The organism is Pararhizobium sp. (assembly GCF_035497515.1).
Lineage (GTDB): Bacteria > Pseudomonadota > Alphaproteobacteria > Rhizobiales > Rhizobiaceae > Pararhizobium.
The window spans coordinates 1-87,821 of the sequence record NZ_DATJDJ010000055.1 but is presented as its reverse complement, the minus strand read 5'-3'; the positions used below and the strand labels follow the sequence as shown (position 1 = coordinate 87,821).

The 87,821-nt window shown below is 61.6% G+C and carries 79 protein-coding genes and 1 pseudogene; 40 read left to right on the top strand and 40 right to left on the bottom strand.

The window, feature by feature from the left end:
• The 6 genes from rsmG to hemE form a co-directional block, all read right to left on the bottom strand.
• Positions 1 to 579, bottom strand: a 579-nt coding sequence (gene rsmG, locus VL202_RS06260) for a 16S rRNA (guanine(527)-N(7))-methyltransferase RsmG (protein WP_325463278.1), incomplete at its 3' end; no start/stop codon positions are given.
• Complete coding sequence (gene mnmG, locus VL202_RS06255) at positions 576 to 2,459, bottom strand: tRNA uridine-5-carboxymethylaminomethyl(34) synthesis enzyme MnmG (RefSeq protein WP_325463277.1); 1,884 nt, start codon at positions 2,457 to 2,459, stop codon at positions 576 to 578. The genes rsmG and mnmG, both read right to left, overlap by 4 nt.
• An 81-nt stretch (positions 2,460 to 2,540) precedes the next feature.
• The gene (mnmE, locus tag VL202_RS06250; RefSeq protein ID WP_325463285.1) at positions 2,541 to 3,860 is read right to left on the bottom strand and encodes a tRNA uridine-5-carboxymethylaminomethyl(34) synthesis GTPase MnmE; all 1,320 of its coding nucleotides are present in this window, start codon (positions 3,858 to 3,860) and stop codon (positions 2,541 to 2,543) included.
• Between the two features lie 154 nt (positions 3,861 to 4,014).
• On the bottom strand, positions 4,015 to 5,280 hold the full coding sequence (gene rho, locus VL202_RS06245; protein WP_156392515.1) for a transcription termination factor Rho: 1,266 nt from the start codon (positions 5,278 to 5,280) through the stop codon (positions 4,015 to 4,017).
• A 195-nt stretch (positions 5,281 to 5,475) separates the two neighbouring features.
• A complete protein-coding gene (gene hemJ, locus VL202_RS06240; RefSeq protein WP_325463276.1) occupies positions 5,476 to 6,015 on the bottom strand; it encodes a protoporphyrinogen oxidase HemJ in 540 nt (179 codons plus the stop codon).
• On the bottom strand, positions 6,012 to 7,046 hold the full coding sequence (hemE, locus tag VL202_RS06235; protein WP_325463275.1) for a uroporphyrinogen decarboxylase: 1,035 nt from the start codon (positions 7,044 to 7,046) through the stop codon (positions 6,012 to 6,014). The genes hemJ and hemE overlap by 4 nt, the downstream gene beginning before the upstream one ends.
• A gap of 404 nt (positions 7,047 to 7,450) precedes the next feature.
• Between hemE and VL202_RS06230 the strand changes: the two genes are divergently transcribed.
• From VL202_RS06230 to dnaQ, 5 genes are all read left to right on the top strand, one after another.
• The gene (locus VL202_RS06230) at positions 7,451 to 8,275 is read left to right on the top strand and encodes a pyruvate, water dikinase regulatory protein (protein ID WP_325463274.1); all 825 of its coding nucleotides are present in this window, start codon (positions 7,451 to 7,453) and stop codon (positions 8,273 to 8,275) included.
• 69 nt (positions 8,276 to 8,344) lie between these two features.
• Positions 8,345 to 8,944 carry a Maf-like protein gene (locus VL202_RS06225; protein WP_325463273.1) on the top strand — a complete coding sequence of 200 codons (600 nt, stop codon included), beginning with the start codon at positions 8,345 to 8,347 and terminating at the stop codon, positions 8,942 to 8,944.
• The gene (locus VL202_RS06220; protein WP_325463272.1) at positions 8,937 to 9,797 is read left to right on the top strand and encodes a shikimate dehydrogenase; all 861 of its coding nucleotides are present in this window, start codon (positions 8,937 to 8,939) and stop codon (positions 9,795 to 9,797) included. The genes VL202_RS06225 and VL202_RS06220 overlap by 8 nt, the downstream gene beginning before the upstream one ends.
• Positions 9,794 to 10,387, top strand: coding sequence for a dephospho-CoA kinase (gene coaE / locus VL202_RS06215; RefSeq protein ID WP_325463271.1), 594 nt, complete (start codon positions 9,794 to 9,796; stop codon positions 10,385 to 10,387). Before VL202_RS06220 ends, coaE begins: the two co-directional genes overlap by 4 nt.
• Entirely contained in the window at positions 10,387 to 11,091 is a 705-nt protein-coding gene (gene dnaQ, locus VL202_RS06210; protein ID WP_325463270.1) for a DNA polymerase III subunit epsilon, read from the top strand. Before coaE ends, dnaQ begins: the two co-directional genes overlap by 1 nt.
• A 52-nt stretch (positions 11,092 to 11,143) precedes the next feature.
• On the opposite strand, the gene secB is transcribed toward dnaQ, so the two are convergent.
• Positions 11,144 to 11,635 (bottom strand): protein-export chaperone SecB, encoded by a 492-nt coding sequence (secB, locus tag VL202_RS06205; RefSeq protein WP_325463269.1) that lies wholly within the window; start codon positions 11,633 to 11,635, stop codon positions 11,144 to 11,146.
• A 78-nt stretch (positions 11,636 to 11,713) separates the two neighbouring features.
• Entirely contained in the window at positions 11,714 to 12,232 is a 519-nt protein-coding gene (locus VL202_RS06200) for an FxsA family protein (RefSeq protein WP_325463268.1), read from the bottom strand.
• 139 nt (positions 12,233 to 12,371) lie between these two features.
• Between VL202_RS06200 and VL202_RS06195 the strand changes: the two genes are divergently transcribed.
• The 5 genes and pseudogenes from VL202_RS06195 to gyrB all read left to right on the top strand — a co-directional run bounded on the left by VL202_RS06195 (position 12,372) and on the right by gyrB (position 17,730).
• On the top strand, positions 12,372 to 13,070 hold the full coding sequence (locus VL202_RS06195) for a Tim44/TimA family putative adaptor protein (protein ID WP_325463267.1): 699 nt from the start codon (positions 12,372 to 12,374) through the stop codon (positions 13,068 to 13,070).
• A gap of 29 nt (positions 13,071 to 13,099) precedes the next feature.
• Positions 13,100 to 14,209, top strand: a complete 1,110-nt coding sequence (locus VL202_RS06190) for a murein transglycosylase A (RefSeq protein ID WP_325463266.1) — start codon at positions 13,100 to 13,102, stop codon at positions 14,207 to 14,209.
• Complete coding sequence (locus tag VL202_RS06185; protein ID WP_325463265.1) at positions 14,202 to 14,774, top strand: Smr/MutS family protein; 573 nt, start codon at positions 14,202 to 14,204, stop codon at positions 14,772 to 14,774. Before VL202_RS06190 ends, VL202_RS06185 begins: the two co-directional genes overlap by 8 nt.
• The gene (locus VL202_RS06180; protein WP_325463264.1) at positions 14,771 to 15,145 is read left to right on the top strand and encodes a helix-turn-helix transcriptional regulator; all 375 of its coding nucleotides are present in this window, start codon (positions 14,771 to 14,773) and stop codon (positions 15,143 to 15,145) included. Before VL202_RS06185 ends, VL202_RS06180 begins: the two co-directional genes overlap by 4 nt.
• A gap of 150 nt (positions 15,146 to 15,295) precedes the next feature.
• A pseudogene (gene gyrB, locus VL202_RS06175) lies at positions 15,296 to 17,730 on the top strand (DNA topoisomerase (ATP-hydrolyzing) subunit B).
• A gap of 108 nt (positions 17,731 to 17,838) precedes the next feature.
• Here gyrB and VL202_RS06170 read toward each other — a convergent pair.
• Positions 17,839 to 18,441 (bottom strand): nitroreductase family protein, encoded by a 603-nt coding sequence (locus VL202_RS06170; RefSeq protein ID WP_325463263.1) that lies wholly within the window; start codon positions 18,439 to 18,441, stop codon positions 17,839 to 17,841.
• Positions 18,442 to 18,704: 263 nt separating this feature from the next.
• Here VL202_RS06170 and gabD point away from each other — a divergent pair, with 263 nt between their 5' ends.
• Both gabD and hpaI read left to right on the top strand, forming a co-directional pair.
• Positions 18,705 to 20,159, top strand: coding sequence for an NADP-dependent succinate-semialdehyde dehydrogenase (gabD, locus tag VL202_RS06165; protein WP_325463284.1), 1,455 nt, complete (start codon positions 18,705 to 18,707; stop codon positions 20,157 to 20,159).
• Between the two features lie 336 nt (positions 20,160 to 20,495).
• Entirely contained in the window at positions 20,496 to 21,299 is an 804-nt protein-coding gene (gene hpaI / locus VL202_RS06160; protein WP_325463262.1) for a 4-hydroxy-2-oxoheptanedioate aldolase, read from the top strand.
• On the opposite strand, the gene VL202_RS06155 is transcribed toward hpaI, so the two are convergent.
• Positions 21,300 to 22,385, bottom strand: coding sequence for a mannitol dehydrogenase family protein (locus VL202_RS06155; RefSeq protein WP_325463261.1), 1,086 nt, complete (start codon positions 22,383 to 22,385; stop codon positions 21,300 to 21,302).
• Between the two features lie 16 nt (positions 22,386 to 22,401).
• Positions 22,402 to 23,280: a GntR family transcriptional regulator gene (locus tag VL202_RS06150; protein WP_325463260.1), complete on the bottom strand. Its 879-nt coding sequence runs from the start codon at positions 23,278 to 23,280 to the stop codon at positions 22,402 to 22,404.
• Positions 23,281 to 23,548: 268 nt separating this feature from the next.
• Between VL202_RS06150 and VL202_RS06145 the strand changes: the two genes are divergently transcribed.
• The 11 genes from VL202_RS06145 (at position 23,549) to VL202_RS06095 (ending at position 35,387) form a co-directional block, all read left to right on the top strand.
• Positions 23,549 to 25,054 carry a UxaA family hydrolase gene (locus tag VL202_RS06145; RefSeq protein ID WP_414692810.1) on the top strand — a complete coding sequence of 502 codons (1,506 nt, stop codon included), beginning with the start codon at positions 23,549 to 23,551 and terminating at the stop codon, positions 25,052 to 25,054.
• Between the two features lie 30 nt (positions 25,055 to 25,084).
• Positions 25,085 to 26,104, top strand: coding sequence for an aldo/keto reductase (locus tag VL202_RS06140; RefSeq protein WP_325463259.1), 1,020 nt, complete (start codon positions 25,085 to 25,087; stop codon positions 26,102 to 26,104).
• A 32-nt stretch (positions 26,105 to 26,136) separates the two neighbouring features.
• Positions 26,137 to 26,586, top strand: coding sequence for an RbsD/FucU family protein (locus VL202_RS06135; protein WP_325463258.1), 450 nt, complete (start codon positions 26,137 to 26,139; stop codon positions 26,584 to 26,586).
• A gap of 237 nt (positions 26,587 to 26,823) precedes the next feature.
• Positions 26,824 to 27,810: an ABC transporter substrate-binding protein gene (locus tag VL202_RS06130; protein ID WP_325463257.1), complete on the top strand. Its 987-nt coding sequence runs from the start codon at positions 26,824 to 26,826 to the stop codon at positions 27,808 to 27,810.
• Between the two features lie 135 nt (positions 27,811 to 27,945).
• Positions 27,946 to 29,499 carry a sugar ABC transporter ATP-binding protein gene (locus VL202_RS06125; protein WP_325463256.1) on the top strand — a complete coding sequence of 518 codons (1,554 nt, stop codon included), beginning with the start codon at positions 27,946 to 27,948 and terminating at the stop codon, positions 29,497 to 29,499.
• A gap of 42 nt (positions 29,500 to 29,541) precedes the next feature.
• The gene (locus VL202_RS06120) at positions 29,542 to 30,516 is read left to right on the top strand and encodes an ABC transporter permease (RefSeq protein WP_325463255.1); all 975 of its coding nucleotides are present in this window, start codon (positions 29,542 to 29,544) and stop codon (positions 30,514 to 30,516) included.
• A gap of 73 nt (positions 30,517 to 30,589) precedes the next feature.
• Positions 30,590 to 31,609, top strand: coding sequence for a zinc-binding alcohol dehydrogenase family protein (locus tag VL202_RS06115; protein WP_325463254.1), 1,020 nt, complete (start codon positions 30,590 to 30,592; stop codon positions 31,607 to 31,609).
• A complete protein-coding gene (locus VL202_RS06110) occupies positions 31,606 to 32,439 on the top strand; it encodes an amidohydrolase family protein (protein ID WP_325463253.1) in 834 nt (277 codons plus the stop codon). Before VL202_RS06115 ends, VL202_RS06110 begins: the two co-directional genes overlap by 4 nt.
• Positions 32,440 to 32,652: 213 nt before the next feature.
• On the top strand, positions 32,653 to 33,927 hold the full coding sequence (phaZ, locus tag VL202_RS06105; protein ID WP_325463252.1) for a polyhydroxyalkanoate depolymerase: 1,275 nt from the start codon (positions 32,653 to 32,655) through the stop codon (positions 33,925 to 33,927).
• A gap of 146 nt (positions 33,928 to 34,073) precedes the next feature.
• Positions 34,074 to 34,496 (top strand): DUF2852 domain-containing protein, encoded by a 423-nt coding sequence (locus VL202_RS06100; protein WP_325463251.1) that lies wholly within the window; start codon positions 34,074 to 34,076, stop codon positions 34,494 to 34,496.
• Between the two features lie 132 nt (positions 34,497 to 34,628).
• Positions 34,629 to 35,387 (top strand): M48 family metallopeptidase, encoded by a 759-nt coding sequence (locus tag VL202_RS06095; RefSeq protein WP_325463250.1) that lies wholly within the window; start codon positions 34,629 to 34,631, stop codon positions 35,385 to 35,387.
• A gap of 6 nt (positions 35,388 to 35,393) precedes the next feature.
• Here VL202_RS06095 and VL202_RS06090 read toward each other — a convergent pair whose 3' ends face one another.
• A complete protein-coding gene (locus tag VL202_RS06090) occupies positions 35,394 to 35,594 on the bottom strand; it encodes a YqaE/Pmp3 family membrane protein (RefSeq protein WP_325463249.1) in 201 nt (66 codons plus the stop codon).
• A gap of 131 nt (positions 35,595 to 35,725) precedes the next feature.
• Here VL202_RS06090 and VL202_RS06085 point away from each other — a divergent pair, with 131 nt between their 5' ends.
• The 5 genes from VL202_RS06085 to VL202_RS06065 all read left to right on the top strand — a co-directional run bounded on the left by VL202_RS06085 (position 35,726) and on the right by VL202_RS06065 (position 40,899).
• The gene (locus VL202_RS06085) at positions 35,726 to 36,409 is read left to right on the top strand and encodes a phosphoribosylanthranilate isomerase (protein WP_325463248.1); all 684 of its coding nucleotides are present in this window, start codon (positions 35,726 to 35,728) and stop codon (positions 36,407 to 36,409) included.
• Positions 36,406 to 37,626 carry a tryptophan synthase subunit beta gene (gene trpB / locus VL202_RS06080; RefSeq protein ID WP_325463247.1) on the top strand — a complete coding sequence of 407 codons (1,221 nt, stop codon included), beginning with the start codon at positions 36,406 to 36,408 and terminating at the stop codon, positions 37,624 to 37,626. The genes VL202_RS06085 and trpB overlap by 4 nt, the downstream gene beginning before the upstream one ends.
• A gap of 4 nt (positions 37,627 to 37,630) precedes the next feature.
• Positions 37,631 to 38,470 carry a tryptophan synthase subunit alpha gene (trpA, locus tag VL202_RS06075; RefSeq protein WP_325463246.1) on the top strand — a complete coding sequence of 280 codons (840 nt, stop codon included), beginning with the start codon at positions 37,631 to 37,633 and terminating at the stop codon, positions 38,468 to 38,470.
• Positions 38,471 to 38,522: 52 nt separating this feature from the next.
• Positions 38,523 to 39,443, top strand: a complete 921-nt coding sequence (accD, locus tag VL202_RS06070) for an acetyl-CoA carboxylase, carboxyltransferase subunit beta (protein ID WP_325463245.1) — start codon at positions 38,523 to 38,525, stop codon at positions 39,441 to 39,443.
• Positions 39,444 to 39,555: 112 nt separating this feature from the next.
• Positions 39,556 to 40,899: a folylpolyglutamate synthase/dihydrofolate synthase family protein gene (locus VL202_RS06065; RefSeq protein ID WP_325463244.1), complete on the top strand. Its 1,344-nt coding sequence runs from the start codon at positions 39,556 to 39,558 to the stop codon at positions 40,897 to 40,899.
• Positions 40,900 to 40,971: 72 nt separating this feature from the next.
• Here VL202_RS06065 and trxA read toward each other — a convergent pair whose 3' ends face one another.
• The 12 genes from trxA to VL202_RS06005 all read right to left on the bottom strand — a co-directional run bounded on the left by trxA (position 40,972) and on the right by VL202_RS06005 (position 58,950).
• Positions 40,972 to 41,295, bottom strand: coding sequence for a thioredoxin (gene trxA, locus VL202_RS06060; protein WP_325463243.1), 324 nt, complete (start codon positions 41,293 to 41,295; stop codon positions 40,972 to 40,974).
• An 89-nt stretch (positions 41,296 to 41,384) separates the two neighbouring features.
• The gene (addA, locus tag VL202_RS06055; RefSeq protein WP_325463242.1) at positions 41,385 to 44,948 is read right to left on the bottom strand and encodes a double-strand break repair helicase AddA; all 3,564 of its coding nucleotides are present in this window, start codon (positions 44,946 to 44,948) and stop codon (positions 41,385 to 41,387) included.
• Positions 44,938 to 48,159 (bottom strand): double-strand break repair protein AddB, encoded by a 3,222-nt coding sequence (gene addB, locus VL202_RS06050; protein ID WP_325463241.1) that lies wholly within the window; start codon positions 48,157 to 48,159, stop codon positions 44,938 to 44,940. The genes addA and addB overlap by 11 nt, the downstream gene beginning before the upstream one ends.
• Positions 48,128 to 48,874: a nucleotidyltransferase family protein gene (locus VL202_RS06045; protein ID WP_325463240.1), complete on the bottom strand. Its 747-nt coding sequence runs from the start codon at positions 48,872 to 48,874 to the stop codon at positions 48,128 to 48,130. Before VL202_RS06045 ends, addB begins: the two co-directional genes overlap by 32 nt.
• Positions 48,875 to 48,916: 42 nt before the next feature.
• Positions 48,917 to 50,407, bottom strand: a complete 1,491-nt coding sequence (tsaE, locus tag VL202_RS06040; RefSeq protein WP_325463239.1) for a tRNA (adenosine(37)-N6)-threonylcarbamoyltransferase complex ATPase subunit type 1 TsaE — start codon at positions 50,405 to 50,407, stop codon at positions 48,917 to 48,919.
• Positions 50,407 to 52,887 carry a sensor histidine kinase gene (locus VL202_RS06035; protein ID WP_325463238.1) on the bottom strand — a complete coding sequence of 827 codons (2,481 nt, stop codon included), beginning with the start codon at positions 52,885 to 52,887 and terminating at the stop codon, positions 50,407 to 50,409. The genes tsaE and VL202_RS06035 overlap by 1 nt, the downstream gene beginning before the upstream one ends.
• A 404-nt stretch (positions 52,888 to 53,291) precedes the next feature.
• Positions 53,292 to 54,692 (bottom strand): adenosylhomocysteinase, encoded by a 1,401-nt coding sequence (gene ahcY / locus VL202_RS06030; RefSeq protein WP_325463237.1) that lies wholly within the window; start codon positions 54,690 to 54,692, stop codon positions 53,292 to 53,294.
• Between the two features lie 227 nt (positions 54,693 to 54,919).
• Positions 54,920 to 55,192 (bottom strand): HPr family phosphocarrier protein, encoded by a 273-nt coding sequence (locus tag VL202_RS06025; protein ID WP_325463236.1) that lies wholly within the window; start codon positions 55,190 to 55,192, stop codon positions 54,920 to 54,922.
• A 13-nt stretch (positions 55,193 to 55,205) separates the two neighbouring features.
• Positions 55,206 to 55,607 (bottom strand): PTS sugar transporter subunit IIA, encoded by a 402-nt coding sequence (locus VL202_RS06020; protein ID WP_325463235.1) that lies wholly within the window; start codon positions 55,605 to 55,607, stop codon positions 55,206 to 55,208.
• A gap of 154 nt (positions 55,608 to 55,761) precedes the next feature.
• Positions 55,762 to 56,205 carry an HPr kinase/phosphorylase gene (locus VL202_RS06015; protein WP_325463234.1) on the bottom strand — a complete coding sequence of 148 codons (444 nt, stop codon included), beginning with the start codon at positions 56,203 to 56,205 and terminating at the stop codon, positions 55,762 to 55,764.
• Positions 56,206 to 56,228: 23 nt separating this feature from the next.
• Positions 56,229 to 57,983, bottom strand: coding sequence for a sensor histidine kinase (locus VL202_RS06010; RefSeq protein ID WP_325463282.1), 1,755 nt, complete (start codon positions 57,981 to 57,983; stop codon positions 56,229 to 56,231).
• Positions 57,984 to 58,215: 232 nt separating this feature from the next.
• Positions 58,216 to 58,950 (bottom strand): response regulator transcription factor, encoded by a 735-nt coding sequence (locus VL202_RS06005; protein ID WP_325463281.1) that lies wholly within the window; start codon positions 58,948 to 58,950, stop codon positions 58,216 to 58,218.
• A 338-nt stretch (positions 58,951 to 59,288) separates the two neighbouring features.
• Between VL202_RS06005 and VL202_RS06000 the strand changes: the two genes are divergently transcribed.
• The 5 genes from VL202_RS06000 (at position 59,289) to VL202_RS05980 (ending at position 63,086) form a co-directional block, all read left to right on the top strand.
• Entirely contained in the window at positions 59,289 to 60,899 is a 1,611-nt protein-coding gene (locus VL202_RS06000) for a phosphoenolpyruvate carboxykinase (protein ID WP_325463233.1), read from the top strand.
• Positions 60,900 to 61,032: 133 nt separating this feature from the next.
• Entirely contained in the window at positions 61,033 to 61,467 is a 435-nt protein-coding gene (arfB, locus tag VL202_RS05995) for an alternative ribosome rescue aminoacyl-tRNA hydrolase ArfB (RefSeq protein ID WP_325463232.1), read from the top strand.
• Between the two features lie 84 nt (positions 61,468 to 61,551).
• Complete coding sequence (lysM, locus tag VL202_RS05990; RefSeq protein WP_325463231.1) at positions 61,552 to 62,028, top strand: peptidoglycan-binding protein LysM; 477 nt, start codon at positions 61,552 to 61,554, stop codon at positions 62,026 to 62,028.
• Entirely contained in the window at positions 62,025 to 62,465 is a 441-nt protein-coding gene (locus VL202_RS05985; RefSeq protein ID WP_325463230.1) for a hypothetical protein, read from the top strand. The genes lysM and VL202_RS05985 overlap by 4 nt, the downstream gene beginning before the upstream one ends.
• 9 nt (positions 62,466 to 62,474) lie before the next feature.
• Complete coding sequence (locus tag VL202_RS05980; RefSeq protein WP_325463229.1) at positions 62,475 to 63,086, top strand: alpha-ketoglutarate-dependent dioxygenase AlkB; 612 nt, start codon at positions 62,475 to 62,477, stop codon at positions 63,084 to 63,086.
• A 55-nt stretch (positions 63,087 to 63,141) separates the two neighbouring features.
• Here VL202_RS05980 and coaA read toward each other — a convergent pair whose 3' ends face one another.
• Genes coaA through hisB form a run of 7 tightly spaced genes read right to left on the bottom strand, consistent with a single transcriptional unit; the run spans position 63,142 to position 67,772 of the window.
• Positions 63,142 to 64,137 carry a type I pantothenate kinase gene (coaA, locus tag VL202_RS05975; protein ID WP_325463228.1) on the bottom strand — a complete coding sequence of 332 codons (996 nt, stop codon included), beginning with the start codon at positions 64,135 to 64,137 and terminating at the stop codon, positions 63,142 to 63,144.
• A 7-nt stretch (positions 64,138 to 64,144) separates the two neighbouring features.
• Complete coding sequence (locus tag VL202_RS05970) at positions 64,145 to 64,459, bottom strand: phosphoribosyl-ATP diphosphatase (RefSeq protein WP_325463227.1); 315 nt, start codon at positions 64,457 to 64,459, stop codon at positions 64,145 to 64,147.
• A gap of 19 nt (positions 64,460 to 64,478) precedes the next feature.
• Positions 64,479 to 65,255: an imidazole glycerol phosphate synthase subunit HisF gene (hisF, locus tag VL202_RS05965; protein WP_325463226.1), complete on the bottom strand. Its 777-nt coding sequence runs from the start codon at positions 65,253 to 65,255 to the stop codon at positions 64,479 to 64,481.
• Positions 65,252 to 65,995: a 1-(5-phosphoribosyl)-5-[(5-phosphoribosylamino)methylideneamino]imidazole-4-carboxamide isomerase gene (gene hisA, locus VL202_RS05960; protein WP_325463225.1), complete on the bottom strand. Its 744-nt coding sequence runs from the start codon at positions 65,993 to 65,995 to the stop codon at positions 65,252 to 65,254. The genes hisF and hisA overlap by 4 nt, the downstream gene beginning before the upstream one ends.
• A 13-nt stretch (positions 65,996 to 66,008) precedes the next feature.
• Positions 66,009 to 66,659, bottom strand: coding sequence for an imidazole glycerol phosphate synthase subunit HisH (gene hisH, locus VL202_RS05955; RefSeq protein WP_325463224.1), 651 nt, complete (start codon positions 66,657 to 66,659; stop codon positions 66,009 to 66,011).
• Complete coding sequence (locus tag VL202_RS05950) at positions 66,659 to 67,135, bottom strand: DUF2628 domain-containing protein (RefSeq protein ID WP_325463223.1); 477 nt, start codon at positions 67,133 to 67,135, stop codon at positions 66,659 to 66,661. Before VL202_RS05950 ends, hisH begins: the two co-directional genes overlap by 1 nt.
• A 28-nt stretch (positions 67,136 to 67,163) precedes the next feature.
• A complete protein-coding gene (hisB, locus tag VL202_RS05945) occupies positions 67,164 to 67,772 on the bottom strand; it encodes an imidazoleglycerol-phosphate dehydratase HisB (protein WP_325463222.1) in 609 nt (202 codons plus the stop codon).
• 223 nt (positions 67,773 to 67,995) lie between these two features.
• Between hisB and hslV the strand changes: the two genes are divergently transcribed.
• The 3 genes from hslV to VL202_RS05930 all read left to right on the top strand — a co-directional run bounded on the left by hslV (position 67,996) and on the right by VL202_RS05930 (position 71,164).
• Positions 67,996 to 68,520: an ATP-dependent protease subunit HslV gene (gene hslV, locus VL202_RS05940; RefSeq protein WP_325463221.1), complete on the top strand. Its 525-nt coding sequence runs from the start codon at positions 67,996 to 67,998 to the stop codon at positions 68,518 to 68,520.
• 46 nt (positions 68,521 to 68,566) lie between these two features.
• Positions 68,567 to 69,874 (top strand): ATP-dependent protease ATPase subunit HslU, encoded by a 1,308-nt coding sequence (gene hslU, locus VL202_RS05935; protein WP_325463220.1) that lies wholly within the window; start codon positions 68,567 to 68,569, stop codon positions 69,872 to 69,874.
• 372 nt (positions 69,875 to 70,246) lie between these two features.
• Entirely contained in the window at positions 70,247 to 71,164 is a 918-nt protein-coding gene (locus VL202_RS05930; RefSeq protein ID WP_325463280.1) for a DUF1402 family protein, read from the top strand.
• 159 nt (positions 71,165 to 71,323) lie between these two features.
• On the opposite strand, the gene VL202_RS05925 is transcribed toward VL202_RS05930, so the two are convergent.
• On the bottom strand, positions 71,324 to 71,941 hold the full coding sequence (locus VL202_RS05925) for a hypothetical protein (RefSeq protein ID WP_325463219.1): 618 nt from the start codon (positions 71,939 to 71,941) through the stop codon (positions 71,324 to 71,326).
• Between the two features lie 143 nt (positions 71,942 to 72,084).
• Here VL202_RS05925 and VL202_RS05920 point away from each other — a divergent pair, with 143 nt between their 5' ends.
• The 3 genes from VL202_RS05920 to VL202_RS05910 all read left to right on the top strand — a co-directional run bounded on the left by VL202_RS05920 (position 72,085) and on the right by VL202_RS05910 (position 76,771).
• Positions 72,085 to 74,085 carry a hydantoinase/oxoprolinase family protein gene (locus VL202_RS05920; RefSeq protein WP_325463218.1) on the top strand — a complete coding sequence of 667 codons (2,001 nt, stop codon included), beginning with the start codon at positions 72,085 to 72,087 and terminating at the stop codon, positions 74,083 to 74,085.
• A 110-nt stretch (positions 74,086 to 74,195) separates the two neighbouring features.
• A complete protein-coding gene (locus VL202_RS05915) occupies positions 74,196 to 76,364 on the top strand; it encodes a malate synthase G (protein WP_325463217.1) in 2,169 nt (722 codons plus the stop codon).
• Positions 76,365 to 76,510: 146 nt separating this feature from the next.
• A complete protein-coding gene (locus tag VL202_RS05910; RefSeq protein WP_325463216.1) occupies positions 76,511 to 76,771 on the top strand; it encodes an Atu4866 domain-containing protein in 261 nt (86 codons plus the stop codon).
• A 71-nt stretch (positions 76,772 to 76,842) separates the two neighbouring features.
• Here VL202_RS05910 and VL202_RS05905 read toward each other — a convergent pair whose 3' ends face one another.
• Complete coding sequence (locus tag VL202_RS05905) at positions 76,843 to 77,505, bottom strand: L,D-transpeptidase (protein WP_325463215.1); 663 nt, start codon at positions 77,503 to 77,505, stop codon at positions 76,843 to 76,845.
• Between the two features lie 181 nt (positions 77,506 to 77,686).
• Between VL202_RS05905 and VL202_RS05900 the strand changes: the two genes are divergently transcribed.
• Positions 77,687 to 78,220 carry an MmcB family DNA repair protein gene (locus VL202_RS05900; protein ID WP_325463214.1) on the top strand — a complete coding sequence of 178 codons (534 nt, stop codon included), beginning with the start codon at positions 77,687 to 77,689 and terminating at the stop codon, positions 78,218 to 78,220.
• 9 nt (positions 78,221 to 78,229) lie between these two features.
• On the opposite strand, the gene VL202_RS05895 is transcribed toward VL202_RS05900, so the two are convergent.
• The 7 genes from VL202_RS05895 to VL202_RS05865 all read right to left on the bottom strand — a co-directional run bounded on the left by VL202_RS05895 (position 78,230) and on the right by VL202_RS05865 (position 87,454).
• Positions 78,230 to 78,796: an ActR/PrrA/RegA family redox response regulator transcription factor gene (locus tag VL202_RS05895; RefSeq protein WP_325463213.1), complete on the bottom strand. Its 567-nt coding sequence runs from the start codon at positions 78,794 to 78,796 to the stop codon at positions 78,230 to 78,232.
• Positions 78,797 to 78,979: 183 nt separating this feature from the next.
• Entirely contained in the window at positions 78,980 to 80,299 is a 1,320-nt protein-coding gene (locus VL202_RS05890; protein ID WP_414692809.1) for an ActS/PrrB/RegB family redox-sensitive histidine kinase, read from the bottom strand.
• Between the two features lie 16 nt (positions 80,300 to 80,315).
• Positions 80,316 to 82,784, bottom strand: a complete 2,469-nt coding sequence (gene hrpB, locus VL202_RS05885; RefSeq protein WP_325463212.1) for an ATP-dependent helicase HrpB — start codon at positions 82,782 to 82,784, stop codon at positions 80,316 to 80,318.
• A complete protein-coding gene (locus VL202_RS05880; RefSeq protein ID WP_325463211.1) occupies positions 82,781 to 83,440 on the bottom strand; it encodes an ATP-binding cassette domain-containing protein in 660 nt (219 codons plus the stop codon). Before VL202_RS05880 ends, hrpB begins: the two co-directional genes overlap by 4 nt.
• Positions 83,441 to 85,111, bottom strand: a complete 1,671-nt coding sequence (locus VL202_RS05875) for an ABC transporter permease (protein WP_325463210.1) — start codon at positions 85,109 to 85,111, stop codon at positions 83,441 to 83,443. It abuts the gene before it with no gap.
• Positions 85,112 to 85,140: 29 nt separating this feature from the next.
• Positions 85,141 to 86,376 carry an ABC transporter substrate-binding protein gene (locus VL202_RS05870; protein WP_325463209.1) on the bottom strand — a complete coding sequence of 412 codons (1,236 nt, stop codon included), beginning with the start codon at positions 86,374 to 86,376 and terminating at the stop codon, positions 85,141 to 85,143.
• 136 nt (positions 86,377 to 86,512) lie between these two features.
• Positions 86,513 to 87,454 (bottom strand): ornithine cyclodeaminase family protein, encoded by a 942-nt coding sequence (locus VL202_RS05865; RefSeq protein WP_325463208.1) that lies wholly within the window; start codon positions 87,452 to 87,454, stop codon positions 86,513 to 86,515.
• Between the last annotated feature and the right edge of the window lie 367 nt (positions 87,455 to 87,821).

Genomic DNA, 87,821 nt, shown 5'->3' with positions numbered 1-87,821 from the left:
GCTGGTATGTTTTATCAGATCAAACTGAAAGCGGCCAACGGCTTTGTCGACTTCCTGCTGATAATCCCGGCCTTTGTGGAAGAATGCACGCGGTTTCCCAGCCATCGTCATCCACGGCGCGCAATATTCCAGCAACAGGGGAAGATCCGCGAGCGCCCGCGCAGAGATGGCGTCGCAGGTGGGGATAGAAGCAGGCGCGGATTCGATACGAATCGGATGCACAGAGCCGCGTGCCCCAGTTTCATTCAGCGCAACACGCAAGAAAGCAGCCTTCTTGTTGTTGCTTTCGACGAGATGAACCCATCCATCGTTCAGCTCAGCGAGAAAGATGGCGGTGATGATGCCAGGAAAACCGCCGCCACTGCCCAGATCCACCCACCGTTTTGGCCCCGGAGATAGTTGGTAGATTTGCGCGCTGTCGCCGATGTGGCGGTGCCAAAGGTCCCTTAACGTCGAGGGCGCGACGAGGTTGATGGACTTGGCCCACTTTTGAAACAGGGCGGAGAAATGATCGAGCCGTTCCGACGTTTCACGTGAAACACGCAATCCGTTTAGCTCTCGGGGAGGACTCGCAATCATTGAATCGCCTGTCGTTTGTGCACAACCGAAACGCGGTCGTTCTTCCGCATATGCGCGAGGATTAGCGATATCGCCGATGGAGTGATGCCGTCAACCTTCATCGCCTGAGCGAGATTTCGCGGCCTGGTGGCGATGAGCTTTTGCTTCAGCTCGTTTGAAAGACCGGACAGCGACTGAAAGTCAAAGTCCTCCGGTATGATGCGGTTTTCCTCGCGTTGGACGCCGGCAATATCAGTGGTCTGGCGATCCATATAAACGGCGTAAGTCGCATCGATCTCAAGTGCCTCCGCCAGCTTCGGCTCAATCTCCGCGAGTTGAGGCCAGACGACACTGAGGGACTGGATAGAATGTTCCGAATAAGAAAGGAGCTCGAATGCCGAGCGGCGCTGTCCGTCAAGGTTCAGCTTCAGGCCGAAGCTGCGGCCCTCGCTCGGCGTAAGGCTCAGTGACTTCAGATGCTCACGATTTACGTTGATATCATCGACCCACTTCTGGAACCTCGCGGAGCGCGCAGCCGAGAGACAGCCGAGCTTGATCGCCTCGGGTGTAAGTCGGAGGTCCGCATTGTCTGCTCGAAGGGAGAGCCGATATTCGGCGCGCGATGTGAACATCCGATAGGGCTCAGTGACGCCGCGCGATGTCAGGTCATCGATCATCACACCGATATAGGAGTTCGTACGGCTGAAAATGTACGGCTGATTCCCGGCACAAAGCAATGCGGCGTTCAGGCCAGCGACGAGCCCCTGGGCACCGGCTTCTTCATAGCCGGTCGTCCCATTGATTTGGCCTGCAAGGAACAGCCCCGGAATCTTGCGCACCTCCAGCGATGTCGACAGTTCGCGCGGATCGACGTGATCATACTCGATCGCATAACCCGGCTGCAGAATGGAGACAGTCTCAAGGCCCGGGATGGTCTGGATAAAGGCTTGCTGCACATCGGCCGGTAGCGAGGTCGAGATGCCGTTGGGATAAACCGTGTCATCGTCCAGCCCTTCCGGCTCCAGGAAAATCTGGTGGCCGTCACGCTCGCCAAACTTGACGATCTTGTCCTCGATCGACGGGCAATAACGCGGACCGACACCTTCGATCTGGCCGGAATACATAGCGGATTTACCGAGATTATCCGAGATGATTTTATGTGTCGCTTCGGTCGTCCGTGTGACGCCACATTCGATCTGGCGATTCACGATGTGATCGGTCATGAACGAGAAGGGCACAGGGTTTTCATCAGCACCCTGCCGCCCCACTGCGGACCAATCGATGGTTTTGCCGTCCAGGCGCGCCGGGGTTCCGGTCTTCAGTCGCCCAAGCGCCAGGCCGAAGCGTTCAAGTGTGGCAGACAGACCAAGCGATGGGTCTTCCCCGACGCGACCAGCGGGAATCTTACGGTCGCCAATATGAATCAGGCCACGCAGAAATGTGCCGGTCGTCAAAACCACGGCGCCAGACGATATCCTGCGACCGGACGCTAGAACAACGCCGGTTACACGGCCATTGTCCAGCGTCAAATCGAAAGCGTCGCCTTCAATGACATCCAGGTTCTGAATTGAATGAATTTCCGCCTGCATCGCGAGACGGTACAGCTTTCGGTCAGCCTGCGTCCGCGGCCCGCGAACGGCAGGTCCTTTTCGTCGATTGAGCAGGCGAAACTGAATGCCACCGGCATCGGCGACACGCCCCATCAAACCATCCATTGCGTCGATTTCACGAACGAGATGACCTTTCCCCAATCCGCCGATGGCAGGATTGCAGGACATGACACCAATCGTTTCGCGCTTATGCGTGACAAGCGCGGTTTTCGCACCGAACCGTGCAGCGGCACTGGCGGCTTCGCAACCCGCATGTCCGCCACCAATCACAATGACATCATAATCAATCATACCAAACCGTCTCCATCACGGTAGTTCCGTAGCCGAATCGTTTCACGTGAAACACCTGCCAAGACTCGCTCACGTTGTATTCTATTTGCCGATGCAAAATTCCGAGAAGATCACATCGAGGAGATCTTCAACATCGACGCGGCCGGTAATTCGCCCAAGCGCATCGCCGGCCTGTCGCAGGTACTCGGCTTGAATATCGAGCCCGCTATTAAATTGCGCCAAACTCATATCGATTGCTGACCGAGCCTGCTCGAGGCAATTCACGTGTCGCCTGCGTGACGGCAGCGCCATTGCATTCTTCGCCGACAGATCGGGAAGGTAACGCTTCAGCAGGCCGACCAGTTGATCGAGGCCTTCGTCGGTGACTGTTGAGATCAGCACGTCAGCGACGGCCTTATCCCACAAAACCGGGTTCCGATCAATCTTCGTTCCCACCCGCAAAACTGGCTTCAGCCCCTCATATTGTGCCAGTGAAGCAAAGTCATCAGGTCCGTCCGCGAGCAAAAGAATGACGTCTGCCTGCTCGATCGTCATATGGGCGCGACGAATTCCCTCCTGTTCCACACGGTCCTCCGTCTCACGAAGGCCGGCCGTATCATAAAGCCGAACATTGAATCCGGCTAAGGATAAATCTACCGACAGGACATCCCGGGTTGTACCGGCAATCTCGGTGACGATTGCAACATCGCGACGGGCGAGCCGGTTCAGCAGGCTTGATTTCCCAGCGTTCGGCTGGCCGGCAATGACGATTTTCAAGCCATCGCGGATGATCTCGGCCATACCGGCCCCGACAAGATGTTCTGTGATCTCTTCCCTCAGACTGCGCATATCCGCCCAGATGCGATCGGCGACCGATCCGGGAACATCGTCTTCATCGGCAAAATCGAGTTCGGCCTCGATCATCGCCCGGGCATGTGTCAGCCGTTTCGCCCATCCCCGGTAGAGTGCCGAGAGATTGCCGCTCGAATGTTCCTGCGCCAGCCGGCGCTGCATCTCGGTTTCGGCGGAAATGAGGTCGGCGAGGCCTTCGATTTCGACAAGATCGAGCTTGCCGTTGTGAAAGGCCCGCCGAGAAAACTCGCCGGCTTCGGCATGTCTCGACCCCGGGAAGTCTGAAAGCTCGGTGAGGATCGCATCCACGACCGCGCGGCCGCCGTGAACCTGCAGTTCGGCACAGTCTTCTCCGGTGAAGGAGGCGGGCGCCTTGAAATAGAGAATGAGACCTTGATCGAGGACGTCATCGTTTCGATTTCGAATTGATCGCAAGGTGGCCTGGCGCGGCCCCGGCACCGAGCCGCAGAGTGACCGCAGCATATGCGCCGTCGCCGGTCCGCTGATGCGGATGACGGCCACGCCGGCGGGAAGGGCACCGGACGACAGGGCATAGATCGTGTCTGTCATCGTATTGGTCATGATCCATCTTCGCATTTCCGCAGACCCAGGGACATCGGAATTGATCCTGAGCGGCCCGCCAAAAAAAACCAGGACTTGAATCCGGCTAAAAACAGAAAAGCCCAGGCTGAGCCTGGGCTTCGCTTCGACATTGCCGATCCAATCAGGTGTTCATCGAATCGAAGAAATCGCCGTTGGTCTTCGTCTGCTTCAGCTTGTCGATCAGGAACTCGATCGCGTCGGTCGTTCCCATCGGAGCAAGAATACGGCGAAGAACAAAGATCTTCTGCAGGTCCTGGCGCGGAACCAGCAGGTCTTCCTTGCGCGTGCCGGACTTGAGAATATCCATCGACGGGAAGATGCGCTTGTCGGCGACCTTGCGGTCGAGCACGATTTCCGAGTTGCCGGTACCCTTGAACTCTTCGAAGATGACTTCGTCCATGCGGCTGCCCGTATCGATCAGCGCGGTGGCGATGATGGTCAGCGAACCGCCTTCTTCAATGTTACGCGCCGCGCCGAAGAAGCGCTTCGGGCGCTGCAGGGCATTGGCGTCGACACCACCGGTCAGGACCTTGCCGGATGACGGTACAACCGTGTTGTAGGCGCGACCAAGGCGGGTGATCGAGTCAAGCAGGATAACGACATCGCGGCCGTGTTCGACGAGGCGCTTGGCCTTTTCGATAACCATTTCGGCGACCTGGACGTGGCGGGTCGCTGGTTCGTCGAAGGTGGAGGAGACGACTTCACCCTTTACCGAGCGCTGCATATCCGTGACTTCTTCCGGCCGCTCGTCGATCAAGAGGACGATCAGGTAGCATTCCGGATGATTGGCGGTGATCGAATGGGCGATGTTCTGCAGGAGAACGGTCTTACCGGTCCGCGGCGGCGCGACGATCAGGCCGCGCTGGCCCTTGCCGAGCGGGGCGATCAGGTCGATGACGCGCGCGGAGAGATCCTTCGAGGTTGGAACCTCGAGTTCCATCTTGAAGCGCTCGTTCGGATAGAGCGGCGTCAGATTGTCGAAATGAACCTTGTGCCGGATCTTCTCCGGATCCTCGAAATTGATCGTGTTGACCTTGAGAAGCGCGAAATAACGTTCGCCCTCCTTCGGACCACGGATCGGACCCTCGACCGTGTCGCCGGTCTTCAGCGAGAAGCGGCGGATCTGAGAGGGCGAGATGTAGATGTCATCGGGGCCTGGCAGGTAGTTGGCATTGGCCGAGCGCAGGAAGCCGAAGCCGTCCTGCAGCACTTCGACGACACCTTCGCCGATGATCTCGACGTCCTGGCTTGCCAGCATTTTCAGGATCGCGAACATCAGTTCCTGCTTGCGCATGACACTGGCATTCTCGACCTCGACCTGCTCGGCAAAGGCCAGGAGATCGGTCGCGGATTTGTTCTTGAGTTCTTGTAGCTTCATTTCAGCCATGAAGGGGGACCACATTTGCAGTTCGAAATGGAAAACGGCGTGTCTGATGTAAGGGGAGCTGCTGGGGAAAGGGCAGGCTCGTAACGTTTACACATGCCACGAAAGAGGAGATTGCGGGAAAGTAGCGATTCATGTGATGCGCCGCAAGGGGTTTACGGTAATTACCGGAAGTTTCCTTTCAACAACGACATCTGATCAAAAAGGTTTCACCACCGCCATGATGACGATGAGGATCATTAGCAGCGTCGGTGCCTCGTTCATCAACCGCCAATAACGGGCGCTGCGGGTGTTTTCATCCCGTGCAAAGGCACGCACCGCACGGCTGAACATGACATGCACGCCGGTCAGGAGCACGACGAGAAACAGTTTCGCGTGCAGCCAGCCGCCTTGGAACCCGTATACGCTCCAAGCAAGGTATAGGCCGAGCCCCCAGGTGATCATCATCGCCGGGTTCATGATGACCTTCAGGAGACGCATTTCCATCATCTTGAAAGTTTCGGATTGCTCCGATCCCGGCACGGCATCGGTGTGATAGATGAACAGGCGCGGCATGTAGAGGAGAGCTGCCATCCAGGACATGACCGCGATGATGTGCAGCGCCTTGATCCAGAGATAGAGATTGTCGGGCTGCCGGACGAACAGGCAACCTAAAAGGCCGACAAACAGGGCGATCGCAATGAACGCCCGCCGGCGCGCCCTTTTGCCCGGCCGCGCATCCGTCTGGCGCTCGCTCATCGACCGCCTCCGCGCACGCGCTCGACAAGACGCGTGACATGAGCCGGGTCCGCCTGCGGCGTGATACCGTGGCCGAGATTGAAGATCAGCGGCCCATGGCCAAGACGATCGAGGATCGCGTCGATACCCTCATCCAGCGACTTGCCGCCGGCAACCACCCGCATCGGATCGAGATTGCCCTGGACCGGACCATCCTTCTGCAGTTCGGCGGCAAAGGAAAGCGGCACGGACCAGTCAAGGCCGATCGCGTCGGCGCCCGTTCCCTGGCGATAATCCTTGAGCAGGATACCGGCGCCTTTCGCAAAAGCGATGATCTTGGCATCCGGGCGTCGCGCGCGAACGCTGTCGATCATCCTGCGCACGGGCTTCACCGCATAACGCTGAAACTCGTCCTCGCCCAAAACTCCTGCCCAGGAATCAAAGATCTGCACCGCATCGGCACCCGCATCGATCTGCTCAACGAGATAATCGGCGGAGACTTCGGCAAGCAACGCCAGCAGCCGCTCAAAGGCTTCCGGATGCTGGTAGGCGAACAAACGGGCAGGGGCCTGGTCGGGCGTACCGTGGCCGGCGATCATATAGGTGGCGACAGTCCAGGGCGCGCCGCAGAAACCGAGCAGGGTGGTTTCCTCAGGCAATTCACGGCGCAAACGACGGACCGTCTCGATAACCGGCTTCAGGTGATCCGAAACGGGTTTCACGTCGAGCCTGTCGATGCCGGAAACATCGATGGGATCCATCCGTGGTCCATGCCCTTCCTCGAAGCGGACATTGCGCTTCAGGGCATCGGGAATGACGAGAATATCCGAGAACAGGATGGCTGCGTCAAAAGCATAACGGCGGATTGGCTGAAGCGTCACTTCGACAGCCAGTTCCGGCGAATAACAGAGATCGAGGAAGCTTCCGGCCGTGGCGCGTGTCTGGCGATATTCGGGAAGATATCGGCCAGCCTGACGCATCAACCAGACGGGGGGAGGCGTGAGGGTTTCACCCTTCAATACCTGAAGCACCTTGCGGCTTTGCGCAGTCACCGGACACGTTCTCCCATTATAAAAGATATCTATATCTAAGGTTTCTATTTCTTAGAGTCTGTGACTATCACGGATTAAACGCCATCCGACTCTTTTCCACATGCATGGCCGTTCAATAGAATCCTTGAACTGATTTTGCCATGCGACAGAGTGGAGCGGGGAAATATCCGGAAAGATTTTTGGATTCAAAATCTTGAGATCGCAACAGCATCGATGTCTTGCTGTGGATCAGCTGTGGATAATATCCGCGTCGGCGGCGTTGATGAGTCTTCTCCACAAGCCTCTGAATCCATTCTCCCGAGAATCCAGATTGTGAATAACTCGCCGGTTTTCCCCTTGCCTTCGCGCCCGCTCCGTCCTTAGCTCTGGCCGTCCCGGTTTATCAACAGCCCTCGGAGAATAGCGTGGAGAACCACAAAAACTATTTCCATCTGCATCTGATCTCCGATTCGACCGGGGAGACGCTGATCGCTGCGGGCCGGGCGGCGGCGGCGCAGTTCCAGTCGTCGCATGCGCTGGAGCATGTCTATCCGCTGATCCGCAATCGCAAGCAGCTGATGCAGGTGATGGAGGCGGTCGATGGCGCGCCGGGGATCGTTCTCTATACGATCGTCGATCGGGAGCTTGCCGATATCATCGATGCGACCTGCAAGGAGATGGGCCTGCCCTGCGTCTCGGTGCTGGAGCCGATCATCGATCTCTTCCAGTCCTATCTGGGGGCGACATCGCGGCGGCGGTCGGGCGCGCAGCACGTGATGGATGCCGGCTACTTCGCCCGCATCGACGCCCTGAACTTCACCATGGATCATGATGATGGACAGTTGCCGGCGGATTTCAACGATGCCGATGTCGTTCTGGTCGGTATCAGCCGAACGTCGAAAACACCGACCAGCATCTACCTCGCCAATCGCGGCATCAAGACGGCGAACATTCCGATCGTTACCGGTGTGCCCTTGCCGGAGCGGTTGATGGAGGCGACCAAACCGCTGATCGTTGGCCTGATCGCGACGGCGGACCGGATTTCTCAAGTTCGGCAAAACCGGGTTCTCGGAACGGCCTCGCACAGTTTTCGCGCCGAGGATTATGTCGATCGCGCCTCGATCGCCGAGGAGCTGAAATATGCGCGCTCGCTCTGCGCCCGTAACAACTGGCCGATGATCGATGTGACGCGCCGCTCGATCGAGGAAACCGCGGCGGCGATCGTTGCCCTCAGACCGCGCCTGCGCTAGAGCGCTTCATTAGCTTCCATTTAGCAATGAAGCGCTCTAAGGCGAGTCAGACATCAGGATTTGAAGATTATGACAGGCTCCATCATTCTTGCTTCGGCGAGCCCGTTCCGTCGTATGCTTCTCGACAATGCCGGCATCCGCTATCAGGCGAAGGCTGCCGATATTGATGAGCGTGTGATCGAAGCCAAGGTCGAGGAACAGAAGCTGTCGCCGGAAGAGGTCGCGCTTGTCCTTGCTGAAGCCAAGGCGAAGAATGTCGGCCAGTCATTTCCCGGCCATATCGTCATCGGTTCGGATCAGACCATGTCGCTTGGGGCTCGCGTCTATCACAAACCGAGGGATATGGATGAGGCGCGCCGGCATCTGCTGTCGCTCTCGGGTGCGATCCACCAGCTGAACAGCGCCATCGCCCTGACCAGGGATAACGCCGTCATCTGGAAACACGTGTCGTCCGCGAAGATGTCGGTGCGACCACTGACCAGCGATTTCATCGACCGGCACCTCAGCCGTATCGGCGACAAGGCGCTGTCGAGTGTTGGGGCCTATCAGCTGGAGGGGGAGGGGATTCAATTGTTCGACGGGATCGAGGGGGATTACTTCACGATCATCGGTTTGCCGATGTTGCCGCTTCTTGCCAAGCTCCGGGAACTGGGAGAGATCGATGCGTGATTCACGTGAAACATTTGTTAACCATGCCTTCGTCACGGGCTATCCGGTCAAGCATTCGCGCTCGCCGCTGATCCATGGTTATTGGCTGAAGCAGCTCGGGATAGAGGGAAGTTACCGGGCGCAGGAAGTATCGCCGCAGGCGTTTTCCGATTTCATCGCCGCGCTTAGAGATGGCGCTTCGGGTTTCATCGGTGGCAATGTGACCATCCCGCATAAGGAAATGGCTTACGCGCTCGCCGATCGGCCGGATGAATTGAGCACCGAACTCGGCGCTGCCAACACACTCTGGGTCGAGGACGGGCAAGTCCACGCGACCAATACCGATGGTCACGGTTTCACGGCCAATCTCGATGAACGTGCGCCGGGATGGAATCAGTGTTCCACCGCCGTCGTGCTCGGCGCCGGCGGTGCGAGCCGGGCGATCATCCAGGCCGTACGGGATCGCGGCTTGGAAACTATCCATGTTGTCAATCGCACGACCGCGCGGGCGCAGGAACTTGCCGATCGGTTTGGTCCGGCCGTGCATGCGCAGCCGATGGAGGCGTTGGCGGAGGTGATGCAGGATGCCGGCCTGTTCATCAACACGACGTCGCTCGGCATGGACGGGACGGAGGTTCCACAGATAGACTTCACCCGGATGCGAACCGGCAGCATCGTGACGGATATCGTCTATGTACCCCTGAAGACACCGATGCTTCGACAAGCCGAAGAGCAGGGTTTCACGATCGTCGATGGCCTTGGCATGCTGTTGCATCAGGCGGCGCCCGGTTTTGAAAAGTGGTTCGGCCGCCGTCCGACCGTGGATGCGACCCTGCGGCAAATCATCATCGACGACATGGCCAGCCACGCATGATCGTTCTTGGTCTCACCGGATCGATCGGCATGGGCAAGTCCACCACGGCGGCGATGTTCGCCGAGCTTGGGGTTCCCGTGAACGATGCCGATGCGGTGGTGCATGCGCTCTACCGCGCCGATGCGGTGGCGCCGATCGAGGCGGCCTTTCCGGGAAGCACGAAGGATGGCGAGGTCGACAGGGCGGAACTGTCCCGCCAGCTTGCAGCCAATCCTTCTTTGTTCAAGACGCTCGAAGCCATCGTTCATCCGCTGGTGCGCGAAAAGGAGAGGGAATTTTTAGCCCATCATCGGGCCGCCGATGCACCGCTCGTGCTGCTCGATATTCCGTTGTTGTACGAAACAAAGGGGCAGGACCGCGTCGATGCAGTCGCCGTCGTCACCTGCGATGCGGAGATCCAGAGAGAGCGCGTGATGAAAAGACCGGGGATGACAGCGGAAAAAGTCGCGCTCATCCTGTCGCGCCAGGTTCCGGATGCTGAAAAACGGGCGAAAGCGGACTATGTCATCGATACCGGCCACGGATTTGATTCGGCCCGCGCCCAGGTGGCGGCGATCGTCCGGACATTGATACAGCAAAAGGGGTCATGATGCGCGAGATCATTTTCGATACGGAAACGACCGGCCTCGACAACAAGCAGGACCGCGTCATCGAAATCGGCGGCATCGAGCTTGACGATCACTTTCCGACCGGTCGCACCTTTCACGTCTACATCAATCCCGGCGATCGCCAGGTCCATCCTGATGCGCTGGCCGTCCACGGGATCACCGACGAATTCCTGAAGGACAAGCCGAGTTTTGCCGGAATCGTCGACGAACTCATCGGATTTTTCGCCGATGCCCGCTGGGTGGCGCACAACGCGACCTTCGACATGGGCTTCATCAATGCTGAATTCGCGCGGCTCGGACTGCCGCCGGTCACCAACGATATGGTCACGGATACCTTGGCGCTCGCCCGCCGCAAGCATCCGATGGGACCGAATTCGCTCGATGCGCTCTGCCGCCGTTATGGCGTCGACAATTCGCACCGCACCAAGCACGGCGCTCTTCTCGACTCCGAATTGCTGGCCGAAGTTTATATCGAGCTGATCGGCGGACGTCAGACGACGTTCGGTCTGCAGAGCGGCGACGGAGGGGGCCAGGCGGCGGACGCCGACGAGGTTATCGTCGTGGCCGGCCAGCGGCCGCATCCCCTGGCCTCGCGGCTGACCCAGCAGGAAAGCGATGCGCATGCGGCGCTCGTCGCCACGATGGGTGAAAAGGCCATCTGGGGAAAATACGCCTCGTCGAAATAAAAATGCCCGGTCGAGGACCGGGCATCAAAACGATCGCCAAAACAGAAAGGGATCAGTTCGTGTTCGCGGAAACCTGCGAACGAACCTTCTCTTCAGCCATGCGCTGCGTGAACATCTGGGCAAAATCGATCGGGTCGATCATCAACGGCGGGAAGCCGCCGTTGCGCGTCGCGTCGGAGACGATCTGACGGGCGAACGGGAAGAGCAGGCGCGGGCACTCGATGAAGAGCAGCGGCAGCATGTGTTCCTGCGGGAAGCCAGTGACGCGGAAGACGCCGCCATAGGCGAGTTCGACGTTGAACACGGTCTTGTCGCCATCCTTGGCTTCCGCGTTCAGCGTCAGGATGACGTCGAATTCCGCTTCCGACAGCGGATTGGCGTTGACGTTGACGTTGATATTGATCGCCGGAGCCTTGTCGCGCGCCTGAAGCGAACGCGGCGCACCCGGGTTTTCAAAGGAGAGGTCCTTGATGTACTGGGCCAGGATATTCAGGGACGGGCTTTCGGCGGCGCCGCCATTCGGTGTGGTTGCGGTATCGGTCATAAGGCCTTTTCCTTCGGACATGAATTGTTGAGGCCATCTAGCATTTCGCGGGAAGCCTTACAACCCGGCCACCCGCCGTCACTTCAACCGGTCGCGCTGGTTCGGATCGGTTTTTCCGCGGCCTTCGTTGCGCGAAAATTCGTCGTCGTCGAGATCGATGACCTGCGAGCCGGAAGAGCGACGCCATGCGCCCTGATCCGGTTGCGGTCCGCGCGAAAACGGGCGGGCGCCGGATGTGACGATCGTCAGCCGGCTCTTCACCAGCGACCATCCGAGATCACGGACCGCCGGGATGAAGAGCAAGAGGCCGAGCATATCGCTGATGAAACCGGGAATGATCAGCAGGAAGGCGGCGATCACGATCATGACGCCATGCACCAGCTGACGGCCGGGATCGGCACCGGTCTGTGACGCCTGCTGGATTTTCCTCAAGACGCCAAAACCCTGGATCCGCAGGAGCACCGCGCCGATCAGCGCGCTGGCCAGCACCAGCAAAAGCGTCTTGCCGACGCCGACCTCGCGGCCGACGAAAATGAAGGCGGCGATCTCCGCAAGCGGCATCAGCAGGAAAAGGATGGGTATGATCAAGGCGCGCATGGTTTCCATTCAGGGTGAAATAAGCAGGGCCCGATCAGGACCGGCAATTGCAAAGAAGTGATATAGCCATTTGAATGATCGTGCCATGCAGACTATATGGGATGATCGCACGGCATATTAACAGCGGTTCTGGGTGGAAATGGGCTCTTTCGACTTCGTCACATTGTTTTTCCTGGTCGCTGCGGTGATCATCTTCCTCCAACTGCGCAGCGTCCTGGGCAAAAGGACGGGCAACGAACGCCCGCCGGTCGATCCCTATACGCCGCGTGACGCGACGGATGGCCCCGAAGCATCCGGCAAGGTGGTGCAACTGCCACGCCGCGACGGAGCGGGCGAGGAGATTTCGCGCTACGCTGCGATCGATGCGTTCACCAAGGCCGGCACGCCGCTTAATGAGGGTCTGCGCCGCCTGGCGGACGCCGATCCGGGCTTCGATCCGAAGGAATTCGTCAACGGCGCCAAGGCGGCATACGAGATGATCGTCATGGCGTTCGCCGATGGTGATCGCAAGCGGCTGAAGGATCTCCTGTCGCGGGAAGTCTATGAAGGTTTCGATGCCGCCATTTCCGATCGTGAAGGCAAGGGCGAGCTCGTCAAGTCGACATTCGTCGGCATCGAGAAGGCGGATCTCGTCCATGTCGAGGTCAAGGACAGCGAAGCGAGCATCACGATCCGCATCGTCAGCCAGCTGATCTCGGCAACTTATGACAAGGCCGGCGCGATCGTCGATGGCGATGCTGAAGCCGTTTCCGAGGTCAACGATCTCTGGACCTTCTCCCGCGATACCCGCTCGCGCGATCCGAACTGGAAGCTGATCGCGACGGAATCGGAAAACTGATCGGACCACGGGGCACGGGACTGGCGGCGATGGATTTCGATTTGCAACGGGTCGATTTTTCCGACCTTCCCGGCTGGCATGCCGACGATCCATCCCCGCTTCTGTCCGCGATCGAGCGCTGTCGCCGGCAGGTTATTGAGGTCAAGCCGCACAAGACGGCTTCCCTCGGCATCTCCTCCGCCGACCTCTTGCCAGCCTATGAGGCGGCCCGCCATGTCGGTCAAAAGGATGCGGCTGGCGCGATTGCGTTTTTCGAAGAGCAGTTCGTTCCGTTCAAGATCATCCGCCATGACGGCAAGCCCGGTTTCGTCACGGCCTTCTTCGAGCCGGAAGTTTTCGTCAGCGCAACGAAGGACGAGATCTATCGCTTTCCCTTCTATCGCCGGCCGGACGATCTCATCGATATCGATGACACCAACCGGCCCGAGGGCATGGATCCCTATTTCGCCTTTGGCCGGATGACGGATGGTATCGTCGGCGAATATCCGGATCGCAAGGCGATCGAGCAGGGCCATCTTGCGGGGCGCGGACTGGAAATCGCCTATGCGAAATCCAAGACCGACGTCTTTTTCGCGCATGTGCAAGGTGCTGCACGCCTTGTCTTTCCCAATGGATCGATGACGCGGATCACCTATGCCGGCAAGACCGGACATTACTTTTCGGCAACCGGCCGGCTGTTGATCGATCGCGGCAAGATCGATGCGGCCACCGTTTCGATGCAGACCATCAAGCAATGGCTGGACGACCATCCGGACGAGGCTGATGAGGTGCTCTGGCACAACCGGTCTTTCATCTTCTTCCACGAGGCGGCCGTCGATGATACCGGGCTTGGCCCGGTGGCCGCCGCCAAGGTGGCGCTGGAGCCCGGCCGTTCGCTTGCCGTCGACCGTTTGATCCACACATTCGGCACGCCCTTCTTCATTTCGAGCGACAGCCTGACCTCGATCGAGGGCGGGCGGCCGTTCCGCCGGCTAATGCTGGCGCTCGATACGGGCTCGGCGATCGTCGGCCCGGCGCGCGGCGATATCTTTACAGGATCCGGCGACGAGGCCGGGCGGTTGGCCGGCGCCGTGCGCAACGATGCGGATTTTTTCATTTTCATTCCGAAGGCCGCAGCGGCAAGATATGGCCATGGCTAAGGGAAAGACGCTCAGCGGCGAGGACAGGATTCTCTGGGGCAAGGTCGCCCGCACCACGCGCCCGCTTCCCGGCCGCATGGAGGAGCTTGCTGACTTTGAGGAGCCGAAACCCGAGCCGGAAAAGCCGGTGCAGCCGATACCGTTGACGATGAACGAGATAAAGACGCTGGCAGAAGCCTTTGGCGCTGGTCCGCCGGAGCCTTTGAAGCGCCCCGCCCGCGTCCATCATCCGCTGGAAAAGCCGGTCAAGCGCAAGCTTGCCAAGGGACATCTGGCGATCGAGGCGCGGATCGACCTGCATGGCATGATCCAGAGCGAGGCGCATGGATTCCTGCTGCATTTCCTGATGCGGGCGCATGACCGCGGCCTCAGGCATGTGCTTGTCATCACCGGCAAGGGCACGTCGCTTGGCAGCGACGGCGCTTTGAAGCGGGCGGTGCCGATGTGGTTCGCACTGCCGGAATTCCGCATGCTGATTTCGTCCTACGAGCCGGCGGCGCGCAATCATGGCGGCGACGGCGCGCTCTATGTACGGCTCTCGAAGCCGAGGGGCATGCTGCCATGACGCCGTTCGGCGAGGCGATGCACCGGCTGCGGCGGCAGAGGGGCATTTCGCAGAAGCAGATGGCGGCCGCCATCGGCGTTTCTCCCGCCTATCTCTCGGCGCTCGAGCACGGCAAGCGCGGCGCGCCAAGCTTCGAATTCCTGCAGCGGGTGGCCGGTTACTTCAACGTGATCTGGGACGATGCCGACGAACTCTTCGGGCTTGCCGCCCTTTCCGATCCGAAGGCGGTGCTCGACACGTCCGGATTGTCGCCCGCCCATACGGCGTTTGCCAACCGGCTGGCCGGGCGAATTCGCGGCCTCTCCAGCGAAACTATCCGCCTTCTGGAAGAAGTTTTGGAAAAAGCCCGCTTTCCTGATAAGGAAGTGTGATGATCCCCTGATTTCTGCCGCTTTCGGGCGGCGCGGGATTTGGAACTATCGACAAAATCCCTATATTCGGGGAAGGCCATCAAGGTCTGATTCGCACGGAATCGGACCGCTCGAAACGTGGCACGAAAACCTGGAAAGACCAATATCCGAATGACCGATCTGCCTGAAACCGAAACCGGCGCGAATGCCGAATATGGCGCTGATTCCATCAAGGTTCTGAAGGGCCTCGATGCTGTCCGCAAGCGGCCGGGCATGTATATCGGCGACACCGACGACGGCTCCGGTCTGCACCACATGGTCTACGAGGTGGTGGACAACGCCATCGACGAAGCGCTTGCCGGTCATGCCGACATCGTTACCGTGACGCTCAATGCCGATGGTTCCGTTACCGTTACGGACAATGGCTGGGCATCCCGACCGATATCCATACGGGCGAGGGCATTTCGGCGGCCGAAGTCATCATGACCCAGCTTCATGCCGGCGGCAAGTTCGACCAGAATTCCTACAAGGTCTCCGGTGGCCTGCACGGCGTCGGCGTCTCGGTCGTCAATGCGCTCTCGGTCAAGCTGAAATTGAAGATCAAGCGCCAGGGCAAGATCCACGAAATCAACTTCACCCACGGCGTTGCCGACGCACCCTTGAAGGCTATTGGCGACAGCAATGGCGAGACCGGTACGGAAGTCACCTTCCTGCCGAGCAGCGAAACCTTCACCATGATCGAGTTCGACTACGGAACGCTGGAGCATCGCCTGCGCGAGCTCGCCTTCCTCAATTCGGGCGTGCGCATCCTGCTCACCGACAGGCGTCATTCCGATATCCGCGAAACAGAGATGATCTATGATGGTGGCCTCGAGGCCTTCGTCGCCTATCTCGACCGCGCCAAGAAACCGTTGGTGACCAAGCCTGTCGCCATTCGTGGTGAAAAGGATGGCATCACCGTCGAAGTCGCCATGTGGTGGAACGACAGCTATCACGAGAACGTGCTCTGCTTCACCAACAACATTCCGCAGCGCGACGGCGGCACGCACATGGCCGGCTTCCGGGGCGGCCTGACGCGCCAGATCATCTCCTATGGCGATAGTTCCGGCATTATGAAGAAGGAAAAGGTCACGCTCACCGGCGAGGATTGCCGCGAAGGCCTGACCGCCGTTCTGTCCGTCAAGGTTCCCGACCCGAAATTCTCGTCTCAGACCAAGGACAAGCTTGTGTCCTCCGAGGTTCGCCCCGTTGTCGAAAGCCTCGTCAACGAAGCGCTCAGCACCTGGCTTGAAGAACATCCGGGCGATGCGAAGATTCTCGTCGGCAAGGTGATCGAAGCCGCAGCCGCCCGCGAAGCAGCCCGCAAGGCCCGTGAACTGACGCGTCGCAAGGGCGCGCTTGATATCTCGTCTCTACCCGGCAAGCTTGCCGACTGCTCCGAGCGCGATCCGGCAAAATCCGAACTCTTCCTCGTCGAGGGTGACTCCGCTGGCGGTTCGGCCAAGCAGGGCCGTTCGCGCGAAAATCAGGCGATCCTGCCGCTCCGCGGCAAGATCCTCAACGTCGAACGCGCGCGCTTCGACAAGATGCTGTCGAGCCAGGAAATCGGCACGCTGATCACGGCACTCGGCACTTCGATCGGCAAGGACGAGTTCAATCTCAGCAAGCTGCGCTATCACAAGATCATCATCATGACCGATGCCGATGTCGACGGCGCCCATATTCGCACCCTGCTTTTGACCTTCTTCTTCCGCCAGATGCCGGAACTGATCGAGCAGGGCCACCTCTACATCGCCCAACCGCCACTCTACAAAGTGGCGCGCGGCAAGTCGGCCCAGTATCTGAAGGATGAAAAGGCGCTCGAGGACTACCTGATCTCGATGGGTCTCGAGGATGCGTCGCTGCAATTGGGGTCCGGCGAGGTGCGCGCCGGCCAGGATCTGCGCGAAGTCATTGTCGACGCGCTGCGCCTGCGCTCGCTGGTCGATGGCCTGCATTCGCGCTACAGCCGTTCGGTCGTCGAGCAGGCGGCAATCGCCGGTGCGCTCAATCCGGAGCTGAACAACAACCAGGCGCAGTCGGAAGCGACGGCCGCCGAGGTTGCCAAGCGGCTGGATCTGATCGCCGAGGAAACCGAACGCGGCTGGCATGTCGCGGTCGCCGACGACGGCGGCCTGAAATTCGAACGCATGGTGCGCGGCGTCAAGGAAGTCGCGTCGCTCGACATGGCGCTGATCGGCTCGCAGGACGCGCGCCATATCGACCAGATGGCACCGCGACTGAAGGAAATCTACGGCGTTCCGCCGATCCTGCGCCGCAAGGAAGGCGCGCTGGAAATCAGCGGCCCGCGATCGCTTCTCGACGCCATCTTCGCCAGCGGCCGTAAGGGCCTGTCGATGCAGCGCTATAAGGGGCTGGGCGAAATGAATGCCGAGCAGCTTTGGGAAACGACACTCGATCCGAACGTGCGGTCGCTGCTGCAGGTCAAGGTCAACGACGCAACCGATGCGGATGGATTGTTCTCGCGCCTGATGGGCGATGAGGTGGAACCGCGCCGCGACTTCATCCAGGAAAATGCGCTGAACGTCGCCAACCTCGATATCTGATCGGAAGGCATATCCGCGAAAACAGAATGGCGCCGAAAGGCGCCATTTGCATTTTGATGACTTTGTTTCACCGCCATCCCTGCCGAGGCTGAGCATGACGGAGGAATATCAATCAGCCTTGAACGTGCCGTTAAAGGCGAGTTCGGAGAGTGGCCGGCGTGGGCTTGGGGCTTCGCGGGCCTGCAGATAATCCGGCAGCTGAGCCTTGTCGCCGAGGCGGCCGATGGCAGCCGCGGCTTCGACGCGGTAGCCGTCGGGAAGGCCGAGGATTTCGGTGGCCTTGTCGAAGTGCAAGCCGGTCATGCCATGGGCCTGGAAGCCGAGCAACTGGGCCTGATGAGCGATTGCACCCCAGGCAGCACCGGTATCGAAGCTGTGGCTATGTGAGAGCTTGGCTTCATCGGAACCGGGTGCGACGAAATGCGTTTTCGAGATCATGATGACCAGCGCCGAGGCGGACTTTGCCCAACCCTGGTTGAACTCGACGAGGATCGGGAAGATCTTGTCCCATTCCGGCGTCTCGCGCAGCGCGTAAACAAAGCGCCAGGGCTGCGAGTTGAAGGCCGACGGCGCCCATCGACCGGCTTCGAGAGTGGTCAGGAGCTCGGTTTCGGAAATGGTTTCGGCGGTGAAAGCGCGTGGGGACCAACGGTTGAGGAAGTTTGGCTCGATCGGATAATCGGCCTGACGATGATTGCTGGCGGTTTTCATGACATGTTCCTGTCTTGGGAGATGGGACATCTAAGTTGCGTTGCCCGAAGGACGGACGAAGTCCGTATATAAAGATCGGTTATGCAATCACTAGGCCGCCTTTTGGAGATAGACCGTTTCTCAATGTGAACAAACAATAGAATTTTCGTGCGATTGGTTTCGAAGCGCCGATCGAAAGACGATTTCGGGTCATTGTAGAAAATGAAGAAACTTGTATAAGTTCTGTAGATTTTTCCCCAAGCAAAGGATTGCTGCCGATGACCGTGTCCCTGAAAGACCCTTCGCTGTTCCGCCAGGCCGCTCTGATCGGCGGCGAGTGGATCGAGGCCGATCCGAAAAACGCGATCGAGGTCAACAATCCCGCTACCGGCGAAATCATCGGCCTGGTGCCGAAGCTCGGTGCCGCTGAAACCAAGGCCGCCATCGAGGCGGCCCGGATCGCCCAGAAGAGCTGGGCCGCCCGTACGGCCAAGGATCGCTGCGCCGTGCTGCGCAAATGGTTCGAACTGATGATAGAGAACAAGGACGATCTCGGTCGCATCCTGACGCTGGAGCAGGGCAAGCCGCTGGCGGAAGCCACCGGCGAGATCGTCTATGGCGCGAGCTTCATCGATTGGTTCGCCGAGGAAGGCCGCCGCATCTATGGCGACATCATTCCCGGCCACCAGCCCGACAAGCGTATTCTGGTGATGAAGCAGCCGATCGGCGTCGTCGCGGCGATCACCCCATGGAATTTCCCCAACGCGATGATCACCCGCAAGGCCGGCCCGGCCTTTGCCGCCGGCTGCGCCATGGTGCTGAAGCCCGCATCGCAGACCCCCTATTCGGCCATCGCCATCGCCATCCTGGCGGAACGCGCCGGCCTGCCCAAGGGCCTGTTCAGCGTCATCACCGGCGCGGCGTCCGCCATCGGCGCCGAAATGACCTCCAACCCGACCGTGCGCAAGCTGACCTTCACCGGCTCGACCGAAATCGGCATGGAACTCTACAAGCAGAGCGCCCCGACTATCAAGAAGCTCGGCCTGGAACTCGGCGGCAACGCGCCGTTCATCGTCTTCGACGATGCGGATCTCGATGCCGCGGTCGAGGGCGCGCTGATCGCCAAGTATCGCAACAACGGCCAGACCTGCGTCTGCGCCAACCGCATCTATGTGCAGGACGGCGTCTATGACGCCTTCGCGGAAAAACTCGCAACCGCAGTCGGCAAGCTGAAGACCGGCAACGGCTTCGACGAAGGCGTCATTCTTGGGCCGCTGATCGACAAGGCGGCGCTTGCCAAGGTTAAGGAACATATCGCCGACGCTGTCGGCAAGGGCGCACGCGTCATCCAGGGCGGCAAGAATCATGCGCTCGGCGGCACCTTTTTCGAGGCCACGATCCTTGCCGATGTCACCAAGGACATGGCCGTCGCGCGGGAAGAAACATTCGGCCCGCTGGCACCGCTGTTCCGCTTCAAGGACGAGGCGGATGTCATCGAGCAATCCAACGATACCGAGTTTGGTCTTGCCTCCTATTTCTACGCCAAGGACCTGTCGCGCGTGTTCCGGGTTGCCGAAGCGCTGGAGTATGGCATGGTCGGCGTCAATACCGGCCTGATCTCGACGGCGGAAGCGCCGTTTGGCGGCGTCAAGCTTTCAGGCCTCGGCCGCGAGGGCTCGAAATACGGCATCGAGGAATTCGTCGAGGTCAAATATGTCTGCCTCGGCGGCATTGCCTGATCGCGGATTTCGGTAATGTAAACAGGGCTGGCGGAAGGAATCCGCCGGCTTTTTGTGTGGGAGGTTGGTGGATGGCGGGAACGTTTCCCCACTCTCCGTCATCCCGGACCTGTTCCGGAATCCAGCCGCGCTGCGTCCGCGGCGCAAATGACCCGCCTGATCGCCGCGCGCAGGAGTGACGGAGCCCGGGGTGCCCTTCGGCAACGGTATTCCACTACAGCCCTTGGAGCCCCCGCCCAGCAGGCCATAATTTGCGGGTCCGTCATGCCGGAAATCGCTTCACAGGCAGTCACCTGCCGTCTTAAGTACGGAGTGACGATGCAAGGAGAATGACCGATGCCAGCCCCGAAAAACACCTTCAAGGCCGCGATCCGCGAAGAGCAGTTCCAACTCGGCCTGTGGGTGGCGCTGGCGAGCGCCTATGCGGCCGAGGTTGTGTCGGGAAGCGGCTATGACTGGTTGCTGATCGATGGCGAGCATGGGCCGAACGATCTGCCGCTGCTGTCGGCGCAGATACAGGCCATTTCACGTTCGGGCAGCCATCCGATGGTGCGCCTGCCGGTCGGCGAGACCTGGATGATCAAGCAGGTGCTCGATACCGGCGCGCAGACGCTGCTGATCCCCATGGTCGAAAGCCTCGAACAGGCGCAGGCGCTGGTTCGCGCTGTCCGCTATCCCCCGCACGGCGTGCGCGGCGTTGGGGCGGCGCTCGGCCGCGCGTCGCGGTTCAGCCGGATCGGCGATTACCTGCAGACGGCGAATGACGAGATCTGCCTGATCGTTCAGATCGAAAGCCGTGCAGGCCTTGCGGCACTGGACGCAATCGCGGCGCTGGACGGGATCGACGGCCTGTTCATCGGCCCCTCCGATCTCGCGGCAGACATGGGGTATCTGGGCCAGCCGAATCATCCGGACGTAACGGCAGCGATCACCGATGCCTTCGCGCGGATCAGCAAGGCCGGAAAGGCGCGCGGCATCATGACGCTCGATCTTGCGCAAGCGCGGCTCTACCGCGACATGGGCGCGACCTTCATGGCGATCGGCACGGACGTGACCCTGCTGGTCAGCGCCACCGAGCGGCTGCGCGAGGATTTCCTTTCCAGCGGCGTCAGCGAGGCAAAACCCGTTGCCGGCTACTGATCAGCCGATCTTGCAGATCCCTAAGAGAATCGGCATCGGGACATCCGGGCTCCAGGTCTGAAAATCGGCGATGCGCCGAATGATCTTTTCGGCGTGATGATTGGCGATGTCGCGGATCCGATGTTCGAGGAACGGATTGCGGAACCGATCGAGCGTCAGCGCCATGTAGTTTGTCGCCTCGGTCCCGAGCCCCCTGGCGGCAAAACCCGGAATCACCTCGGTTTCATAAATCCGCATCAACCGCGACAGGATATCCGCGTCCTTCAAGATCGCCTTGACCGTCTCGTCCTGAGGCCGGCCGGTCTTCAGCCAGAGATCGGCGAGCACGGTATGGCCAAGATTGAGGATGTGGAGCTTCAGTTTCTCGTAGGGTGTGAGGTCGTCGACCAGAAGGACGGACGGATGCCTGCACGGCAGCGTCAATCCCGGCTGGTTTTCGATCGCCCAGAGCGCATAGGGTTCGGCCACCGCACCCGCCGGTTCCAGCGGCTCGGAGACGATCCGGTCGACCAGCGTATTTCCCCAGACGACCTGCGTCGAAAGCCAGTCCGCAAAGTCCGGGCTCCCGATCCTTTCCGCCTGCAGGTCGAGAATGACCTTTTTCAGCGCATCGCCGTTGCGGGCAACCAGTTCACAAGGGAGGATGGTGATCGGGCGGCCGTTGGCGTGAAAGCGGGCTTCAAGCAGGAGCAGCAGCTTGCCGGGAAAGGAGGCGGGCACCGGTGTCCCCATATCGCCATCACCGACGCTGTAGCCGGTGTCACCGGTGTTGGAGATCAGGATTTCGGCCTCTTCCGCAACGATCCGACGGACCTCGTCCCAGTCGCTGCCCGTGGACAGCGCGCGCCCAACGCTTGTGACCTGAACTGTCTCGTTGACCTCCGCGCCATTGTCGATGCCGCGCACGATGACCGGGAACCCGCCCGCCAAAGCTTTCAGCCGGCCCGCCCGCTCTGCGGAACCGGTTGTCTGGACGATGGTGATCCGACCCAGGGCCTCGCCCTTTTCGAGCGCTTCGCTGACGAAGAGATCGGCATGGGCCTGGAGAAAGCGGCTGGTTCCAAACTGGACGATGGGCGTAATCATGGGCAAAAGAATCCGGCTATTGAATGGATTGGAGCAAGGTTTCGCGGGCGGACTTCAGATGAGCCCGGCAGGCGATCTCGACGCGGACAGGATCGCGGGAGCGCAGGGCGACGATATAGTCCAGATGTTCTTCGAGCGCCCGGGCATTGCGTTCGCGCGCATTCGTCTTGTTCCACTGGTAGTGATAGTGGAAGACGATGGTGATGATGTCGTAGAAATCAACGATGAAGCGGTTGCTGGACGAGGTGTGGACCAGCAGATGGAAGCGCTCGTCGAGTTCGGAAAATTCCTTGTAGCGATTGTCGATGTCGGCGAGAATTTCATGATGCAGCGCCTCGATCCGGTCGAGATCGCTCCAGGCCGGGTGATCGGGCGAAAGCGCCACGAAGCTGGCGGCCGAGCGCAGTTCGAACATTTCGCGCACTTCCGTCAGTTCCAGCGCGAACTCGCGGGTGAAGCCCTTCAGGATCCAGTGGCTGTTCGGGCGCTTCTCGATCAGGCCGAAGCGGCTGAAACGGATGAGAAATTCGCGCACGCTGGTGGTGCCGGTGCCGATGTCGCGGGCCAGTTCCAGTTCGTTGATCTGCATGCCCGGCTCGGCGCCGCCGGCCAGAATCCGGCGCATGAAGCTGCGCTCGATGATGTCGGAGAGCGAATCTGTCTCGGCAACCGGGTAATAATCCTCAGGTCTCGGCTGGCGCAGTACCACCTTGGTCCGCTTGTCCCAGGCGATCAGCTGCAGCTCTTCCATGCGGGTCAGAATGGCGCGGATGGTGGTGCGGCTGACGCCGAGCGTTGTTCCGAGCTCCGGTTCGGACGGCAAGGTCGCGGTTTCCGCAAGCAGCTTGAGGCAGCGGTTGAAGGCGTCCTTGAAGACGGTATTCTGTTTCGCCATGGGTTTTGCCGACCGGTTCTGGAGTTCTGTCATCGAAGCGGAAATTGTGTCGCCGCTTCTCTAACCCGCCTGCCTGATCCTGTCCTTGGCTGAGTTTCGCTCTGTCATGGTTGTTTCGATCCCTGATTTATTTGCCGGATGCGTTGCGTCCTGCTGCGTCCGTCTCATCCGCATAATACCCATTGACGTTAATCTGTCTATTGTGGATAAAAGACAAAAGTGGATGATGACATTCATCCGGACAAAATCGTCACGGGAGATACCAAGGGTGACCGCACCTTCTTTCATCGTTCTGTCGCCGGACGACAATGTTGCCGTTGCTTCGCTTGCCATCGAGCCGGGCGGAGAATTGCCGGGCAGCGTCCACGCATCGGGCAAGATCGATCCGGGCCACAAGGTGGCCATTCATCCGATCCGCATCGGCGAGCCCGTCGTCAAGTACGGGCAGGCGATCGGCCGCGCAACGGTCGAGATCGCGCCCGGTGATCATGTCCACTCACACAATCTCGCCTTCGACCAGGACCGCCTGTCGGTCAGCGCGCCGGTTCCGCCGGAAGCCGCAAGCGCAGCCGACAAGGCCCGCACCTTCATGGGCTATCGCCGAGCCGACGGCCGGGCCGCAACGCGCAATTTCATCGGCATCATTGCCAGCGTCAACTGTTCCACCACCGTCTGTCGGGCTATCGCCGAAGAGGCCAACAAGGTCATCCTGCCGCGCTATGAGGGCATCGACGGCTTCGTGCCGATCGTGCACGACCAGGGCTGCGGAATGAGTTCGACCGGCGACGGCATGAAGAACCTGCACAGGACGCTGGCCGGCTATACCCGTCATGTCAATTTCGGCGGCGTGCTGATGGTCGGCCTCGGCTGCGAGGTCAATCAGCTGACTCTGTACGGCCAGAGCGGCGCCGGTGCCGGCAAGCGTCATTTCAACATCCAGGATGCCGGCGGCTCGCGCCGTGCGGTCGCCCGGGCGCTCGGCGTGCTCGAGGAAATCGCAGCCGAAGTCGGAACCGCCCGGCGCATTCCGATCCCGGTCAGCGAGATCATCGTCGGCCTGCAATGCGGCGGCTCGGACGGGCTGTCGGGCATCACTGCCAATCCGGCTCTCGGTGCCGCCGTCGACATTCTGGCCGGTGCCGGCGGCACGGCGATCCTGTCGGAAACCTCGGAAATCTATGGCGCCGAGCACCTGCTGCGCAGCCGAGCGGTCAATGACGGCGTGGCGGAGAAGCTGGACGGGCTGATTTCCTGGTGGGAGGAGTATGTGGCCATGCACGGCGCTTCGCTGGATAACAATCCATCGCCCGGCAACAAGCGTGGTGGCCTGACGACCATCCTGGAGAAATCGCTGGGGGCCGTCGCCAAGGGTGGCCGTTCGCCGCTGACGGCTGTTTATCACTATGCCGAGCGGGTGACGGAGCATGGCCTCGTGTTCATGGATACACCCGGCTACGATCCGGTTTCGGCGACGGGGCAGGTGGCCGGCGGCGCCAATGTGATCACGTTCACGACCGGCCGCGGCAGCTGTTTCGGTTCGCGTCCTTGCCCGTCGATCAAGCTGACCAGCAACACCGCGCTCTACAACGCGATGGAAGAGGACATGGACATCGATTGCGGCACGATTGCCAGCGGCGACGCGACGATCGCCGGCATGGGCCGCGAAATCTTCGACCTGATCATCGATACCGCATCCGGCAAGAAAACCAAGAGCGAACTGTTCGGCTACGGCGACAATGAATTCGTACCCTGGCACCTGGGCGCGACACTCTGACGGAAACCGTCGGAGCGGAGGAGACATATGATGCAGACCAGAAAGATCGGCCGGACGGATCTGTCCGTCACCGAATACAGTTTCGGCACCGCGCCGCTCGGCGGCATGTACCGAGCCTGCCCCCATGACGTCGCGATGGCGACGCTGGATGCGGCCTGGGAATCCGGCATCCGGTTCATCGATACGGCGCCCTGGTACGGCTTTGGGCTTGCCGAGCGGCGTGTCGGCGATTTCCTGCGGGAAAAGCCGAAGGGCAGTTATGTCCTGTCGACCAAGGTCGGTCGGCTGCAGCGTCCGGTTCCCGACGATCAGGTGCCCAGCCACGGTTTCGTCGATCCGCTGCCCTTCGAGACCGATTATGACTATTCCTATGATGGCATCATGCGGTCGGTGGATTTCAGCTATGCGCGGCTCGGCCTCAATCGCATCGACATCCTTTTCGTTCATGATATCGGCGTCTACACGCATGGCGCCGCACGCAACGCCGTCTATCTGCGGCAGCTGTTCGATGGCGGCCTGAAGGCTCTGGAAGAATTGAAATCCTCCGGCGCGATTTCCGCCTATGGGCTGGGCGTCAACGAGGTGCCCGTTTGCCTTGATGTGATGGCGCAGGCCGATCTTGACTGCATCCTGCTGGCCGGCCGTTACACGCTGCTCGATCGGACGGCGACCGCCGAACTCCTGCCGCTGTGCGAAAGGAAGAAAACCTCGCTGGTCGTTGGCGGCGTTTTCAATTCCGGCATCCTGGCCACGGGTCCCGTGGAAGGTTCACATTTCGATTATATGCCGGCGACGCCGGAGGTGCTGGACAAGGTGGCCGCCATGGAGGCGATCGCCACGTCGCAAGGCTTGCCGCTTGCCGCGCCCGCCATCCAGTTTCCGTTGCAGAACCCTGTTGTCGCATCCGTGCTGCTCGGAACTGCGAAACCGTCGAGCCTTCAGCGCAACATGGAACTGACCGAGCGCTCGTTGCAGCCGTCGGACTTTTCTGGCTATGAAGCGCATACGCTGGTGGCGCCGGAACTCGGAGAGGATGCCGTGCGCGTTTAGCCGGCTTTTCGATCAGAACAAGGAAGACGTGAATGCTGAAGGGAATACATCCATTGCTTGGGCCGGAGCTGCTGCACGCGATCCGCACCATGGGCCATGGGGACGAGATCGTCATTGCCGACGCCAATTTTCCGGCGAGCACGATGGGTCCGCCGGTCGTGCGGGCGGATGGTGTCGATGCGCTTGCCATCACCGAGGCGATCCTGGCGCATATGCCGCTTGATACCTTCGTCGATGAATCCGCCTGGCGCATGGAAGTCGTCGGTGACCCGACCGCGGTGCCGGACGTCTGCGTCAAGTTCCAGAGCCTCGTGAAAAAGCTCGCCGGCGACTTCAAGGTGGTGCCGATCGAACGCTATGCCTTCTACGAGCGCTCGCGCAAGGCGGCCTATATCGTCGCAACCACGGAATTCCGGCTCTACGGAAACATCATTCTGAAAAAGGGTGTCGTTCACCCGGAAGAACTTTATCGCGTGCGATAAGAGCGCGTAGAACCGGCCCGTGGAGTCCGGCCGGTTCGATTTTCTGATAAAAAACAATGACTTGGCATTGGGAGGAAATCAATGATCAAGGACACGGACAACGGCTTGCAATTTCGAAAATGCTGGGATAGCTTGCCCCTGTAAAATGTTTTTTATGGATAAAAGATCGAACTGTCCGCGTCTTGCTGTTCGGTTTGAGGAGAACTTAACAAGACGATGTTGGAGGAGAACAACACCATGACCCTTATGAAGCACATCCTGTCCCGCCGGGCATTCACCAGCCTTGCTGGCGCCGCCGTATTCGCAACCATGATGCCGATGACCTCGTTCGCTCAGGACGTCACCATCCCGATCATCGTCAAGGATACGACCTCGTTCTACTGGCAGATCGTTCTGGCCGGCGCCCGCGCCGCAGGCAAGGATCTCGGCGTCAACGTGCCGGAACTCGGCGCGCAGTCGGAATCCGACATCAACGGCCAGATCAGCATTCTTGAAAACGCCGTTGCCGGTGCTCCGGCCGCTGTCGTCATCTCGCCGACGGAGTTCAAGGCGCTCGGCAAGCCGATCGACGAAGCTGCCAAGTCCGTTCCGGTCATCGGCATCGACTCGGGCGCCGATTCCAAGGCGTTCACGTCCTTCCTGACCACCGACAACGTCCAGGGCGGCCGTATCGCTGCTGACGGCCTGGCTGCCGCCATCAAGGAAGCAACCGGCAAGGAAGAAGGCGAAATCGCCATCATCACCAGCCTGCCGGGCGTCGGTTCGCTCGACCAGCGTCATGAAGGCTTCGTCGAAGTCATCGCTGCGAAATATCCGGGCCTCAAGGTCGTTGCCGACAAGTATGCCGACGGCCAGGCAACCACCGGCCTCAACATGATGACCGACCTGATCACCGCCAACCCGAACCTCGTTGGCGTGTTCGCGTCCAACCTGATCATGGCGCAGGGCGTGGGCCAGGCGATCGCTGAAAACAAGCTCGGCGACAAGATCAAAGTCATCGGCTTCGACTCGGACGAAAAGACGGTCGGCTTCCTCAAGGAAGGCGTTCTCGCCGGCCTCGTCGTGCAGGATCCGTATCGCATGGGCTACGACGGCATCAAGACCGCGCTCGCCGCTTCCAAGAAGGAAAAGGTCGAGGCCAATGTCGACACCGGCGCAAACCTGGTGACCAAGGCCAACATGGCCGATCCGAAGATCGACGCTCTTCTGAACCCGAAGATCTGATGATCCCGACGGGCGGCGGATCGGTGCCTTTGAAGGGCTTCCGTTCCGCCGCCCGCCTCGCATAATCTGTTGTCGATCTGCCTCAGCCCGGCTTCACCGGATTGTGGTAGCTTCGGATCCGGGGAGGAGCCCGCCATGACAGGACTGTACGATGTCAGCCACCGGCATGAGGATGGCGCGGGCACGATTGCCAAGCATCCCGTTCCCAAGGGCCAGCCGATCCTGGAACTGCGTGGCCTGCAGAAGAAATACGGTGCCGTCGAGGCGCTGAAGCCGGCCAATATCACGTTTCTTTCCGGCGAAATCCACGCGATCGTCGGTGAAAACGGCGCCGGAAAGTCGACGCTGATCAAGCTCCTGACCGGGGTCATCCGCCGCACATCCGGGGACGTGTTCTGGTGCGGCAATGCGGTGCAACTGGCCAACCCCAACGAGGCGATCTCGCGCGGCATCAATGCCGTGCATCAGGAAGTCGTGCTCTGCCGGCATCTGACGGTCGCCGCAAACATGTTCCTCGGCGACGAGATGAACACGAACGGCCTGATGCGCAAGCGCGCCATGACCGATGCGGCGCAGGCTGTGCTCAACGATCTCGGCTTCAATCTTCCTGCCGCCGCGCTGCTCAGCGACCTGACGATCGGCCAGCAACAACTGGTGGCGACGGCGCGCGCGGCGATGCGCGGCACGCAGTTCCTGATTTTCGATGAGCCGACCGCCTATCTGACCCGCCAGGAATCGGCGCAGCTCTTCCGGCTCATTCGCCGGCTACAGGCGGAGGGCGTCACCATCGTCTATATCAGCCACCGCATGGAAGAGGTGTTCGAGCTCGCCGACCGTGTCTCGGTCCTGCGCGACGGCACCCATATCGGCACGCGCAATATCGCCGAGACCAACGATGCCGAACTGATTTCAATGATGATCAACCGGACGATCGAGCAGATCTACCACAAGGAAATCCTGCCGATCGGCGCGACTATCGTCGAGACGCGCGGCCTGTCGGGTCCCGGCTTCGAGGATATTTCGTTGTCGGTGCGGGCCGGCGAGATCGTCGGTCTCTACGGCCTGATCGGCGCCGGTCGCAGCGAATTTGCGCTCGGGCTCTACGGCCGCCAGCCGGTTTCGGCGGGGGAAATCCACTGGCAGGGACAGAAGGTCGATATCCGCAACGAGCGCATTGCCATGGATCTCGGCATCGCGCTGGCGCCGGAAAGCCGCCGCGACCAGGGACTCTGCCTCAACCTGCCGATCGGCCTCAACATCAACCTGCCGGTTTTCGACCGGCTGACCAGCGGCTTCACCATCAATCGCCGCCGCGAGATCGAGAATGCCGACCGGCAGATCAACGATCTGAAGATCAAGACGCCGACGCGCCGCGTTCTGGCGTCGGCCATGTCCGGCGGCAACCAGCAGAAGATCGTCATCGGAAAATGGCTGAGCCACGGCGCCAAGCTGTTCATCTTCGACGAGCCGACCGTCGGCGTCGATGTCGGCACAAAGGCGGAAATCTACCGGCTGTTTGCACGGTTGCTGGAACAGGGCGCCGGCATCATCCTGATCTCGTCCTATTTGCCCGAGGTCTACGAACTGTCCGACCGGCTGCATGTCTTTCGGCAGGGAAAGCTGGTGGCCAACCACACCTATCGCAGCGCATCGCACGAGGAAGTGCTGACGCAGGCGATCGGCGTCTGACATCGATAAAAGACCAATAAAGAAAATGCGTGGAGGAAGAACATGAGCGTAGAGACCACAACGGAAACCGCACCGGTGCCGAAAAGGGGCATGAATATCCTGTTCGGGCTCACCCTGCTCGGCCTGCTCCTGTTCCTCTGGCTGCTTCTCGGCCTCTCGACCAACGCGTTCTGGAGCTCGAACAATATCAGCAACCTTTTGCGGCAGGGGTCGATGACGGCGATCCTGGCGGTTGGCCAGACCTTCGTCATCATCACCGCCGGCATCGACCTGTCGGTTGGCGCGGTCGTCGGCTTTTCCAGCGTCACGGTTGCCTGGCTGCTGCAGCATGGTGTGCCGCTCTGGCCGGCCATGGGCATTACACTTCTGATCGGTGCCCTCATCGGTGCCTTCCATGCCTTCGGCATCGTCCGCATGGGCCTGCCGGCCTTCATCATCACGCTGGCGACACTGACCTCGCTGCGCGGCATCGGCCTTCTGATCACCAACGGCTCGACGATTTCCATCAACGATGAAAGTTTCACCAACTTCTCACGCGCCGATTTCCTCGGCATTCCCAGCCTGTTCTGGATGGTGCTTGTCGTTGCGGTGCCGGCCTATGTCTTCCTGCATCTGAGCCGCTGGGGCCGTTATCTGTTTGCCGTCGGATCCAACAGCGAAGCGGCGCGCCTGTCGGGCGTCAACGTCAACCGGACGATCTATCTCGCCTATATCCTGTCCTCGACCTGCGCGGCCTTCGTCGGACTGCTGCTCGCCTCGCGCATCGGCATCGGCAATGCGACCCAGGCGGAAGGCTGGGAGTTGCAGGCGATCGCATCGTCGGTCATCGGCGGCACCAGCCTGTTCGGCGCGGTCGGGTCGGTGCATGGCCCACTGCTTGGCGCGTTCATCCTCGCGACCATCAACAACGGCGCCAACCTGCTGAACGTCAACGCCTTCGTCCAGCGCATCATCACCGGTATGCTGATCATCGTGATTGTCTATTTCGACCAGTTGCGCCGCCGCGGCTCGCGCTGACGGTTCACACTATCCGGCCGGATGGCCGGCTTCCGATCTCGAACTGCCTGCCTATTGCAAGGAGCTGTCGGCCATGAAAGCGGCGATCTGCCCGGAACCCGGGCGCCTGGAACTCATCGACAGGACCGCACCGGGCGTGCCGCCGAAAGGCTGGGCACGTCTGAAGGTGAGCCATGTCGGCATTTGCGGCACCGATTACCATATCTTCGAGGGCAAGCATCCCTATCTCGAATATCCAAGGGTCATGGGACACGAAATCTCGGCCACGGTGGTCGAGCCGGGCGAGGGCGTTTCGCTGGCGGCCGGAACCCCCGTCATCGTCAACCCCTACCTGTCCTGCGGCACATGCGTTGCCTGCCGGAAGGAAAAGCCCAACTGCTGCACGGCGATCAAGGTTCTGGGTGTGCATACGGACGGCGCCTTCTGCGAGGAAATTCTCGTGCCGGAAAGCAATCTTTATCCGGCTGGAGACCTGTCGCTGGAATCGGCGGCAACCGTCGAATTCCTGGCGATTGGCGCCCATGCCGTTCGTCGGTCGCTTTCGCCTGCCGGATCGCGCGCGCTGGTCATCGGCGCCGGTCCGATCGGGCTCGGCACGGCCTTGTTTTCCCGGATCGCCGGACACAATGTGACGCTTCTCGATGCCAGCGCCGAGCGGCTGGACATGGCGGCTGATCGACTGGGCTTTGCGGATGGTATCCTGGCCGGTGATGGCGCGCTCGAAGCCGGGCTGTCCGCGACGAATGGCGACGGGTTCGACGTGGTCTTCGACGCAACCGGCTATAGTGGCTCGATGGAGAAATCCTTCGCCTTCGTCGCCCATGGCGGTTGCCTTGTCTTCGTCAGCGTCGTCAAGGACGATATCCGCTTCTCCGATCCGGAATTCCACAAGCGGGAAATGATGCTGGTCGGCAGCCGGAATGCGACGCGACAGGATTTCGAGCATGTGGCAGCCTCGATCCGCGCTGGCCATGTGCCGGTCGGCGCGCTCATCACCCACCGTACGACGCTTGATGCCGTTGTCAGCGATCTGCCGCGCTGGGCGCATGAAAAGGCCGGACTGATCAAGGCGGTGGTGCAAGTATCGCGATGACGCGGATCGATGCGCATCAGCACTATTGGAGCCTCGGGCTTGGTCACAACGACTGGCCGCCGCCGGAACTGTCGGCGATTTTTCGCGATTTCACGCCGGACGATCTTCGCCCGCTGATCGAAGCCGCTGGCATAACAAAGACCGTTCTGGTGCAGGCCGCCCCCAATGCTGCGGAAACGGCGTTTCTGCTCGACATCGCGACGCGCGAGGAAACGGTCGCGGCGGTCGTCGGTTGGGTGGATGTCTGGTCCGCCGGCGCGCGGGATGAACTCGTCCGGCTGAAGCAGCATCCGAAATTCCGCGGCATCCGGCCGATGCTGCAGGGTATCGCGGACACGGCCTGCATCCTCCAGCCGGAGGCAATCCGCACGCTGGAGACGCTGCCGGCGCTTGACCTGCGCTTCGATGCCCTGATCCAGCCGCGCCACCTGCCTGTCATCGCGGCGCTCGCCGACCGGCTACCGGATCTCTCGATCGTTGTCGATCATGGGGCAAAGCCGTTCATCGCCCAAGGCATGCTGGAGCCGTGGTGCGCTGACATGGCGGCGCTGGCAAAGCGACCGAATGTCTGCGTCAAGCTGTCGGGTCTGGTGACGGAGGCGGGGACCGGATGGTCGGTCGCCAGATTGAAGCCCTTTGCCCGACATTTGCTCGATGTTTTCGGCCCGGAGCGCGTGATGTTCGGCAGCGATTGGCCGGTCGTCGATCTCGATTCGAGCTATGGCGATTGGTGGGAAGCCGCAACCGCGCTGCTCGCGCATCTGGATGAACCCGGGCGCGAAGCCGTGTTTGGCGCCACCGCGGCGCGTTTCTATTCCATCGACGCTTGACGGCAGCCTCGGGCAAGCGCCTTTACCTAGTATCAAACCCTTCCCTGGGCAGGAAGCGACCAAGCCCCTTGTCAGGCCGGGCATGCGGCATATTTATTGCGTTGCACAAGAAAACTGCTAATGTCCGGCGGCTGCGGGAAGAACAACAAGAGAGCAGGGTTGCGTCCGGTGGGAGCGGCGTTGTCGTCGAGGCTAACAAGGAGAACGCTTCCGATGTTTTACCAGCTCTATGAATTCAATCATGCGATGATGGCGCCCTGGCGCGCCGCCGCCGACGCCTTGCGGCTTGCCTATGCCAATCCGCTGAACCCGATTGCCCATACCTATATGGGCCGCGCCGCCGCTGCCGGCCTCGAAGTTTTCGAGCGCACCACGCGCCGCTACGGCAAGCCGGAATTCGGCCTGCCAGAGACGCTGGTCGATGGTATCGCCGTGCCGGTCCAGGAGCGGATCGTCTGGCGCTCGCCCTTCTGCAATCTTATCCATTTCGAGCGCGAAGTGCCGAAAAGCCGGGCCGCCGATCCGAAGGTCCTGATCGTCGCGCCGATGTCTGGTCACTATGCGACCCTCTTGCGGGGCACCGTCGAGGCGCTGATGCCGCAGTCGGATATCTACATCACCGACTGGATCGATGCCCGCACCGTGCCGCTGACCGAGGGCACGTTCGACCTCGACGACTATATCGATTACGTCATCAACATACTGCATTTCCTCGGCCCCGACACGCATGTGATCGCCGTTTGTCAGCCGGCCGTTCCGGTTCTGGCCGCCGTCGCCATCATGGAGGCCAACGAGGATCCGCTATCGCCGTCCTCCATGACGCTGATGGGCGGGCCGATTGACACGCGGATCAATCCGACTGCGGTCAACCAGCTCGCCAAGGACAAGCCGCTTGACTGGTTCCGCGACAATGTGGTCATGCCGGTACCGTTTCCGCAGACAGGTTTCATGCGTCCGGTCTATCCGGGCTTCCTGCAGCTCTCTGGCTTCATGTCGATGAACCTCGACCGCCACCTGACGGCGACCAAGGATTTCTTCGAGCATCTCATCAAGAACGATGGCGATGCCGCCGAAAAGCACCGTGATTTCTACGATGAATACATGGCGGTGATGGACCTGACGGCGGAATTCTATCTGCAGACCGTCGATGTCGTGTTCATCAAGCACGCGCTTCCGAAGGGCGAGATGACGCATCGCGGCCAGAAGATAGATACGACGGCGATCCGCAAGGTGGCTCTGCTGACGGTCGAAGGCGAAAACGACGATATTTCCGGCGTCGGCCAGACCGAAGCGGCGCAGACGATCTGCACCAACATCCCCGACAACATGCGCCTGCATTACATGCAGCCGGATGTCGGCCACTACGGCGTGTTCAACGGATCACGTTTCCGCCGCGAAATTGCCCCGCGCATCCTTGCGTTTCAGCGTGAACATGCCCGAAGCGCCAAGCCGGTTCGCCGCGTGATCAAGGGCGGCAAGTCCGCCTGATCCACTGGCATATATCGATTTCATCCATCGATATCAGAAGCTTGCCGGAATGTGCGGACAATTGTCTTGCACAGTGGCAGGCCTCTTCCCATCTCGTAATAAGCGGGCCCGAAGGAGAGGCCCACTTTTAGCGAGGACTTCTCAACATGAACCAATCTGCATTGATCCGTCCGGACTGGACGCCCGCGACCATTGCCATGATGGTGCTCGGTTTTGTTGTTTTCTGGCCGCTCGGCCTGGCCATGCTGGCCTATATCCTGTTCGGCGAACGCCTGAAAGGCTTCAAGAAGGACGCCAACGCCACGGTTGATGGCTTCTGCTCGTCGTTCAAGCGCAAGAGTCACGGTTTTGGCCGTTCAAACTTCGGCACCGGCAACGTCGCCTTTGACGACTGGCGCGATGCCGAGCTGTCGCGCCTCGACGAAGAACGCCGCAAGCTTGACGAAATGCGCGAGCAATTCGACGAGTATGTTCGCGAACTTCGCCGTGCCAAGGACCAGGAAGATTTCGACCGCTTCATGCGCGATCGCAATTCCGGCGGTTCGGTGCCGGGCTTTCCGGCCAATTAATTAGCTGATCTGCCCGGATCAGCCTGACAACAAGAACCGGTATCCTCACGATGCCGGTTTTTCTTTTTGATGATCCATGCGCAAAGCCGTGCGGATCATGTGTTCTTCAGACGAATCGGTTATCAAGTCCTCATGTTCTCCCTGTTTCGAAAGCCGCGTCAACCCAAACGTCCGCCCGCACCGGTGACGCGGACGATCGAGGTCGCTGGAAAGGTCATGCCGCTGACCATTCGCCAGAATGCGCGCGCAACCCGGATGACGCTGCGCATCGAACCCGGCGGCCGGGCCCTGAAGATGACCATTCCCGCCGGATTGCCCGAGCGCGAGATCAATGCCTTTCTCGATCGCCATCAGGGTTGGCTGATGACCAAACTGGCCCGCTTTTCCGGCGAGAGCGTACTGGAAGAGGGGGGAACGATCCTGCTGCGCGGCGTCGCGCACCGGATCGAACGCACGGGAAAGCTGCGCGGCCTGACGGAAGCGGTTGTTGTCGAAGACGAAGCCGTGCTGCGCGTCAGCGGCGCCGAGGAGCACCTGCGCCGGCGGATTGCGGATTTCCTGAAGAAGGAAGCCCGCACGGATCTGGAGCGGCTGGTGGCCTTCCATGCGCGAAAGGTTGGCCGTAAGGTCAAGTCGCTGAGTTTCAAGGATACCCGCAGCCGCTGGGGATCCTGCGCCGCCGATGGCGCCCTGAGCTTTTCGTGGCGGATCGTCATGGCGCCGCCCAAGGTGATCGATTATCTCGCCGCCCATGAAGTGGCGCATCTGCGCGAGATGAACCACGGGCCGGATTTCTGGGATCTGTGCGAAGAACTGTGCCCGGCCATGGACGATGCCAAGCGCTGGCTCAAGCGCAATGGCACCATGTTGCACGCCATCGATTTCGACTGATCGAAATCAGCGCCGATTCTGGTTGCCCAGTGCGTCTCGGATTTTCTCGTCCGTCTTGTACTGGCTGAGCGCATAGACCGACCAGATCGCAGCCGGTATCCAGCCGATCAACGTGACCTGCAGGATCAGGCAGATGATGCCGGCGATCGGACGGCCGATGGTGAAGAATTGCAGCCAGGGCAGGATGATGGCGAGGATCAGGCGCATAAGCGTCTCCGGTTCTTTGAAGACGATATGGGGCCGTCGTCCCCGTCTCGCAATGGGGGAAGCTTCGTTCGCGTCAAGGTTTGCCGTGTTTTAGCTCGACTCCAGCGACGTTTCATGGCAGGTCGCTGTGCATGAAAACGGAAGTCAAAATTTGCGGATTGAAGACCGCCGAGGCTGTCGACAAGGCGGTTGCGCTGGGTGCGAGCCATACGGGATTCATCTTCTTTCCGAAGAGCCCGCGCAATATCGAGCCTGACGACGCCGGCCGGCTGGCCGAGCGCATTCGTGGCAAGGCAAAGATCGTCGCGGTCACTGTCGATGCCGATAGCGATGTTCTCGACGAGATCGTCTCGGCGCTTGCTCCCGACATGCTGCAACTGCATGGCAATGAAAGCCCGGATCGTGTCCTGACCGTCAAGGCGGTCTATGGGCTTCCGGTGATCAAGGCCCTGTCGATCCGCGATGCCGACGATCTGCGCCGGATCGAGCCCTATATCGGCATTGCCGACCGGTTCCTGTTCGACGCCAAGCCGCCGAAGGGCTCGGATCTGCCGGGAGGCAATGGCGTGTCTTTCGACTGGCGGCTGCTCGATACGCTTGACGACAGCGTGGATTACATGCTTTCCGGTGGTTTGAACGCCGATAATGTCGGTGAAGCGCTGGCCCTGACGGGCGCCAAGGCGGTCGATACCTCGTCGGGCGTCGAAAGCGCGCCGGGTGTCAAGGACCTCAAGCGCATGGAAGAATTCTTCGACGCCATTGCCCGCGCGGAAGCGGACATGGCCGAGGGTGTATTGGCAGGGAGAAGCACGTGAACGAGACACCAACCCCGAATTCGTTCAGGACGGGTCCCGACGAGGATGGCCGTTTCGGCATTTTCGGCGGCCGCTTCGTCGCCGAAACCCTGATGCCGCTGATCCTCGATCTGCAGGCCGAGTGGGAAAAAGCCAAGACCGATCCGGAATTCCAGGCGGAACTCAAGGATCTCGGCGCCCATTATATCGGCCGCCCGAGCCCGCTCTATTTCGCCGAGCGCCTGACCGAGCACCTTGGCGGCGCCAAGATCTATTTCAAGCGCGAAGAGCTGAACCATACCGGCTCGCACAAGATCAACAATTGCATCGGCCAGATCCTGCTGGCTAAGCGCATGGGCAAGACCCGCATCATCGCCGAGACCGGCGCCGGACAGCATGGCGTTGCCTCCGCGACAGTCGCCGCCCGCTTCGGCCTTCCCTGCGTCGTCTACATGGGCGCGACCGATGTCCAGCGCCAGGCGCCGAACGTTTTCCGCATGAAGCTGCTGGGCGCCGAGGTCAAGCCGGTCACGGCCGGTTCCGGCACGCTGAAAGACGCCATGAACGAGGCGCTGCGGGATTGGGTCACCAATGTCGACGATACTTATTACCTGATCGGCACTGCCGCCGGCCCTCATCCCTATCCGGAAATGGTCCGCGACTTCCAGGCGGTGATCGGCACCGAAGCGCGGGCGCAGATGCTGGAGGCCGAAGGCCGCCTGCCGGATCTGATCGTCGCTGCCGTCGGCGGCGGATCGAACGCAATTGGCATCTTCCATCCGTTTCTCGATGATGAATCGGTCAAGATCGTCGGCGTCGAGGCGGGCGGCAAGGGTCTGGAAGGCGAGGAACATTGCGCCTCGATCACCGCCGGCACGCCGGGTGTCCTCCACGGCAACCGCACGTATCTGCTGCAGGATGGCGACGGCCAGATCAAGGAGGGCCATTCGATCTCCGCCGGCCTCGATTATCCCGGCATCGGGCCGGAACATTCCTGGCTCGCCGATATCGGCCGTGTCGAATATGTGCCGATCATGGACCATGAAGCACTGGAAGCCTTCCAGACGCTGACCCGCCTCGAAGGCATCATTCCGGCACTCGAGGCCGCCCACGCCATTGCCGAAGTGATCAAGCGCGCCCCAAAGATGGGCAAGGACGAGATCATCCTGATGAACCTGTCCGGTCGCGGCGACAAGGACATATTCACGGTCGGCAAGATTCTCGGTATGGAGCTTTAAGAGCATGACCGCACGCATAGACAAACGATTTGCCGATCTGGCCGCGGAAGGCCGCCCGGCGCTTGTCACCTATTTCATGGGCGGAGACCCGGATTTCGAAACCTCGGTCGCCATCATGAAGGCGTTGCCGAAGGCTGGATCCGACGTGATCGAGCTCGGCATGCCGTTCTCCGATCCGATGGCCGACGGCCCCGCGATCCAGCTGGCCGGCCAGCGCGCGCTGAAGGCTGGCCAGACACTGGCAAAGACGCTCGAAATCGCTCGTCGCTTCCGCGAGGATGATCAGGATACGCCGATCGTGCTGATGGGCTATTACAATCCGATCTATATCTACGGTGTCGAACGCTTCCTCGACGACGCTCTGGCGTCGGGCATCGATGGACTGATCGTTGTCGACCTGCCGCCGGAAATGGATGACGAACTGTGCATTCCGGCGCTGAAGAAGGATGTTAACTTCATCCGGCTGGCGACGCCGACCACGGATAACAAGCGTCTGCCGAAGGTGCTCGAAAACACCTCCGGATTCGTCTATTATGTCTCGATGAACGGCATTACCGGATCGGCGCTTCCCGATCCCACCGTAATCGGTGGCGCCGTGCAGCGGATCAAGCACCATACGAAACTTCCGGTCTGCGTCGGTTTCGGCGTCAAGACCGCGGAACATGCAAAAGCCATCGGTGCGTCCGCCGACGGTGTCGTCGTCGGCACCGCCATCGTCAATCAGGTGGCGTCCAGCCTGACGGAAGACGGCCAGTCGACCGGAGCGACGGTGCCGGGCGTGGAAACGCTGGTTCGCGCCCTTTCCGCCGGCGTTCGTTCCGCAAGACTTGTTGCGGCCGAATAATTGCCCATTTTATAGGGCAGGACCCGGTCCTAGACATTCAGGAGTTTTGAATTTGAACTGGATCACCAATTACGTTCGCCCGAAGATCAACTCGATGCTCGGTCGCCGGGAAGTTCCGGAGAATCTCTGGATCAAATGCCCGGAAACCGGCGAGATGGTGTTTCACCGCGATCTCGAAGAGAACAAATGGGTCATTCCGGCGTCCGGCTTTCACATGAAGATGCCGGCCAAGGCACGGTTGAAGGACCTGTTCGATGACGGCGTCTATGAGGCCTTGCCGCAGCCGAAGGTGGCGCAGGATCCCCTGAAGTTCCGCGATTCCAAGAAATATGTTGATCGCCTGCGTGATAGCCGCATCAAGACCGATCTCGAGGACACGATCGTGGCCGGCCTTGGCCGTTGCCGTGGCGTCAAGCTCGTCGGTGTCGTGCACGAATTCAATTTCATGGGCGGTTCGCTCGGCATCGCTGCCGGCGAAGCGATCATCAAGGCCTTCGAGAAGGCGATCGCGGAAAAATGCCCGCTGGTCATCTTCCCGGCCTCGGGTGGCGCCCGCATGCAGGAAGGCATCCTGTCGCTGATGCAGCTGCCGCGCACCACGGTCGCGGTCCAGATGCTCAAGGAAGCCGGTCTTCCCTATGTCGTCGTCCTGACCAACCCGACCACCGGTGGCGTGACGGCCTCCTATGCCATGCTGGGCGACCTGCATCTCGCCGAACCTGGCGCTGAAATCTGCTTCGCCGGCAAGCGCGTCATCGAGCAGACCATTCGCGAAAAGCTGCCGGAAGGGTTCCAGACTTCGGAATACCTGATGGAACACGGCATGATCGACATGGTCGTGAAGCGCCACGACATTCCCGATACGCTTGCCCGCGTCCTGAAAATCCTGATGAAGAAGCCCGTCAGCGCCGCCAAGCTGAATGCTGGCACGGCGACGGCGGCCGTTCCAATGGCCGCGTCGGCCAGCCTTTAGGGATATTCGCATCCCGTCTTCTTCGAGAGGGCGGGATGTGACATGGAACCGGAGCGTTCCCGACTCGCCGGACAGCGGGGGAGCATTTCACCGGCGGTTTGCAGGAGCGACGATGTCGACAATCAACGTCACCGAGGCGGGGCAGGAGATCGACAAGCTCCTGGCGCTTCATCCCAAGGGTTTCGATCTCTCGCTCGACCGGATCACTCGGCTTCTCGACCGTCTCGGCAATCCGCAGGACCAACTGCCACCCGTCATCCATGTGGCCGGCACCAACGGCAAGGGTTCCGTCACCGCCTTTTCCCGCGCAATCCTCGAAGCATCGGGCCTCAGCGTTCACGTCCATACCTCTCCGCATCTGGTCAACTGGCATGAGCGTTATCGCCTCGGCCGGAAGGGCGCCCGGGGAGCGTTGGTGGGCGACGCAGTCCTGGCGGATGCCGTGCGGCGGGTGGCGGAAGCCAATGCGGGCGAGAAGATTACTGTCTTTGAAATCCTGACTGCCGTCACCTTCGTGCTGTTTGCCGAGCATCCGGCCGATGTGGCGATCATCGAGGTCGGCCTCGGCGGCCGCTTCGACGCAACCAATGTCATCAAGACGCCGGCCGTCTCCGTCATCATGCCGATCTCGCTCGATCATCAGGCCTATCTCGGTGACCGGGTGGAACTGATCGCCGCCGAAAAAGCGGGCATCATGAAGCGCGGCTGCCCGGTGGTGATCGGCCACCAGGAAGAGGATACGGCGCGCGACGTCCTCGTTTCCATCGCCGAACGGCTCTCCTGTCCGCTGGCCATCTACGGCCAGGATTTCATGGCGCACGAGGAATACGGCCGGCTGGTCTATCAGGACGAGTTCGGCCTTGCCGACCTGCCGTTGCCGCGTCTGCCGGGGCGTCATCAATACGGCAATGCCGCTGCCGCCATCCGGGCGGTAAAGGCGGCGGGTTTCGACCTGACGGACGGCGCGCTCGAGGCGGGTCTTGTCAATGTCGAGTGGCCGGGCCGGTTGCAGCGGCTGACCGAGGGCAAGCTGGCATCGCTCGGGCCGAAGGACGCGGAAATCTGGGTCGATGGCGGCCACAATCCCGGCGCCGGGCAGGTCATCGCCGAAACCATGGCCAATCTGGAGGAGCGCGATCCGCGCCCGCTGGTGCTGATCATCGGCATGATCAACACCAAGGATCCGATCGGCTATTTCAACGCGTTCAAGGGGCTGGCCGAACAGGTCTTCACCGTGCCGATCCGCGCATCGGATGCCGGCATCGATGCCGTGGCGCTGGCCGATGATGCCGCATCAGCCGGGTTCGAGGCCGGTGCGGTCTCCACCGTTGCCGAGGCGCTTGGGGTGATCGCCGGGATTTTCGGCAACGAGTCGGTGCCGCCACGCATCCTGATCGGCGGATCGCTCTATCTGGTCGGCGACGTCCTGGCCGATAACGGCACACCGCCGAGATAACGACTGTCAACGTCTTCCCAGACGACAAAAAGCCCGGTTTCCCGGGCTTTTTCATGCTACCTGCAAACTGATTTACGCGGCTGCGTTGGAAATCCAGGTCGTCAGGGCCGTCTTCGGCGCGGCGCCAACCTTGATGTCGGCCACTTCGCCGGCCTTGAACATGGCAAGCGTCGGGATCGAGCGCACGCCATACTGGGCGGCGATTTCCGGGTTCTCGTCGATGTTGACCTTGGCGACCTTGACCTTGCCGGCCATTTCGACGGAAATTTCTTCCAGGCTCGGAGCGATCATCTTGCACGGACCGCACCATTCGGCCCAGAAATCGACGATGACAGGCTCGGCGGCATTCAGGACTTCGTCCTGAAAATTGGAAGTATCGACTTTTACGGTAGCCATAGGCTGCTCCTTGGTTTCGAAATCGGCGTTCTTCGAACGGTTGTCCATCATGTGATGGCTGAGCGTCAGCTTTTCAATGCATTCCTATCTCACTTTGTCGCGAGGTCTACAAGACTTGCGTCGAGCATCTCCTGCGGCAATGTCAGAACGGTCGGCCCTTCCGTGTAGATCAGCACGCATTGAAACAAGTGACCGGGATAAAGCGGCGCGAGCAGGGCGCGGTAGATGGCCAACTGCGCCTGGTAGATGAAGGGAATGCCCTCGACCGAGGCCGGGATTTCACGGTTCGTCTTGAAATCGGCAATAATGACGGTGTTGCCGGATACGGCCAGCCGGTCGATCCGCCCCGAGACGGCGAAATCCCGTTTTCCAAGCGCCAGCGTACCCATTACCGAGACCTCGGCGCGGCTCGTCTCGGAGAACAGGTCGCGGAGATCGTCATGGCGCATGACGTTCAGCACCGAGGTGATCAGCGCCTGCCGTTCTGCCTCGCTCCAGCGCGGTACGGACCGCAAAAGGTAACGTTCGGCGGCAGCGCGGCGTTCCTCCGGCGCGATCGATGGCAGGACCTGCAGGAAGCGATGCAGGATCGCGCCGCGCAGCAGCGACGAGCCGGGGCCGGCTTTTCGGGAAAACAAGGCCGAGCCGACAATGCCGCCGGTCTCGTCCTCGTCGATGACGACGCCAGCGCCCGACGGGCTGAGCGGGCGCGGCAGGTGACGTTGCGGCGGCAGGGGGGTCGAAAGGGCGGATGGCAGGTCCGGGCGGTGGATATTGGCCTCTTCCTTGATCTCCTGCGTTTTCAGGTCGCGGCTCACGGCGGAAACCTGCCAGCGATAACCCGTCCACTCCTGATCGCTCGTCGCAAAGGTCACCGGTGTGCTGCGGCCACGCTCATCGGTCGAAAGGCTCGCCGTTACCATGGCGTGCCAGCTTTCGGGATTGGCGCGTTTGCCCTGATAGCCGCAGACGATCAGCCGGTCGGCCGCCCGCGTCATGCCGACATAGAGCAGGCGGCGGTATTCCTCTTCGGCCGCGGTCTTGAGTTGCGTCGTATCCGCGTCGATCAGCGCGTTGGACGCTGCACCCGGTGGTCGCCAGACCGGCAGTGGGATCGTGTCATGCCGGTCATCCCTGCGGATCATGCGCAGGCCTGAGACATGCTGCGAATTAAAGGCCTTGCCGCCGCCATCCACCAGGAAGACGACAGGTGCCTCCAGACCCTTGGCCGCGTGGACGGTCATGATGCGGACTTCGTTGCGCTCCTTGTCCTGCTCGCGCTTGACTGTCGGCGCTTCCATTTCCAGGCCCGAAATGAAGGCTTGCAGGCCTGGCAGCCCGTTCTTTTCATGGTCGAGCGCGAAGGTGAGGAACTCGTCAAGGATGTCGCTGACCTCGCTGCCGAGCCGGCCGAGAAAGGCCGCGCGGCCGCCGTCATGGCCAAGGACGCCGGCGTAGAAATCATGCACCGGCAGGGTGCGCGATAGAAGGCGGTAGCGCTGCAGCGCGACAAGCGCAGGGCGGTAGCGGCTGGCCTCGTCGCCGCCAAGGTCGTTCAGGCGCTGCCAGAGGCTGACGGAGGCGGGGCGCCCTGCCGCGAGCTCGGCGATATCGGTCTCGGTCAGGTTGAACAGCGGGCTTTTGAGAAGTGCGGCGAGCGAAAGATCGTCCTGCGGCAACAGCACGAACCGTCCCAGCGCCATCAGGTCCTGCACGGCGATATGATTGGTCAGCACCAGCCGGTCGGCGCCGGCGACGGGAATATTGCGGCGGGTTTTCAACGCGCGTGTCAGCGCATTGACGAAGGCATCGCGCTTGCGCACGAGAACGATGACGTCCCCCGGCTGCATCGGTCGCCGGACACCTTTTTCGATCACCGTTTCCCGGCCGATCCAGTCAGCGAGCACAGCGGCGATGCGCTGAGCGAGGATGTTCGCCGGTGCATCCTCCGGCGTGGCGTCGAAAGGCGCCGTCCAGTCATCTTCGTGAATGCTGTCGGCCGGTGCGATCGCATCCCAGACCTCGACCAGGCCGGGATGGCCGATACGGTTGGAGGCGTGGACGACAGTGTCGCTGCGTGCACTCAGACCCTTGGCATGGACCGGGTTTTCGAACACGGTATCGACGGCGGAGAGCACGTCTTCCGTCGAGCGGAAGGACAGTTGCAGCCGGATCGGGCTGAAGGCCTTGCCGCCATTCACCACCCGTCGTTCGGTCTCGATGCTCTCGTTGGAAAATCGCTCCGGCCGTGCGCCCTGGAAGGAATAGATCGACTGCTTCTCGTCGCCGACGGCAAACATGGTGCGGTTGCCGCCACGTGCGGTTTCGCCGGAGAAGAAATCCTCCGCCAGCGACTGGATGATCGTCCATTGAACCGGGCTGGTATCCTGCGCCTCGTCGACGAGAATGTGGTCGATGCCCTGGTCGAGCTTGTAGTGGATCCAGCGGCTGACATCGCCGCGCACCAGAAGCGTCGCGGTCCGGTTGATCAGGTCGTCGAAATCCAGCTGGCTGCGGCTCTTCTTGATGTCCTCGTAATCGCTGTTCAGCCGGTCGGCCAGCACCAGTGCGGCCTTCGTCGCCTCGAACATGGCGATGACATTGAGCCGGTCGGTGGCGGCGATCATGTGATCGCGGGCAACGAACACGAGGTCTTCCAGATCCGGCGCCTTGTCGCGCATGCCCTTGGAGAGAAAAGCGGAATCGGCGCGCGGCTTGCCGGCCTGGGTGTAAAACAGATCGATCAGTGCGTTGTATCGCTGTAGCGGATCGAAGAGCCTGGCGACAGCGCGCAGGCCTTCGGCAAAATCCGAGACTTTCGCACCGCCGGCCGAAAGTGCCATTCCGACATAACGTTCGAGCCCTGCACCGTTCAGTCCGGGCAGCGGCCAGAACGCGGCAAGGGCGGTTTCCCGGGTTTCATCGGGGCGCAGGCCGAGTGCTGTCCGCAACGCGGGATCGATGCCGCCCTTGCGCGCGGCATCATCGAGAAAGAGTTGGATCGGCGTGCGTTGATCGACGATCGCCGACAGCAGTTTTTCCAGCCCCGTATCGTCGGCCAGATCCAGCACGGTGGCGAAGGCTTCGGTGAGTTCACGGTCGTCCTCGCTCGCTGTCGCGGTCAGGAGCGCGCGGCGCGCGTCGGCGAGCAGCGTCGCGGATGCCCGGTCGTCGAGAACGGAGAAATGCCCGGCGACATTGGCCTCCAGCGGAAACTGGTGCAGCAGAGCCTCGCAGAAGGCGTGGATCGTCTGGATCTTCAGGCCGCCCGGCGTTTCCAGCGCCCGGGCAAACAGGCGGCGTGCTTCCTGCCGCTTGAGGAGGTCGGGTCGCTCGCCTTCGATCGCGGCGATGCGGCTGTCGAGCGTGTCGTCGTCCAGCGTCACCCATTCGGCCAGGCGCTCGAAGACGCGGTTCGACATTTCGGATGCGGCCGCCTTGGTATAGGTCAGACACAGGATCGCGGACGGACGGCAGCCGGACAGCAATAGCCGGATGACGCGCTGGGTGAGCACATGAGTCTTGCCGGAACCGGCATTGGCCGACACCCAGGCTGAACGGGCGGGATCGGATGCCAGCGCCTGCTTGGCCGAGGTCCAGTCCAGCCAGCCTTCAGGCGTCGGGTCGAGAGGGCCGAAATCGTCATCCCTCATTGGCATCCTCCTCCCCATCCGCCGTCGCCCATTCGGCGACCCGGGCGAGATGGTCATATTCGCCGCCGTAATCCCGCTCCTTCTGAACGATCAGCCGCGATGCAAACCCGTATTTACCGCTCATCAGGGCGGCGAGAAGCCCGGTCAGTTCCTTGAGCGAATCCGCGGCCAGCTGGTCGGCCGACTTGGTCTCGACATTGGCACGCGCCTTGGCATTCTCGTTGTTGACCTCCTGGACCGCGAACCGTTCGCCGGGCTTCAGCCGGACATAGAGCAGGGATAACGGATGCCGTTTGCCGGCTTTCTCGAAGGCTCCCGCCTTGAGCGCCGCGGCTTCCAGCGCCAGCTGCGGATCGAGAAGCGCGCGGGCCTCGTTGACCGAGGGGCTCGACCCTGTCTTGTAATCGACGATCACGGCACTGCCGTCGCCGAGGATATCGATCCTGTCGGCGATGCCGGTCAGCTTGATGTCGGATACGCCGAGTTCCATCGATGCATAGAGTTCGGTAAGACTCTTGCGCACGTCCTGCTGGCGGCGGGATTCCCAGTCGATGAAGGCCTTGCCGACGGCGGAAAAGCGCGGCCGCCAGACAATATCGATATGGGCGGGCAGCGCCTGCTCGTTGAAGGCCTCGTTGAGAATCCGGCTCATTTCCGTCTGCGCCTGCGGCGAGGTTGCATCCAACTTGGCGCGCACGAACCGCTCGACGATCTTGTGGTAGAGCGTGCCGCGCTCGGCAGCGCCCGGATCGCGGTTGAACGGATCGATCGGCTGCAACCGCAGGATTCGCCGCGCATAGACGGCATAGGGGTCACGCCGCAGCCGGGTCACCTCGCTGAAGGAATAGCTGCGCGGCTGCTGGTCGGCGGAAGGTTTCGGTTCGGGCCGCTTGGCAAGAGCCTGCGTGACACCTTGATCGAGCATGCCAGTCCATTGGTGATAATCATGACCGTTTTCACGAAGCCGAGCGGAAAAATCCTTGCCGCCGACGGCAAGCAGCCGCTGCAGCCAGCGGGAGGCGACGGTTGGCGTCGCGCCCTTGCGCATGGCGCGGGTGAGAATCAGCCGACGGGTGCCGCAGGCCATCTGAAAGTCATGGGCAAGCTGGCCGATGCGCCGTTCGGGCGGCTCGAGTCCCATCGTCGTCTTCATGGTCCGCGACAGGAAGGGGTCGTTGGCCGACTGGCCCGGCCAGGTACCCTCATTCAGACCGCCGAGAACGACGAGATCGACGCTCTGCAGGCGCGATTCCAGCGCGCCGAAAATGAAGACGCGGGGATGGCGCATGGCGCGCGGCTTGATCGCCTCGCTGGCGGACAGCGCCTCGACGATGTCGCTCCATTGCGGCCCGTCGGCGGTCAACTGGCCGTCGGTATCGATGGCGGCGCGCAGCAAGGCCGCCAATGCTTCGCCGGCTTCACCAGACCAGAGCCCGGCCAGGCTGCCGTTTTCTTCGACGGCAACTGATTCCAGTGCCAGTCCGGTTTTCTCCGCCCATTCCGACAGCGTCAGCGCGGCGGTGAGGCCCCGCCCGGTCCGGTGGTGACGCACCAGCGTGCCGGCGAGCGGCTCGACCGCAGCGGCGATCCGCCGGGCGAGATCGCGAGCCTGTTCGATCGCCTGCTCGTCGAACTGACCGCGCCATTCCGGCAGATGCTTCTTGCCGACCTCGCGCTGAAGCGCCTGGTCGAGAAGAACTTCGAGTTCCGATATGTCGGCGCTGCCGGTGCCGCCACGCAGGGCCATGAGTTCCAGCGCCGTTGCCGCCCTGTTCATCGACGCTGTGTCGAGACCAAAGCGGGAGAGCGGATGCTTGAGAAGGGCGGTGATCGAGACGGGATCACCCGGCCGGAGTGCGGCTTCGAGCAGCAGCCGGACGAGACTGCCGGGGCCCGTGGCGGACAGTGGCGTGCCGGCGGAATCGTCTGCCTCGATGCCGAAGCGCAGGAGTTCGCTCGCGACCCGGCGGGCGAGATCGCGGTCTGGCGTGATCAGCGCCGCTTGGCTTTCCTCGCTGTCCTGAAGAGCAAGGCGCAGAGCAATGGCGATCGCTGTCGCTTCCTCGCGCTCGTTGGCGGTCTCGATCAGGGCCGTACCGGCAAAAGCTTCCGCCAACTGGGCGGGATCGACATCGTTGCGCAAGTCCGTCCAGCCACTGGTGGCCTGCACCGGCAGCAGCGCATGCGAGATCAGTTCGGCGCGATGGGCGAGGTCCGAAGCACCGGTGCCAAGGGCCACGACTTCGTGACGGGCAATGCCCATGGTCTTCAAGAGGCGGAAGAAGCCGTATTGCGGATGGCTACGGCTTGCGGAATCGCCAAAACCCGCAACCGCCTCCGGCGCGATCATCGTCCATTCGGCCTCGCTCATCGTCTGGTCGAGACCGGGAAGCACGATGGTTCCGTTGGGCAATTTCTGAACGGCGGCGATCAGCTTGGCTGTCGCGGGAATGGAACCGGTCGAGCCGGCGATGATGATCGGGCCGCTGACCTTGCCGCCGGCAATACGATGTCCCTCGGCCTCGAGGATGGCGTTGCGGTGGCGGGATGGCGAGGATTGCTTCAGCTCCTCCAGCCGCTCCGGCCAGTAGGTGCTGGCGATCTTGAGGAAGGCCGATGTCAACTGCCACCAGAGCGCATGGTCGGCATCGTCGAGCTTCTCCAGAGCCTCCCAGCCGAGTTCTTCCGTTTCCATCGCGTCGATGATGTCGGAAAGATTGCGCGCCAGCCAGATCGCGTCCGCCGGGCTTGCCGGCGCGATCAGCGGGCTTTCCGAATGCACGTCGAGCACGGCTTTCGGCAGCTGGTTGCGCCAGGCAAGGACCAGTCGGCCAAGCTCGATCAGCCGCGCGACGTTGGGCAGCGGCGGCGCGAGATCGAGGATCGCCGGAATTTCCGCATCGAAGAAGCCGCTGTCATCATCGGTTTCGCCGAGTGCGCGGATCATCGGCAGGATCGCCGAGCGGCCGCCCAGGCAATCGACCAGTTCCGAACGCAGCACGCGGGCCGACCGTCGTGTCGGCACGAAAATGGTGACGCCGGCAAGCGACAGCGGATCGGCCATATCATAGCGGAAGCCGGGAACGAGCGCGCCCGAGCATAGTTTCTCGACCAGCGTCCGCAGGAAAGGCAGACCCGGTGGAATGGTGAAGACGTTTGAGACAGCGTCCGTCACGTCCTCATGCCCCGTTATCCAGGCGGCGAATGGCATCCTCGGCCTCGCTGATCGCCTCCGGCGTGCCGACCGTCATCCAGTGGCCGTCGAGCACAATCCCGTAAAGCCGATTGTTGGCGATCGCCCGGTCGAAATAGATGTTCAGGTTAAAGGCATCCGGCGGTGCATCCGCGAAAAGCCGGCTATGCATGGCGATCGCCCCGGCATAGACGACCGGGTTCGGCATGCCGTCTCCATAGCGTGACAACCGGCCGTCCTCGGACAGCGAGAAATCCAGCTTGCCGTTATGCCCCGTCGTGTCCTCGATTCGGACGCAGAGCAGCGCCATGTCCATGGTCCCGGCATCGAAGAATGAAGCGAGGCGCGTCAGGTTGGATGGCGCGTCCTTCTGCTCGCCAACCCAGAAGAGATCGGCATTCATGACCAGCACAGGGCCGTCGTCGAGCAGCTTCAAGCCCTTGGAGAGGCCACCGCCCGAATTCATCAAGGCCGCCCGCTCATCGGAAATGACGATCTTCGGGTACTGTCGCTCGGCCAGATGCGCTTCCATCTGATCGGCGAAGTGATGGACATTGACCACAGCCCTCTCCACGCCAGCGCCTTGCAGAAGATCCAGCACATAATCGATCATCGGCTTGTCCGCGATCGGAACCAGCGGTTTCGGCATCGTGTCGGTGATCGGGCGCAGGCGGGTGCCGAGCCCTGCGGCGAGCACCATGGCATTCTTGATGGGCCTTTGGGATAGGGGCATCGGCAGCACGGGATCCACTGACATCTTGACCGGTGATTCGGTTTACAGGATTCCAGCCTTTATGCACCAATCGCGCAAGGGCGCGAGTGCTTCATGTTCGAGCGCCACCTGAAGGTAGGAAAATGTCCGCGGCATATGTTTCATGTAGAAGGGCTTGCCGTCGCGTTGCATCAGCCGCACCCAGATGCCAACGAGCTTGCAATTGCGCTGGGCCGACATGAGGTGCCAGTCGCGGCGGAACGTAACTTCGTCGAAGGCGCCAAGCGCACTTCGCTCCGAACTGTAAAGCGCCAGCATCTGACCGCAGAGATCCGGCTCGATCGTCACGCGGGCATCCTGGGTGATCGAGGCGACGTCATAGGCCGTCGGCCCGATCATCGCGTCCTGGAAATCGATGATGCCGATGCGGTCGAATCCGGACTGATCGCCACGCCAGATGATGTTGGGCGAATGGAAGTCGCGTAGCAGCAGCTTCTTTTCCGAAGTGGCGAGCAGATCGATCAGATGGTCCCAGACATCGAAATAGGCTGCGCGTTCGGCCTCCGAAGCCTTTTCGCCGCGTTTCCAGGGCAGGTACCAGTCGATCAGCAGGCTGGTCTCGATCTTCATCGCGGTGCGATCGAAATCGGGGATGTGATGCGTGACCGATGGTGAAATGGTGATGTCGCGGGTGACGGGTTGGGCGTGCAGATGGGCGAGGACACGCAGGCTTTCGAGGTAACGCTCGGCGATCGGCGCGCCTTCGGCGTCGAGAATTCCCTCGCTGCCGAGATTTTCGATCAGCAGGATGCCGGCATCGAGATCGCTTTCGTAAATCTTCGGGGCCCGAAACCCCTTGTCGCGGATGTCTTTATCCACGGCGACAAAGGGAATGACATCCTCGGCGAGATGGGCGAGCTGCTGGTAATACTTGCCGTCCTGCAGGATCGGGCCGGGCTTGAGACGGGCCGAGTCCATCAGGATCCGCATCGGCTGGCCATCAACGAGGATGCGCTCATAGGCACGCGCGGATGCGTCGCCGCTTAAGTGCCGGCGTTTTGCCATGCCCTGACCACGCTCTTGGAGAAAGACGCGGATGGAGAGGCTGCGGCGAATCCGGCTCAAGGCCTGCTCATCACCGGTGATCGACAGTTCACGGCCATCGCCGTGGTGCGTAAACGTTATGGTCAGCCTGGATTTCGGCAGCGCCGTTTCGGCATTTTCCGGCCATTCGACCAGGCAGATGCCCTGTGACAGCGCTTCATCGAACCCGAGTTCGTCGAGTTCGGAGACATCGGCCAGCCGATAGAGGTCGAAATGCGAAACCGGGATGCGCAAATCGTAGCTCTGGACCAGCGTAAAGGTCGGGCTTGGAACCTCCAGCGCTTCGTCGTCCGCCATGGCCCGGAGCAGGGCGCGTGCCAGCGTCGATTTGCCGGCACCGAGGTCGCCGGAAAGGGCAAGGCAGTCGCCAGCCTTGAGCGCCAGCGCCAAGTCCTCGCCAAGCTCGATCGTCGCCGCCTCGTCCTTCAGGAAAAGGGTGATTGCCTGCATTATTCGGCCGCTTGGAATTTCGGCAGTTCGCCTGATGGGATGCGGCAGGTGACTTCGGTGCCTTCGCCCTCGCGGCTGCGGATCGAGACCGTGCCGTGATGCAGGCTGACGAAGCTCTCGACGATCGACAGGCCAAGACCGGCGCCGCCGTGCTGCCCGTGGCTTTCGAAGCGGTTGAACACGGTATCGAGAATGTCCTGCGGAATGCCGGCGCCGTTGTCGGTGACGCTGAAGACGAAGTCGCTGCCCTCGCGGCGGCATGTCAGGCCGACCGTGCTGCCATCGGGCGCGAAATTGGCGGCGTTGGTGAGCAGCTTGATGAGAATCTGCTTCAGGCGTTGGTGATCGGCGACGAACAGGCCCAGCATATCGGGTGCATCGATCTGCAGCGTCACGGCGCTTTCCTGCAGCCGATCGGCCATCTGCAGCGAGATTTCGTCGAGGAAATCCGTGAGGTTGATCTCCGACAGGTCGAGTTCGACGATGCCGGCATCGACGGTCGCCAGATCGAGGATGTCGTTGACGATGGTCAGAAGCAGCGAGGACGAGGTCGAGATGTGATCGACATATTCGGCCTGGCGTTCGGTCAACGAACCGAAGGTCGGTGTCTTCAGAAGATCGGCAAAGCCGATGATGTTGGTCAGCGGCGAGCGCAGCTCATAGGAAACGTGCTGGACAAAATCGTTCTTCAGATGATCGGCCATCTGCAACGCGTCGTTCTTTTCCGTCAGCGCCCGCTCGACCCGCGCGCTGTCGGTGATGTTGACGAAGGTCAGCATGGTCTGGGCGTTGGGCAGCGGAATGACGGCGAAATCGAGGATGAGACCGGTGCGCAGCTCAAGGATGCCCTGGCAGGACGGCCGCTCGTCGTCGAAGCTGGTGATCAGATGCGAGAACCGCTTCCAGCCATCGGGCTGATCGTAAGAGGGCGCGCAGGCCTGCTCGATGGCGCGGATATGGGTGCCGGGCTTGGCTTCCATTTCGCTGACGCCCCAGAGCGCGCGGAAGGCGGGATTGGACAGCTTGATCCGGCCGTCCGGCCCGAACACGGCAACGCCTTCGGACAGATGGTCGATGGTTTCACCCTGAACCTGGACCAGAGTGTTGTAACGCGTTTCCAGGTCGACCTTTTCCGTCAGGTTTTCAAAGACCCAGGTGACGCCGCCTTGCGGACGGGCAGTGGCGAAGACGCGGAGCGTCTGGCCGTTCGGCAGGTGCCAGAGATCGGACTGCGTCTCGATCGCCTGATAGACGGCGAGAGCCTGATCCTTCCATTGTTTCCAGTTCAGCTGTTCCGGCAGCTTGCCGCCGGCACGCAGCCGGTCGAGGATTTCACCATTGTCGGGCTTCCGCTCGAGGAACCCCATGTCGAGGTCCCAGAGAGCCTGGAACGCCTGATTGTAGAATTGCAGGCGCTGGCTGCCGTCGAAGATCGCCACCGGGGTCGCCAGATGATCGAGTGTTTCGGCATGGCTCTTCAGCGTCCGGTTCAGCTCCTCGCGCACGGCCTCGACATCGGAGACGTTGATCGCCATGCCGGCCGAACCCGCCGTGCTCTTGGCATCGACGACATCGAAGAAGGTGCGGTTGCCGCGAACGACGGTCGAGACCTTGTCGCGATAGGGCGAATCATAGGTGCTGGCGGCGCGGATCTTTTCGCGGGCGACGGTGGCGAGCAGTTCACGGCTTTCCTTGACGGCGGCCGACGGGTTGGTCGATTCCACCGCTTCGCTATAGGCTTCGTTGACCCAGAGAATGCTTCCATCCGTGCCCCGCTGCCAGACCGGCAGGTCGATGGCGTCGAGCAGGGCGTGGAGGCTCACGAGCGATCCGTGCAGCCGGTCTCGCTCCAGTTTCACTTCAGCCAGTTCGGCACGCAGATTGTTGAGCGCCACGAAACGCACGAAGGCGCGCCCGCCGGAAACGCGGCCCTGCGCTTCGATGATCTCGCCGCGCGTGGTCTCGACCACCAGGTCAAAGCTCTGGGCGGTCAACCGCAAAAGTTCGATGGCCTTTTCGAGCTCGGACGAGGATTGCGGCTTGATCCAGCGGCCGAAGGCCAGGAAATCGCGGTCGTCCTGCGGCGCGCCAGTCTCGGCGGGCAACTGGCCAAGGAATTCCGGCTTGTCGGACAGTCCTTCCCAGACGACGATGCGGCGGTTCTTGTCGGCGATCAGCGCCTGGAAGCGGGAAATACGATGGTTTGCGTCGGCAAGCGCCGCCGTCAGTTCTCGATTGTCGGTCTCCATATTGCCGCGTTGGCGGATCAGCCAGATGGCGGAGATCATCGCGGCCGAGATGACGCCGATGAGAACGGAAAAGGTGATGACTTCGGACGAGCGGAAAAGGCTGGTGCTGGTCAGGTCCCCGACGGCCGCGACCGCTGGGCCGGCCATCGCGGCAAGCGCCGAGCTTGCCAGGAACCGTCGCAACAGGGATGGAATCCGGCCGCCGGCGCGTTTCGAAGGATCTCTTTCCATGGCGTGCTTCCCCGTTTGCACCACATATGACCGGTGCTCGGGAAACCCGAATCACGGACGATCGTATATGTATTCAACACCTTGAATCGTGCCCCGACCTTGTCAGTCAGGCACGGCGCAAGGCCATCGGTCCGGTTGCAAATCGCCATGCAGTATTAATCGAAATCCTGCGGAAGCAGGCCTCGTTCAATTCCGATTGCAGTCCGGCATGTCTTTGTCTGTATGCCGCCTTGACGACAAGACATCCCGATTCCGGACGCGTCTGTTCCGCATCTTCGTCCCGAATCATTGTCCCAAAAACATACGCCTTTGGGGAATCGTCGGGAAGGGCGAGGCGAAAAAAGAGGCCGCGGTCTTTTGTCAAGATCGCGGCCTCTATATGTTGTGGATTATCCGGGTAAGGATTAATAGCGGTAGTGTTCTGACTTGAACGGACCCTGCGGCGTCACGCCGATATAGCCGGCCTGCTCTTCGGACAGTTCCGTAAGCTTGGCGCCCAGCTTGGCGAGGTGGAGGCGCGCGACCTTTTCGTCAAGATGCTTCGGCAGGATGTGGACGCCCTTTTCGTAAGCGTCACCCTTGGTGAACAGCTCGATCTGCGCCAGGACCTGGTTGGAGAACGAGGCCGACATGACGAAGGACGGGTGGCCGGTCGCGTTGCCGAGGTTGAGCAGACGACCTTCCGACAGGAGGATCATGCGGTTGCCCTTGGGGAACTCGATGAGGTCGACCTGCGGCTTGATGTTCGTCCATTTCAGGTTCCGCAGTGCCGCGACCTGAATTTCGTTGTCGAAATGGCCGATATTGCCGACGATCGCCATGTCCTTCATCGCGCGCATGTGGTCCATGCGGATGACGTCCTTGTTGCCGGTCGTCGTGATGAAGATGTCGGCCGAAGAGACCACGTCTTCCAGCTGGACGACTTCAAAACCGTCCATGGCGGCTTGCAGGGCGCAGATCGGATCGACTTCCGTGACCTTGACGCGGGCGCCGGCGCCCGACAGCGAGGCAGCCGAGCCCTTGCCGACATCGCCATAACCGCAGACGACGGCAACCTTGCCGGCCATCATCACGTCGGTGCCGCGGCGGATGCCATCGACCAGCGATTCCTTGCAGCCATACTTGTTGTCGAACTTCGACTTGGTGACCGAATCGTTGACGTTGATGGCCGGGAAGGGCAGGAGGCCCTTGGCGTGCAATTGGTAGAGACGGTTAACGCCGGTGGTGGTTTCTTCCGTCACGCCCTTGATGGCGTCGCGCTGCTTGGTGAACCAGCCCGGCGAAGCGGCAAGGCGCTTCTTGATCTGGGCGACGAGGATTTCTTCTTCCTCGGATTCCGGCTTGGACAGGACATCCTCGCCGGCTTCGGCGCGGGCGCCGAGCAGGATGTACATGGTGGCATCGCCGCCATCATCGAGGATCATGTTGGAAACGCCGCCATCGGCCCATTGGAAGATCTGGTCGGTATAGGTCCAGTATTCCTCGAGCGTCTCGCCCTTGACGGCGAAGACCGGAACGCCAGTCGCGGCGATCGCTGCTGCGGCATGGTCCTGCGTCGAGAAGATGTTGCACGATGCCCAGCGCACCTCGGCGCCGAGCGCCACCAGCGTCTCGATGAGAACGGCCGTCTGGATGGTCATGTGGAGCGAACCGGTGATGCGCGCGCCCGTCAGTGGCTTGGCCGTGCCGAACTCTTCGCGGCAGGCGATCAGGCCCGGCATTTCCGTTTCGGCGATGGTGATTTCCTTGCGGCCAAAATCGGCAAGGCCGATATCCGCGACGTGATAGTCGTTCTTCGTGCTCATGAAAGTCTCCGGGCTGGTGCTCCATGCCGGAGGCCTGACGAGAATCAGGCCGGGCGAGGCGCACTAAAATTCTTAACCCCCGCATGGCAGCAGGAAGTTTGTTCCTCATCTATCAGGATTCATGAAAAGGAGCAACAGGACATAAAGAAGTCTTTATGTCTTTATGTCCCCAAGGCCGTGGCAGCCATGCAGGCGGATCGGAGCCTTGCTCGGTAACGATCCGGCGCCTACATTTCTTCGCCGAACTTGTCGGCAACGAGCGCGTCGAGGGCATCGAGCGCTTCCTTCGCCTGGCGGCCGCTGGCGGTTACCGCGACGGAACTGCCGGTGCTGGCGGCCAGCATCATCAGGCCCATGATCGAGGTGCCGCCGACGGTCATGCCGTCCTTGGAGACATGGATTTCGGCATCATAACCTTCGACCGTCTGGACGAACTTGGCAGAGGCGCGCGCGTGCAGGCCGCGCTTGTTGACGATCGGAAGGTCGCGGGACAGTGTCATTGCTGATGTCTCGTTATTTGCCACTGAGGACACGACTTGCGACATTAATATATTTCCGGCCCGCTTCCGACGCTTCGACGAGCGCCTTGTCCATGTCGCTTTCGCCGCGGACGCCGGCAAGCTTGATCAGCATCGGCAGGTTGACACCGGCGATCACTTCGACGGTGCCACTCTGCATCACGGAGATCGCAAGATTGGATGGCGTACCGCCGAACATGTCGGTGAGAATGATGACGCCCTTGCCCTCGTCGGCGGAAAGGACGGCTTGGAGAATATCCTGCCGCCGCTGGTCCATGTCGTCTTCCGGGCCGATGCAGACAGTCTCGATTGACTTTTGCGGACCGACGACATGCTCCAGAGCATGACGAAACTCTTCAGCCAGCTTGCCGTGTGTGACAAGCACAAGTCCGATCATGATGTCTTCGCTCCAACTGCATCTGCAAATCTCAGGATGGTCAGATATCGCAATGCAGCAATTTCGTCCACCTATGGGGCGGCCATCTTGGCAAGGAAAAGGCGAAGTGCAAGTCAAAAATCCTCATATGCCCCTTTTGGAGGCACGATTCTCCTTAAAAACGGGCATTCAGAGGCAAAAGCCGCCGCAAATTGTCGAAGGAATTCATGCCCTCTACGAGGGGCAGTCGCAGCAGAGGCAAAAAATCGCCGGAAGGCAGCTCAAACCTCTCGTTTTCGGGGGGAAGACGCGGTTCGAAGGGCGATTTGACCGGCAAAATGGCAAAATCCATCACCGCAACCGGGATCGTGTCGACCGGTACGATGCCGGCCCCGCGAATTTCGGCCAAGCCGGCAATGGAGGCCGGGCGGCGTGCGACGACCTGCCTCTGCATCATGGAAACGAGGACCTGGTCATCGGCGACCAGCGCCGCAAACAGCCCTTCGGCTTTCGCAGCCGATAGGCAGGAAAGCGCCGCCGACGTCTTGCCGGTGCCCGATGGGCCGATGAACAGAAAGCCTTTCGTGCCCAGTACCACGGCGGTGGCGTGAACGTTCATCGTTTGATTCGAGACTTGGCCCGTCACGAATTGCTCTCGATCGGCAGCGACAGGATGAAGCGGGCGCCGGTGATATGGCCGCTTGCATCCATCATGTTCTCGGCTTTCAGCGAACCGCCATGGGCTTCGGCGATCTGGCGGGAAATGGAGAGGCCGAGACCGGAATTCTGGCCGAAATCCTCGCCCTCCGGACGATCGGTGTAGAAGCGCTCGAAAATCCGGTCGATATCCTCGGCCTGGATACCCGGGCCGTTATCCTCGACATAGATGATGCAGCGGCTCCTGGTGCGGGTCAGCCGCAAGACGATGCGGCCGTCTTTCTCCGGAACGAAGGAGCGGGCGTTTTCGATGAGGTTGGTGATGATCTGGCCGACGCGCAGCTCGTAGCCGCCGACATCGAACCGGGCCTTCGGATTGTCCTTGCGCTCGACGAGGAAGCTGAGCTGCACGGCCTTCTTGCCGCTGCGGATCTGCCGGGAAATTTCGACGAGATCACCGAGCAGTTTTTCCAGATCGACGGCCTTGGCGTCGCTGCGCGCCAGTTCTGCATCGAGGCGCGAGGCGTCGGAAATATCGCTGATCAGCCGGTCGAGGCGGCGCACGTCGTGCTGGATCACATCCATCAGCCGCTTCTTGGAATCGTCTGTGCGGGCAAGCGGCAGCGTCTCGACGGCGCTGCGCAGCGAGGTCAGCGGGTTCTTCAGCTCATGACTGACATCGGCGGCAAAATTCTCGATCGCGGCGATCCGGTCATAGAGCGCGGTGGTCATTTCGCGAAGCGCGATGGAAAGGTTGCCGATTTCGTCCTGGCGGGAGGAGAAATCCGGGATTTCCTCGCGCTCCTTGGCGCCACCACGCCGCACGCGAACGGCGGCAGCGGCCAGGCGACGCAACGGATTGGCGATCGTGCTCGACAGGAGCAACGACAGGATGACGTTGACGAGGGCCGCGACGCCGAAGACGCGGATGATTGCCAGCCGCTCGGCATGGACGATCTTGTCGATATCGCCGGCCTGCGTCGATAGCAGCAGCACGCCGAGCACGGCGCGGAAACGCTGGACAGGCACGGCGACGGAGACGATCAGCTCGCCCTTTTCGGTGACGCGCACGACCGCACCGCGAACCCCGGTCAGCGCATTCATCACTTCCGGATAGATCGACCCGTTGCCGCCCGGCGGCTCCTTGTAGAGCGGCAGGTTGCCTGGTTGCAGGATGCGGTTGAACCAGCTGTTCATCCGCTCCGAGAAGGTGACGGGCTCCGGCTCGATCGGCGGCAGGTCAAAACGAAGGACCTGGCCGCCGGTATAGAGGTGGCGGGAATCGAGCAGCAGGTCGGCATCGGCGTCGAACAGGCGGGCGCGGGTACGGGTCGGCGAGATCAGCCGTCGCAGCACCGGCGCGACACGCTCCTGGGTGATCGGGAATTCGAGATCCTCATCGCTGGGGATCGGCGTGATGCTCTGGCCGGCCTGCAGTTCCAGCAGTTTTTCAGGATCGATGGTGATGGAGTTGGTATCGACGGAGGCGGAGGCCGCAATCGCGCCGGCGATGATCTCGCCCTGGGTCAGAAGGCTTTCGACGCGGGCGTCGATCAGCCCCTCGCGGAACTGGTTGAGATACATGATGCCGCCGACGAGAACGACGAGCGCGACGAGGTTGAAGAACAGGATTCGGCGGGTGAGGCTGGAAAAGACGGCATTGCCGAACAGCCGGCGGATCAGCGTAAACGGATGCGCCCAGGTCCGGCCGGACTTGGCCTTTCCGTCGCTGTCATCCATATCGATGTTTCGCAAGACTTCGACCAAGCCTCAATCTCCGCTTTCGCGGCTCCCGCATGTCATGACGGCATCCGCTGCATGTGGCCCGAATGGCGCCGGAAGGTCCGATCGCGCGGTTCGCGACCGGTTCGGCGCGGAGCCCTACCATACAGCGCCGCGACAGGCCATGCCAGTCCGCGCCCCAGTCCGCGTTCGGGGCGGCCGGCGCTCCAAAAAAATCAGTTGCCGACGGTCAGGTCGATTCGCGGAAGCGGTAGCCGACGCCGTAGAGCGTTTCGATCATGTCGAAGTCGTTGTCGACCATCTTGAACTTTTTGCGCAGCCGCTTGATGTGGCTGTCGATGGTGCGATCGTCGACATAAACCTGCTCGTCATAGGCGGCGTCCATTAGCGAATCGCGGCTCTTCACCACGCCCGGGCGCTGCGCCAGCGAATGCAGGATGAGGAATTCAGTGACCGTCAGCGTCACCGGTTCGTTCTTCCAGGTGCAGGTGTGGCGTTCCTGGTCCATGGAAAGCTGGCCGCGTTCCAGCGAGCGGGCCTGTATATCGGCGGCCGTTTTTGCAGCACCACCACCGGAGGAGGCCGCAGCGGCGGCCTCGCGGTTGGCCGAACGGCGCAGAATCGCCTTGACACGCTCAACCAGCAGTCGTTGCGAGAACGGTTTGGTGATGAAGTCGTCGGCGCCCATCTTCAGACCGAAGAGTTCGTCAATCTCCTCGTCCTTGGAGGTGAGGAAGATCACCGGGATATCGGATTTCTGGCGCAGGCGGCGCAGCAGTTCCATGCCGTCCATGCGCGGCATCTTGATATCGAAGACGGCAAGCTGCGGCGGGCGGGCCAGCAGGCCGTCCAGCGCCGATGCACCGTCTGTATAAGTCTCGACCTTGTAGCCTTCCGCCTCCAGCGCAATCGACACCGAGGTCAGGATATTCCGGTCGTCATCGACAAGTGCAATCGTCTGCATCGTGTATGGCTCCACCATTTTGCGCCTCCGAGGTGAGCCCTGCTGCCAGGGTTCAAGCTGCGGTATCACGCGTTTCTTGAGTATAAAGGTGGAACAAATTGTGGCGAAGTAAAATTCAAAAACGGGAGAATGCCTGGGATCGGCGTTGACCAATCGAAAACACACACCTCAAAAACGTCTGTTTAAACCGATTAAAAAAGCGATATTTTCTTTTAAATCGATTAATATACTGAAATCATTATATTTTTTACGACAGCAATCTTGTCTTTTTGCAGCCGTTCTTTTATGGTCGCTAACATTCAACGCCTTTCGGTAAATCAATGGAGGATCGCCGGATCATGCAGGAACTTGGTATTCACAACCCGTCGCTTGGGCTGGAATCGATCGGTTTCACCAACCTGGACATGGTTCGGTATAACTTCGGCACCTCGGAACTCTATGAGGAAATCCTGCGCCGCGGCGAGGCGCAGCTAACCGCCCACGGTGCCGTTCGCGCCTTGACCGGCCAGCACACCGGCCGTTCGCCGAAGGACAAATACGTCGTTCGCGATGAAAGCACGGCGGACAAGATCTGGTGGGACAATAACAATGCCATGTCCCCCGAGCACTTCGATATCCTGCACAAGGACATGCTCGACCATGCCGAAGGCAAGTCGCTTTACGCGCAGGATCTCATCGGCGGCGCCGACAAGGCCAACGCTCTTCCGACCCGCGTCATCACGGAATTCGCCTGGCATTCGCTGTTCATCCGCAATCTTCTGATCCGTCCGGACCGCGCCACGCTCGCCGCCTTCGTGCCGAAACTGACGATCATCGACCTGCCGGATTTCAAGGGCGATCCCTCGCGTCACGGTTGCCGTACCGAAACGGTCATTGCCTGCAACTTCACCAAGGGCATCATCCTGATCGGCGGCACGTCCTATGCCGGCGAGATGAAGAAGGCCGTGTTCACGATGCTGAACTACCTGCTGCCGGCCAGGCGCGTCATGCCGATGCACTGCTCGGCCAATGTCGGCCCGAATGGTGACGCCGCGGTTTTCTTCGGTCTTTCGGGCACCGGCAAGACGACACTCTCGGCCGATCCGAAGCGCACGCTGATCGGCGACGACGAGCATGGCTGGGGTGAGGACGGCATTTTCAACTTCGAAGGCGGCTGCTACGCCAAGACCATCCGTCTGTCGGCCGAGGCCGAGCCGGAAATCTTCGACACAACCCGCCGCTTCGGCACCGTGCTGGAAAACGTCATCCTCGATGAAAACCGTGTTCCGGATTTTAACAATGGCTCGTTGACCGAAAACACCCGCTGCGCCTATCCGCTGGACTTCATCCCGAATGCCAGCGCTTCGGGAACGGCCGGCCATCCCGGCACGATCATCATGCTGACGGCCGATGCCTTCGGCGTCATGCCGCCGATCGCCCGTCTGACGCCGGACCAGGCCATGTACCATTTTCTCTCGGGCTACACCGCCAAGGTGGCCGGCACGGAAAAGGGCGTGACCGAACCGGAAGCGACCTTCTCGACCTGCTTCGGCGCGCCGTTCATGCCGCGTCACCCGTCGGAATACGGCAATCTGCTGAAAGCACTGATCGCCGAGCACGGCGTCAATTGCTGGCTGGTCAACACCGGCTGGACCGGTGGCGCCTATGGAACGGGCAAGCGCATGCCGATCAAGGCGACGCGGGCACTGCTCGCAGCAGCCCTCGACGGTTCACTGGCCTCGGCCGATTTCCGCGCCGACAGCAATTTCGGCTTCGCGGTCCCGGTTGCCGTGCCCGGTGTCGATTCGAGCATCCTCGATCCGCGCTCGACCTGGGCCGATGGCGCCGCCTATGACGCGCAGGCGCGCAAGCTGGTGGACATGTTCGTCGCCAACTTCGCCAAGTTCGAAGATCATGTCGACGGCGGGGTGCTTGATGCGGCCCCCGGCGTCAAGCTGGCCGCCGAATAAGCCGCCAGCATTGATCGCAGGCTATGATTCACGTGAAACCCGGCGCGAAAGTGCCGGGTTTTTCCGTTTGCAGGGCGCAGTGCGTTTCCAAGCGGGCCATCCTGTGAGATAGAGCGGGTGAAGGAACAACGGAATGGCCAGCGAACCGCTCTACATCAACGATCGTATCGTCATCGCCGGCTGGGAACTGACGGAGCAATTCGTTCTGGCCGGCGGACCGGGCGGCCAGAACGTCAACAAGGTCTCGACCGCCGTCCAGCTCTTCTACGGCATCCAGGCGTCGCCTGCCTTGCCGGAGCGGGTGCGCGACAATGCCATCAAGCTGGCCGGCCGCAAGGTTTCCAAGGATGGCGTGCTGATGATCGAGGCGAGCCGGTTTCGCAGCCAGGAACGCAATCGGGAAGATGCGCGCGAACGGCTCAAGGAACTGATTCTGAAAGCCGCCGAACCGCCGCCACCGCCGCGCCGCAAGACAAAGCCGACCAAGGGCTCGATCGAACGGCGGCTGAAGGAAAAGACCGGCCGGGGCGAGGTCAAGAAGATGCGTGGGCGCCCGCAAGGCGACTGAAACGGTCAATTTTCCCGCAGGCCTTGTTTTTTGCCTGTCACCGCACTCTGTTACGTCGGATCAAACATCAAAGGGAGAAGTGCCATGGGTCTGTTCAGCTTTATCAAGAATGCCGGCAAGAAGCTTGGCATCGGCGGGGACGATGACGCGCCGGATGCCGAATCCGTCAAGAAGGAACTGTCGTCCCACGATCTTGGCACCGACAAGGTCGATGTTGCCGTCGAAGGCGACAAGATCGTGCTGAGCGGCACGGTGAAGGACCAGTCGGCTTTCGAAAAGGCGGTTGTCGCGGTCGGCAATACGCTCGGCATCTCGCAGGTCGAGGCATCCGAGTTGAAGGTGGCGGAAACGCCGGCGGCGGCGCCCGTGGCGGCCAAGGCGCCGGTCTTCTATACCGTGAAGAAAGGCGACAATCTCTGGAAGATCGCCGAAGCCCAGTACGGCAAGGGCAAGGGCGCGAAAAACACCGTGATCTTCGAAGCAAACAAGCCGATGCTGTCCCATCCCGACAAGATCTATCCCGGTCAGGTCCTGCGCATTCCGGATCTGGGCCAGGCATGATCATGAAAATTGCCGGCGCGGTCCTGTCGATTTTTATTGCTATGACGGTCATGAGCGGGCCTGCGCTGGCCCTGACGTTCCGCGAGCCCGCCAAGGGCTCGGCGGAACGCGCAGCGCTGATGGATACCCTGCGTCCTGCTGTTGAAGCGGAAATGCGCGGTCCTGTCGAGTTCGTCGTCACCACGATCCGGGTCACGCCGAACTGGGCCTTTGTGCAGGTCGAGCCGCAACGGCCGGGCGGCGGCGTGATCGATCCCGAGGAAACCGGATTTGCCGGCGAATCCGACATGATGGACGGGTTGACGATCTATGGCCTGATGGGGTTTCAGGCCGGCCGCTGGAACATGATCGATCACATGGTCGGCCCGACGGATGTCGGTTATGCCCTCTGGCAGCAGCGCTACGGCGTGCCGGCTGCGCTGCTCGGTCTGGAATAGGCGCATTCGATGCAGGTGCTGCCCAGGGGCATCCGCCATCTTCCAGGCTTCCTCGACCGCGAAAAGCAGGAAGCTCTGGTCGAGAGCATCCGTGCCGTCGTTGCTGATGCTCCACTCTTCGTGCCGGTCATGCCGCGCACAGGCAAACCGATGTCGGTGCGCATGACCAATTGCGGCCCGCTCGGATGGGTGACGGACAAGGATCGAGGCTATCGCTATCAGCCCCGGCATCCCGTGACGGGCAGGCCTTGGCCGGTCATCCCGGAAATGCTTCTCGATCTCTGGCGGACGGTGTCAGGCAGTTCCAGGGAACCCGAAGCCTGTCTCGTCAATTTCTACACCGACGATGCCCGCATGGGCCTGCACCAGGACCGCGACGAACAGGATCTGGAGGCACCGGTCGTTTCGATTTCGCTCGGCGACACCTGCCTGTTTCGCGTCGGCGGACGCGAGCGCACGGACCGGACCTTGTCCTTCAAGCTGTCAAGCGGCGATATCGTCGTGCTCGGCGGCGAGGGACGGTTGGCGTTTCATGGCGTCGACAAGATTTATCCGAATACGTCGATGCTGTTGAAGAATGGCGGTCGGATCAACCTGACGCTCCGGCGGGTGACGGTTTGATGATTGTCGGCCAATTTCGGTCTCCACAAACGCTGACCGTTTGAATCATCATTCCTCACAGCTTCCGCAGCGCGACCGTCTCGGTCAGATGGTTGGGACCCTTTTGCAGGATCAGGTCGGCGCGCGGCCTTGTCGGCAGGATGTTCTGGCGCAGGTTCTTCAGGTTGATGTTGCGCCAGAGCCCTTCGGCGATCGAAAGCGCCTCTTCCTCGTTCACTTCGGCATAGCGCTTGAAGAACGAATCCGGGTTGCGGAACGCGGTCTGGCGCAGGCGCATGAAACGATTGACGTACCAGGTGTGGATCAGGCTTTCCTCGGCGTCGATATAGATCGAGAAATCGAAGAAATCCGAGACCATCGGCACGATCTTGCCGTCCGCCGGCAGGTTGCGCGACTGCAGCACGTTGATGCCCTCGAAGATGAGGATGTCCGGGCGGTCGATGATCTGGAACTGGTCCGGCAGCACATCGTAGGTCAGGTGCGAATAGGTCGGCGCCTTGACGTTCGGCTGCCCGGCCTTGATGGCCGAGAGGAAGCGCAGGAGTGCGCCGATGTCGTAGCTTTCCGGAAAACCCTTGCGGTCCATCATGTTTTCGCGCAGCAGCGTCGCGTTCGGATAGAGAAAACCGTCCGTCGTCACCAGGTCGACTTTCGGGCTTGATGGCCAGCGCGACAGCAGTTCGGCGAGAATACGGGCGGTGGTCGACTTGCCGACGGCGACGGACCCTGCAATGCCGATCACGAACGGGGTTTTCGCTTCGCCAGACCTGCTGAGGAAGCGCTGCCGCTGGGCAAACAGCATCTGCGAGGATTCGACATGGGCCGACAGCAGTCGCGACAGGGAAAGGTAGATGCGTCGGACCTCGCTGAGATCGATCGGGTCGTTCAGCGAGCGCAGGCGCTGAACTTCGTCTGATGTCAGCGTCAGCGGTGTATCCGCCCGGAACCGGGACCATTCCTCCGCCGAGAAGAAGCTGTAGGGTGAATAGTCCCTATTGTCGAAATGATCCGGAATGTCGGCTTGCCCGATGTCTTTTGCCGCGATGGTCATGGAATGTCTACCGGCTTGCCTTTTCCTGGAGGCCCGTCTGGCGGGTCCGCCGCTCGAGTTCGTTCATCACATCCTGCAATGGAATATCAGCAATTTTCAATACGACCATCAGGTGATAGAGCAGATCGGCGCTTTCGGCCACCAGGCCGGCGCGATCGTTGGAAATCGCCGCGATCACGGTCTCGACCGCTTCCTCGCCCAGCTTCTTCGCCGCCTTGCCCTGTCCGTGGGATACGAGTTTTGCCGTCCAGGATTCCTCCGGCGATGCCTTGGCCCGCGCCGCGACGATCGCCTCAAGACTGGAAAGGGTGAAGTCGCTCATCTGTTTCATGTCCTTGCGCTCAGTCGAGCCGCATGGCGACGCCATGCTCTGCCATATAGCGCTTGGTCTCGCCGATGCTATAGGTGCCGAAATGGAAGATCGAGGCGGCGAGCACCGCCGTCGCGTGACCGTCGCGAATGCCCTCGACCATGTGATCGAGCGTACCGACGCCGCCCGACGCGATCACCGGAACGGAAACGCGGTCGGCGATCGTGCGGGTCAGCGCGATATCATAGCCGGTCTTCGAGCCGTCGCGGTCCATCGAGGTGAGCAGCAGTTCGCCGGCGCCGAGCTTGACCATCTTTTCCGCGAAGCTGACAGCGTCGATGCCGGTGGCATTGCGGCCGCCATGGGTGAAGATTTCCCAGCGGTCTTCCTCGCCCGGCTTCGAGACTTTCTTGCTGTCGATCGAGACGACGATGCACTGGTTGCCGAACTTGTCTGCGGCTTGCGCCACGAAATCCGGATTGCTGACCGCCGCCGAGTTGATGGATACCTTGTCGGCGCCGGCCAGAAGCAGCCTGCGGATATCGGCGACCGAGCGCACGCCGCCACCGACCGTCAGCGGCATGAAGCAATGGTCGGCCGTGCGGGCGACGACGTCGAAGATCGTATCGCGATTGTCGGAGGAGGCGGTGATGTCGAGGAAGCACAGTTCGTCGGCACCGGCTGCATCATAGGCCTTGGCCGATTCGACGGGATCGCCGGCGTCGATCAGGTCGACGAAGCTGACGCCCTTGACGACGCGGCCGTCCTTGACGTCGAGACAGGGGATAACGCGGGCCTTGAGGGTCATGCTGCATTTCCTTGTCTGCCGCGAATGAGCGCCAGCGCTTCGGCCGGGTCGATACGCCCGTCATAGAGCGCGCGCCCGGAAATGGCGCCTTCGAGCTTGGCCGCATCCGGCCGGATCATGCGGCGGATATCGTCGATCGAGGCGAGGCCACCCGACGCGATGACGGGGATGGAAACGGCGTCGGCCAGTTCCAGCGTCGAATCCCAGTTGATGCCGGTGAGGATTCCGTCCCGATCGATATCGGTATAGATGATCGCCGAGACGCCTGCGCCTTCGAATTTGCGGGCAAGCTCGATGACGCCGAGTTCAGAGGCTTCCGCCCACCCCTCGACCGCCACCTTGCCGCCCTTGGCGTCGATGCCGACGGCGACCTTGCCCGGGAATGTGCGGCAGGCTTCGATCACCAGCGCCGGATCGCGCACCGCGACCGTACCCAGAATCACGCGCGCCAGCCCTCGGCTGAGCCAGTTCTCGATATGGTCGAGCGTGCGGATGCCGCCGCCGAGCTGCACCGGGTTCCTGGTGGATTTGAGGATGGCGTCGACGGCCGCGCCATTGACGGTTTCGCCGGCAAAGGCGCCGTTGAGGTCAACGACATGCAGCCATTCGAAGCCCTGGTCCTCGAACGCTTTCGCCTGCGCGCCGGGGTCGGGATTGTAGACGGTCGCCTGGTCCATGTCGCCGAGCTTGAGGCGAACGCACTGGCCGTCCTTGAGGTCGATGGCGGGAAAAAGGATCATGGCGTTTTCCAGTTCAGGGCTTCCAGCGCAGAAAATTCGAAATGAGGGCAAGGCCGAGCGTCTGGCTCTTTTCCGGATGGAATTGCGCCCCGGCCTTGTTGCCGTTGGCGACGAAGGCGGTGACCGCGCCGCCATAGGAGGTGGTGGCGATCAGGTCATCCGGATTTTCGACGGCGAGGTGATAGGAATGGACGAAATAGGCGTGCAGGCCGTCGGCGCCGGTCCTGATGCCGTCAAACAGCGGATGTGCCTTCTTCAGGTCCAGCGTGTTCCAGCCGATCTGCGGGATCTTCAAGCCGGGATCGGAGGGCACCATCTCGACGACATCGCCCTTGATCCAGCCGAAGCCGTTCGTCGTCGTCTTTTCGAGACCCCGCGACGACATCAGCTGCATGCCGACGCAGATGCCGAGAAAGGGCCGTCCGGCCGTCTCGACGGCGTCCGTCAGGGCCGCTTTCATGCCGTCGATGGCGTCGAGGCCGCGGCGGCAGTCGGCATAGGCGCCAACGCCGGGCAGCACGATGCGGTCGGCGCTTGCAACGCGGTCCGGTCTGTCCGTCAGGTCGATCTCCGCGTCGATGCCGGCTTCGCGCGCCGCGCGCTCGAAGGCCTTGGTCGCCGAGCGCAGGTTGCCCGACCCGTAATCGATGATCGCAACGCGCATCAACGTTCCCCATAATTCTCGAAAAGCCCGAAAGCCGCGCGGCCATCGGTGGATTGCGTGGCGGCGGCCGGCAGCGCCGGTGCCAGCCAGCTGGTGGTCGCTGGTGCCGTCGCGGCGGTCTGATGGTCGTAGATCATTTCCGCCGCCGTCAGGTCGTCGGCCGTGATGACCGCCTGCAATGTCCAGCCGTGCGCTTCCAGTCGGCGGACGATAAAGGCCGGGCCTTCGAGCGCGACGAGCATGCGCAGCGCCAGCTCGATCAAAAGACCAGCCAGCATTGCGCTCGGATCCCGTGTGAGAAAGGTCACCAGGCCCTGGAAAACGGCCACGCCGATGCCGGCGACCCACTGGCGCTTGAACAGCAGCCAGATGGCCGGGAAGACAAAGGCGAGCCATGAAAACTTGTCGGCGATGAACCGGGCACCGTCGTCGTCTTTCGGTGCGCCGGGAGGTGTCAGAACCAGATAGGAGGCCATGTCAGCCAACCTTTCAAACAAGTCCGGGTCAGACCAGCGTGCCCTTTGTCGAGGGAACGCGGCCTGCCTGGCGCGGGTCGATCTCTGTCGCGCTGCGCAATGCGCGGGCAACGGCCTTGAAGCAGGTCTCGGCGATATGATGGTTGTTGGCGCCATAGATGTTCTGGATATGGAGCGTGATGCCGGCATGCTGCGCCAGCGCCTGGAAGAATTCCCGCACCAGTTCGGTATCGAACGTGCCGATCTTCGGCGCCGAGAAGGTAGCGTTCCAGACGAGGAAGGGACGCCCGGACACATCCACGGCCGCCTTGGTCATCGTTTCGTCCATGGCAAGATCGATCGAGGCATAGCGGGTAATGCCACGACGGTCACCGAGTGCCTTGGACAGCGCCTGGCCGATGACAATGCCGACATCTTCCACCGTGTGGTGGTCGTCGACATGCAGGTCGCCGTCGGCATGGATGTCCATGTCGATCAGCGAATGGCGCGAAAGATGGTCGAGCATATGGTCGAAGAAGCCCACGCCGGTCGAAATTTTCGACACGCCGGTTCCGTCGATATTGACGGATACGGTCACCGAGGTTTCGTTCGTCTTTCGCGAAACGCTGCCGGTGCGGCTCATCTGCTGGTCGGCCATCAGGTTCTCCGGAATGAAACAGAGCCGCTCCATATCAGGCGGTGGCCGAAATATCCAGAAGTGCCGCCACGATTCTGTCATGCACGAAATACAGGCCTGACTGGCGCGCTGAAGGTGCTCGACACAGCCTATTTGCAATCGCCAGAAGCGCACTTACATAGACTTCAACGGAGCCGGTGTTCGGCGCCTCGAAACGGCCCGGCATCCGGGCAGGCAGGGTTTCATGACAACAATTATTACCGTCCGGAAGGGCGAAAAGGTGGTGATGGCCGGTGATGGCCAGGTGAGTCTCGGGCAGACCGTGATGAAGGGCAATGCCCGCAAGGTCCGCCGTCTCGGCAAGGGCGAGGTGATCGCCGGTTTCGCCGGTTCGACCGCCGATGCCTTCACGCTGATGGAGCGGCTCGAAGCCAAGCTTGAGCAGTATCCCGATCAGCTGATGCGCGCGGCCGTCGAGCTTGCCAAGGACTGGCGCACCAACAAGTATCTGCGCAATCTCGAAGCGATGATGCTGGTCGCCGACAAATCCATCACCCTTGCCATCACCGGCAATGGCGACGTGCTCGAGCCCGAACACGGCACAATTGCCATCGGCTCCGGCGGCAACTACGCCTTTGCGGCCGCGCGTGCGTTGATGGACACGGACAAATCAGCCGAAGAGATTGCCCGCCGGGCGATGGAAATCGCCAGCGATATCTGTGTCTATACCAACGGCAATGTGGTGGTCGAAACGCTCGATGCAGCGTAATTGCGAAGCAGTCGATGTGTCATCGGCGCATTCTTGAAAGAAGACAATGACAACATTTTCACCCCGCGAAATCGTGTCGGAGCTGGATCGGTTCATTATCGGTCAGCATGACGCCAAGCGCGCCGTCGCGATTGCGCTGCGAAATCGCTGGCGCCGCCAGCAGCTCTCCGACGAGTTGCGCGACGAGGTCATGCCGAAAAACATCCTGATGATCGGCCCGACCGGCGTTGGCAAGACGGAAATTTCCCGGCGGCTGGCCAAGCTTGCCGGCGCGCCGTTCATCAAGGTCGAAGCGACGAAATTCACGGAAGTCGGCTATGTCGGCCGCGATGTCGAACAGATCATCCGTGACCTGGTCGAGGTCGGCATCGGCCTGGTGCGCGAAAAGAAGCGCGCCGACGTCAAGGCCAAGGCTCATCTGAACGCCGAAGAACGGGTGCTCGATGCGTTGGTCGGCGCCACCTCCTCGCCGGCGACCCGCGACAGCTTTCGCAAGAAGCTGCGCGCCAACGAACTGGATGACAAGGAGATCGACATCGAGATCGCCGACACGGCGACGCCCGGCGGCGGCTTCGAGATCCCCGGTATGCCGGGTGCCAATATCGGCGTTCTCAACCTGTCGGAAATGTTCGGCAAGGCCATGGGGCCGCGCACCAAGAAGGTCCGCACGACGGTCAAGGAAAGCTACGGCATCCTGATCAACGACGAATCCGACAAACTGCTCGACAATGAGGAGATCCAGCGCGAGGCCGTGCGTTCTGCTGAAAACGACGGTATCGTTTTCCTTGACGAGATCGACAAGATCGCCGCGCGCGATGGCGGCATGGGCGCCGGTGTGTCGCGTGAAGGCGTGCAACGCGACTTGCTGCCGCTGGTCGAGGGCACGACGGTTGCGACCAAATACGGCCCGGTGAAAACCGACCACATCCTGTTCATCGCCTCCGGCGCGTTCCATGTGTCGAAACCCTCCGATCTCCTGCCGGAACTGCAGGGCCGCCTGCCGATCCGCGTCGAGCTGAAGGCTCTGACCAAGGAGGATTTTCGCCGTATCCTCACCGAGACGGAAGTGAGCCTGATCCGCCAGTACAAGGCGCTTCTGGAAACCGAAGGTGTCGATCTCGACTTCACCGAGGATGCGCTGGACGCGCTCGCCGATGTTGCCGTCAAGCTCAACACCAGCGTCGAGAATATCGGCGCCCGGCGGTTGCAGACGGTGATGGAACGTGTGCTGGACGAAATCTCCTATGCTGCACCCGACAAGTCCGGTGAAGCACTGAAGATCGATGCGGACTATGTGCAAAAACATGTCGGCGATCTCGCCGCCAACACGGACCTGTCGCGGTATATTCTGTAAAGCGGATCAGGTGCGGGGCTTCCGGCTCCGCGCTACCCTCCAACTCCGTCATCCTCGGGCTTGACCCGAGGATCTGCGGGCTTCTGCCGTCACCATGACACCTATGGAAATAGGGTACCGAGATGGATCCTCGGGTCAAGCCCGAGGATGACGGAGTGTGGGATGGCGATTGGAATTCCAACGGCCAAGGCGTCACGGAAAGACCGTTTGGCGTGTCTGTATGTCGCCTTGCTGATCTTCCCAATCCGTGTTGTCTCCCGACCGCGCACGCGATAAGTGTTTGTCCGTGCTAGGCATCATTCCGACACGATTTTGCCGCATGTGTCCCGGCATTCAGTTCACAGGAAACAGATCGTGCGCTCCATCCTTTCGATGCTTCTCGTTGCGACAACGCTGTTGGTCTCGGGGCCTGCCCTGGCCGACGGGGTTCGCGTCATGCCGGAAGGAAATCATTTCCAGGATCAGCCGAACGTCCCCGGCGCTTCGGTTCGCCGCACCAAGGCGGGCAAGACGTCGTTCGATGCGAAGTATCAGAAGGTGCGCAATCTTCTGGCCAACGACCGCAAGCTGATGGGCAAGATTAAGTCGACGGCGCGGGCCTATGGTATCGATCCGATCCACATGATCGGCGCCATCGTCGGCGAACATACCTACAATGTCGATGCCTATGATCGGCTGCAGTCCTATTACGTCAAGGCCGCCGCCTATGCCGGCGACAGCTTCCGCTTCGGTTACGAGGACGAGACGGTCGCCCAGTTCGTGGCGCGCCCGGAATTTTCCAAATGCACGGCCAGGAAGAGTTCCTATGCGCTGTGGAGTTGCCGCGAAGGCGTCTGGGACAGCCAGTTTCGCGGCAACAATGTCGGCGGCGTGTCTTATCCCAACAACCGGTTCAGCGCCGTATTCTTCCAGCCGTTTTTCGCCGGCCAGACCTTCGGTCTCGGCCAGATCAATCCGCTGACGGCGCTGATGTTGACGGACATGGTCTCGCGCGTTTCCGGCTATGAGCGGCTGGACGAGAACGATGCCAGCGCCGTCTACAACGCGATCATGGACCCCGATCAGTCGCTCGCCTACATGGCGGCATCGATCCGTCATTCCATCGATGCGTACAAATCGATCGCCGGCGTGGACATTTCCAACAATCCGGGCATCACGGCGACGCTCTATAATGTCGGCAATCCCGATCAGCGCGCCGCCGCATTGAAGGGCAAGGGCGGCTGGCCGGAAGAGAATTATTACGGCTGGCTGGTCAACGACAAGCTCGCAGATCTTCAGGGCCTGCTCTGACGACAGTCCGGCGGCGAGGGTCGTGCGACGTCGTTTCCCTTTGAAGCCTGCCTGTCCGGCCCCATGTTTGCTGAAGCTCACCGAGCAAAGCGGGGCGCTTCCGGTTCGACATGACGCCGGATACAAAACCCTGGCCGGTACAGAGGTTGACGCCGCCGCCTAGGGGCGGGCTGCCGTTGAAGGTGTCGGCTCGCTGAAAGTCTTGCCCGGCGTTTCCGCCTGGACGCCACGGATCGGCGAATCGGCGGGCACCGGTTCCTGCATCTGCTTCTGCGGCTTCTTGATCGTCTTGATCGCTGCGCAGGTGGCGTCGCCGACGCCCTCGCAGGGCTTGTAGACGACGATCTCGCTGCCGGCGCCATCGTCCCAGACCGCCTGGATTGTCAGGGTCTTGGCTTCGCCTCCCGGAAGCGAGATGTAGATATACTTGTTGGTGCTGTCATCCGGCAGGTTGAACGGGATCTGCGGATTGCATTCACCGAGCGGAAAACGCTGGTCGAGTTCATCCGAATTGATCGAGTAACGGATTTCCGACAGCCGGCAATGCATCGTCTGCAGCGTGGTGAAATAGATCAGCTGCTTGTCGTCATAGTTCCGGAACTGAATCCAGCCGGTCGTCTTGTTGGCGTCGAGCATCGCCTTGTAGATCGCCACGTCGGGCAAAACCGGCTTGTATTCCTCCTCCTCCTCGGCCTCCTGCGCGAAAGCGGTCGCGGCAAGGGTCGGCCAGCCCAGAAAGGCCAGCATCAGCAAAAGCATGCGTGAGAAGCGGATCATGCGATGGTCCCCTGTTGCCTGCGCGTCGCGCAGCCGGAATTGTCGATGTCGGCGAAGCGATGGCCTTTCGCTGAGAGATGTCATATCACCTCATCCATATCCTTTGAAGCCGGGTTTGCGGCGCTGCCTGAATGGACGTTTCTGTGACTGACCATCTTCTTCTCGGTATCGATACCGGCGGAACCTATACCGATGCGGTTCTGTTCAGCGAAACGGCCGGAGTGGTCGCCAAGGCCAAGGCGTTGACGACGCGCCATGATCTGTCCGTCGGAATTGCCGGCGCGGTGGAGGCGGTGCTCACGCAGGCGAAAGTACCGGTGTCGGCCATCGGCCTCGTCTCCCTGTCGACGACGCTGGCGACCAACGCGCTGGTGGAAGGGCAGGGCGGACGCGCCGGTCTGGTGATGATCGGCTTTGGCCCGGAAGACCTGAAGCGCGACGGCTTGCAGGAGGCCTTAGGCTCCGATCCGGTCCTCTTCCTTCCCGGCGGCCACAATGTCCATGGCGGCGAAACGCTGCTCGACATGACGGCGCTCGACGAAGCCCTGCCGCAGCTCTCCACCCAGGTTTTCTCCTTTGCCATCGCCGGCTATTTCGCCGTGCGGAATCCGGCTCACGAACAGCGCGTCCGTGAGCGTATCCGGAACGTTTCGCATCTTCCAGTCACCTGCAGCCACGAACTGTCCTCCAAGCTCGGCGGCCCGCGCCGTGCCCTGACGACGCTGCTGAACGCCCGCCTCGTCTCGATGATCGACCGGCTGATCGGCGCCTGCGAAGGTTTCCTCAAGGCGCGCGGCATCGACGTGCCGATGATGGTGGTGCGTGGCGATGGCGCGCTGATTTCGGCAGCTGAAGCGCGGCTGCGGCCGATCGAGACAATCCTGTCCGGCCCCGCCGCCAGTCTCGTCGGCGCCCGCCACCTGACCGGCCTCGACAACGCCGTGGTTTCCGATATTGGCGGCACGACGACGGACGTGGCCGTGCTCGACCAGGGCAGGCCTAGGCTTGATGGCGAGGGCGCCGTGGTCGGCGGTTTCCGCACCATGGTCGAGGCCGTCGCCATGCGCACGTTCGGCCTTGGCGGTGATTCGGAGGTGCGCATCAACGATCGCGGCCTGAAGGCAGCGATCGATCTGGGCCCCCGCCGTTTCCTGCCGCTCAGTCTAGCGGCCGCACAGTACCCGGATGCAGTGATTTCGGTGCTCGAGCGCCAGTTGCGCACGGCCCATGTCGGCCGCCACGATGGCCGTTTCGCCGTGCGCACCGGCCTTCCCGATCACCTCGCCAACGGCCTGCAGCCGCAGGAGCAGGCACTTTACGAACGGATCGGCTCGGTCCCCGTTGCGCTCGAGGGCTTGCTGGCCAGCACGTTGCAGAAGGCGACGCTGGACAGGCTGGTATCGCGCGGTCTCGTGCATATCTGCGGCCTGACGCCGTCCGACGCCATGCACGTGCTGGGGCGGCAGGACCAATGGAGCACAGCGGCGGCCCGGCTGGGGGCGGAACTCGCGGCGCGCATTCGCGACGGATCCGGCCGGCCGATCGCTTCCTCGCCTGAAGAATTGTCGGAAATGGTCGTCGCGCGGCTGACCCGGCAGTCCGCCGAGGTCATTCTGTCCACCTGTCTCGCGGAGGATGGCGCGGCCATCGATCCCGCCGTGTCAGTCGCCGTCGATCGAGCCCTGAAGCGTGAAAAGGGCATTGTCGGTTTTTCGCTGGCTCTCGACCGACCGCTGGTTGGTCTAGGTGCTTCGGCGCCCGTCTATTATCCGGCCATCGCCGACATGCTGGGGGCCGAATCCCGCATTCCCGAGGAGGCCGGTGTGGCCAACGCGGTCGGCGCCGTGGTCGGCCAGGTGCGGGCTTCGGTCACCGTCTTCGTCACGGTGCCGGAGGAGGGTATCTTCATCGTCAACGGCGCCGGGCCGAGCAGTCGCTTCACCGACGAGGGACAAGCCTTCGCCCTTGCCCGCGAACGAGCGCAAACGGCGGCACTCCGGTCGGCGCAGGCCAACGGCGCGGATGAGCCGGTCGTGGTCATCCGCGAAGATGTCGATGCGCCGGAAATCGAGGGCACCCGCAAACTGGTCGAGGCACGCTTCACCGCCGTCGCCAGCGGCCGACCGCGCGTCGCCCACGACTGATCTTTTCGATTTTGGAAAGAATTCTTCGCATTTTCGCCGGATTGACTGGGGAAGAATCCGTGAGAGACTGCGCGTTTCCCCACTTTAAGCATTAATTCATGGAGTTGGTCATGGGCCGGATAGAAAAATACGGATTGGCAATCGATGCGGACCTGCACGATTTCCTCGTTGCCGAGGCATTGCCGGGAACGGGCGTCGATGCCAACGGCTTCTTTGCCGCCTTTTCGCAGATCGTCCATGACCTCGCGCCAAAGAACCGGACCCTGCTCGCCACGCGCGACGCACTGCAGGAAAAGCTGGATGCCTGGTATCGACAGAATGGCGCCCCCGTCGACATGACCGCCTACGAGGCGTTCCTGCGCGAGATCGGCTATCTCCTGCCGGAAGGGCCGGATTTTTCCGTCTCCACCAGCCATGTTGATCCTGAAATCGCCGTCATCGCCGGCCCGCAACTCGTCGTTCCCGTCATGAATGCGCGCTATGCGCTGAATGCGGCCAATGCCCGCTGGGGTTCGCTCTATAACGCGCTCTACGGCACCGATGCAATCAGCGATGATGGCGGCGCCGAAAAGGGCAAAGGTTACAATCCGGTTCGCGGCCAGAAGGTCATTGCCTGGGCGCGGGACTTCCTCGATGCGAGCGCGCCGCTTTCGAACGGCAGATGGAGCGACGTTACCGGCTTTGTTGTCACCGACGGCCGTCTGTCGATCTCGACCATATCCGGCGCCACGTCCCTTGCCGATGCCGGACAGTTCGCCGGCTATCGGGGCGATGCGCTTTCCCCCTCGCATCTGTTGCTCAGGAAGAACAACCTGCATATCGAGATCGTCATCAACGCCACGACGGCGACCGGCAAGGACGATCGCGCGCATATTTCCGACGTCATCCTTGAATCGGCCATCACCGCGATCATGGACTGCGAGGATTCGGTTGCCGCCGTCGATGCGCAGGACAAGATCCTCGTCTATCGCAACTGGCTCGGCCTGATGAAAGGCGATCTCGAGGAAGAGGTCAGCAAGGGCGGCAGGACCTTTACCCGCAAGCTCAATCCGGATTTCGCCTTTACCGCCCCGGATGGATCGGACCTGTCGCTGAAGGGCCGCGCCCTGATGCTGATTCGCAATGTCGGCCACCTGATGACCAATCCGGCCATCCTCGATCGCAATGGCAACGAGGTTCCGGAAGGCATCATGGATGCCATGATCACCGGCCTGATCGCGCTCTACGATATCGGCGAAAACGGCCGCCGGATGAATTCGCGCGAAGGCTCGATATATGTCGTCAAGCCGAAGATGCACGGCCCGGAAGAAGTTGCCTTCGCCTCGGAAATCTTCGGCCGCGTCGAGCAGGCGCTCGGCATGGCGCCGAATACGATGAAGATGGGCATCATGGACGAGGAGCGCCGCACCACGGTCAACCTCAAGGAATGCATCCGTGCCGCGAAGGCCCGCGTCGTCTTCATCAATACCGGCTTCCTCGACCGCACCGGCGATGAAATGCACACGTCGATGGAAGCGGGTCCGATGATTCGCAAGGGCGACATGAAGCAGGCGGCCTGGATCGCAGCCTATGAAAACTGGAATGTCGATATCGGTCTGGAATGCGGCCTGTCCGGCCATGCGCAGATCGGCAAGGGTATGTGGGCCATGCCGGACCTGATGGCGGCGATGCTCGAACAGAAGATCGCCCACCCGAAAGCCGGCGCCAACACCGCCTGGGTTCCGTCGCCGACGGCAGCAACACTGCATGCCACGCATTATCACAAGGTCGATGTCGCCTCGGTCCAGTCCGGCCTGAAGAGCCGCGCCCGGGCAAAGCTCTCCGACATCCTGTCGGTGCCGGTCGCCTCGCGTCCGAACTGGACGCCGGAAGAAATCCAGCGCGAGCTCGACAACAATGCCCAGGGCATCCTCGGTTATGTCGTCCGCTGGATCGACCAGGGCGTCGGCTGCTCCAAGGTTCCCGACATCAACAATATCGGCCTGATGGAAGACCGCGCCACGCTGCGCATCTCCGCCCAGCACATGGCCAACTGGCTTCATCACAAGGTCGTCTCGGAAGCACAGATCGTCGAAACGATGAAGCGCATGGCGGCGGTCGTCGATGGCCAGAATGCCGGGGATTCGGCCTATGTCCCGATGGCCGGCAATTTCGATGGCTCTATCGCCTTCCAGGCGGCACTCGAACTGGTGCTCAAGGGCCGCGAACAGCCGAACGGCTATACTGAACCGGTCCTGCATCGTCGCCGGCTGGAGTTGAAGGCAAGCCAGGCCGCCTGATGGCACCTGAGACTGCGGATCAGCCGATTCGGAGAATCAGGCAAGAACTTCGGAGCAATGATCTAACGCTCGCGATCTGTTGTAAAATAATCTTCTCCGCACACCAGCACCACCTTGGCGCTGGTTGGTTGAGCGGGAGAACGATCATGGCAACAGGCAATCATCCCTATATTGGCCATCCCTATATCGGTATGTGGGTCACCGCAGATGGCCATATCCGCCATGAATTGCTGCCAGGCGGCCGCTACGACGAGGCTCGGGGTAAGCGGAAAAGCGCCTATCAGGGGCATTACGTCATAACCGGCGATCATATCGATTATGTCGACGACACCGGTTTTACCGCCGATGGCGATTTCATCGAAGGCATCCTCTATCACGCAGGCATGGTTCTGCGGCGGGAATTATGACGCAGCCCGGAATCAAAAATCCCCGGCAGTGCCGGGGATTTGAAGGTGTCAGCCGAAGATCGGGCGTCGCGTTACTGCTGAACGATGACTCTTGTATTCTTGCCCGGACGGACGCGGGCGTAGAGGTCGATGATATCCTGGTTGATCATGCGGATGCAGCCGGAAGAAGCGGCGGTGCCGATCGAGGACCATTCCGGCGATCCGTGGATGCGGAACAGCGTGTCCTTGCCTTCATCGTTGAAGAGGTACATGGCGCGCGCGCCGAGCGGATTGCGCAGCCCAGGGCCCATGCCGTTTTCGACATATTGCGCCACGTCCGGCTTGCGGGCAGCCATTTCCTTCGGCGGATGCCAGGTTGGCCATTCCTGCTTCCAGGCGACGTAGGCGCGGCCTTCCCATGCGAAACCGGCCTTGCCGACGCCGATGCCGTACCGAACGGCCTTGCCGCGCGGGAGTACGAAATAGAGGAATCGATTCGGCGTATTGACGACGATCGTGCCCGGCTTTTCATCCGTCGCATAATCGACGATCTGGCGGTGGAAGCGCTCGTTGACCTTTTTGATCGGGATCGCCGGCAGCGCGTAACCGTGATCCTCGACCGGGCCGTAGCCGTCGGAGAAAATCTGGTTCGTCGCGACTTTTTCGCCGATGGGCGTGATCGGCGCCGTGGAGCAACTGGCCACGGCGAGGGTTGCCGCGAGGCTGCACAGCAGGAATACATTGCGGAGGCGCATGGGGATCTCTTAAAAGGAAGCTAAGAACATTTGGGTCGTTTCGACCATCAGTGATTATGGTTTATTTTCGATTAAGACCTTGATTGCAAGGGAATGCGTTGCAGCATCTTCGTGCCGCAGTCCAAATTCCAAGCGGATTGTTTTTTTGCAACAAAACCGGCTCTGTGCCAGAGTTTAATGCATGGCGATTCTCTCTATCCACAATGATAGTCCCCTGATCGACGGACGACAGTCGCAGCGCGCGCTGATGGTGCGTCGCGGTGTGCAGCGATTCTTGCATGAAATGCGCCATGCGGTGCTGCCGGAGCTGACACTGTCGAGCGGACGGCGGGCGGATCTGATCTCGATCTCCCCCAAGGGCGATATCTGGATCGTCGAGATCAAGACCTCGATCGAGGATTTCCGGGTCGACCGGAAATGGCCGGATTACCGGATGCATTCCGACCGGCTGTTCTTTGCGACGCACAATGGCGTGCCGCTCGACATCTTTCCGCAAGAGTGCGGGCTGCTTTTATCCGACGGCTATGACGCGGAGATGATCCGCGACGCGTCGGAACACCGGCTTGCCGCTCCGATGCGCAAATCGGTTTCGCTGAATTTCGCCCGCGTCGCGGCGCAGCGGCTGATGCTGGCCGAATGGTCCGCCGATCGCGCCGGCGACACGAGCCCGCCGATGCGCGAGATCGTGTCCGGTTCGCTCGACGGCGACGGTTAGATCGAAACCTTATTTGGGAGCGCGTTTCGCCAGGATGCGCTGCAGCGTGCGGCGGTGCATGTTGAGGCGCCGCGCCGTTTCGGAGACATTGCGCTCGCACATTTCATAGACGCGCTGGATATGTTCCCAGCGGACGCGATCGGCCGACATCGGGTTTTCCGGTGGTTCGGCGCGTTCGCCGGCACGCTGGACAAGGGCTGCGAAAATGTCGTCGGCATCGGCGGGTTTGGCGAGATAGTCGACCGCGCCGAGTTTCACCGCGTTGACGGCGGTGGCGATATTGCCATAACCGGTCAGCATGATGATGCGGGTATCGTCGCGTCGGGCGCGGATCGCCTCGATCACGTCGAGGCCACTGCCGTCACCCAAACGCAGGTCGACGACTGCGTATTTCGGCGGCCGGGCCTTGGCCTTGGCGATACCTTCCGCGACCGATTCGGCGATATCGACGGCAAAGCCGCGTGTTTCCATGGCGCGGGCCAGGCGACGCAGGAAGGGCGCGTCGTCATCTACGATCAGGAGCGTGGTGTCCTGACCGATCAATGCGGCATCGGATTCGCTGAGTTTGTCCGTCATATCGTCATCCTTGAATGCAAGCCAGTTTTCCTGCTGATTCTATTTAGGGTCGCATACGGCCCGCGCGTCAAAAATGACGCGCAAAGGTCGCTGTAACACTTTCAATATGCTGCATGGTTTTATCCTTAAATCGATTCCGATTTAAGGAATTATGCAGCAGTCCCGGTTCAAAACGCCGTAAAATCATTTCCCCAGCTTAACATCCATCAGGATGCGCGGCCATTCCACGCTGACACGCGCGCCCGGCTTCTCCGGACCGCGATTTTCGAAGGTGAGCTTGGCGCCTGAACGCTCCAGCAGCGTCTTGGCGATGAACAGGCCAAGCCCGAGGCCGCCGGCGCTGTCGTCCTTCTGGCGCTTGGTCACATAGGGTTCGCCGATCCGGCTGAGAATATCCGGAGCGTAGCCGTCGCCATCGTCCTCGACCGTCACCGAAACGATCTCCGCCGTGTGGGTGACGGTGACCGTCACTTCCTTCTTGGCGTAATCGACGGCGTTTTCCAGAAGGTTGCCCAGGCCATAGAGAATGCCGGCATTGCGGTTGCCCACCGGTTCGCTCGCGCGGTTGCCCTGTTCGACCAGCCTGATCTGGATGCCGAATTCGCGATGTGGCGCCATCACCTCTTCGATCAGCGATGACAGCGGCAGATGCCGCATATGCGCCTCGTCTTCCGAAGACAGCGTCGTCAGCCGGCGCAGGATATCACGGCAGCGTTCGCTCTGGCTGCGCAGCAGATGCACGTCTTCGCCGAATCGCGGGTCGTCACCGAGTTCCCGCTCCATTTCCTTGGCCACGACGCTGATGGTGGCAAGCGGCGTGCCGAGTTCATGCGCGGCGGCGGCGGCAAGGCCGTCGAGCTGCGACAGGTGCTTTTCACGCTGCAGGACCAGTTCCGTCGCGGCGAGCGCTTCCGACAGTTCGCTGGCTTCCAGCGAAACGCGGTAGGTATAGAAGGCAGCAAAGACCGTGGTCGCGACGATGGCGAACCAGAAGCCAGCGGTGAGCACCGAGGGTACCAGCAGGACCACGCCCGGATACCAGGGGAGCGGGAAGGGCGAGAAGGCGAGCGCCGTGATGCCGATCAGGGCAAGGCTGGCAAGCGCGATGCTGTGCCATTTCGGCTGCGAGGTCGAGGAAATGATGACCGGCACGCAGACAAGCGGCGCGAAGGGGTTGGAAAGCCCGCCGGTGATGAACAGCAAGGCCGTCAATTGGGCAAGATCGATGCCAAGAAGCGCGAAGGCCGCCGGCGGCTGCAACCGGTGCGTCGGCGGATAGCGGATGGTGAGATAGGCGTTTACCCAGGCGAGGAAGGCGATCAGCAAGCAGCAGGCGATCAGCGGCAGCGGAAACCGCAGCCAGAAGGCGACGATGACCACCGCGATCGACTGGCCGCCGACGGCGAGCCAGCGCAGGCGGACAATGGTTTGCAGGCGCAGGACCCGACTTGTCGTTGATTCGTCCGCCTCGAGTGCTGCCGTATTCATCCGGAGTCCAGTCATGCTGCTCATCGTCTTGTCATGTACCACGCGGTTTTGCCCGTGTCGTCGGGGCGGCGGTGGCTGGATCCTCGGGCCAGGGATGACGTGGGTAACGGCCGCGCATGTCGGCGCGCACATCCTTCCATGAACCGGCCCAGAAACCCGGCAGGTCACGCGTCGTCTGGATCGGTTTGTGGCCGGGCGATATCAGCTCCAGAAGCAGCGGCAAGCGCCCGCCGCCAATGGCCGGATGGGTCTTCAGCCCGAACAGTTCCTGGACGCGAATCGACAGGACCGGCTCGTCGCCGTCGTAGCGGATCGGATGCCGCTGGCCGGTCGGCGCCTCGAAATGCGTCGGCGCAAGGCGGGAAAGATCACGCGAGACCGCATGCGGCACCAGCGCCTGCAGGCCTTCCGACAGACTGCCCGGATTGATGTCGTCGAGGCCGCGCGCCTCGCCCTGGAAGGGAATGAACCAGTCGCCCATCAGGCTCAGCAGGGTTTCGTCCGACATGTCCGGCCACGGCTCGCCGATGGTCCGGTGGAGAAAGCCGATCCGGTCGCGCAGTTGCGTCGCTTCCTTGGAAAAGGGCAGCACGGCAAGACCAAGCTGGCGTACACCCTCGGCCAACGCCTGCGCGGCCGGCTCGCCTTTCGGCCTGGGCAGCGGCGATTCCTCAAAGATGATGGCGTCGAGCCGGGTGACCCGCCGGGCGCGGACCTGCCGGCTCGGCCGGTCGAAAAAGGTCTGGTCTTCCCGCACGATCGCCTGCGGCATATGTGCCTCGACATCGGGGCGGGAGATTTCGGCCGCCGCGAGAATGCGCTGCCCGCCGGCGCGTCCGGTGAGGTCGGCGATGACCAGCATCGTGCTGCCCGCCAGCCGCTCGGTGTCCGGCAATTCCGCACCACGGCCATTGGCCATGACGAAACGCCCACGCCCGCCCCGCTGCAGCGCGATTCGGTCCGGAAAGGCCTGCATTAAAAGAACGCCCGGCTGCACCGGATCGCTGGATCGCATCCCGGAATTCAGGGATTTCGCCATGCGCCGGGAAAGCCCGCGCGAGGCTTCGGCCCGATCGCCGCGCTCCGTCTTGAAGCGGCGAAGCCGATCCTCAAGATCGATGCTGTTTCCGCCGAGCCCCTGTTCAGTGAGGAGAACGGCAAGAAGGCAGGCCTCTTCCGCTTGACCGTCTTCGGCCGCCGATACGGCCATCGCGGCGAGACGAGGCGGCAATGCCAGCTGCCTGATCTGCTTGCCGCGTGCCGTCAGCGCGCCATTCGCGTCGATCGCTCCGAGCTGGAGAAGAAGCGTCTTTGCTTCCTGCCAGGTCGTTGCCGGCGGTGGATCGAGAAAGGCAAGGCCTGAGGGATCGCTGACCCCCCAATGGGCAAGATCGAGCACCAGCCCCGAAAGGTCGCTCGCCAGGATTTGCGGCGGCGTGAAGGCGGGCAGTGCCGCCGTCTGGCCCTGATGCCACAGGCGAATCGCGATGCCCGGCTCCGTTCGGCCGGCGCGTCCCGCCCGCTGGTCGGCTGAAGCGCGCGAGACCCGCACGGTTTCGAGCCGGGTAATGCCGGTCGATGCCTCGAAGGCCGGCAGCCGCTGCAGTCCGCTGTCGATAACGATGCGCACGCCGTCGATGGTGATCGAGGTCTCGGCGATCGAGGTCGCCAGCACGATCTTGCGGGTTCCCGCCGTGGCCGGCCGTATCGCCGCGTCCTGCTCCTTCTGGCCAAGATTGCCGAACAGCGGCGTGATCAGGGTGTCCGGCCCGAACCGGCCTTCAAGCCGCTCGGCGGTGCGGGTGATTTCTGCCTGTCCCGGCAGGAAGGCGAGGATCGAGCCCGTCTCCGTGCGGTGCGCGTCGATGATCGCGCGGGTCACCGCATCCTCGATCCGCTCGGCCGACGGCCGTTCCTGATAGCGCACATCCACCGGAAAGCTGCGGCCGAGGCTCTCGATCACCGGCGCATTGCCGAGCAACTGCTGGACGCGGCCAACGTCCAGCGTCGCCGACATCACGATCAGTTTCAAGTCATCGCGCAGGGCCTGCTGCACGTCGAGCGTCAGCGCCAGACCGAAATCGGCATCGAGCGAACGTTCATGAAATTCGTCGAACAAGACGGCAGCCACGCCCGGCAGTTCCGGGTCGTCGAGCAGCATGCGGGCAAAGACCCCCTCGGTCACCACCTCGATGCGTGTCCTGGCTGAAATCCGGCTATCGAGCCGCATGCGGTAGCCGACGGTTTCCCCGACGGTTTCTCCCAGCAGGCTCGCCATGCGGCTTGCGGCGGCGCGGGCCGCCAGCCGGCGCGGTTCGAGCAGGATGATCCGCCCATCGCCGCGCCAGTCCTGGTTCAAGAGAAACAGCGGCACCAGAGTGGTCTTGCCGGCGCCGGGCGGTGCCGAGAGAACCACGGCCAGTGTTTTCGCCAGGGCTTCGCCGAGCGCCGGTAAGATGGCGCGCACCGGCAGGTTCGGCAGGGTTTCGATCGCGCTCATGGCTCTGCCCCGATGGTCATCGTCTCGCCGCCCGCTGCCAATGCGTCCGACCGGTCATGCGTGACGAGCACGACGGGCAGTTTGAGGGCCTTCGCTCGGGTGAAGACGAGATCGCGAACCTGGTGCCGGAGATCGGTGTCCAGCTTTGAGAAAGGCTCGTCGAGCAGCAGGAAGCGCGGCGCCGACAGCAAGGTCCGCTGCAGCGCGACCCGTGCCTTCTGGCCGCCCGAAAGCGTTGCCGGATCCCGGTCGAAAAAGCCGGTGAGCTCGATTTCCACGAGCGCCTGTTCGACCAGCTGCCGCCGTTCACGCGCGCTGCGGACGGTGGAGGACAGGCCAAACAGCAGATTGTCGCCGACGGAAAGGTGCGGAAAGAGGAGCGCATCCTGGAAGAGCATGCCGGCGCCGCGTTTTTCGGCGGGAATGTCGGTCAGATCGCTGCCGTCGATCAGGATGTCTCCGGTGGCGGTGAAGGCGGGATCGAGAAAGCCGCCGAGAGTGGCGAGAAGCGCCGATTTGCCGGAGCCGGACGGCCCCATTACGGTCAGGATCTCGCCCGGACGAATGGTTGCCGACATTGAAAGCAGGGTCCTGCCGGCAAGGCCGATGGTCATCCGCCTGATTTGCAGGCCGTCTGTCTTGCCGTCGGGGGTCATTCAAATCCTCATTGCGCGCCGGTCGCGGAATAGCAAGTGCGGCGCCAGCGACGCAATCAGAAATCCGATAAGTGGCAGCAGCGCCTGCAGCAATGCATAAACGCCGATGATCCGCCGGTCACCGCCCGAGGACAAGGCTACGGCCTCTGTGGTGATGGTGGTAATCCGCCCGGCGCCGATCAACAGCGTCGGCAGGTAAAGCCCGACCGAAACCGAAAAGCCGACGGCAAAGGCGGTCAGCCAGGCACGCGTCAGCATCGGCAGGCGAATGCGCAGCAGGATTCGCCAGGGTCCGGCCCCGAGTGCCGCCGCGATCCGTTCGTAACGACGATCAAGCGCCTGCCAGGGCAGCGACAGGGAGAGAAAGGCATAGGGAGAGACGAAGATCAGGTGAACGAAAAGAAGAAGAGGGAAGGAAGCATCGAGTCCCAGCAGGAGACCGAGAATCTGGATGCCGAACAGGAAACAGATCTGCGGAACGATGAGAGGCAGATAGAGGACGAATTGGAAGACGCGGCTGCCGTGAAGCCGGTCCTGCCAGAGAAGTCCGATCGCCAGCAGAACGGCGATCGCGGCCGAGCCGATCGCCAGCGCCAGCGTCATCAGGATCGGCTCCGTGATCTGCGGCAAGGCCCGGATCCAGGGTTTCAAGGTCAGGCTCTGCGGCAGCACGGCCGGAAACGGCCAGAGGCCGGCGACCGACCAGAGGAGCAGGACCAGCAGGCCAAGGAAAATCGCGGCCGCCGACAGGGCTATGCCGGCGCAGGCTGCCCGGCGAATCAGACGATCATCGGTCTTTCGCCTGCCGGATATCGACATCTGCCTGAGAAGCGCGCCACCCGCCGCCTCGAACATCCGCCAGACGAGCATCGCGGCCAGCGTTACGCCGAGCTGCAGCAACGCGCCGGCCGAGGCGAGAAAACGCATGGTTAGGTCACTGTCCGCCATCCAGGCGGTTATGCGCACCGAAAGCGGCGCCGGCAGGCTCGGTCCCAGGATCATGGCCACGTCGACGACGGACGAGGCATAGGCGATGACAGCAAAGACCGGCAGGCGGATCTGCCGGTAGATCAGCGGCCAGGTCCCGATCAGGAAACCCCGAACCCGCCCATATCCAAGGCTTGCCACCAGCTGCCGCGTCTGGGTGAGGGGCACCTGCGGCAGGGCCGCCAGCGTCACCAGGAACAGGAAGGGCATTTCCTTGGCAACGAGCCCAGCCATCATCGTCAGCCCCAACGGGTCCCGCGGCACGAGCCAGTCCGGCGGGCTCGCAAATCCGGTCACTTCCGGCGAGACCAGGCGCAGGAAGAAGCCCGAGGGCGCGACGAGAAAGGCAAGCCCGAAGGCCGCGGCCGCATGGGGAACAGAAAGAAGCGGCGACACGAGATGCTGGATGCGCGAAAAGACCCGCGTTCCCGCATAACCGGCGACAAACAGCATGACCAAAACCAGCGACATCGCCGTCGTGACCAGGCCCGTCGTTAGGCTGACCAGCGCCGAACGCTTGAGATGCGGCTCGGCCATCAGCGCGCGCAACGGTTCTAGGCTTACCTGATCGCCGCCAAGCGCCGGCAGGTAGCCGAAAGCGGGGGCGATCGTGCCGGCAAGCCCGAACAGGACCGGCAGGCCGAGGCAGGCGAGAAGGATGCCGGACAGTGCGCGGCTTTTCATGTCCAGCCTCGTTCCGCGCACGGGCCCGGTCAGTTTGCCGCTCCATAGCGCTTGATCCATTCCGCTTCGATCCGGGTCATCCAGACCGGGTGCGGCTCGGGCAAAGCGGGGCCGAGCTGATCGGGCGAAAGCGTCGCGACGCCGAGATCGAGCGCCTGGAATGCCGCCCTGTCCGTGTCCGGCAATGCGGTCACGTCCAGCACCGTCGGATCGCCCCAGACCTTCGGATCCTGCTTTCGCACCTGCGCTTCCGGCGACAGCAGGAAATTGGCCAGCACCAGGGCGCCCGCCTTGGCCTTGGCATTGTAGGGAATGGCGACAAAATGCGTATTGCCCAGCGTGCCTCCGGAAAAGACGAAGGAACGCACGGTATCCGGCAGCTCGCCGGCGGCGATGCCGGCCGAAGCCTCGGTCGGATTGAAGGCGAAGACGATGTCGAGTTCGCCATCGGTCAGCTTCTGCTTCATGTCCGGATAGTTCTGCGGAAAGGCTTTACCCTTGCGCCAGAGCAATGGATGCAACTGGTCGAGATAGGCGAACAGCGGCGCCACGTCCTCTTTGAACGTCGCCTCGTCGACCGGCTTCTGCAGCTTCGCCGTGTCGGCGATCGTCTCGGCCAGCACTTGCTTCAGGAAGGTCGTTCCCATGAAATCCGGCGGCTGCGGATAGGAGAAACGGCCCGGATGCGCCTTTGCCCAGATAAGCAGCCCCGCGGCTGAATCAGGCAGCGCGCTGTTGTCCGTTCGGGCCTCGTCATGGAAGAAAACCAGCTTGGCCGCGCCCCACGGGCTTTCCAGCCCGTCGGTCGGGATGGTGAAGTCGGTGGTGATCGTCTGGTTGCGGATGTCGGCGAGCGGCCAGTTCGGCAGCCGCATTGCCCAGCCCGGCGAAAACAGCAGGCCTTGCCGCTTCATGGCGGCGAAATTCTCGCCATTGATCCAGATGAGATCGACTGAACCGTCGCTGTCACGGCCGGCGGCTTTCTCGGCAAGCACGGTCGCGACGGCCTTGGCCGTATCGTCGAGCTTGACCTGCACGATACTGACGCCGAATCGGGCCTTCACCGTGTCGCCCGCCCAGCGGATATAGGCGTTGATGGTCTCCGATCCGCCCCAGGCATTGAAATAGACAGTTTGCCCGCGCGCCTCGGCCAGCACCTGGTCCCATTTCGCCGCATCGGCGGCGCCGGCTGTGCTCAAACCGGAGAGCCCGGCCGGGATGGTGAGCAGCATTGCCGCCAACAGGCGCCGGATTGACGTGAACATGAGGCCTCCACCCGTGTCGAAAGAGCTCAAGCCTAAGCCCGGACTGCGATCCGTCAACGGGGTGCGCCGTCCTGCCCCATCACGATCCGGTGACGGCCGGCGTCACCTCGTAGTGGCGGCATCATCCTGTCAGATATCAGCCGCGTGCGGTCTCAAAGGCGAGGATCGCACCGGCGAGATCCTCGAGCGCCGCACCGACCGACTTGAACAGGGTGATTTCATTTGCCTGGGTGCGGCCGGCATGGCGCCCGCTCGCCAGCTCCGCCAGATCGGCTTGCAGGTCATTCGCCTGGATCAGCCCGGCCCGCAGCGGCTGTACGAGGTCGCCGCCTTCGCTCAGCGCGCCCTCGCGGGTATCGACGAAAAGGGTCGCGCGTTCCACCGCCCGGTCGTCGGATTCGCGCATGCTCGGTTTGAAGGCACCGACGAGATCGAGATGCGCGCCTTCCTTCAGCCAGTCGCCCCGGATCAGCGTCTCGGAAGACAGCGTTGCGCAGGAAATGATGTCGGCCTCGCGGGCGGCGGCCTCGATATCGGTCGCGACGGAAACAGTGACGCCGGGGATTTTGATCTCAGCCACGGTCGCGGCCGCCTTGCGCGGATCGCGCGCCCAGATCGACACGTCCTTGATGGGCCGCACCGAGGCATGCGCCTCGATCAGGTTCTGCGACAGCCGCCCGGCGCCGATCATCAGCATGCGCCGCGCATCCCTGGCGGCAAGATAGTCGGCGGCCAGCGCCGAGGCCGCCGCCGTGCGGCGCGCGGTCAGCTCGGCGCCGTCGAGAATGGCAAGCAGCTGGCCGGTCTTGCCGGAGGACAGCAGGTAACTGCCATGGATCGCCGGCAGGCCGCGATCGGTATTGCCCGGAAAGACCGAAACCATCTTGACGCCGATATAGGAACCCGGCTGCCATGCGGGCATCAAAAGCAGCGTTGCCGACGCTTCTTCAGGTACCGCGACATCATGATGATGCCGGACCGGCATTTCGCACCCATCCCGGAACATCTTTCGCAGGGCTTCGATCAGGCCCCCCCAGGGGAGCGCCGCGCGCGTTTCGGCTTCATTCAGAACCAGCATGTCTATCTCCAATGGTCTCAGGTGACCTGAGATTAGCAGGAGTTTTTCGCAGGGCAAAAGGACGGGATCATGTGATGTCATGAGGTGCGCGCATTACTCGTTTCCACGCTCAAGCACCCGGCTGCTGATTTTGACCATTTGGACAAGATTTTGGCGATTGAGGGGATCATTCTGGGGGGATTGGGGTGAATTCCGGGGTGATTTCGAAATATCTATTTTTTTTCAGTGACTTAGAAAAAAGATCATTTTTCTTGAAACTCGGTGTTGACTATGGCTGAGGGGTGGGACTATAAACCGCTCACCAACGAGGGCGGCGGCGCTGCTGGCGACCAACGAACTCGCTCTGGAGTTTCATAAGAGACTTGAG

Bases quoted from the DNA above. Each gene is read 5' to 3' on its own strand.
- mnmG (WP_325463277.1), bottom strand. From the start codon at position 2,459: ATGATTGATTATGATGTCATTGTGATTGGTGGCGGACATGCGGGTTGC.
- mnmE (WP_325463285.1), bottom strand. From the start codon at position 3,860: ATGACAGACACGATCTATGCCCTGTCGTCCGGTGCCCTTCCCGCCGGC.
- rho (WP_156392515.1), bottom strand. From the start codon at position 5,280: ATGGCTGAAATGAAGCTACAAGAACTCAAGAACAAATCCGCGACCGAT.
- hemJ (WP_325463276.1), bottom strand. From the start codon at position 6,015: ATGAGCGAGCGCCAGACGGATGCGCGGCCGGGCAAAAGGGCGCGCCGG.
- VL202_RS06225 (WP_325463273.1), top strand. From the start codon at position 8,345: ATGACAGGCTCCATCATTCTTGCTTCGGCGAGCCCGTTCCGTCGTATG.
- VL202_RS06220 (WP_325463272.1), top strand. From the start codon at position 8,937: ATGCGTGATTCACGTGAAACATTTGTTAACCATGCCTTCGTCACGGGC.
- coaE (WP_325463271.1), top strand. From the start codon at position 9,794: ATGATCGTTCTTGGTCTCACCGGATCGATCGGCATGGGCAAGTCCACC.
- dnaQ (WP_325463270.1), top strand. From the start codon at position 10,387: ATGCGCGAGATCATTTTCGATACGGAAACGACCGGCCTCGACAACAAG.
- secB (WP_325463269.1), bottom strand. From the start codon at position 11,635: ATGACCGATACCGCAACCACACCGAATGGCGGCGCCGCCGAAAGCCCG.
- VL202_RS06200 (WP_325463268.1), bottom strand. From the start codon at position 12,232: ATGCGCGCCTTGATCATACCCATCCTTTTCCTGCTGATGCCGCTTGCG.
- VL202_RS06195 (WP_325463267.1), top strand. From the start codon at position 12,372: ATGGGCTCTTTCGACTTCGTCACATTGTTTTTCCTGGTCGCTGCGGTG.
- VL202_RS06190 (WP_325463266.1), top strand. From the start codon at position 13,100: ATGGATTTCGATTTGCAACGGGTCGATTTTTCCGACCTTCCCGGCTGG.
- VL202_RS06185 (WP_325463265.1), top strand. From the start codon at position 14,202: ATGGCTAAGGGAAAGACGCTCAGCGGCGAGGACAGGATTCTCTGGGGC.
- VL202_RS06180 (WP_325463264.1), top strand. From the start codon at position 14,771: ATGACGCCGTTCGGCGAGGCGATGCACCGGCTGCGGCGGCAGAGGGGC.
- VL202_RS06170 (WP_325463263.1), bottom strand. From the start codon at position 18,441: ATGAAAACCGCCAGCAATCATCGTCAGGCCGATTATCCGATCGAGCCA.
- hpaI (WP_325463262.1), top strand. From the start codon at position 20,496: ATGCCAGCCCCGAAAAACACCTTCAAGGCCGCGATCCGCGAAGAGCAG.
- VL202_RS06155 (WP_325463261.1), bottom strand. From the start codon at position 22,385: ATGATTACGCCCATCGTCCAGTTTGGAACCAGCCGCTTTCTCCAGGCC.
- VL202_RS06150 (WP_325463260.1), bottom strand. From the start codon at position 23,280: ATGGCGAAACAGAATACCGTCTTCAAGGACGCCTTCAACCGCTGCCTC.
- VL202_RS06140 (WP_325463259.1), top strand. From the start codon at position 25,085: ATGCAGACCAGAAAGATCGGCCGGACGGATCTGTCCGTCACCGAATAC.
- VL202_RS06135 (WP_325463258.1), top strand. From the start codon at position 26,137: ATGCTGAAGGGAATACATCCATTGCTTGGGCCGGAGCTGCTGCACGCG.
- VL202_RS06130 (WP_325463257.1), top strand. From the start codon at position 26,824: ATGACCCTTATGAAGCACATCCTGTCCCGCCGGGCATTCACCAGCCTT.
- VL202_RS06125 (WP_325463256.1), top strand. From the start codon at position 27,946: ATGACAGGACTGTACGATGTCAGCCACCGGCATGAGGATGGCGCGGGC.
- VL202_RS06120 (WP_325463255.1), top strand. From the start codon at position 29,542: ATGAGCGTAGAGACCACAACGGAAACCGCACCGGTGCCGAAAAGGGGC.
- VL202_RS06115 (WP_325463254.1), top strand. From the start codon at position 30,590: ATGAAAGCGGCGATCTGCCCGGAACCCGGGCGCCTGGAACTCATCGAC.
- VL202_RS06110 (WP_325463253.1), top strand. From the start codon at position 31,606: ATGACGCGGATCGATGCGCATCAGCACTATTGGAGCCTCGGGCTTGGT.
- phaZ (WP_325463252.1), top strand. From the start codon at position 32,653: ATGTTTTACCAGCTCTATGAATTCAATCATGCGATGATGGCGCCCTGG.
- VL202_RS06100 (WP_325463251.1), top strand. From the start codon at position 34,074: ATGAACCAATCTGCATTGATCCGTCCGGACTGGACGCCCGCGACCATT.
- VL202_RS06095 (WP_325463250.1), top strand. From the start codon at position 34,629: ATGTTCTCCCTGTTTCGAAAGCCGCGTCAACCCAAACGTCCGCCCGCA.
- VL202_RS06090 (WP_325463249.1), bottom strand. From the start codon at position 35,594: ATGCGCCTGATCCTCGCCATCATCCTGCCCTGGCTGCAATTCTTCACC.
- VL202_RS06085 (WP_325463248.1), top strand. From the start codon at position 35,726: ATGAAAACGGAAGTCAAAATTTGCGGATTGAAGACCGCCGAGGCTGTC.
- trpA (WP_325463246.1), top strand. From the start codon at position 37,631: ATGACCGCACGCATAGACAAACGATTTGCCGATCTGGCCGCGGAAGGC.
- VL202_RS06065 (WP_325463244.1), top strand. From the start codon at position 39,556: ATGTCGACAATCAACGTCACCGAGGCGGGGCAGGAGATCGACAAGCTC.
- trxA (WP_325463243.1), bottom strand. From the start codon at position 41,295: ATGGCTACCGTAAAAGTCGATACTTCCAATTTTCAGGACGAAGTCCTG.
- addA (WP_325463242.1), bottom strand. From the start codon at position 44,948: ATGAGGGATGACGATTTCGGCCCTCTCGACCCGACGCCTGAAGGCTGG.
- addB (WP_325463241.1), bottom strand. From the start codon at position 48,159: ATGCCATTCGCCGCCTGGATAACGGGGCATGAGGACGTGACGGACGCT.
- VL202_RS06045 (WP_325463240.1), bottom strand. From the start codon at position 48,874: ATGCCCCTATCCCAAAGGCCCATCAAGAATGCCATGGTGCTCGCCGCA.
- tsaE (WP_325463239.1), bottom strand. From the start codon at position 50,407: ATGCAGGCAATCACCCTTTTCCTGAAGGACGAGGCGGCGACGATCGAG.
- VL202_RS06035 (WP_325463238.1), bottom strand. From the start codon at position 52,887: ATGGAAAGAGATCCTTCGAAACGCGCCGGCGGCCGGATTCCATCCCTG.
- ahcY (WP_325463237.1), bottom strand. From the start codon at position 54,692: ATGAGCACGAAGAACGACTATCACGTCGCGGATATCGGCCTTGCCGAT.
- VL202_RS06025 (WP_325463236.1), bottom strand. From the start codon at position 55,192: ATGACACTGTCCCGCGACCTTCCGATCGTCAACAAGCGCGGCCTGCAC.
- VL202_RS06020 (WP_325463235.1), bottom strand. From the start codon at position 55,607: ATGATCGGACTTGTGCTTGTCACACACGGCAAGCTGGCTGAAGAGTTT.
- VL202_RS06015 (WP_325463234.1), bottom strand. From the start codon at position 56,205: ATGAACGTTCACGCCACCGCCGTGGTACTGGGCACGAAAGGCTTTCTG.
- VL202_RS06010 (WP_325463282.1), bottom strand. From the start codon at position 57,983: ATGGATGACAGCGACGGAAAGGCCAAGTCCGGCCGGACCTGGGCGCAT.
- VL202_RS06005 (WP_325463281.1), bottom strand. From the start codon at position 58,950: ATGCAGACGATTGCACTTGTCGATGACGACCGGAATATCCTGACCTCG.
- VL202_RS06000 (WP_325463233.1), top strand. From the start codon at position 59,289: ATGCAGGAACTTGGTATTCACAACCCGTCGCTTGGGCTGGAATCGATC.
- arfB (WP_325463232.1), top strand. From the start codon at position 61,033: ATGGCCAGCGAACCGCTCTACATCAACGATCGTATCGTCATCGCCGGC.
- lysM (WP_325463231.1), top strand. From the start codon at position 61,552: ATGGGTCTGTTCAGCTTTATCAAGAATGCCGGCAAGAAGCTTGGCATC.
- VL202_RS05985 (WP_325463230.1), top strand. From the start codon at position 62,025: ATGATCATGAAAATTGCCGGCGCGGTCCTGTCGATTTTTATTGCTATG.
- VL202_RS05980 (WP_325463229.1), top strand. From the start codon at position 62,475: ATGCAGGTGCTGCCCAGGGGCATCCGCCATCTTCCAGGCTTCCTCGAC.
- coaA (WP_325463228.1), bottom strand. From the start codon at position 64,137: ATGACCATCGCGGCAAAAGACATCGGGCAAGCCGACATTCCGGATCAT.
- VL202_RS05970 (WP_325463227.1), bottom strand. From the start codon at position 64,459: ATGAGCGACTTCACCCTTTCCAGTCTTGAGGCGATCGTCGCGGCGCGG.
- hisF (WP_325463226.1), bottom strand. From the start codon at position 65,255: ATGACCCTCAAGGCCCGCGTTATCCCCTGTCTCGACGTCAAGGACGGC.
- hisA (WP_325463225.1), bottom strand. From the start codon at position 65,995: ATGATCCTTTTTCCCGCCATCGACCTCAAGGACGGCCAGTGCGTTCGC.
- hisH (WP_325463224.1), bottom strand. From the start codon at position 66,659: ATGCGCGTTGCGATCATCGATTACGGGTCGGGCAACCTGCGCTCGGCG.
- VL202_RS05950 (WP_325463223.1), bottom strand. From the start codon at position 67,135: ATGGCCTCCTATCTGGTTCTGACACCTCCCGGCGCACCGAAAGACGAC.
- hisB (WP_325463222.1), bottom strand. From the start codon at position 67,772: ATGGCCGACCAGCAGATGAGCCGCACCGGCAGCGTTTCGCGAAAGACG.
- hslV (WP_325463221.1), top strand. From the start codon at position 67,996: ATGACAACAATTATTACCGTCCGGAAGGGCGAAAAGGTGGTGATGGCC.
- hslU (WP_325463220.1), top strand. From the start codon at position 68,567: ATGACAACATTTTCACCCCGCGAAATCGTGTCGGAGCTGGATCGGTTC.
- VL202_RS05930 (WP_325463280.1), top strand. From the start codon at position 70,247: ATGCTTCTCGTTGCGACAACGCTGTTGGTCTCGGGGCCTGCCCTGGCC.
- VL202_RS05925 (WP_325463219.1), bottom strand. From the start codon at position 71,941: ATGATCCGCTTCTCACGCATGCTTTTGCTGATGCTGGCCTTTCTGGGC.
- VL202_RS05915 (WP_325463217.1), top strand. From the start codon at position 74,196: ATGGGCCGGATAGAAAAATACGGATTGGCAATCGATGCGGACCTGCAC.
- VL202_RS05910 (WP_325463216.1), top strand. From the start codon at position 76,511: ATGGCAACAGGCAATCATCCCTATATTGGCCATCCCTATATCGGTATG.
- VL202_RS05905 (WP_325463215.1), bottom strand. From the start codon at position 77,505: ATGCGCCTCCGCAATGTATTCCTGCTGTGCAGCCTCGCGGCAACCCTC.
- VL202_RS05900 (WP_325463214.1), top strand. From the start codon at position 77,687: ATGGCGATTCTCTCTATCCACAATGATAGTCCCCTGATCGACGGACGA.
- VL202_RS05895 (WP_325463213.1), bottom strand. From the start codon at position 78,796: ATGACGGACAAACTCAGCGAATCCGATGCCGCATTGATCGGTCAGGAC.
- VL202_RS05890 (WP_414692809.1), bottom strand. From the start codon at position 80,299: ATGACTGGACTCCGGATGAATACGGCAGCACTCGAGGCGGACGAATCA.
- hrpB (WP_325463212.1), bottom strand. From the start codon at position 82,784: ATGAGCGCGATCGAAACCCTGCCGAACCTGCCGGTGCGCGCCATCTTA.
- VL202_RS05880 (WP_325463211.1), bottom strand. From the start codon at position 83,440: ATGACCCCCGACGGCAAGACAGACGGCCTGCAAATCAGGCGGATGACC.
- VL202_RS05875 (WP_325463210.1), bottom strand. From the start codon at position 85,111: ATGAAAAGCCGCGCACTGTCCGGCATCCTTCTCGCCTGCCTCGGCCTG.
- VL202_RS05870 (WP_325463209.1), bottom strand. From the start codon at position 86,376: ATGTTCACGTCAATCCGGCGCCTGTTGGCGGCAATGCTGCTCACCATC.
- VL202_RS05865 (WP_325463208.1), bottom strand. From the start codon at position 87,454: ATGCTGGTTCTGAATGAAGCCGAAACGCGCGCGGCGCTCCCCTGGGGG.